Here is a 115,343-nt window from a genome sequence, read left to right as displayed (position 1 = left end):
TGCTTAGCCTTGAAGTTGATGGCAAAAGTGTGCTCGAAACCGGGGAAAGCACTTCGCAGGAAACGCATACTGGCTCGGTTAACCTCACGCAAGGCACGCACAAATTCAAAATCCATTATTCCCGTTTTCCATGGAGACAGCCTGCATTGGGCCTACGCGTTGAGAAATCCGGCATTCGGCCTTATGATCTGCACGTGCTTTCGTCACTGCCAGAGCCTGAGCCTAAGCCTTACATCAGCGTTACGCCTGACAAGCAAACTGAAATGGTTCGTTCATTTATTCAGGTGGAGGGCGAAAAATACAAGCGTACACATTGCATTTCAGTCGGCACGCCCGAAGGATGGAGTTACACACTCGACCTGAATCGCGGCGCAATGTTGCAGGCATGGCGCGGACAATTTGCCAACGTAACTGAAATGTGGTACGAACGCGGCGAGCCGCAATTGCTCACTCCGGCTGGTCTGACGGTTCACGTTTCAGGCAGGAGCAGCCTCGCTGTGTTGGCCGACAAAGCAACCACATGGCCAGATTCTTCGAACATCAATTTTCTTGGCTATAAAATCAATCCGGAAGGTTATCCTATTTTCCGCTACGCCATCGGCTCCGCAACAGTGAGCGACCAGATCATTCCAAATGACAAAGGCATGTCCCGCACATTCACCGTTGAAGGGAAGCCGTCCGGTCCTATTTACTCTTTGCTAGGTTCCGGAAAAAAGATCACGGATCTGAAAAACGGCCTTTTCCAAATCGATAATCGATACTATATCCAGATCAGTCAAAAAGGTCAGGCTGTCGTGCGGCCTGCCGGCGACAATCAGGAATTGGTGCTTCCGGTTTCTGATTCGGCCACTTATTTAATGTTCTGGTAAAAATATTCTTAGATTCCATTCAATGAAAAATATAATTCTAACGACCCTGATATCACTTGGATGTGTCTCGGCGTATGCACAGTCAAAACCTGGCAAAGAAGATGATTATTACAGGATCATCACCATTCCAATTCCCGAGAACATTAAAATGGAAGTGGGCGGCATGCAAGTGCTTCCCGACGGCAGACTGGCCACCACAACCCGTCGCGGCGAGGTTTGGATGATCGGAAACCCATATCTCAAAGGCGATGGAAAACCGTCATTTCACCGTTTTGCGTCCGGGTTACACGAGCCATTGGGACTTTTGTATCGTGGAAAAGACTTCCTGATCTCACAGCGTGGCGAAGTAACGCGCCTGGCCGACACCAACAATGACGGCGTCGCGGACGTTTACGATTCTTTCACAAAATGGCCATTATCAGGCAATTATCACCAATATTCTTACGGTCCGGTTGCCATGCCGAACGGAGAGTTGCTCGTAACTCTTAACCTGGACTGGGTTGGACGCGGCGCGAGCCAATCTAAATGGAGAGGCTGGATGCTGAAATTGGGCGAAGACGGAAAACTGACTCCTTATGCAACGGGTCTCCGCTCCCCTTCTGGTTTTGGATCGTACAAAGGCGACATTTTTTATACTGAAAACCAAGGCGACTGGGTTGGATCGGGTCGTATGACGCAACTGGAAAAAGGTGATTTCGCGGGAAATCCGGCTGGTCTGCGTTGGAGCAAGGAAGAAGGCTCACCTGTGAAGTTGACGCCATCCGACATTCCAAACACGGGCGAACCGCTTTATGATGTGGCTAAAAAAGTGCCTGGCCTGAAAGCTCCTGCTGTTTGGTTCCCGCACACATTGGTGGGAATCTCGACTTCTGATTTCAAAGAAGATATTACCAACGGGACTTTCGGACCGTTTGCAGGCCAAATGTTCGTAGGCGATCAGGGACACAGCATTATCACGCGTGTGGATCTTGAAAAAGTGAATGGCGTGTGGCAGGGAACCGTATTTCCGTTCCGTGAAGGATTTATGTCCGGAATTTTGCGGATGGAATGGGGACTTGATGGTTCCATGTTCGTAGGTCAAACAAGCCGTGGCTGGTCTGCAACCGGAAAAGAGGAATTTGGCATCCAGCGCCTTGTATGGACTGGCAAAATGCCTTTTGAAATGAAAACGGTGCGCTCGATGCCCGATGGCTTTGAAATTACATTCACAAGCCCGGTTGATAAGAAAGCTGCTGCCGATCAGGAAGCTTACAAACTGAACAGTTTCACTTATAAATATCATCAGACTTACGGAAGCCCGATCGTTAACACGCAGGAAGTGCCTTTGAAGGGAATTGTTGTTTCAGAAGATGGCCTTAAAGTGCGTTTGGTGCTTGATCCTGCGTTGCTGCGCAAGGGTTACATTCACGAGATTAAGGCTGACGGTGTAAAAGGCGCGGACGGCAATCCATTGCTTCACGCGACCGGCTATTACACATTGAATGAGATTGCCTCGGGTAATCCGGTCAATGCATCGGCTTTCACAACGACTGTAAAAGCGGCCGCGATGGATCACAGCGCGCACACAGCAACAGCTGCTGCGGAACCTGCGAATTCAGCGCCATCTGCAAAGCGTGTGGTTGAAATGCCCGCAAGCTGGACCAATGGCCCTGATCAAACGATCACTATCGGAACGGTTCCCGGTTTAAAATTCGACATTGCGGAAGTTCAGGTGAAAGCCGGAAGTCGCGTCAAAATTGTGTTTAACAACAACGACGACATGCTTCATAACCTCGTGATCACCAAGCCCGGAACGGCAAATGCTGTCGGTGAAGCTGGTCTCAATTTGGGTTTGAAAGGCTCGGAATTGAGCTATGTTCCTAAAACGAGCGACGTGCTGTTCCATAGCAACATTGTGGAACCGGAAAAATCCGAATCCATCTATTTCATTGCGCCTAAGCAGCCAGGAACCTATCAGTATGTGTGCACATTTCCAGGGCATTATACATTGATGCAAGGAAAATTGAAGGTTACCAAATAAGAAACATCTCCCGATCAAGCTGCCGGAAATCTTCACCATCCGGCAGCTTGTTATAAGTCTTTTTCAACCCCAATTCATTTAAAAAACATTAAGCACAAGGAGAATAAAATTGCAGCTTGCTTTAATTAGCATAATTCATTGAATTAATTAAACATTGTCAATAGCAACGGGACTTGGAAAGCGGAGAAAACATATCGATCGTTTCTGACGCCAATGTCCGGCTTTGGCAGCGGTTCAAAGCGGGCGAATCCGCAGCGCTGGGGCAGCTCGCACAGGTGCATTATCGCTGGCTTTACAACTACGCCACCAAATTCTCATCCGACCCCGACTTCATCCGCGACGCCATTCAGGAGCTTTATCTCGAACTCTGGGAACGCCGCGACAACCTTTCAGAAACTGCTTTTGTAAAATCATATCTGCTAAAAGCGCTCCGACACAAACTCATTAAAGAGAGCATCAAACTAAAACGTTTTCAGGAGCCCGGACAAGCCATATTCGACTCAGCATGTGAAGACATGCCCATTGAATCACAGATTATTGCAGACGAAAATTCTCATTTTCAAACGAGTCGCATTAAAGGCATAATCAAATTGCTTTCGAAACGGCAGCAAGAACTCATCTATCTGCGTTTTTATCAAAACCTTGACAACGAGGACATTGCAAACATCATGGGACTTGGCCGCCAAAGTGTCGCTAATCTCCTCCACCGCACATTAAAGGACATCAGGCAAATCTGGACGCCAGCCGAATTCATGTGGGCCTTACTCCTGTTTTCTTTGCTTTTTTAAATCCCTTTCAGCTTCCAAAGCACAGAATGTAATTATTTCAAAAAATATTTTAACTTTTTTGGTTATAATTAACACAAAAGCTGACATACATAATAAACACCAGCTTTGTTATGAAGGATTACCGCTTCCAAACTGTGGAAGAACTGGCTACAGATGACATGTTCCGCACGTGGGTTATTGCACCTACACCGGAAATTTCATCGTTCTGGTTAAACTGGTTGGCTTCAAATCCGCAAAAATCAGCCGACGTTTACGCGGCAAGGGAGCTTGTGGCGGCCGTGCACGAAATATACAGCGACGAACTGCCGGAGGCAATGCTGCAACAGGAGATCCAGGAAATCGCGCGTCTCGCAGAGTTGCGGAAAAATGGTAAACCAAGCAGCATTTTACAAGTGATTAACAAGCCGATCTGGCGCATTGCCGCGATCTGTGTGCTGATTTCGGGACTTGGTCTTGCATTTTATAAAAACCAGAATAATAGAGCTGTTTCCACCTCAGCCAAATCAGATATCGAAGCGAATGATGTGCTGATTGTCAGGGAAAACCACACTACGCATGACATGACAGTGCTGCTAAGTGACAATAGCATTGCAACATTAACTGCCGGAAGCACAATTCGTTATCCCAAAAAGTTTACCAATAAAGTGCGGAAGGTCACACTTACGGGTGAAGCCTTTTTCGATGTGGCGAAAAATCCTGAAAAGCCGTTTTTAGTTTACACCGATGAGACAGTCACCAAGGTTTTAGGCACCAGTTTTCGGGTTAAGGCACTGGAAAAAGAGAACACTGTGATGGTTCTTGTAAAAACCGGCCGCGTTTCCGTTTACCCAAAAACAGCATATGAGAGGCTCGAAACGAAGCCTGACCATAATGTAGCCGTTATCGTGCTCAGTCCAAATCAGCAGGCCGTTTTTAACAGAAAAGAAAACCGGCTTGAAAAGGGAATCGTAATCGACCGGCAACTGCTTTCGGAATTGTCGGATCAAAAAGAGCTGATCTTCGATGACAAGCCTGTATCGCAGGTGTTTAAGACTTTGCAGGAAATCTACGGCATCAGCATTGTTTACGATGCGGCCGCGCTTACCCAATGCAATATCACCGCTCAGTTCAGCGATGAAAATCTCAAACAGCGAATTAATGCCATTTGTCAGGCCATCGGGGCCAGCTACGAAATGGTGGACGGGCGCATTGTAATCAGCAGCAGCGGGTGCACTCAGTAAAACAATCACAAACAAAACAACTACATGTATGAAAAAACAGCGACGCTTATCGAGGCAAATTTGTAGTGTGTTGAGCATATCACTTTACCAACTATTAATTGCCTTTATCTTTTCCAGCCACTCACTTGCGCATGTTAAAGATGCGCAGGATATTCTGAATCAAAAGGTTACCATTCAGGTAAATAACCAGGAAATCAAAGCCGTGCTGAATAAGCTGAACAAGCTGACGCAGATTCGTTTTACTTACAGCTCATCGCTGCTGCGTTCTCAGCAAAAAGTGTCGATTAATGCTGTCGAAAAACCATTGGCCGACGTCCTGGATCAGCTTTTCAGACCTATTAACATTTCTTATAAGATTGAAGGAAAGCAAGTTGTGCTCCTGAAAGGCAATGTTGAACCGGCAAGCGCCATTCCGGCGGTTACGAATGATCCCGCAGTGGACCGCACCATTTCCGGGAAAGTTTCCGACGAAAAAGGCCAGCCACTGCCAGGTGTCAGCATTGTTGTGAAAAGTACGAAAGTGGGCACAGCGACCAATGCGGAAGGTGCGTATCAGCTCAGCGTTCCCGATGCGGGTGGTGTTCTGATTTTTTCTTATGTGGGATATTCGCCTGAGGAAGTAACCATTGGCAGCCAAAGTACTTATGATCTCACGATGAAGCCGGATGTCCGGAATCTGGAAATGGTCGTGGTTACCGCATTGGGCATTAAAAGGGATGCAAAAAAGCTCGGCTACTCCACTGCGACGGTTAACACTGAGGAACTTACAACCAACAGAACAACAAATCTTGGCAACAGCTTGCAAGGAAAAGTTGCCGGTTTGAATGTAACGCCGCCTGCGAGCGGACCGGGCGGATCGACGAAAATCCGTATTCGCGGTCAGTCATCATTTGGCGGAAATAACTCACCCTTGATCATTGTAAACGGCATTCCGATCAATAACAGCAGCGTTTCTGCGGGTGGATCGAATGGAAATGGAACTGGAAATCCAACCGGCGGTTCGTCCGATGCGGGAGATGGTTTGCAAAGCATTAACCAGGATGACATTGAATCCATGACCGTTTTGAAAGGCGCTGCTGCTGCTGCATTGTACGGCTTCCGGGCAAAGGATGGCGCCATTATTATCACGACGAAAAGCGGAAGCAAAACGACTGGCATCGGCGTTGAAATCAATTCCAACATCCAGGCGCAGCAAGCATTGGATTTTACGGATTTCCAATATGAATATGGGCAGGGAGAATTTGGAAAGCGCCCAACGACCACGGCAGAGGCACAAAGTTCAGGCGTCTTTGCATTTGGTGAGAAACTGGACGGAGCTCCTACGCCGCAGTTTGACGGTTCCATACAGCCTTACTCGGCGAATAAGGACCGCATCAAAAACTTTTACCGCACCGGAACAAGCTTCACCAACTCTGTTGCGCTTTCGGGCGGAAATGAGAAGGGCAATTTCAGATTATCATTTGCCAACACGGATGCGAATGCGATCATGCCGAATTCCGATTATCATAAAAAAATCTTCAATCTGGGTCTGAATTACAAGTTTTCACCAAAGCTCTCGGCGCAGCTAAATGCCAATTATTCAAATGAATACAACAAGAATCCGCCGCAGATCGGGATTCAGGATATGAATGCGAATACGACGATTTACACCCTTGCAACCAGCATTAACACCGAGTGGCTCAAAAACCGGAAGGATGCAAACGGCAACGAAATGCCGCTCGCGCGTTTTACCAACCGAAATAATCCATACTGGGTTGCTTATGACCGATTTGAGAATGTGCGTCGCGACCGGATCTTTGGCAACACTTCGGTTCGCTATGACTTCACGGACTGGCTTTTTGTGCAAGGCCGCATTGGACAGGACTATTTTACAAGGCCGTATAATTACAACCGGCCGACGGGAACACGGTCAATTGGAGCCGTTACAACAGGTTTCAATGGTTACTATTATCAGGATGTGGCCACTTTTCGCGAGCGCAACCTGGACGTGCTGATCGGTGCAAACCGCACATTCGGCGATTTTGGCATTGACATTACATTGGGTGGAAACCAGATGCAGCAGATCAGCGACAATGTTTCGACTGCGGTCACGAATTTTTACGTGCGCGACCTTTACACCATTGCCAATGGTCAGGTAAAAAATCCAAATTATGGTTACAGTAAAAAGAAGGTTAACTCCATTTACGGAGCAGCTGAATTTTCCTACAAAGGCTTTTTGTTCGTCAATGTAACGGGCCGGAACGACTGGTTTTCAACATTAAATCCGGAGTCAAACAGTTATCTATATCCGTCCGTAAGTGCCAGCTTTGTGTTTAGCCAGGCGTTTGCCAATGTGCCTAACTGGCTCAATTACGGTAAGTTAAGAGCTGCTTATGCAGAGGTGGGCGGTGATACAGATCCCTATTCCAACAACCTTTATTATGGAATTAATGCCAATCCATTCAATGGAACTGCACTGGGCAATTTGCCTTCAACCGTTGCTCCCAATGCGAACCTGCGACCATTGAAAGTGAAGGAAACGGAAGTTGGGTTGGAAATGAAGACTTTTGACAGCCGCCTGAATCTGGATGTTTCTTTTTACCGGAAAAACACCGTTGATGAAATCCTGAATGTAGACATTTCGAACACGTCCGGTTTCAGCCAAACCAAAGTGAATGTGGGCAAGCTGCGCAACCAGGGCGTTGAGTTCCTGCTGACATTCGTGCCCGTCAGGACGGACGCCATAACCTGGGAGACGAGCTTCAACGGCAGTTACAACATCAGTAAAGTGCTTGAACTCGCAGCTGGCCAGCAAAGATTTGATGTGGGAACAGGCGAATTTTTCGGGATCGTCTCGCACGAAGTGGGCAAGCCCCTCGCCTCTTTGCGCGGCTTCGATTACAAGCGCGACGCGCAGGGCCGCATCGTCACATCGGGCGGTCTGCCGCAGCAAGGAAGTTTAACAACGTTCGGAAGTGCCATTCCGACCTGGGTGGGCGCATGGGTTAACACGCTTAATGTCAAAGGCGTGCGCATTGGAACGCAGATAGACTTCAAAGCCGGAAACAAAATCCTTTCCAACTCCAACCTGAATTTCCTTCGTGAAGGACTTTCCAAACCATCACTCGTGGGTCGCGAAGGAGGTGTCTTGCTTGAAGGCGTTACGCCCGAAGGCGAGCCTAATGCGCAACGTGTTGAAGCCCAGCAATTTTACACCGCTTACCGAAGCACAAACATTGCCACACCATTTGTTTACAACGGCGCTTTTGTAAGGTGGAGAACGATTTCCATCGGTTACGATCTGTCCCGGTTTCTGAAAGACAAGACTTTTATCAAAGGTTTGAACATTTCAGCCATGTGTAACAATGTATTAATGATCAAAAAATACATCGATAATCTGGACCCCGAAGCACAAGTTTCAGCCTCAGACAATTTGCAAGGAATCGAAACCCACACACTGCCAACAACCCGCAGCTACGGTTTCAATCTAAATATCAAACTATAATGGATTCAAACCCAGCAACTCATCGCCCGGAAACCCGGTCATTCATTCACTCATTAAAAATGAAACAACTACTCCCACTTCTAATCATTCTCGCCACGGTCTGCTCCTGCGACAAGGGCTTTGAGGATGTGAACAAGAATCCGGTTCAGGCCACGAGCGTCGATCCGGCTTATTTGTTTTCCAATGCGCAGTTTGGCTCGGCCATCGCGACGCAAAATTACCAGTTGCAGATTGTGCAGCAGATCAACACGCCTTACACGGGCGTGCTCGAAGGCGGCAATCACAATGCGGTTTCCGATCCGAATTCAAATGCAAATTTTAATTCTCTGTATTTGCAAAATGGCCCTGTAAACCTGCTGACCACTGTTATCGCGCAAACGAAAGACAATCCCGCAAGGTCAAACTTGTACAACATGTCGCGCATCTGGAAGTCATATGTGTTCATGGTTTTGGTGGACACTTATGGCGACGTGCCTTATTTCGAGGCTGGAAAAGGCTTTTTGGAAGGCATTAATCTGCCAAAATACGACGATCAAAAATTGATTTACGATGACATTCTGAAAGAACTCGAAGAAGGAACCAAGGGTCTGGATGCAACTAAGGCAATTGAAGGCGGTGACCTTTTTTATAAGGGAAACATTGCGCAATGGAAAAAGCTTGGAAACTCATTATTGCTGCGAGCAGGCATGCGTTACTCCAAACTGGACCCCAACCGGGCCAAGTCGATTGTCGCAAAAGCTGTGGACCCAGCGAACGGCGGACTAATGACTTCTAATGCCGACAATGCGTTCATTGCGTTTAACAGCACATTCAATCATCCGCTTGCCAACTATTTCCAGGGCACGGAACGCGGCAACGTGTATCTCGGAAAAGCATTTGTTGATTATCTCAAAACAACCAATGATCCACGATTAAAGGTCATTTCTGTGAAATACGAAACACCTGGCAACCCGATTGCAACCGCTGGCGCGGAGGACACAACGCCTGCCAGCCAGGAAGGAATGCCTTATGGTTACAACGAATCTACCATTGCCAATGCACCCGGCTTTCCTGGCAAAATCGGCTCTGCATTCAAATATTCGCAGATTAATCGCAAAACGCTGGGGAAAATCGATGCGCCCGAATTTTTCATCACTTATGCGCAAACTTCCCTTTTGCTTGCGGAAGCGGTTCAGCGCGGCTGGGCAACGGGCAATGCGAAAGAGCTTTACGAAGCAGGCGTGAGAGCGCACATGGCACAAATGGCGACTTACGATGTGGCTGCAACGATCAACACAGCCAGTCAGGATGCATATTTGGCGGCGCAGCCTTACAATCCGGCAAAAGCTTTGGAGCAAATCAACACCCAATATTGGGTTGCTTCCTTCCTGAACGGTTCAGAGGCCTGGACCAATTTCCGCAGAAGCGGCTTTCCTGTTTTGCCCGTCAACAATTATCCAGGCAAAGATCCTTCCGTAAAAGATTTCATCCGCAGGCTAGTGTATCCGGTTCGTGAACGGTCTGTTAATGAGGCGAATTACAAAGAAGCAGTCACACGGATGGGTCCTGATGAACTGGGGACACCTGTTTTTTGGGACAAATGAAAATCAACTATTTAACAAATAATCAGATCTAACTAACCCTTAATTTTCCTTCTATGCTTAAACAAAATTTATTGGGAGCGTTTGTGCTTTTTGCAACAGTTGCCAATGCACAATCCATTTCCCCAACGCCTGATCAGATTAAAGCCTACACTTCGGCCTGGAAGGGAGAACGCTCACCGGACGGCCGCCCGCACGTGTCGGACGCCATTTTGGCAAGATTAAAGAACATTTCCATGGAAGAAGCGTGGGGTGTTCTGAGAAACAAAGGCTATAACAACCAGTTCGAAGGCGACTGGCAGCTCATTTATCCGGACAGCAGCATGACCGGACGCGTTGTAACCGCCCAATATGTGCCTTCTCGTCCTGATTTGCAGGATTTGGTCAAAGAAATTGGTAAAAAAGAAGGACGTGTGCAAACAGGCGGCACCAATTCATGGCCCATTGACGTGCTCAAAGACGGGGACGTTTACGTGGCCGATGGTTATGGCAAAATCGCTGACGGAACATTGATCGGTGACAACTTGGGAAACTCCATTTATGCCAAATCCAAGCGCGGTGTCATATTTTACGGCTCTGTGCGCGACGTGGAAGGGTTGAGTGAGATCAAAGGCTTCAATGCCTGGATCAAAGGACAGGACCCGTCCTACATCCAGCAAATGATGCTAACGAACATCAACACGCCGATCCGCATTGGTCGCGCAATTGTGCTTCCCGGTGATGTCGTGCTTGCTAAAAAGTATGGGACGATCTTCATTCCCGCGCATTTGGCCGAAGAGCTCGTGCTAACTTCCGAGGTGACTGCATTGCGTGATGAATTTGGTCACTTACGGCTAAAAGAAGGAAAATATACGCCCGGTGAAATCGATACAAAATGGTCTGACACAATCCAGAAGGACTTTTTAAACTGGGTAAACAATTATCCCGGCAAGCTCCCGATGACCAAGAAAGAACTGGACGATTATCTTAAAGAAAGAAATTACTAAGGCCGAGAGCCATTTTGCTAACTCCCAAATCTAACACTGATGAAAAGCATTTTAAAAGACATCATCGCTTCTAACAAACAAGTTGAACAAGCTGAAAAAGCAGCCACCGCAGCCGAGATCAACAACCCGACGACAAAGGACAGTCGGCGTAACTTTTTGAGAAAAACGGCAGTCGGCGGCATTGCGTTGGGCGGCTTCATGTCTATGTCGACGGAAGACACCATTGCCCAGGCAACGTCAAAAGTAAACCGCGCCTCCAAACCATCCGAATTAAAAATCACCGACCTGCGCTATTGCATTGTCCAGAACGTGGGACGCACGCCGATCATCCGCATTGACACAAACCAGGGAATTTACGGTCTGGGCGAAGTTCGCGACGGCGCAGATGAACGTTATGCATTGTTTTTAAAGAGCCATTTATTGGGTCAAAATCCTTGCAATGTGGAAATGCTTTTCAAATCCATCAAACAGTTTGGTTACCACGGTCGGCAGGCGGGTGGAGTTTGTGGTGTGGAAATGGCACTTTGGGATCTTTGCGGAAAGGCTTATAATGTGCCCTGCTGGCAATTGCTGGGCGGTCGTTACCGGGATAAGGTCAGACTTTACGCCGACACGCCGGAGTCTGATGACATGAATGAGTTCAAAGAAAAGATCAAATTCCGGACGCAGGATCAGGGTTACACATGGCTGAAAATGGATGTGTCCATCGGCTTGCTGCGAAACAATGAGAATAGCATTGTCAATAACAAGGTTTGGGGCGGCGGATTTTCACAATGGGCAGGAGATTATCATTCCTATGCCAACACAAAGCATCCGTTCACAGCGATTCAGATCACGCCAAAAGGTCTGGATGAAATGGCCAAAGTCGTGGAAGACGTTCGGAGCGTAGTAGGCTATGAAATTCCCCTTTCAACAGACCATTATGGGCATTTTGACTTGAACAACGGCATTCGCCTCGGAAAAGCACTGGACAAATATCGTCTCGCCTGGTTCGAAGACATGGTTCCCTGGGAGTACACAGACCAGTGGAAAACGATTTCGGATGCATTGGAAACGCCGACATTAACTGGTGAGGACATTTATTTACGGGAAGGTTTCAAAGCATTAATCGAGAAGCGCGCGGTCGACATTGTGCATCCCGACCTCGCGTCATCCGGCGGGTTACTGGAAACAAAACGCATCGGGGATTATGCAGAAGAAAACGGCATTGCCATGGCCATGCACTTCGCAGGAACGCCCGTTAGCTTCATGGCGAATGTGCATTGCGCGGCTGCCACGCAGAATTTCCTCGCGCTCGAACACCATTCCGTGGATGTGCCCTGGTGGGAAAGTCTGGTAAAAACAACGGATGGCCGCAAGCTGATCGACAAAGGTTATGCGCCCGTTCCGCTGGATGCGCCAGGCCTGGGCATTGAGCTCAATGAAGAAGAAGTAAAAAAACACCTTAATACCAAGGACAAAAGCTTCTTCGCCCCTACTCCGGACTGGAACGAAAAACGTTCGCACGACCGGTTGTGGAGCTGAGATAATGATCAGAAATAAAAAAAATAGACTTGCTAAGTCTTTAAGACTTAGCAAGTCTATTTTTTTTATTTCTGATCCTCAATTGTCAAATGACCAATAACTTGCTCGTCAAGATACTGCTCATGAAACTTAATAAATTCTATTTTCCCCCCGAACCATTCCAACAACTCCTTTTTGTTTAAACTGGACTCTCGATCTTCCAGTATCCGACGATAAGAACTCCACGGATAACTTTTATAATCTAATTCATCGAATCCATGATGTCGCAGCTGATGATGAATATAATAGACCAATTTGGAAAGATAGACTTCGTTATCAACCAGTTTTCTTCTGAAAAACTTTTGAAACAAACTGCCGTTTCTAGCCTCCTGGATATTGATGCTCTTTGCGTAACTCATAAAGAAACGCCTAAATAGCTCGCTCACAATGTCGCCAGCGCTAAGCTTTGAAATATCGACCTCTGAAGGGAAAGCGTTTGCCCTAACTTCAAACTCGCTAAGAGGTTTGACTTTTATCAACAAGTGAAAATGATTGGGCATAAGGCAATAGGCATAGGTGTAAATGTAACCTGAGAGATATTCATTATATTTTTTTAGAAAATGAATGTAATTCCGATTTTGATAAAAAATTTTTACTGAATCGTTTCCCCGATTATAGATGTGATAGAAGCATCCTTCTTGTAGCATGCAATGCATTGGTCCTGGCATAAATTAAAGTTTATGCTTTGGACGAAAGTTATTGGAAAAAAGTCACTAAAGACTTGCTAAGTCTTGAAGACTTAGCAAGTACAGCGACTCCGATAGCAAACCGGAACGCCTTTGTAACCATTAATTTGCTATTTTGCGTTCTTCACATTCATTCCTGATGATGAAGAATATTCGAAATATACTTTTCTACACGCTTACCATTGGTGTTTTTTCCGCCTTACTTTATTTCTTCATCCGGCAAGGACAATTTCTGGAAAGCCCTGATTTACTGAAAAATAAGCCAGTTGCAGCAACCTCATCCTGGGAGCAGTTTGCGGATACATTTGGCCATAATCTCACGCACCCGCTTGCCATTCTGCTGTTGCAGATCATCACGATCATTATCATTGCCCGCGTTTTTGGCTGGTTTTGCAAATCCATAGGACAACCGACTGTTATTGGAGAAATCGCAGCAGGGATTTTCCTCGGGCCATCGCTGCTAGGGCTTTATTTTCCCGAATTCTCTGCTTTCCTTTTCCCAAAACAATCGCTGGGAAACCTGCAATTTCTCAGCCAGATCGGACTCATCCTGTTCATGTTCATTATTGGCATGGAGCTCGATCTTAAAGTCTTGAAAACCAAGGCACAAGAAGCCGTCGTGATCAGCCATGCCAGCATTATTCTTCCGTTTGCACTCGGGGTGGGGCTTGCGCTTTTTATGTATGAGCGCTTCGCACCGGACGGCATCAGCTTTCTATCATTCTCGCTTTTCATTGGCATTGCGTTGAGTATCACGGCCTTCCCTGTGCTTGCGCGCATTGTTCAGGAGCGGGGATTATCCCGGACCAAGCTCGGCATGATGGTGATCACTTGCGCCGCAACGGACGACATTACAGCCTGGTGTATTCTGGCAGCCGTTATTGCCATCGTAAAGGCAGGCTCGTTCGTGAGTTCCATTTACACGATCATTCTCGCAGCGGCGTATGTGTTTTTCATGCTCAGGGTTTTAAAACCGGTTTTGAAAAGAATCGGCGACCATTATTCTTATCGCGAAGGGTTGACCAAACCGGTTGTTGCATTGTTTTTCATCGTGCTTTTGCTGTCCGCTTTTTGTACAGAAGTGCTTGGCATTCACGCACTTTTTGGTGCATTTATGGCAGGCGTGATCATGCCTAGCAACCAGAGTTTCCGGAATATATTTATTGAAAAGGTGGAGGACGTTTCACTAGTGCTGTTGCTGCCGCTTTTCTTCGTTTTCACGGGATTAAGAACGCAAATTGGCCTGCTCAATGATCCTTATCTGTGGCAAGTTACGGGCCTGATCATCGCCGCCGCAGTGACCGGAAAGTTCATAGGAAGCGCCGTTGCGGCACGTTTTGTCAAACAATCCTGGCGCGACAGCCTCATCATTGGCTCTTTAATGAACACGCGCGGATTGATGGAGCTTGTGGTGCTCAACATTGGCTATGATATCGGCGTTTTGTCCCCCGAAATATTCGCTATGATGGTGATTATGGCACTTGCAACCACTTGTATGACCGGCCCGGCGCTCGATTTGATCGATCGTTTTATGCCGCAAAAGAATTGGGAAAAAGTGGCTGCCGCCCATGAAAGCAGCCGTTTTTCGATCCTTATCGCATTTGCCAGCCCGCAAGGCGGACGAAAAATGATGCGACTCGCGCGTTATTTGATCCAAAAGCAAACCGAATCGCATCAGGTTACGGCATTGCACTTGTCGCCAAGCAGTTATCTCAATCAGGTCAATACGGAAGAATATCAGCAGGAAACATTCCGGCCGATTAAGGAAGAGGCCGCAAGCCTGGATTTGTCATTTGACGCATTGTTCAAACCTTCGCAGAACATTGAGCATGATATCATTGAAACTGCCAATGAAGGAGCCTACGACATGTTAATGATCGGCATTGGGCGCACCGTTTTTGAAGGCACGTTTTTGGGTAAAATACTGGGTTTCACATCCAAAATCATCAGCCCGGAGCGACTTTTTGACACCATAACAGGCAAGGAAAAACTTTTTCACGCCAATGTTTTTGACGAGCGCACGGCACAGATTATCAAATCAGTTAAAGTCCCCGTCGGCATTCTGATTGAGAAAAATCTTGATAAAGTGGAAGACATTCTGGTTCCGATCTTCTCCCCCGCTGATCGCTTTTTGATTCAGTTTGCTCAAAAACTTGGTTTGCAGGAAAACATCAGGCTCACGATGATGGACCCTGCGAGCACAGCTGTTTTGTCGTCCGAAATCCACGATGAACTGATTGAAATCAGCGAAATTGACCCGGAAAGAATTACGCTGCTGGACGAGAACATGCTCGAAAAAGATTTTCTCCAAGGCAAAGACCTCATGATCATCAGTCTCGCCAGCTGGAAAAAGGCCGTCGAGTCGCACAGTTTATGGTTATCGCATTCTCCCTCCGTTTTAATCGTGCGCGAATAATGCTGCACTCGCCTTGCGATGCGATTCCGGAATGTCGGCAAGAGACCGCAAAGTCGGCTAAATCGGTTTTTTAATGGGATAATAAGTGTTTATTTTACGTAAGCGACGCCAGCATTCCTATTTATATGATATCCCAGATTAAGAATAGCAGATTTTTCAGTTCCATCAATCCCCAGACGATCCTTTTCTTCTTTCACAATTTCTTTATAAATGTTGGAACGACGCTCGTTTACGTTTCCGCGAACGTCCTTTTGCTTGAAAACCATCCGGAATCTTCATTGCCCATTGCTTATGTTGCAGCCGCCATCGCGGTGATGATTGCGGGAAAAGTCTACGAACATTTTGAGCATCATCTGGTGCTCAAACGGCTCAGTCTCGGGACAATGCTTTCATCATTGTTCATGGTTATTGTGGTCATGGTTTTACTTTGGGCAGGGCACGGCATTGCCACGGCAATTGCGATTATGGTCGGTTATCGCATCATTTATTTGTTGATTAACCTTGAATTCTGGGGTCTTTCTGCGCTCGTTTTTGATGTGCGGCAGAGCAAAAGGCTGTTCAGTGTCATTGGCTCGGGCGATATGCCGGCAAAAGCATTGGGTGCGGTTTTGGCTGTTTTGATCCATTCGCCGTCGGTTTTGATGATTTTGTTGGTGATTTCGCTCGTGTTTTTTGCACTGGCCTTTTACACCCAGCTCCTGACATTTCGCTTCACCGACATTCCCAATCCCCATCACGCTCGGCCAAGGCAAATGAATGCTTCCGATTCCAAGATCATTCAAAAATATTTTGGCGGAAACAAGTTGCTGACATTCCTATGTCTAGGAATGGTCGCCATTGCAGCGGCTGCCACGTGGATCGAGTATCATTTCTTTGTCAATGTGAAATACAAATTTCACAGCCAGCATGACGTGATTGGCTTTGTAGGAACATTGCTTGCCGTCACTTATGTGATTTCCACATTTGTAAAGCTGATATTTTCGGGTAAAACGGTGGAGCGTTTCGGCGTAAAGGTGACGCTTTTCCTGCTTCCGCTGACAACAATTTTCATATCGCTCGGCCTGCTGATTTCCTCTTATTTCCGTGCCGATGAGCCTTCATTATTAGTTTATTATTGCGCCGCTTATTTGCTTTTTGAGCTGGTCAGGCGGACGATTTTTGATCCCGTGTTCCTTGTGTTGTTTCAGCCCTTATCCACCAAAACACGTCTGAAAGGCCACACATTGGCCAAAGGACTGTTTGAGCCATTGGGAATGCTCATCGCAGGAGGCTTATTATGGATCATTTACACGCAAAAACTCAGCAACATCAGTCTCACATTTGACCTGTCGCTGCTGTTTGCCGTTGCCGCGCTGCTGATTTTCAGGAAAGCTTATGGACATTACATTCAGGAATTGAAAAGTGCGATCAGCAAACGCTTCATCAGAAGCGGCGAAATGGCCTCCCCTTCCGAAGCATTGCCCATCATTGCGGAAAACCTGAAAAGTGATCGGAAGGAGGAAGTGCTCAACGCCATTGATTGGCTGGCTAAAAACAAGCAATCCATTTTTCGTAAAAACGTTGATCTCCTGCTTAGAAATCCCATCGTGGCAGTCAGGTTAAAAACGCTCCAAACGCTGGCAACACTCGAAAAGCCCGAGCTTTCAGATGCTTTTTTGAAATACATTGAATTAGAACCCGACACCTCCTGCCAAACCCTCGCCGTGCGAATTGCGGCTTCCAAGTCGCGGCTGACCGACGAACAACTTGCGCGCTTTCTCGCACATGAAGATCTGGACATTGTAAAAGGATCAATTTTGGGCAGTTTTGAGGCCGGAAGAGCATTGCCATTAATTCACGGAACATTGCGTCGCCTGTTCGAGTCTGGGCGGGAAGATGCGCAGCTGATCGCATTGGATTGTGTTGAAATCACCGGTTTAAAAGCAAGTGAAGAATTTATCAAATTATGCCTTCGCAACGGTTCAGATAAAGTGCGCAACCGTGCATTGGAAGTTGCTGCAACCGTAGGCTCTGCCCAGTTTTTGCGTGAATTAAAGCCGCTATTGTCCGGCTCTCTTTCCAAGTCAACCGTCTCCTCGCTGATCCGATCTGGTGATGCAGGCATACGCATTGTGGAAGAATGGTTGCATGACGACTCTGCGCAAGACCGCATTAAAACACTCATTAAAGTCGCTGAAAAAACGAAACACGAATTTATACTTCAAATACTTTTTAAACTTATTAAAAATATTTACCAAAATAATCATTTAGTTAATTTAGAAAGTAACATACATTTAAATAAAATAGATACATATATTCATCGCAGCGCGCTGAAAGCACTAACGAATTATACGTTAGTCGATGATTATAAGCATGTTATCTCCGAATTTGTAGAAAAAGAGCTTTTTCACGCATCCATGCTTTTGAACGGCATGGACGAAAGCGAGGCAGACAAAACCTGGAACAGGGCACTTGATTATGAGTTGGAGCTCACAGGTCAGCGCTTGTTTTACCTGTTTATGATGCAGTATGATAAGGACGCTGTGCAAAATGCCTGGAAGGGAATCCGGCATGCGTCCCGTGAAAAAAGAGCCAATTCGCTCGAAATGATCGAGAGCCTTTTGCCGCGCACACTCTATCCTTTATTGCACGCTTTGTTCGAAGACATTTCAATTTCCAGGAAGCGTGAAGCGCTGCGCCAGTATGTCGGAAATCAGGAACCTGCGGGCTCCATTATCACTTACATCCTGACTAAAAAGGAAACGCTATTTACCGAATGGACCATTGCATTGGCCGTTCAACGCGCTGACGAAAATATGGAACGCCCATTGCTCGAAGAACTGTCCGCCCATTCCGCCAGACTTATCCGCGATGCGGTCCGTGAAAAATTAACTCCCAATGCAAAATCTGCAAGCCTTAACCTCATAGCAAATCCAATGAAACACGCCGAAGCTGCCCAGCAAATTTCAGAAATGGAAAGAGTCATTGTTTTGAAAAACACACAGCTTTTTTCACAAACGCCGGAAAACGTGCTCAGCTCCATCGCGCCGATCATGAAGGAAATTACTTACAGCGATAGTCAGGAGATTTTCGCAAAAGGTGATCCGGGCGATTCAATGTATATCATTTACACCGGGCAAATCGGCATTTACGATGGCAAAAAGCAATTGGCGTTGTTTGATAAGGGAGAAATATTCGGCGAACTCGCATTGCTCGACAGCGAACCGCGCTCCGCAACAACTGTCGCCGAGACGGACGCGCTTGTGTTCCGAATTGACCAGGAAGACTTTTTTGAACTGATGGAAGAGCGCGATGAGATTTTAAAAAATGTGCTGCGGATTCTGTGCCAGCGCATTCGGGCGCAGAATGAAAAAATGCGGTTGCTATAACAGCTTTTTAAGATTCTCCTGCTTCAAGGCATCGCGCAAATCGTGAGCAGATTGCGTCCAATAGTTGTGCTTTCCGATGAATTGTACCTGAACCTGATTCCAGGAATCAATGTCCGAAACCATATTACGGACTTTCATTTCGTTGAAAAGCGAGGTTGCGATAAGCTCAAAATCCGCACGACCAAGATAATCCAGATCTGCGTCGCAAATGATTTGTTCCAAATGCGTTTTTGGCGTTTGCGGAATGTGAGTCGCCATGATCATGTTACAAACAATGTCAATCTGCTCGGGCGAATAATCGAATTCCGGCAATGCCACTCTCGCAATCAGGCAGCTCGCCTCCTCGTGACCTTGATACGTATTTACGAATCCTGAATCGTGATAATAAGCAGCAGTTTCGAGCAATGTTAGCTGTTCTGCGTCAGTAACGCCTTCCAGCTTTGCAATGTGCAGCGCCGCGTTCACAACGTCCAGCGTGTGATGCAGGCCGTGGTAAAAAAGTGTGTCGGACAAATGCCAACGGAGCTGCTCAACAATGTAAGCTTTTGCTTCTTTCAGATTCATGTTATTCCAAAACTTCGTAAACCTTCACTGGATTCGCCTTGTTCTTCAACACAATTTCGCCAACTAAATTGCAGTGAAACGCTTCCTTAATGTTCAAATAAGCTGATTCGGGGACCAAAACCTGACCCGGTTTGGCAGCATTCTGCAATCGTTGCGCAACATTCACTGCGTCGCCGATCACGGTGTAATCCAATCTTTTCAAAGCTGCCGAGCCGATATTTCCCGAAACCATCTCGCCCGAATTGATGCCGATCGAAACTTGAGGCGAATAACCCGTCTGCCCCGCCAGCTCATCCTTGAATCCATCAATGTGGTTGCGAACAGCCAGAGAAGATTCAATAGCGCGATCCAAATGATATTCACCTCGAAAAACCGCCATCACCGCGTCACCCATAAACTTGTCAACCAGGCCGCCTTGTGCAATGATCTCTTTCACCATCACATCAAAATATTTGTTGATCAGCTTGACCACAAGATCCGCAGGTTCGTTTTCGGAAATCGTCGTAAAGCCGCACATGTCCATGAACACGACCGTTGCTTCAATGTTCTCACTCGTCATCAATGATTTTTCAAACGCGTCCTGCGTCATGAATTGCAGCACGGAAGAATCGACATACATGCGCAAAATATCGTTTTCCCGAACCGCTTTTAGCGTTTCCCGAAGCTGCGCAACATAGGCCAGTGTTTTTTCCATCGTCACTTCAAGATCCTTAAAATCAATGGGTTTGGTAAGAAAATCAAAGGCACCCCGGTTCATGGCCGTCCGAATGTTGTCCATATCGCCATAAGCCGACACGATCACGGATTTGAGGATCGGACTGAGTTCGCCGAGCCGCACGAGCAATGTCAAGCCATCCATTTCCGGCATGTTGATGTCGCTTAGCACCATATCCACATCCGGGTGCTCCACAAGTGCTTCAAGCGCTTTAAAGCCATTTTCTGCAAAAACAAACTCGTATTCCTGCTCGCGGATCTGCCTCCTGAACTTCTGTTTGATTAGCAATTGCAAATCAGCCTCATCATCCACTACCAGTATTTTGGCTTTCATAAAGTTTTGAGCAATTTCTCTTTCAATTCAATAAAATTAACCGGCTTGGTCAGAAAATCGTCCGCGCCGAGCTGCATGGCCTGGTTGTGATTCTGGCTGTCACCATAGGCCGTGATCATCATCACTTGTGGCGGTGCCGCCGGATAGTCTTTTCGTATCGATTTCAGCAATTCAATGCCGCTCATACCCGGCATGTTAATGTCCGACAAAATCATCACCACTTCGGAAGGATGATCCGCGAGGTAAGTCAGCGCTTCTTCGCCCGAAAACGCGAATGAAAATTCAAACTGCGCATTGCGTATCTCCTTCCTGAACTTCTGCTCAAAAAGCGATTTTACATCTTCCTCGTCGTCTACAACCAGTATTTTCATAATATTTTTATTAAAGGCGCCGTACGTCAAATGATGGGAATGGTGATCTTGAACTCGGTCCGCTCACCCGGAACTGTGTCGACATCCAACGTGCCGCCGTGGGCATTGGTAATGATGTCGTAACTCATGGAAAGTCCCAGCCCGGTTCCTTGTCCGGTGGGTTTTGTTGTAAAAAACGGTTGAAAAATCTTAGCCTTCACACTATCAGGCATGCCCGTTCCATTGTCGCTGACGCGGACATAAAGCTTGTTAGCAAACTTTTTAGTAGAAATTTTAACCTCGGGTCTGTAATCATTCAGATTTCCCGTTTCTGCCAATTTGCGTTTCTTCTCCGCAACGGCGTAAAATGCATTGGTAAAAAGGTTCAGGAAAACCCTGCCCAGATCCTGTGGCATAACCAGCACTTTGCCAATCGTCGGATCGAAATCGGTTACTAACGCAGCATTGAATTCCTTGTCTTTCGCACGCAAACCATGATACGCAAGCCGCATATATTCATCTGCGAGCGCATTGATTTCCACCGCCTCTTTCTCTCCTGACGAAGCGCGCGAATGCTGCAGCATTCCTTTTACAATGGAGTCGGCGCGTTTGCCGTGATGCGTTATTTTTTGCTGATTTTGGCTCAAATCGGCGATAATGCCTTTGATATAATCCTTATCCGCATCCGGTATTTCCGTTTTGTCCACTTCCTCTTCCAACTCCTGACAAAGCTCAACCGACACTTCTGAAAAGTTGTTGACGAAATTCAGCGGGTTTTGGATCTCATGCGCTATCCCCGCGGTCAGCTCGCCCAGTGAAGCCATTTTTTCACTCTGAACCAGTTGATTCTGAGTTGCTTTCAGTTCTTCAATCGCTTTTTGTAATTCCTCTTTTTGCAATGTCAATTCATGCGTGCGCTCGGCAACCAGATATTCCAATGATTCTTTTTGCGCTTTACTCGCCATTTCTTCGCGCAACCGATCCTCCCGTTCCTTTAATAAAATCTTGCGTTGTTTTTGGGCATAAAACCAGATTACAAAGCATAACAGGAAGGTAAATAGTTTAGCAATGCTAATCCAATCGTCGTATGAATCATGAATTTTCGGCGCGACAAGCTCAATGATGTCGCTTAAAATGGACACCACAACAAAAGGGATCACGGACTGCACCACCGACTTGATTGGCGCAAATTCCTCTTTCGTGTAAAGAATGACGACAATCAGGGTCAGATAGGCGTGCCAAATCCAGCTAAAAAATTCTGGTGTGTCCGTTGCGTAATAAGTGGCAATCAATGCAATGGTTACATATCGTGCATAAATCAAAAGCCGGTCCCAGTGCGGAAGAGCAGTGGCTGTTTGCAGGGAAGAACGAACGTACTGAATCAGAAAAAACGAGACGAGAAAGTAATCCATGCAGGTAAATGGTGCAGTTTTTCCTTTTATATAAGAATGCTATTTGTCAGCAAAGTAATTATTTTCCGTCAATTTACTAACCGGCGGCTCACTTAGGCAAGCCGATTCACAGAAGTCTTTTGATCATCTCATGCAATGCCAATGCGAAACTTATTCATTTTCGGATTTTTTATCGTGACACTCCATGTGCACGGAGCCACCAATAGACAGATTTTCTCGCCCGATGGAAAAACCAAACTCCTGGTTAACATCGATAAAGCGCTTACTTACAACATTTTATATGAAGGAAAAACACTGCTTGCCCCTTCTGAAATAGACCTCGTGTTGCTCAACCAGGGCAAAATGAGCGATCGGCTGGACAAGCCAAAAATCACAACACGCACTGTCAATGAAACGATCATTTCCCCGGTTCCTGAAAAGCGCAGACACATTCCTGATCTGTATAACGAGGTTTCGTTCCGTTTTGGCAACCCTTACCGCGTCACATTCAGGGTTTACAACGATGGTGTTGCTTATCGGATTGAGACATTGTTCAAAGATTCGATAACCGTTCAAAATGAGATTGCTACATTCAATTTCCCGGGAAATCCGCAGTTATATTTTCCGGAAGCTGTCAAACGCGACAATCAGGATAAATTCCATACAAGTTTCGAAGAGCCTTATCAGATCAAAACGCTCGACAGTGTTTTTGCCAAAAATCTTTGCTTCACGCCGGTTCTCATTTCTTCCGGTGAACTTCCGAAAATCGTCATTACTGAGTCTGATCTGGAATCCTATCCCGGAATGTTTCTCACCGGAACTGGGAAAAGCAGTCTGGTCGCTGAATTCGCGCCTTATCCCAAAACGGAGGCGGTGCTTGCGGGTGAATATTCACAGCGTTATGTTGCCGAACGAGAAAACTTTATCGCCAAGACCAAAGGTTCGCGAACATTCCCCTGGCGCACGATCCTAATTGCTCCGGATGATAAGTCTTTGCCTGCTAATGATCTGGTTTACAGGCTTGCATCTCCTTCACGAGTTGCCGAAACGTCATGGATTATGCCGCGCAAGTCCACCGAAGAATGGATCATTACGGAGAATCTTTTTAATGTTCCCTTTAAAAGCGGGATCAACACGGACACTTATAAATATTACATTGACTTCGCCAAACGCTTTGGTTTTGAGCAAGTCCTGCTCGATGCCGGATGGAGCGACAATAATGATCTGCTTAAAGTCCATCCGGCGATTGATATGCCAGCATTAATCGCTTATGCCAAAGAAAAGCAGATTAAACTCGGCATGTGGACGCTGGCCATGACGCTAGAAAAGCAAATGGAGCCTGCTTTGGAACAGTTCAACAAATGGGGAGTGGATTTCATTATGACCGATTTCATCGACCGCGACGATCAAAAAGCAGTCGATTTCTTCCATAAAACGGCTCAGGCTTGCGCCAATCATAAGATTATGCTGATGTTTCATGGCGCTTTCAAGCCGGCAGGCTTCAACCGAACTTACCCGCATGCACTGACACGAGAAGCCGTTTTAGGTTCGGAATACAATATGTGGAGTGCGAAGGCGACACCGGAGCATAATTTAATGTTGCCATTTATCAGAATGACTTCGGGGCCAATGGATTACGAGCCGGGTTTGCTGACGAATGGGACAAAAAGTTCGTTCCGTGCGACGGCCGAAAATGTGATGTCGTTTGGAACACGAACGCAGCAACTGGCCATGTTTGTGGTTTATGACAGTCCGATGCAGCTCTTTTCCGGAAACCCGTCGCAGGGGCTCATGGAACCCGATTTCATGACATTATTAGGCAGCATTCCTACAACCTGGGACACAACAATGATCCTGGAAGCCAAGCTTGGCGACTACATTGTCACCGCTAGAAAGAAGCAGAACGACTGGTTTATTGGTGCAATGAATGATCTCACTCCCAGATCATTAACAATTCCATTGTCTTTTTTAAACGAAAGAAAATACGAAGCGATCATTTGCGAGGATGGCGTAAATGCGGACCGTTATGCAGCCGATTACAAATTATCGTCAAAAGAATTTTCATCAAAAGACGCTATTACGATCAAAATGGCTGCGGGCGGCGGATTTGTGATTCATTTGAAAGCGAAATAGCAAGCAGAGTTCTCGCTCAGACGTATTGCCGGTCTGCGATATTCTTAATGTCTTTCACTTCCAGCACTTTTTTGTCATAACCAAACTGCGTTGCCTTAATCATCGCCTGCCCGACTTGCCCGAGCGTTGAAACCGTGTTTGGCAAAATAATTTTGAAGAGCGGATAAAGCCAGGAAACGTATTTGACAAATGGCAGTACATTTTTCAGGCCGGGCGTAGGATGAATGTAACCTGGCCGAAACGCAAACACTTGTTTAAATGGCAGTTTCATCAAGGCGTTCTCAGTTTTGCCCTTTACTCTTGCCCACATTGAACTGCCATTTTCACTGCTGTCGGTGCCCGCACCGGACACATAACAAAACGTCATTTCGGGATTGAGCTTCACCAATGTTGCAGCAACATGCAATGTCAAATCATAAGTAACTTTTTCATAATCAGGCTCTTTCATTCCAATGGATGAAACGCCCAGACAAAAGTAACACGCATTATATCCGATCAATTGACCCTCAATGGGCATTAAATTGAAAAATTCGCTGTGAACGATCTCCTTCAACTTGGGATGAGAAATTCCGGAAGACTTGCGGTTGATGATCAAAACTGCCTCAACCGCGTCGCTGTGCAGGCATTCATGCAAAACGCCCTCGCCAACCATGCCCGTAACACCGGTTATGATTGCCCTTATTTTATTGCTTTTGATATCCATTGTTATGTTTCTAAAAGAACAGAGGATGAACGGCTTAGCTGTTCATCCTCTGTAAATATATCCTAAACGCTTTCCACTTCAAAGTCCGTTGAAACCGTCAGTGATTTCCAATCTTCGAGCTCTTTCTGCACTGCGGCGATCTTGCCGTTTGCAACGGCGAAGGCGTCGCTGCCCAGGAACAAATTCATTGGCGGGTTGGCTTCTGACACAATGCGGATCATTGCCTCGGCCGCTTTTTCAGGGTTACCCAGCTGTTTTCCGTTGATCTCGTTTTGGTGCGCATTTTGCGAATCGCGCACTTCCTTGTATTCAGCAATTTCGGTTTTTGGAAGGCCAATCGAAGAATCTGAAAGGAAATCGGTCCGGAAATAACCAGGCTCAACAATGGTAACCTTCACCCCAAACGATCTTACTTCCTCAGCCAGCGACTCTGACAAACCATTTACCGCAAACTTTGTGGCGCAATAAGCTCCGAATCCCGGGAAACCGCCCATAAAGCCGCCTATTGAAGAAATGTTCAGAATATGTCCCGAGCGTTGTGCACGCAAGTAAGGCATTGCTTTGCGGATTACATTGAAAACACCAAACACATTAATTTCGAAATTTCCACGGATTTCAGCATCAGAAAGCTCTTCAACGCTTCCCAGCAGACCATAACCTGCATTGTTGACGATCACATCCACGCGCCCGAAATGCGCAACGGTTTTTTCGATTGCTTCCTGAATGCTCGCTTCACTTTTCAGATCAGTTGCCAATGGCAAAAACTGCGCGGTGTCATTGCCCACGGCTTTTTTCAGGTCTTCGACATTTCGCGAAGTTGCTGCAACGCTGATGCCGTTTGCAAGCAATTTTTGAACCAATGTCAGCCCCAATCCTTTTGAAGCGCCAGTTACGAACCAAATTTTGTTAGTCTCCATCTTTTGTTTGTTTTAATTTGATGGAACAAAATTAGGGCGCTGGACAAAGCCCGTCATTGCGACGTTCAAACAGATGCTTGCAAAATTCAAACAACGCGATAAGATGACGGCGTATGACTCGTCAGCTTCTTGAAAAAGTTGTTGAAATGCGCGGGTTCTTCAAAGCCCAGACTGTAACTGATCTCTGAAATGTTCCAGTTCGTGTGCTTCAAAAGCGCCTTGGCTTCGCTGGCAATGCGCTCCGAAATGTGCGTTGTAGTCGTTTTCCCCGTTGTCTCGCGAATTGCCCGGTTCAAATGATTGACATGAACAGACAATTGTTGCGCAAAATCATTGGCCGAGCGATAGGTAAAACGCTGCGAAGGTGACTCGATTGGAAATTGCCTTTCCAACAATTCTGTAAAGACTGCTGTAATGCGCGAATTGGCATTTGGATGCTGATAGAGCGATTCCGACGGCTGCATTTTCATCGCATAATGCACCACTTCTGTCATATAATTCCGCAGCAAATCGTATTTATACTGATAATCGGAATCGATTTCTTCCAGCATTTTTTCAAAAATTCCCTGAACATGAGCCTCCTGCGCCTCATTGAGCAGATAAGCAGGCTTGCCGCCGGGCGTGAACATCGGCAGGTCAGCCAGGCCGTCGCGGATTCTGCCTGAGAAAAATCCTTCGGTAAAGATGCAGAAATAGCCGGAAATGCTATCTGCCCCGCCCTCCCACGTATAAGGAACCTGCGGGTTGAAGAAAATCAGCGTTGGTCCGTCCGTTTCAAGGCTTTTATCCGCATAATGGTAAATGTTTTTTCCGCGAATGAGGGTTATCTTGTAAAAATCCTTCCTGCTATATTGCACAGGCGCCGAGTTTGGGCCCATGCAGTCTTCCAGCCGGAACACATTGAAATGCCCAATGTCCTGCTGCAAGTTGTCGGGCAGCCAATTGAACTTTTGCTGGTAAAATTCTTCGAGAGATTCTGAGTTTGCCATGAAGCAAAGTTACAAAAATCAAATAGAATTAGTAGAAACATATTGCTATAACCTTGTTACCCTGAGCCAAATTGAACTACAAAAACGCTTTTATGAGATTAACCAGAATCCGACTGATCATCAGTGCATTCCTTATCGCAACCAGCTGTAACCTTGCATTCGCACAGCCCGATTTGAAATTTTGGTATAAACAACCTGCTCGAAACTGGAACGAAGCTTTGCCTGTTGGCAACGGGCGCATTGGCGCAATGGTCTTTGGGCGTGTTAACGACGAAATTATCCAGCTGAATGAGGAAACACTTTGGTCGGGCGGCCCGGTGAACACCAACCCTAATCCGGCGGTCAAGTCGTATTTGCCTGAAATCAGGAAGGCGCTTGCGAATGAAGATTACAAGCTGGCCGAATCGCTTACCCAGAAAATGCAGGGCCTTTTTACCGAATCATATGAACCGCTCGGCGATCTGATCATTAAGCAAGCATTTCAAGGTCAGCCAACGGATTACCGCCGCGATCTGGACATTTCCAATGCGACTTCAACAACAAGTTTTACGGTTGACGGTGTGCAGTACAGCCGCGAAATCTTTATTTCGGCACCAGATCAGGTGATGATCGTCAAGTTAAAATCGAGTAAAAAGGGCGCGCTTAATTTCACTGCGCAGACGCAAAGTCAGCTTTACTACAATAATGTTGTGATTGCTCCGGACCAGATCGCGATGAAAGGACAGGCGCCCGCGCACACGGACCCAAGTTATAACCAGTCAATGCAGCAGCCGGTGGTTTACAATGATCCGTCCAAATGCAAAGGCATGCGTTTCGAGTTGCGCACGAAAGTCAAAGAATCGGATGGAAAAACAGTCGCCGACGCAGAAGGTTTGCACATCAGCGACGCAACCGAAGTTGTGCTGGTCTTATCCGCAGCGACCAGTTTTAATGGTTTTGATAAATGTCCTGACAAAGAAGGGAAAGACGAATCGAAGATCGCTGAGCAACATTTGAATGCTGCGCAAGCTAAAAGTTACGACGCATTGAAAAGCGCACACATTGCCGATTTTCAAAAATATTTCAATCGGGTAAGTCTTGTGATTAATGGCAATCCAAAGACGGAGCTGCCTATGGACGAGCGCTTGAAAGCTTATGCCGAAGGCGCGAAAGATCCTGCATTGGAGTCGTTATATTTTCAGTTTGGCCGTTATCTGCTGATTTCGAGCTCCCGCCCTGGCGGAATTCCGGCCAATTTGCAAGGGATCTGGAACCGAGAAGTGCGCCCGCCGTGGAGCAGCAATTTCACGACCAACATTAATACGCAAATGAATTATTGGATGGTCGAAACGGCCAATCTTTCCGAACTGCACAGTCCGCTGCTCGACCTGATCGGCCATATGGCAGTGACAGGCAAAGAAACAGCGACCAATTTTTACGGTGCAAAAGGCTGGACATTGCATCACAACTCTGACATTTGGGCAACAACAAATCCGGTGAGCGGAAGTCCGTCCTGGGCAAACTGGCCGATGGGCGGTGCGTGGATCAGCCAGCATTTGTGGGAACATTATCAGTTTACGGGCGACAAAAACTATTTGTCAAAAACGGCCTATCCAATCATGAAGTCGGCGGCGGAATTCTGTCTCGACTGGCTGATTGAAGACAAAAACGGCAAGCTCATAACCGCGCCAGCAACATCGCCAGAAAACATTTTCATCACCGAAACTGGCTTCAAAGGTTCTGTGTCCGTTGCAACCACCATGGATATGGCGATCATTTGGGATCTTTTTACCAACCTTATTGAAGCCTCAGAAAGGCTTGGCACGGATGCGGAATTCAGACAATTGCTCATCGAAAAACGCAGCAAGCTTTTCCCAATGCAAATTGGCAAGAAAGGCAACTTGCAGGAATGGTTTAAGGATTGGGAAGACGTTGAGCCGGAACACCGACACATTTCACATCTGTTTGGCCTGTTTCCAGGCCGCCAGATTTCCCCATTGACCACACCGACTTTTGCAGCAGCAGCAAGAAAAACAATGGAATTGCGTGGCGACGGCGGGACAGGTTGGAGCAAGGGCTGGAAAATCAACATCTGGGCGCGATTGCTTGACGGAAACCACGCTTATAAACTCATTCGCGAACAATTGAAACTAACCGGAATGGAAGGAACCGACTATGCTAAGGGAGGCGGAACCTATCCTAATCTGCTGGATGCACACCCGCCATTCCAGATCGATGGAAACTTCGGCGGAACGTCTGGCATTACCGAAATGCTTCTGCAAAGCCACGACGGCCTGATCAATATCTTGCCCGCCATTCCCGACAATTGGACAACTGGCGAGGTGAACGGAATGAAAGCGAGGGGTGGTTTTGAGGTCGACATTGCATGGAACAATGGCAAGGTAACGCAACTGACAGTTCGCTCACAACTAGGCGGAAATTGCCGTTTAGGGCTTCCGAACACGATTAAAGCAACTTCAAAAGTAAGTTTGAAATCTGCAAAGGGCGAGAATGGCAATGCATTTTACAAGAATGTTCAAGCGATGCCGGCTGGCGGTTTGCTTGTAAAAGCAGGAAGGGTTGCATTTGATTTCCCCGCAGAGGCTGGTAAAGAATATGTTTTTAAGGTAAAATAACGCGTTTACATATTGTTGCATACCTCCGGCACTTCGATTGCGTCGCATACGTCACCGCAGCGGCGCGCGGTTTTTGTCGACCCAATGTGCTAGTGAGAGGACGATGATTTGCAAAACGGCGAAGGATACAAAAAGAGCCGGAATTGAATTTTCTGGCGGCGGCCCGAACATGTTAAAGATGTCAATGAGCAGGAAGAAGGCGATTAAAAGCCAAAAACCCCATTTTCCTTTGTTATTCAATGCCTTTGTATTGGCATAATAAAGATAAGCGCCGGCAATAAATATGATGCCTTCCACAAGCAAAGTCCCTTCCAAAGAATTCCACAAACCCAGACCAACCTTCAATTCTGAAAAAGGTGTTAGCGGCAAATCCGCTATGTGAACTACGAAATCAAGAAACCAGTGGCTAAGCACGGCCAAACCTACGATCACTGAACTTTTCACATCTTTTTTCAAAAACCAATAAGCGATACCAGCCAATAAACCCCACACGATGCCCATCAGCAAACTGTGCGTGTAAGGATAATGGACGAAATCAAAGGGTGTTACAACAGTAATTCCAGGAGTTACTTTGACTTGCTCAATGTCGAAGAGGAGCATAAATGGCCAGAGAATATCGACAAATTCTACGGCGGCAAACAATGTTAAGAGTGAAATTTGGGGAGCTGCTTTTTTTACTCCGAATGCTAAACCGTAATGACCTAAAAACATATAAGTGGCTGGTTAATTAATGACTCTGTAAAAGTATAGTTGTTCGAATAAATGCCACTTGACCTATATCAAGAAATCAAATAAGCTGTTTTCGCCTGATCCTGCTGATCGTTTCCGGCGTCATACCAAGCATCGAAGCGATATATTGAAGAGGGACCTGGTTGAAGATCTCGCGATTGCTTTCGAACAAGACATTGTAACGCTGTTCGGCCGTCATGGAAAGGAAAGAAAAAACCCTGTCTTCCAATGTTGCAAAACAATGCGCCATGAAAAGCTTTTCGGTGAAGTGCCATTTTGGAATAAAATCCCCTATCCTGTCGTAATCTGATTTTTGAATAGTATATAACGTCGTGTCGGTCAATGCCTGAATGTTCCAGCGCGATGGTTTGTCGAAGATAAGACTCGACAGATCCGTAATAAAATAGCCTTTCGAAGAAATCCATTGCGTAACCTCCCGATCTTCAAGACCGACGTAAACGCGCAACATGCCTGTCTGAATAAAACTCAACTTGGTGCAAGATTTTCCACTTTTTAAATAGTAATCCCCTTTTTTGACGAGCTCTGGTTTGAAGAATGAGGCGACTGTCGAGAGGTCGCTTTGATCAAAATCGAAGTAGGAATGTAAGTATTGTTCGAGTTCAGTCATTTGTTGGTTTTCTATTATTAAAATTTTGCTTGGGCCGTTGGCGCGAACCTCCGGGTTCGTGACGACTATTGTTAGGCCTCTGGCCGATTGTTACATGCGGCGGCCGGAGGCCTTGTAATAAGGGCACGAACCTGGAGGTTCGCGCCAGCCGCGCCAGCCGGTCGATTTCGTACAAAACATGTTCGATTATGAACATTTGCATTTCGTAAACCTATTCAATCGGCTCCTTTGGCACATTAATTAACTATGGCATGTATTTTATACAAAGAACTATGTTATACAATGTACCGATTTGTTAGCCATTGAAATAAAATTACCAATTAACCTTTTCTCCGCCGTCATGTTACAAAATTATTTTAAAATCGCCTGGCGAAATCTTGCCCGCAACCGCGCATTTTCAGCCATTAACATCATTGGGCTCGCTATTGGGCTTGCGTCGTGCATGCTGATCAGCTTATTTGTGCTCGACGAGCTGAGCTTCGATCGGTTCCACGAAAAGGGCGATCGGATTGTTCGCGTTGTTTTTAAAGGCATTATGCAGGGCGGGGAAATGAAAGAGGCACACGCAATGCCTCCCACAGCCGCTGCGCTGAAAGCCGATTATCCCGAGGTTTTGGAAGCCACACGCCTTCGAAGAGGCGGCGCACCGGTCGTTTTGCTCAATCAAAAGTTGTACACGGATGACCAGCTCGCGTTCGTCGATTCTAATTTCCTGCAAGTATTTACTTTTCCGCTCATTGAAGGAAACTCTAAAACTGCTCTTTTACAGCCTAACACCATTGTAATTACGAGAGCGTTGGCAGAAAAATATTACGGCAAACACGACGCAGTCGGCAGGTTACTGACATTTAAAGACCAGAAAATGCCTTACACCGTGACCGGCGTCATGGATGAAATGCCGGCCCATTCGCACATTCAATTTGATATGCTGGCGTCCATGTCCTCGCTGGAAGATGCAAAATCGACTTCGTGGATGATCTCGGAATTCTTCACCTATCTCGTGTTGCCGGAGGGCTACGATTACAAGCAGCTCGAAGCGAAACTTCCGCAAACAGTCGCCAAGTACATGGGGCCGCAGTTGAAGCAGGCCCTTGGCATGACGCTCACTGAATTCCGCAAAAAAGGGAATAACATTGGTCTTTATCTGCAACCCTTGCATGAAATTCACCTGCATTCGGATTTTCAGTATGATCTCGGCACAAATGGCGACTTGCGCTATGTCTATATTTTCGGTGCGATTGCGATCATTATGCTGCTGATTGCGTGCATTAATTTCATGAATTTGTCGACGGCTGGGTCTTCCAAACGTGCCCGCGAAGTCGGTGTGCGCAAAGTGATGGGATCTGAGAAAATAGAGCTGGTTGCACAGTTTTTAATGGAATCCATTTTGCTGACAGGCATTGCATTGTTCCTGGGAACGCTCATCTGCCTTGCAGGTTTGCCGTTGCTGAATAGTTTGTCTGGGAAAAATTTAAGTCTCAGTTTGGAAGCAATTCCTGCCCTAATCCCTGCATTGCTGCTCTTCGGACTTTTTGTGGGTGTTTTTGCAGGCAGTTACCCGGCATTTTTTCTTTCATCATTCAAACCGATCTCTGTTTTAAAAGGCGGAAGCGCGGTCATCAAGCTCAATTCTTCTGGCAAAAACATTGGACTTAGAAGCGGTTTGGTGGTTTTTCAATTCTTCATTTCAATCACATTAATGGTCGGCGCGACGGTTGTTTACCAGCAACTGAAGTTTATCCAAAACAAAAAACTGGGTTACGACAAGGACCAGATTTTGGTCATTCCGGCTTGGGCGCTTGGTAAAAATCTCCCTGTTTTTAAAGAAGAACTTTTGCGGGATTCGCGCGTGAGCAATGTGAGCTTGTCCGGTTATGTGCCTGCCGGGCCGTCGGATAACAACAATTATATGATTTCGCCGGATAACAATGCTTCCCAACTTTTGAAAACGCTTCGCTATGAGGTTGACTACGATTATTTGGCAACCTTGGGAATGCAAATGGTTCAGGGACGCAACTTTTCAAAGAATTTCGGATTGGATTCGACTGCCATTATCTTGAACGAAACGGCTGCCAAGGCGCTCGGCTGGCAGGACAATGCGATTGGAAAAACAGTCTCGCGGCGTAACAATGAGGGCAAAGGCAGTTCCTATCATGTCATCGGCATTGTCAAAGATTTCCATTTCAAATCGCTGCGTGATCCGATTTCTCCGCTCGTTATGACATTGAACCAGGGATATGGCTGGATGATTGTCAAAACAAAAAACAAGGAAGTTTCCGGGCTGCTTGCGAAAATGCAGGACCAATGGGACAGTTTCAAACCAGACCTGCCGTTCACATATTCTTTCCTGGATGAAAGGTTTAATGAAACTTACAAAACGGAACAGCGAACCGGACAGATTCTTGGGCTTTTTGCCGGATTAACAATATTTGTTGCCTGCATGGGCTTATTTGGACTGGCGATCTTCACTGCTGAGCAGCGGACGAAAGAAATCGGTGTGCGTAAAGTTTTGGGCGCCTCCGTGGTCGGCATTGTTGCATTGCTTTCGAAAGACTTTTTGAAATTGGTCTGCGTGGCCATCGTCATTGCGCTGCCGGTTTCCTGGTGGATGATGAGCCGGTGGTTGCAGGCTTTCGCATATAAAGTGGATATTGCGTGGTGGATGCTGGCGCTGGCTAGCGTGCTTTCTGTTGCGGTTGCACTGTTCACAGTCTCGTTCCAATCCGTGAAAGCCGCGCTGATGAACCCTGTAAAATCACTTCGTTCCGAATAAGCAATGGCCGAAACTGTTCATGTAAGAATTCTCAGACAAATATTCATTTTCCAGCAAGATGTGATTCTGGAAGTCCTGGATGAAATTCATATTGATGAAGCGAATGTAAAAGGTTACCTAATTCCGGATGTTGGCAACGGCTCGCCGGGATTATTGCCACTTGATTCAGTTGAAAAAATGGAGGGGCAAAAGGGATTACAGGACGCTTATTTTGGAAAATGCGTTTTGACAAAAGTCTCTAATTTTTATAAAGACATAACCAAAAGCGACGCGGACGGCATTGTGGCCAATGGCATCGTTCTCCCCGAAAAAGTGCGGGTAATCCATTATCCGGACTGCCAGCAAATGGTTTTTCACATGCCAAAATTCGCTTACGACGCGGGTTCGTATCAGCTTATCAACGCCGTAACCCACGACATTCTGGAAAATTGTGAAGTGAAAGACAGACTCAGCGGGAGCACAATGATTTTGGTTGACACGCTTCCTTACCGGCCCGGTTTTTACACCATTGAAGCTTCCTGGCCGGACGGTTGGACACATCAAATCCGCTTTATCAAGTTTATGGAGGGATTCCCAAATGCAAAAAGCTTGAACATTCCACACAACGTTTTGCAAGCCATTAAAGGCAAAGAATGTCATTTGCAGCCGCCTCACGCGCCGGAAGTCAAAGAAGCAATAAGTCCAAGCTCCGTCAGAAAACCGGCATTAGAGGAACATTCGCCTGGCAATGTTGTCACGTATTCGCAGGATGGCCGCGGCGGGAAGATCTTTTACCGTGACGGGGCGGTCAGCATTGATTTTGACTGGGAATTTGCCGGAGGAAACGGCGTGGTTTGGTTTAGCATTCCGGAGGAGAAGTTTTGGGAGGCGCACACCAAAACGCCATTGTCGCGGCGGGACGAGATTCTTGAATTTGTCGCAAATCAGGTCATCAAAGATCAGGCGCCGGGCTGCAAATTTGAGATTTTTTCCAATCACATTAATATCATTCGCTGAGCTTTGGAATGGTTATTGATAAATGCTGCCATCATCAAAAACAAAATGACCATGGCAGAAAATTCAGAAGTGATCGAGGTGCTTAATGACCTTATCCTCATCAATAACGACCGCATTGCAGGCTACGAAAAGGCATATGACGAAACAAAACAAATTGAAACTGACCTGCGCGCAATGTTCAAAAATCTGGCCGATCAGAGCCGCGGATATGTGACAGATCTCAAAGGCGAAGTGATCAAATATGGTGGCGAGCCCGCGTCTGGCACATTGACTTCGGGAAAGCTTTACAGGGTTTGGATGGACGTTCGGTCGGTTTTTACGACTGACAACAGAAAAGCTGTTCTGGAAAATGCAGAAACGGGCGAAGATGCCGCCAGGAAAGCCTATGAGGAAGCTTCTAAAACGGAACTTCCTGCGGATATAAGGCAATTGATATTGAGTCAGCAAACATCCATTTTGACGGCGCATGACACCATTAAAAGGGAGAGAGACAGACAACGCGATGTCACGAGTTATCCATTGACAAGTTAGAAAAAGCCGGTTAGCCGGCTTTTTTTATGACCATAACACATTAATTTCCAGACCATTGAAAACTCATTTGAAAAATATTTTAAATTCCTGTAACCTTTTCCGCTTCTCCGAGTATTCACATCAGGATCACCACAAAAGACAATCGTTTGAACACGCTCACAGACAATTCGCTCATGTTTCGGGTTAAGGCCGGTGATCTGGATAAGATGGGCTTGTTATTCGAGCGTTACAACCGCCCTTTGTATGCATTTTTCTATCATATGACGCATAAGAGGGACAATAGTGAAGATCTGGTTCAGAATGTTTTTTACCGCATGCTCAAATACAGGCACACGTTTACAGGCGAGGGTGAATTCAGGACGTGGATGTTTCATTTGGCAAGAAATGTTTTGAACGATGCGGCGAGACAGCACAAATCGGCCAACCATTATGATGTGACTGAAATGGCTGATAAACTTGGCGGCGGCACATTGGCAGACGAAGGATACGAAAGGCAGCAGGACGCAGATTTTCTGCATAAGGCCATGGCCGGACTTAGTGACGATTATCGCGAAGTCCTGGTGCTGAGCCGGTTTCAGGAAATGAAATACGATGAAATTGCGAAGGTTTTGAATATCAACGAAGGAACGGTGAAAGTGCGGGTCCACAGGGCATTGGGAGAGTTGAAGAAGAAATTTTTTACAAATGAAAGCAGATAACGAGATGAGTTGCGAGCATATAAAGGACAAATTGGAGGATTGGCTGCACAACGACCTCGACAAGCCGGAACGCACGCAGGTGGACAAACACCTGGTTGAATGTGTGAGCTGCCAGGAAGCATTTGCCAGCAACAAGCAACTTTGGGACAACCTTGGCAAAATGAAAATTCCGGAACCAGGCGAGGAAATGCGTGTTAACTTTTACACAATGCTCGATTCGTTTAAAGCGGCTGAGGCAGTTGAAAAGCCATTTTCTTTTGATACGATCATTGAAAAAATAAAAGCTGTTGTTCTGCCGCAATGGACGGTGCAGGTGGCATTCAGTCTTTTACTGGTTGGCTTGGGCTGGGTTATCGGCAACAAAACGGGCAACAGCAACACCTCTTCCACAGCTTATCAGCAACGGATTGAAACACTGGCGGCCCAGGTGCAGGATATGAAAAGCACCATGATGCTTTCACTCATTGAAAATCCCTCCGCGACGGAAAGATTGCGCGCGGTGAGTTACACCAGTGACATTACGCATGCAGATGAGCAGGTCATTGACGCACTTTTTTCGACGCTTAATAACGATTTGAATGTTAATGTGAGGCTTGTGGCTTTGGAAGCGCTCACGCAGTTTACAAGCGACCCGCTGGTCCGGGAAAGGCTGGTAAAATCGCTTACTGTGCAAGATTCGCCGATGGTTCAGGTTGCGCTGGCGGATGTGATGGTGAAATTGCAGGAAAAAGGCTCTGTTAAAGAACTTCGGGCTTTGCTCAGAAAAGAAGGATTGAATGATCTGGTGAAAAACAAGATCGAGCAGACGATCAAGGATTTATCTTAAAAACAATAATCCAACTATTAGCTATGAAATTTTTTGCAATCCCCTTGTTTGCGGGAGCGGTGCTTTGTTGTACCCAGGCGCCCGCACAAAAGCTCGAATCAAAAGAGCACATTAAGAAAGAGTTCACACTTTCGCAAAGCGCATCGGCGGTGACCATGACCATTTACAACATCAATGGCTCGATAAGAGTCGAGGGTTATGATGGCAATCAGGTCGTTTTGGAAGTTGATCAAACGATCAGTGGCAAAAGCAATGCAATTCTGGAAACCGGCAAACAGGAATTCAAACTGAATTTTGATCAGAAGCCGGACAGCATCATTGCTTACATCGCCAGCCCGTTCGACTCCCGCCCAAATCGTGGCAGGCGAAACTGGGACGGGCCCAGAATTGAATATGACTTTGATCTGGATTTTGTAGTAAAGGTCCCGCATGCCATGAATCTGCATGTTTCGACGGTGAATGGTGGAGATGTGAATGTCAGTGACGTGACGGGAAAGCTGGATGTGAAAAATGTAAATGGCGCAATTAAAATTGCAAATGCAAAGGGAGCCGCAAATGTCCACACCATTAACGGCGATGTGGTTGCCAATTTTGTAACGCTTCCTCCCGGCGAGTCGGATTTCAAAACGCTGAATGGCGATATTAAAATTACTTACCCTCCCGCCCTTTCCGTCGACTGCCAGTTTAAGAGCTTCAATGGTGAGTTTTATACGGATTTTCCAGAAACCGAATCGCTGCCCGTAAAGGTCGTAAAGAATGAAGAAAACAAGACCAACAAAACAGTTTACAAGCTTAGCACGGAAACGCGAATCCGCATTGGAAAAGGTGGCCCGACCTACAAGTTTGAAACGTTCAACGGAAATATTTATATTAAAAAACAATCATAACAAAAATGAAAACCAATCGATTTTTTGCCCTCGCCATCGCTGCCATGTTCGCCAATGCTGCCAATCCGCTGCAAGCGCAGACCGACATAAAAGAGCAGCTCCTTGTTCCCCTAACAGACCCGGCGAAACCCGGATCGCTCAAAGTGAATCTGGTCAACGGGACGATTCATGTCACGGGTTACACGGGCAATCAGGTTGTCATTGATGCGGTGCTAAAAAGCGAAGACAAAGCCGAAAGACAAAGAGACGAAGCAGCCGGCGGCATGAAGCGCATTACAAAAAGCGGAGGCCTGGAACTCACGGCAACGGAGGAAAACAATGCGGTAAAAGTGACTTCAAAAATGATCAACACGCCGATTACATTGAACATTAAAGTGCCCCAAAAATTCGCCCTTAATGTTAGCACTGTGAACAACGGAGACATCGTCATTGACAACGTAACAGGCGAGCTCGAAATCCAGAATGTGAACGGCGACATTACGCTCAATAACATCGCCGGCTCGGCAGTTGCGAACACAATTAACGGACTTTTGAAAGCCAATTTCAAGACAATAAACACCTCCTCACCAATGGCATTTTCAACACTCAACGGCAATGTTGACATCACCATTCCGGCAACTGCAAAGTTCGATGTAAAGCTCAAATCTGACCGCGGAGAAATTTACAGCGACTTCGATGTGGACGTGGATAAAAGCGCTCCGCAAGCCACGCGCTCGGCCAAGGACGGGATGTATAAGGTTTCGATCGATGATTGGGTAAAAGGCAAGATAAATGGTGGTGGAAGCGAAATCATGATGAAGAATATGAATGGCAATATTTATGTAAGAAAAGGCAAATAAAACGGCTTCAAAACCGCAGAAAAGCACAAACCCACCGACGCCATAATGCGTGTCGGTGGGTTTTCTTTTACTTGTACAAAACGGCCCGGATATTCTCTCACGCCTATTCAATTGTGCCGCCCATCTCAAACAGCATTTTTGAAAGTTCGTCCAGTTTTTTTGTCTTCACGGGCGCAAGAATTTGCTCTGCTAAAACTTCCGCCGTCGAGGTCGCTTCGGTGACCATGCGCTTTCCGGCGTTGGCGAGCTTCACATAAGACACCCGCGCATCCCGGCTGTTTGCCTCGCGTTTCACCATGCCTAGTTTTTCCAAAGGCGTCAGCATTCGGGTAATTCCAGACGCTGTTAAGCCGATTTTTTCAGCCAGATCAACGCGTCTCATCTTCTCATCGGGTGCTGCGCTGAGGTGAAACAAGATCAAAAATTCATTCAGGCTGACACCATGACTGCTCAGTTTTGCATCGAATCGCTTGGTAATCAAGGCCTGGACTGTGGTAAGGTTCAGGAACAATTTTAGTGATGGTGTAATGGTTGACATATAGTTGAAATATCTTTGTTTTATTGTTGATATATAGTTGATTTATCAAGTATTATGCAAATATATAACAAATTTAAGTGGTTGCCAAACAATGATTTGCAAATTTTAGACTCAAAAAATGCAATTTCGATGCCTCTGAGGCTGATTTTAGAAATGTTTCACGTGGATCAAATAATCAAACCTTAATGAATCCGTTTTTCGCTGGATTTCAATGCCTAATGGTGACCCTTACGACGTGATTTATGAAGGTGTTTTATCCCGAATGTGCGCGCAGCAACTGACGGTAACTGTTGAGGACAGCTGACTTGGAAATGAAGCCTACGAATTCTCCGGAGCTCTTTACGACCGGCAAATTCCACGCGCCCGTTTCATCAAACTTTTTAACCACGCCTACGACGCTGTCGAAGTCGCTGATGACTTCGGAAGGGACCCGCATGAGGTTTGAAATGGTAAGCATGTCGTAGAGGTCCGGGCTGAAAAGCAGTGGCCTGATGTCGTCCAGTGAAATGGTCCCGAGGAGCCTTTTGCTGTCGTCGACAACGGCGATCATATTGCGCTTTCCAGTCCTGACCAGTTCGGCCAATTCGTCTCGTGAAGCGCCCGGTCCGACGGCTTGAACGTCCTTATCGATGAGGTCTAAAATGTGCAATAATGAGAGCAGATTGCGGTCGTGCTCACGTGTGAAAATCTTGCCCTCTGCGGCGAGTTTTTGCAAGTCGGGTGATATGGCTGAAAACCATTTTGCCATCAAAAATGAGATGACGGAAACGATCATTAAGGGGATGAAAAGATCGTAGCCCGAGGTCGATTCGGCGATCAAAAATATAGCAGTTAACGGTGCATAAAGCACGCCGCTCATAACGCCGGCCATGCCCACAATGACGAGGTTATTAACCGGCACATCGTGCATGCCCACCTGCACAGCCACGAGCGCCAGCACATATCCTAGCGAGCCGCCCGCAAAGAGTGACGGTGCAAAATTCCCGCCGTTGCCGCCACTGAAAATGGTGATCGAAGCGGAGAATGCTTTGAGCAAACAAATGAGTGCAACGAAGACAATAACAACCCATTCGCGGTAACCGATAAACTGGAAAAGACTGTTGTCGATCACGGTCTGGATCTGCCCGTTTGTGATGGCTTTAATGGTGTCGTAACCTTCGCCGAACAGCGGCGGATAGAGCACGCAGAGGATGGAAAGGATCGTGCCTCCGAGCATTGCTTTTCGAATTCGGGATAATTTAAGGCCGTGAAAAAACTCGTCGATGTAACGCGCGATGAGCACGAAATAACGGGCATAAAGTCCGCACAGCACACCGAGAATTAAATAGTAGGGAATGTTATGATAATCGAAAGGATTGCGTGTCTTGAATTGAAAAAGCACGTCTCCCTGCAACAAAATTTTTGAAACCAAACTTCCGCAAACCGCCGCGACAACCAGCGGAATGAAATCCGAAAAGACGACGCCCGTGAGCAGAATTTCGAATGCGAACATGATTCCGGCAATGGGTGCATTGAACGCAGAAGCGATGCCCGCCGTTGCGCCAGCCGCAAGAAGCAATGTGCGTTCGCGGTAATCGAGTTTGTATGTCTGCGCAAAATTGGAACCGATTGCAGCGCCCGTGACGGCGATCGGACTTTCCAATCCGGCGGACCCTCCCAGCCCGACTGTGATCGCGCTCTGCACGATCTGCGAATACATTTTTACAGAGGAAACAACGCTGGAATTTTGCGCGATTTCATACAGAATTACAGGAATTCCTTTTTTATCCTGGCCCTTAAAAACGAAAATTACCACAAGCGTGGTGATCACAATCCCCAAAAAAGGAAAGAGCAGGTAAAACAAAATCTGCTCTTCAAAATGGACTTTGTGCGTGATAACATAGTGAATGTAATGCACCAGCGATTTGAGCACCACACCGGCCAGTCCGCAGGTCATGCCAACCAAAATACCGGACAATATCAAAAACTGCGATCGGGACAGAACGTTTTTTAACCAAAAAAGCACGATCTCGTAACTTCGTGCTTTCTTGAAACCATATCTTGTAAAGTTTCGTCTGAACTTTAAAAAATTAAAAAACCGCTTAACGTTCTGTTTTGTCACAATCTGTCTTTTTGGGTCCGCCGATTATTCTGGCGGACCTGCATTCGGAATGTGGAAGTTTAGTTGGCTCGTGCTAGCTGGACTTCCAGTTTAATGTCGACATTACGGTCGTTGCCGTTGTAACGCGAGTTATAGCCTCCCGTGCCAATGCCAACGCCCATTCCGCCGCCCATGCCAATTCCTCCCCCTAAACCTATGCCAATCCTCGGACTAAACCCGGATTGAGACGATTGTCCGTCAACTTTAATGTTTACGCCAAGCATTGCGGTTTCTTTCGCATTCACGCCCATGAGGCTGAAAGGAATGGCGATCTGCTCGGTAAGCTCGCCATTTTGATCCATTGAAATATGCGACTTAATGCTGCCATCTTTTTGAACCAAATCAATGAAATGCTGGCCTTGCTTGTCTTTCCAAACGGCTTCTTTATTGTATGAATCCAGCAGCAAGTCAAGTCCGAGGCTGTTGGGAAGATCCGTATCCACGCGTTTGAGCGCTTTCCTGTCTTCCTTCATCACAACAGGGAACAGCAGCGAATAGGCTTCTTTCTTTTGGCCATCCGGGCTGAAAGCGATTTTCAAACCGCTTGAAAGAATGTTTTGAATGGTGTTTGGATCTTTGGTTTTCAGGGTCAGATAAACGTAATGTTCATCATTGATAATCCCATAGCGCAACCGCGATTTCTGGTCTTGCTGATCCGGTTTAACTTCGTCCACATATGAGAATGGTGCGTTCCATTTCGACTCGTAAGTCATGGTTTTAGAGGAACTGCATCCAGCGAGGGCAAATAACAGCAGCAGTGACCAACTGTTTTTTATAGTTTTCATTTTGTCTGTAAATAACGATTATGACTAATTCAATTAACGAATTCCTTCAATTAATCATTACTACAAACAAAAATAAATCGTTGCAAAAAAGCGAATCAGCCATTTATCAGACACACATTCGGCTTCAATTCAGTTCTGCGCCTCTCCGGTTTCTGCCAAAAGTGCTTTAATTTTTTTATGCAGCTTCTCGGGTTCAAATGGTTTAGATAATGTGTCGTTCATCCCGGATTCAAGTGCTTGCTGGATTTCTTCGGGCAAAACCGTTGCCGAAAGTGACAGGATTGGCGTCTTAATCATCAACTCGTTGCGCGCGATCCTTGCGGCTTGAAAACCATCCATTTCTGGCATTCTGGTGTCGAGAATGATAAGGTCAAATATGCGTTCGCGGAGGACGTCCACGGCTTCCTGGCCATTCAAAACCATGGTCGGATTGAGCTGCCAGGTTTTTAAATATTTTTTTAATAACAATGCATTAATGGGATTATCCTCCGCCACCAGCACTGTTTTTCCTTCAAAGGGAGGCAGATCCTGGAATGCAATTGGTGGCACTGCTTCCAACGATTTCTCATTCGCATCGGGCAAAATCAATGTAAAGAAAAACTGGCTTCCCTCTCCAAATTTACTGTTGACTTCAAGTTCACTGCCCATCAAACGGACCAGTTTTTGCGAGATGGTGAGTCCCAAACCCGTGCCGCCATATTGGTGCGAAGTGTTCTCGGATGCCTGTCCATATTCTGAAAATATATTCGAAATCTGGTCATCGGATAAGCCTATGCCTGTGTCTTCCACGGCAAACTTAATCTTATGTCCGAATTGTGTTTGAGAAACCTGCTGAATCTTGAACTCAACATGTCCGGCCGATGTGAATTTCAGAGCATTGCCGATGAGGTTAAGCAATATCTGATTCAATCGCATGCCGTCGGCCATCACACATTCGGGAAGATTGCTGTCGATGGTCAGGATCAGTTTCAAATTCTTCTCATCGGCCTTGAATTTCATGAGATCAATGATGCCTTTGCCCAAAACGCGCAGATCCGTTGACGAAGGAATGATCGAAAACTTGCCTTCGTCGATTTTGGAAATGTCCAGAATGTCGTTGAGAATGTTCAGCAGCGAGCCGGAAGACTGGCGTAGCATGCCAATTAAATCACGTTGTGATTCGTCTAATTGCGTGGCCGATAAAAGGTTTCCCAAACCAATAATCCCATTGAGCGGTGTGCGGATTTCGTGGCTCATATTTGCCAAAAATGCCTCCTTAACCTTCCGAGCCTTCTCGGCCTGACTTTGCGCATCTATCAATGCCCGCTCGTGTGCTTTGCGCTTTTCGACATCGTGCAAATTGACAAAAAGCAGCCTGTTTTTAAACATTATACGAAGTTCAAGCCAAACGGGCAACCGCAGCCGTCCGAAAAACCGGTCTTCCACCACGATCGTTTCGCCGCCAACATAGGTTTTATTAACCAACACTTCTCTCAACGAGGAGTTGACGGGATCGACGAGCAGGTCCAGGATGGTTACGCCAAGCAAAGTTGCCGGCGCAAGCCCCAAGATGGTTTGCACGGATGGATTTATCGAAATAATGTTCCCCGTTTCCGGCTCGACCGTGGCGATAATGTCAGGAGAATTAAGGATGATCGTCGCGTAATTTTCAAGCAATTTATTCTTGTCACGAATCTCCTTTTGACTCCGCGCCAGCTTGATCAGCGAATCGACTTTGGCATTGGTAATGTATGGATCGAGTGGTTTATACAAATAATCTATTGCACCCGTTTTCAGTCCGCGAACGGCATAAGTAGTCTCTTTTGAAATAGCGGTTACAAAAACGATCAGAATTTCCCTGGTCTTTGGATTGGAAAGCAGCGTTTCTGCAAATTCAAATCCATCCATTCCCGGCATTTGAACATCGACGAGCGCCACGGCAATTTCGTTTTCCCAAACAATGCGCAGCGCTTCGTTGGCAGACGTGGTTGCATAAATTTCAATGTCAGCTCGATTGAGAATTGCTTTTAGGGAAATCAGATTTTCTTCCCGGTCGTCGAGCAGCAGAATTTTTGTATTTTCCATCTAATTAATGCTGTAAAGTATGTCGCTGATCGTTTTGTAAAAATTGGTCTTTGGCAACAGTTTATGGTTTTGATTTTTTAACAGCGCCTCCTGCGGCATGCGCGGAAACTCTGCAAAATCCGGGTTTTGAACATAGGTCGGGACGCCCATTTCGGCCAACATCTGCATTCCTGCGGCTCCGTCAGGACTTGATCCTGAAAAAAGCATGGCGGCTTTCACCGGAATGCCGGACTGCGCTGCGGAAATGAATGTGGCATTGATAGAAGGACGGGAGAAAAAATCAGGCTGGGAAACGTCGAAATAAAACCGGTAATCGTTCCCGATCAGCAAGTGATAATCCGGAACCGCGAAGTAAACGCTGTTCGGCTCAATGGTGTCCAGGTGGTGCGGCTCGCTCATGAAAACGTCGGTTTTTGATTTGAACAAATCAGGCAGAACGGATAAACTGGATTTGCCGCGGTGCAACACGAAGATCAATGCAAAAGAAATCGGACTACGCAGCAATTTTAGAATGTCTTCAAAAATCACAAAGCTTCCGGAAGATCCGCCGATGAGCACAAGACTGAGTGATTTATCTGCAATCCCGTTCATTTGATTTTTTGGTAAATGTTCAATGAACTGTCGATCACTTTGAAATGCGATTCCAGGCCCGAGTAACGCAATGTTTCCCGTTTTCCGAGGCATAAATAGCCTAACATGCTCAGACTTTCGTACAAAAGCTTGAACACGCGCTGCCTGAGTTCCAGCGTAAAATAGATCATCACATTGCGGCAGCTGATGAATTGAAACTCATTGAAAACGCCGTCGCCAGTGAGGTCGTGCAGGGAAAAAACAATGTTCTTACGCAGCTCCGGAGCGATGATTGCCTTGTTGTAGGCGACATGATAATAGTCTGATAATGATTGCTTTCCGCCTGCTAAAATGTAGTTTTCAGAAAACGTGCGGGTGCTTCCCAATGTAAAGACGCCTTCTCTTGCAGACGTCAGCACCTTATTGCTCAAATCGGTCGCGTAAATGAGCGATCGGCCAAGCAAATTGGCTTCTTTAAGCAGGATAGCCATCGAAAATGCTTCCTCTCCCGACGCGCAGCCAGCCACCCAAAACCGCAATGCAGGATAAGATTCGAGATAACCGAAAACCTCCGTTTGCACGCGCTTGAAATAATCCGGATCACGGAACATTTCGGAATAATTGACGGTGAGTTCCTGGATCAGCTCATATACGATTCTGCCGCCTGGTTCAATGTGTGCCAGGAGCATGTCCAGGTCCATGTCATATTTGGCAAGATAACGGCCCGCACGCCGGAGCAGCGAAGGCCGCGCATAACCCGAAAAATCGAAACCGGAAATCTCGCGGATCCGGACGATCAGTTCTTCAAGCTGGACATATTCAATGCTTACCATAAACTATGCAGAATGCAACCATACTTTAATCAATGATAGAAGTTTATCAACATCAACTGGCTTGGAAATATAGTCGTTTGCGCCAGCCGCGAGACATTGTTCTCTGTCGCCCTGCATTGCCTTGGCTGTAACCGCTATAATCGGCAAGTTTTGCCACTTATTTACTTGTCTGATTTGCTTTGTAGCTTCAATGCCGTCCATTTCGGGCATCATCACATCCATTAAAACGAGGTCAATTTCCGGTGTGTCTTCTAACTTTGTAATCGCTTCACGGCCGTTAGTCGCAATCTCGATTTTGAAACCCGCCTCTTCCAGCACAGCGCTTAATGCAAAAATGTTGCGCATATCGTCATCGGCAACGAGGATTTTGCGGCCAAGGAACACATTCTCGGAATGTACAACCGGATTGCTGAATGCAATTGTTTTTTCAACGGGTTTCAAACCCCTCGGCTGGATTTTCTTCAAAAACAATTTGACTTCGTCCAACAAACGCTCATTGGATTTCTTGGTTTTCATCACAACCGGATGCGCGTATTTCATTACGCGTGTCAGGTCCGTCTGATCCAAATCCTCGGCAGTGTTGACGACCACCGGCAATGCATCCCATTGCGGATTTTTCTTGATTTGATCCAGCAAATCCAAACCGCTCATATCGGAAAGCCTTATATCGAGAATGATCCCGTCGACCGACTGCGCATTTAGAATGGACAGCGCTTCGGCGCCCGTAAATGCATAAAGGACAAAAATATTGTTTTCAGTGAGGAAGTCGCCCAGATATTTACTTTGATATTGGTCGTCCTCTATCAGCAGGATTTTTTGTTTTTCTGCTTTGCCCGATTCCAGTTTGAGCAAGCCAAAGATGCTTTCCGCAGACCTTGCATCCACAGGCTTTTGCATAAAGCCAATGGCTCCCTCCTTTACCATTTCCATGTTCAGATATGATCCCGAAGAAATCGTGTGGACCGGAATATTTCTTGTCCTGATGTCTGATTTTAATGTTTTTAAAAGCTCATCACCTGAAACGTCAGGCAAATGCATATCGAGAATAATTGCGGTGGGACGGAAAGTTTGGACCAGTTCCAGCGCCTTTTCACCGGTTTCAGCCACAATGACTTCAAATCCGCTGTCGCGTGCTTTCTCGGACATGTCGGCGGCAAATATTGAGTCGTCTTCAATCAATAAAAGGCGATAATCCTGGCCATTGACATGCACTGGCGACGGCTTTGTAAATGTTTCGACTTTCACTGGTTCAGCATTGACTGCCTGTTCACCGTGTTCCGCCAAGCTCTGAATCGGAATTTTTAATGTGAATGTCGAGCCTACACCCGCTTCACTTTTTAATGAAATAGACCCTTTGAATAAATTGGTCAGCTCGCGGCTGATGGAGAGTCCGAGCCCTGTGCCACCATATTTTCGGCTGGTTGAGCCATCCGCTTGCTGGAATGCCTCGAAAATGGATTGCTGCTTTTCCGGAGCGATACCAATGCCTGTGTCTGACACTTCAAAAAACAAGAACTCACCTTCCTGCTTGATATTCAGCGAAACTGTGCCCGGCGCGGCTGTGAATTTTACTGCATTAGAAACCAAGTTGCGAATAATTTGAAGCAGCCTCATCTGATCCACAAACAATGTGTCCGGGCAAGATGGCGCTTTTTCGATTTTTAGATTTAGTCCCTTGTTTTCAGCGATTTTCTGGAATGTATTTCGGATTTCAGAGAGCAGCAATTCGGTTTTGACGTGCTCGTAAACCAGTTCAATTTTCCCCGATTCTACTTTGGCAAGGTCCAGAATGTCGTTAATGAGTGTCAGAAGATCATTTCCTGAATTGAAAATAACGGAGGCGTATCGCTGCTGTTCCTCATTTAACCGTTCGCCTTTATTTTCGCCCAGAATTCTGGATAAAATCAGGATGCTATTCAATGGTGTGCGAAGCTCGTGGCTCATATTGGCCAAAAATTCACTCTTGAACCGGCCGCTTTTTTCCAATTCATCAGCCTTAATCTGAATTTGATCGCGTGCTCCCTCAATGGTGCTTTTCTGCTCTTCCAGCATAAACGCCTTTTCTTCCAGTTCTGTGTTGATCTGTTTGAGCTCTTCCTGCTGCACGCGTAATTCTTCTTCTGAAACTTGCAGCAGCGTCGTTTGCCGCATGAGTTCTTCGTTGGTAACGCGCAATTCTTCCTGCTGGCTTTCCAATTCTTCTGCCTGCAACTGTGTTTTGTCGAGCAATTCGCGGGTTGTCTGGCGTGCATTCGCAGCGGTGAGCGCCACTGCAACATTGTCCGACATCATGTTCAGCAATTTTCCGACCTTCTCGCCGGGATCATTCAGATAACCAATCTCGATTACCGCCATGACTTCTCCTTCAAATGAGATCGTTCTCAAATAGAGCGTTGCGGGATCTGTGCTGCCTGTCGAACTTTTGATTTTAAAATAATCCGGAGTAACATTCACTTTTTTCAGTCCAACCTGATCCATCGCCATCTGCCCGAGAATGCCCTCGCCCAGCACAATTTCCGTGGGCGCTTTCGCACTTCCGTCGGTTCCGTAACTGCTTGCCAGCTGCAACACATTACCGGTCCGCTCCCGCACATACATTACACCTACGAGCGAGTCGGTGACATCCATAAGCTTCCCTAAAAGCCTCGTCGCCAGTTCCTTTTGCGTAGGTTCGCCCCGGATTGCGCTGGCTAAATCAACGGCTGCATTTAAGATCCAATTCTTTTCCTGATCTTCCACTGCCAGCTGTTCAAGCTGGCGGTTCGCCTTCGTCGTTTCGCTTTCAGAGGCTAACTGTGCAAAATAAGCGCGCCTTATGAAATACAGCAACATAAAAACAACCAGCATAAATGCCAGTGTGCCAAATAGAATGTATCGCTTTGCGCGTGCTGAGCTTTCAGCGGCTTTCTGCTCGCGTCCGGCAAGCAGCCCTTCTTCCTCATTTTCAATTTGTTTGAACCGAAAGTCTATTTGCGACGATAGAATTTTGCCTTTCAGGATAATGCTTTTTACTGTATCCGCTTTGTAATTGCCCGATTTGAGCAATTCATACTGCTGCGCCATCAAATCCAACCGCAACTGAATCAATGGTGACAATGAGTCAAGGCGCGCAATCTGGTGCTTGTTGTCCTGCACGAGCTTGCGCATTCCATCGAGCTCCGACCAAACATCGTCGATGGCTGCCCTGTAATTATTTTCGAAAGTAACATTGGATGTCAAGGCAAATCCCCGCACATTGGATTCAGCGGCAAGCAACTGGCTTCTGACGGATTTGGAGCGTTGCATCACTTCCATCGTGTGATTAACCCAACCTGCGTTTTCTTGCTGCGTAACAATGGCATCGAAGGATGTAATCCCAACTACAATTACTAAAACAATTGAGAAAATAATGCCTGATAAAACCTGTTGCTGGAAAGTTATGCGCATAAACGTTGAGATAGCGGAGAATTGGGAGGCCATGCAATTTGATCCCAATATCAGGAAAAAAAAACCAAATTAACCCACTTTTCACTCGTTTTATAGAACTATTTTACTAGTGAGTCGCCTTCTCTTTATGTAAACTAATTCTACTTTGCATTGAGCTAATCGGTTACATCGGCGCCAATCCATTCAACCAGCTCATTTTCAAGGGTTATTAAAACGCCTTTGCTCTGCTTTCCCGCTGCCGCATAGGAACTTATCAATCTCTTCAAATGTCTTCTGGCATCATCGGAATTGCTCCCGCCAACAAATGACATGAATGTCGATCCGCCATCAGCATGCTGAACGACCCGGTCTATATGCAGCAGTTTCCCGCCTGGAATCAACAATTCCTTGTTGATCTGAACCTTGTTGCCGTCCTGATATAACCCTACTAATTCGGGATCATTAAGCAAGCCGCTTGCCTGCATTTCAATTTCAGCCGTCTCCGCTTTTGTAAAAATCCCTTCACTTACCAGCCGGTCCAATGCATAAGGCAAATCTGAAACTGTTTTAAGCCTTGTGAGTAAATAGCGAATTTTTTGCAGCCGGTCGCGTTTCGGTTCGAAAGTCTCCACATCAAATATGCGGTCGGCCATTCTTCTCAGGCGCAAGGATTCCGTGCGGTCGTTGCTCAATATGTTATGAAGCACAAAAGGCTGATGATCAGACTTTCTGTGCGCGTGTTGCAGCGCCGTTGAACCATTGGAAATAATGTATTTCGACTCATTTTCATTCCAAGTCGGGACGATGTGCTCCTGCGCGAGGAAATTTTGAAGCCAGTTATTGACTTGCTGCCCGCTCTCCCATCTCCGCTCCCTTTTGGCCAAAATATACAACCGCTGAACCGGACGCGTGAATGCAACGTAAAGCAGATTCAGATTCTCGACCAATGTCCGCGTGCGCTCGTCCGTGTATTGGGTTGCAACGGCCGTATTTTCCAAATCCTTAACAACCGAAACCAATGAGCTGTGCAGCTTCTTTTTGTCGCCGGATTCTTTGTCTTCTAATGTAAGCTCCTCATAATCTACATCATCCAAATCCAGCCAAAGTCGGTCGAGCTTGGCATTGGGCGTGACTTTCCAATGCGCGTAAGGAACAATTACGACCGGATATTCGAGCCCTTTGGACTTGTGGATCGTGGTGATGCGAATGGCATCCGTTTCTTCGGGAATGGTGATCGAAAGCTTATGTCGTGCAGATTCCCAGTGAATCAGGAAGTCGCCGAGGTGATTGCTTTTCCTGTTTCCAAAATCCATAACCACGTCTAGGAAACGGAATAAATATTCATTTTCAAAATGATTCTGGAACAAACCAAACCGCTGCATCAATTGCTCACTAAGCTCAAATACAGACAGTTGCCTCATTCGAAAGGAGCTCAAACTAATGTTCCATCTTTTGAAATAATCCAGAAAAGTGTCCAGTCCGCTCGCTTCGCAAAGGATGCGGATTTGTTCATATTCTCCTGCTTCCGGATTTTGCCTGCGAACCACATGATGGAACAAATATGCGGCCTCATAACGCGCCAGCCGATGATCCGAACTGAGCAGCACTTTCATAAATGAAATGATGAAATGCACGGACCTTGAATAGCCCAACGAAAGCGCATCATCAGAAATCAATGGAAGTCCCGCCTCTTTCAATGCGCTTGCTAATGCTGTCGCTTCCCGTTTTTTCCGGCACAAAATGGCCATGTCCCGCCAGTCATAACCCTGCGTCCGAAGCTCCTTCACAAGTTCAAGCGAACGGCGCACAATGGCGTCGGAGGTGATGTCTTCATCAGCATCGTCCTCATCATTCAATTCCAAAAACTCAATTTCCACGTGCCCGCCAACCGGAACGCCGTCCGGGATTTCCTGCTCAAAGTTCTGATCATAGACATCCTGAATCAGCGCATGGTCATCGCCGAGCGTCGAGGCGATGAAGGCGAAAAATTGATTGTTGAAATCGGTAATCTCGCGGCGACTCCTGCGATTAACTTTAAGATGATTTACGTCCAGATAATTATCCAGACTCAATAACCGCTCTGCATTATACGAACTATTTCCAAGCACTGTCGCCAAAGCCATGACCTGGCTTGTAGCCAGGCGCAAGATCAAATCCATATCACCGCCACGGAAGCGATAAATGGATTGTTTCGCGTCCCCGACGATCAAATTGAAATAGCCGCCTGAAAGCGCATTTTCAATTAATGGAAGCAAATTGGCAAATTGGAGCTTCGAAGTGTCCTGGAATTCATCTACCAAAATGTGGTTGTAACGCTCACCAAGTCTTTCAAAAATGAAAGGAACCGGCTCACGCGCCACAATTTCAATGATCTTCCTATTGAAATCGGAAATATGGACCTGGTTATTTTGTTTTAAAAGTGCATCGAACTCCTTCCGAATCTCACCGAGCAGGGACAAGCTGTAAATGTGCCGGTCGAGCTGTGCGTAAAGCGTGATTTTCTTCGATTCCGATGTTCTGATGTTTTCAATCTGATGGAAGTAATTTTCGAGATCCGTCCTCACTTTTTCAATCTCATCTTTGATCAAAAGTGCAGTTTTGGCCCCATACCAAACGCCTTCGCCGATGGTTTTGTAAACATAGGAATTGGGTTCGGCCCATAATTTTTTCTCGTCAGCCCGGTCTTTAAAATAAACATAAATGCCCCTGCCGCTTTGGTGGAAGTCTTTTTCAGTGAGAAATGTTGATTGAATCAGCTCAAATGCATTCTTGGCTAAACTGGCAATACGGGCCTCTCTTTCACGCACAAATGCACGCATCTGATTGCGGATCGCGATCCAATCCTGCATGCGCAGATCTTCGACACGCTTCAACTGCAGATAACTCTGCTCGCTCAATATCGTTCGCGACACTTCCCGGATCTGCACGGGGAGCGTGCCCCAGCTTTTGCCTTCGTCGGCATTCTCGCGATAATATTTTTCGACAATGCTTGTCAGCACTTCCTCGCCTTCCTGCCCTATTCTAGCTAACAAACGGTCAACGGCATCGTCCAGCAAATCGGCATCCAGTTGGGTTTCGAAAACAAACGGAATGCCCAGTTCGTCCGTAAAACTGCTGATCAGTCGCTGCGTAAACTTGTCAATCGTCATCACCGAAAAGTCAGAATAACGATGCAAGATCTGGCGGAAGACTAATTGTGCGCGGCCAGCCACCAACTGACACGCTCCGGCAAACAGTTCGGGATCATTGCTGGTTTCGGGATACATTTCGGTCACCACATCGCGCAACATCGGATGCGGTTCCTTATCCGACTGGAATGAATCGGAGAAGACGCGGAGCATCAGCAAAATGCGATCCTTCATTTCATTCGCAGCCGCATTAGTAAATGTAACGGCCAGAATATGCTTGAAATAAGTCTCCGCATTGGAATGCAGGGCCAGTTTAAGATATTCTTTTGTAAGCGTGTACGTCTTACCGGAACCTGCTGATGAACTGTAAACTTTAAACACTATGACTAAAAATTGGCTTGAAATGATTGGAAAGACAGCTTTACCATTGACTAAATTACACAAAAAAAGCAGGTTTAGACCTGCTTTTCAAACTGGAATAATCTCTGCAAGTCTGATTACAAATTGAATCGGATCCCGGCTGAAATATTTGGACTCAGATAAAATGGTCTTGGCAAAAGCTCCAAATAAGTTCCGCCTTCCAGGAAAACGGAAATGCGGTTGTCGGGAATGTAATATTCAAGTCCGCCCAGAACGGAGCCTCCGAGTGAAATGTCCTTTTCATAATTCCCTAACAAGCGCTTTGGATAAGATCTGCGGCTGTTCACCTGACCACCCAGTCCGTAATAAACGTGCACGGCCTCAGAATTGAAAAGCGGCGTGTGCCACAAGTAATGCACCTGCACCGAAAGGCCCGCATTTTTATAAATTCCCTCGTCTCCTCTGTATTTGCGATCGTTTGACAAAACGCCACCATACGTCCCAATCGTCACATCCAGCGCATGAATGTTGTTGAAATATTTACGAATGTTGATTCCGGTTGGTTCACCGAGTTTGAAACCAACAGCCCAGTTGTCATATTGGGCATGAGCAAAACCAAAGCTTAGAATGAATGCAAATGTTAAGGCTAACTTCTTCATATTGAGTATAAATCGGGGAAATTTTAGTTTTTGGGCGTTTTTATTAAAATCGTGCTAAACAGTGATATTCTCTGGCTTATATTTTTTCAAGGATTCGATAACGGCTTCATTTTCTTCTTGTGTTCCGACTGTAATGCGCAGACAGCCAGCACAAAGATGCACGCGCGAGCGATCTCTCACAATGATGGCTTCGTTGATCAAATAATCCATAACAGCTTTTGCGTCTTCGAATTGAACCAAAAGAAAATTGGCATCCGTCGGGTGTACTTTTATCACCAACGATAATTGTGCCAACATGTTACACAACGAATCCCTTTCTTTGAGAATATCGGCCACCATTTCGTCCTTCTTACCACTTTCATTCAACCCTTTCAAAAGCTCCTTCTGAGCCGGGAGACTGATATTGTACGGCGGTTTGATCTTGTTCAAAATCCTGATAAGCTCCGGGCTGGCGAAACACATTCCGATCCGCAATCCTGCCAAACCCCATGCTTTGGAGAATGTTTGCAACACAACGAGGTTAGGATATTGATCCAAATGCTGCGTCCAAGATGGTGTTTCTGTGAAATCAATGTATGCCTCATCGACCACGACCAAACCGTCAAAATTTTCGAGAATGGTTCTGATCGCTTCCGGCTGCATTACATTGCCCGTCGGATTGTTCGGTGAGCAAATCCAGATGATTTTGGTTTTGGGTGTGATTGCTTGTAAAACCGCGTCTACATTAATCAGATAATCGTCTGTTAATGAGACCTTATCAATGATCACGTCGTGAATGTTTGCGCTTACTTCATACATGCCGTAAGTTGGAGGCAATATGATCACGTGGTCCTGACCGGGCGTGCACGTCGCACGTGTAAGCAAGTCAATGGGTTCGTCACTGCCATTTCCCAGATAAATCCGGTCGATGGAAACGTTCTTCAACGGTGCCAGCTTTTGTTTGATTTCTGCCTGATATGGATCGGGATAACGGTTGTAATGTTCCTCAGTTACAGATCCGTAGGGATTTTCATTGGCATCCAAAAATATCCCTACGTGACCCGTGTATTCGTCACGAGCGGAAGAATACGGCGCAAGGGAAATGATATGCGGACGAAGGATTTTATTCAAGTCAAATGTCTTACTCATGCTGTGCAATTAACATGGTCAATGTTAATCAGTTAATGTATTAAAATGAGAATGGCATAAAGCCATTCCGACGCTCTCGCATTTACAACAGACTATTCAGCCTGATTGTTACCGCTCTTTTATGTGCATCCAAAGATTCTGCTTGCGCCATGGCTTCGACAACCGGTCCAATGTTCCGAATGCCGTCTTTCGAAATGTGCTGGACGGTGATTTTTTTTACAAAACTGTCGACAGAAACACCGCTGTAAGCCTTGGCGTAACCATTTGTAGGCAATGTGTGGTTTGTGCCGGAAGCGTAATCTCCGCAGGATTCAGGCGTGTAATTGCCCAAAAATATAGATCCTGCATTTGTTATTTTCTCCGAAACCGCCTCTGCATTTTCAACACTGAGAATCAAATGTTCGGCTGCATATTCGTTCAAAAGTTCAATTGCATCTGCCTCTGTTTCAAGCAAAATTGCTTTGCTGTTCGCTATGGACTGCGCGGCAAGATCCCGACGCGGCAACTTGTCCATTTGAGAAGACAATGTCAGATTCACGGACGAAAGCAACTTTTTACTTGTTGAAACCAACAACACCTGACTATCAGGCCCGTGCTCGGCCTGCGACAACAAATCGGCTGCAACAAACGCCGGAATGGCCGAATCGTCCGCATAAACGGCAACTTCGGACGGTCCGGCAGGCATGTCTATGGCGACGCCTTCTTTGCTAACCAGCATTTTAGCAGTCGTCACATATTGATTTCCCGGACCGAATATTTTGTAAACTTTTGGCACACTTTCTGTTCCGTAAGCCATTGCCGCAATCGCCTGCGCGCCGCCAATGCGAAATGCTTTGGTAACGCCAACAAGCTGAGCAGCATACAAAATAGCCGGATGGTCGGAAGGCGTGCACAATATAATTTCTTTACAGCCCGCAATTTTAGCAGGAATTCCAAGCATTAGCACCGTGCTAAATAATGGAGCAGAACCGCCGGGAATGTAAATGCCAACTTTTTCAATGCCAACGCTTTTACGCCAGCAAGTCACGCCGGGCATTGTTTCAATCTTTTCTGCTGGCCGCAACTGCGATTCGTGGAAACGATAAATGTTGTGATAAGCCTGCGCAATGGCGTCCTTCAATGTCTGATCAAGTGAATCGCCAGCTTCCGAAAGAGCCGATTCGGGGAAAGCAATGTCGGTAAGTTCTGTTTTATCAAATTTAAGCGCAAGCTCTTTAATGCCTGCATCTCCCTGATCCTTAACTTGTTTCAGAATCGGGCTTACTTTTGCTTCAATATCCTGAGCATCTTGCACGGGCCGCGCCAGCAATGCGGGCCATTGAGCTTTGTCAGGAAATGCAATAATATTCATACGATTACAAGATCATTTTTTCAATAGGAATCACGAGAATTCCCTCCGCACCAGCCTGTCTGATTTTCTCAATATTTTCCCAAAATTCATTTTCATTAATGACCGAATGCAGAGAGCACCAGCCTTCCGTCGCCAATGGCAGGATCGTTGGAGCACGCATGCCGGGCAAAAATTTAGTAATGCTTTCAACTGCGCTTGTAGGGCAGTTTAGTAAGATATATTTGTTGTTCTTCGCAACCTGAACGGATTTGATGCGGAAAAGCAATTGGTCCAAAAGTTCTTTTTGCACTTCGGAAAGATGCTTGCTGGCGATCATGACCGCTTCCGATCTGAAAATCGTTTCCACCTCTTTTAGTCCATTGCTCAAAAGCGTGCTCCCAGAGCTCACAATGTCGCAAACGGCATCGGCCAATCCAATGCTCGGCGCGATTTCGACTGACCCGCTGATTTCGTGAATCTGCGCTTTTACATTGTTTTCTGAAAGATATTTTTCGAGCAAACGCGGATAAGTTGTAGCAATGCTTTTGCCTTCTAGGTCCGTAACGCCGTTGTAGTCATGTTCTCTCAAAACGCCGATTGACAATCTGCATTTGGAAAAACCCAGTTTATGAACCGTGTCAACGTCCCGATTTGACTCTTCTGAAACATTTTCGCCCACGATGCCCAGATGTGCCACGCCGTCCTCCACATATCCCGGAATGTCATCGTCCCGCAGAAAAAGGATCTGCGCAGGGAAATTTGTAGCATCCGTTTTCAACTTGCCCGCGCCATTGTCAAAACGAATTCCGCACTCCTTAATCAGTTTGAGCGAATCTTCACTTAATCTTCCGGATTTTTGTATTGCAATTCTTAATATGCTGTCATTCATTGGATTGTGGGCTTCTGTACGTGACGGTTTTTGTCCGTAATGTTAGTTTAGTTATTGTATTCCTGGGCAATTGTCTGAATAATATCAGTTGCATTCAATTTTTGCTGCTCGCCCGTTTTCATGTTTTTCAATGTAAGCAGCCCCGATTGCATTTCTTCCGATCCAATGAGGATCACGTAAGGAATATTTTTGCGATCCGCATAGTCAAGCTGCTTTTTAAGCTTTACAGCATCGGGGTAAATTTCAGCATTAATGCCGGCTTCTCGCAATTTTGGCAAAACAGAAAGTCCAAAGCGAAATGCGTCCCGGTCGAAGTTGGAAATCATCGCTTTTGTCGCCGTTTTCTGATTTTCAGGAAATAGGTTAAGCTCTTCCATCACATCATAAATGCGATCCACTCCCAGCGAAATGCCCACGCCCGAGATTCCTGGAACACCGAATGTGCCCGTGAGATTGTCGTAACGCCCGCCGCCGGAAATGCTGCCAATTTGAACATTGTTAGCTTTTACCTCGAAAATCGCACCTGTGTAATACGAGAGTCCGCGCGCGAGCGTGACGTCAAATTGTATCTTGGGATTTTCAAGACCGAGCACATTTACCAAATCCCAAACTTCCTCCAACTCCTGAACGCCTTTCATTGCAATTTCCGAAGAACCCAACCAGCTTTTCAATGCTGCAAACGGATCTGTGCCCTCCGACAAGCTGAAAACGGGGTCGAGTTGTGCGACACTTTCGCTTGAAAAACCGCGTTCGAGCAGTTCTTCAACGACTTTATCTTTTCCTATTTTATCCAATTTATCAATGGCCACACAAAGCGGCCCTTCCATTCCGTGCGCGCCGATCAGATCCGCAATTCCGGTCAGGATTTTGCGGTTATTGATCTTAACTGTAAAGTCTGTAATGCCCAATGCAGGCAAAATTTCATGCAGCAGCATCACAATTTCCGCTTCACAAAGCAAGGAATCGGTGCCTACAACGTCTGCATCACACTGGTAAAATTCTCTGTAACGGCCTTTTTGCGGACGGTCTGCCCGCCATACGGGTTGAATTTGATATCGCTTGAAAGGCATCACCAATGTGCCGCGGTTCATTACGACATAACGCGCAAAAGGCACTGTAAGATCGTAGCGAAGCCCTTTCTCAGCTATTTTGGAAGTGAGCGGTTTGTAACCTTCCTGCCAATCACTGTCGGCAAGCTTGCCACTGAAATCTCCTGAATTTAATATTTTGAATAGAAGCTGATCGCCTTCATCTCCGTATTTGCCCATTAACACCGAAAGATTCTCAAAAGCAGGCGTTTCCAGAGGCAAAAATCCATATCGTTGGAATGAGCGGCGAATGGTGTCAAAAATAAAAGTGCGTTTTGCCATTTGTTCGGGACCGAAGTCACGCGTTCCGCGGGCAAGGGATGGTTTACTCATTGATTTTATGCTGTAAAAAATACACCGACGAGCCAATTTGGCACGATGTGCCGGCAAGCAAAGTTACCGGCAATCATGAGTCAATTGGTGTCAGTATTGTAATAAATTCGGCTTGTAGGCCAATTTAACCGTAAAGTTAGGGCAGGTTAGGCAATATTTGTAAGTAATGTCTGCATTATTTACACGAAAATGATTAATTTTGCGGCTCTTTCACAAAACAATATTTTACAATGGGAGTTACGGAATTGAAACGTAAAAGTCGCAGAAATAAGGCAGTAGCTAATAATCGTACTGCGAAAATCAAAGATCTTTTACGCAAGCCAGAAGTACGCAATGTCGATGTAGAGGCGATAAAGGCTCAGTTTGAAGCTAATAAATAAGTTTAGCATCTACGAAAAGAAATTCAACTAGTCCCTGTCAATCTGTTTGGTAGGGCTTTTTGTTTTTTTGTCAGACTTGGTTTTTCCGGACGACTTAATGTTGATTTTCCGAGTCAGCTGTCGCATACTGCGCCTCGTTTCCCGCCTTACATCCAATAAAATGCGAAAACGGAGCGCCTCACCGAACATGATCAGTCCACCGTTAATGAGCGCGAGACTATATAATCCCAACACAACCCAAACCTGCGTAGGCTCCCCGATCCGACGCTGATGCGCCGCTTCGCTAAGCACTGTAAGGCCAAAGCTGAAAATCAACAGACCGCATGGAGCTAAAATCATCCATTTGGTGCGTGTGGACATTCGCTTGATAAGCCTTCTGCCTGGTGGTTTTGGATCAATGGATGGAATCATTTAGTGTTTTTTCCGGGATATATTCCTAAAATTATTAATTTTTAGTCAATTGATTTAATGAAAGCGATCATTAGTTTAGTTTTAAGATATATTCCTCGACCATATCTTCAGTTAATTGGCCATTGGGTCGCGCGCTTTCTCAGCATCTTTTATATTGGAAATAAAGTTGAATGTCCTGTGTGTGAAAGCCGTTACAGGAAATTCCTCCCCTATGGCCGTAATGTTTCGAGCCGTGAAAATGCGTTGTGCCCGAGCTGCCTCGCGCTGGAAAGACACCGATTAATGGGACTTTATTTGAGAAAAAAGACCAACTTCTTCACTGCCAATCACAAAGTGCTGCACGTGGCGCCGGAATATTGCTTTATCGATCGCTTCGAGCAAATGAAAAACCTCGATTACATTACGGCCGACATTGAATCGCCATTGGCAAAGGTGAAGATGGACATTCATTCTATTCCGTTTCCTGCAAATACATTCGACGTCGCTTTTTGCAACCACGTGATGGAGCATGTGGACGATTATATATTGGCAATGAGTGAGTTACACCGCGTTTTAAAACCGGGCGGATGGGCGCTGATCCAGTCTCCGCAGGATATGAAATATGAAGTGACATATGAAGATGCAACAATCACGGACCCAAAAGAAAGGGAAAAGTATTTTCTACAAAACGACCATTTGAGGCTGTTTGGAAGGAATTACGGCCGGGAATTGGAGAAAGGCGGTTTTACAGTGAAGGAAGATCGCTTTGTGATGGATGAGCTGACCAAAGAAGAAGTTGCCCGCTACGCACTTCCGGGAGAAGAAATTGTTTATTTCTGTCAGAAACTGTAATCTAGTTCTTAAAACTACTCAATCAATTTTCTTTAATTGCCCCGGGCTTAAGCCCGGGGCAATTAAAGAAAATTGATTTTTATGATGGATATTCAATGGTCGCGCCGGTTTCTCGGTGCGATTTTTTTTCGAAAAGCCTTTTCCAGCCTTCTTCCATAAAGCCAATTCCATAGCCGAAAAGCTGGACAAATGCGGCTCCAATGCCTAGGAATGCTACTTCAACGCTTTTTGTTTGCCTTAATGCGTCAATGAAAAGCAGGGAAATGTATGTGCCCAGACCGATCAAACCGAGAAAGAAGAAAGGTTTGAAAATGAAAAACCAAAAGGGAATGCTGCAAACGGCTAATGTGAAAAGCAGTGGAAATGTGTGAACCAATTTCAGCTCGTCCGGATAAAATCGCGCAATGTTGATGCGGGCGCGGCCGAAGAATTTGAGCTGTCTGAAAAATGGAATAAACTTGGTCCTGCGCTTGTGGTAAATGAATGCTCCCGGAATCAATGCAGATCGAAAACCAAGCCTTAATGCGCCAATGCTGAACAGAATGTCCTCACCCATCCGGCTTGTCAGGAAACCACCTGTTTTTTCCCAAACCTGCCTTGAAAGCCCCATATTGAAGCTTCTCGGGTGGAAAGTGCCACCCATATTATTCTTTTTGCCCCGGATTCCTCCCGTTGTAAAAACGGAAGTCATCGAATAGCTGATTGCTTTTTGAATAGGCGTAAAAGACGGATGGTCCGTGTCCGGGCCACCATATAAATCGACATAGTCCGTATTTAATTTCTGCTCAACTACAGCCAGATAATTCGGCTCAACTAATGCATCTGAATCCAGGAGAATGAAATAATCGCCAGACGCGCGTTCGAAACCGTGGTTTCTGGCAAAGCCCTGACCGCCGTTTTCCTTGAAAAAATACTTGATATCCAGCTTATTCTGAAAAGATTTAACCACATTATCTGCCTTGATCTTCGATCCGTCTTCGACGATAATCACTTCAAAATGCTTCAAAGTTTGCCTAACGAGACATTCCAGCAACTCCTGCAACTCGTCGGGACGGTTGTAGACAGGGATGATGATGGAGTAGAGGCGCATTTAATTTTGAATGAATGACCGGGTCGCCGGGCGATGATTGAATGATTGAATGATTGATCGGGTCGCCTGGCGATGACTGAATGTTGGCTGTGTGGATATTTGAATGAGTGAATGAATGAATTAGTGTTATAAACTTAGGATTTGTTTTAGTGATTCTTCGTTGGCGGTGAGTATCTTTTGTATGTGCTTGTCTTCCAGCGCTGTGGAAAGAAACATGCTTTCGAATTGGGATGGGCCCATATATATGCCCCGGTCGAGCATGGCGTGGAAATATTTTCCGAATAATGGCAGATCCGATGCTTTGGCGGACGGAAAATCTGTCACGGGTTGCTCTGTAAAAAACAAGGTGTACATGGAGCCGATTTGGTTCAATGTGTAGTTCAAGCCAAGCTTTTGCATTGAATTTCTGAAACCGTTTGCCAGCTTGCTGCCCGACTCTTCCAGTTGTGTGTAAACTTCCGGATGGTCGTTGAGATAATGAAGCATTGTCAAGCCTGCCGCCATAGCGATTGGATTACCGGATAATGTGCCGGCCTGATAAACCGGCCCTGCCGGTGAAACCTTGTTCATAATGTCCGCTCTGCCTCCATAGGCTCCAACAGGCATTCCTCCACCTATTATTTTTCCTAACGTCGTTAGATCTGGGGTAATATTGAATCTTTCCTGTGCTCCGCCTTTGGCCAAACGAAAACCGGTCATCACTTCGTCCAGAATCAAAACGATTCCTTCTTCGTCACAGATCTTGCGTAATCCCTGCAAAAAACCATCTTCCGGCAACACACAGCCCATATTTCCTACAACGGGTTCAAGGATCAATGCTGCAATGGCATTTTTATTGGCATCAACAAGCGTCTGAACAGCTTGCAGATCATTGAAAGGGGCGGTTAATGTGTCGTTTGCAACGCCTTTGGTTACGCCTGGACTGTCTGGGGTGCCGAATGTGACTGCACCGCTTCCGGCCGCGATCAAAAAGCTGTCTCCATGACCATGGTAACACCCTTCAAATTTAATGATCTTGTCTCTTCCGGTAAATCCGCGCGCAACGCGGATTGCTGACATGGTCGCTTCGGTTCCAGAATTTACCATCCGAACCTTTTCAATGGATGGCACCATACTCACGATCAATTCCGCCATTTCTACTTCTCTTCGCGTGGGCGCGCCGAAAGAAAATGAATGCTGAATGGCATCGGCAACTGCCTTTTGAATTAACTCATTGGCATGGCCCAAAATCATCGGGCCCCATGAATTGATCAGCTCAATGTATTCATTATCGTCCTCATCATATACATAAGGCCCCTTTGCGGATTTGATAAAAACCGGTGACCCTCCTACTGCTCTGAATGCCCTTACCGGAGAATTAACGCCGCCAGGAATGAAATGCTGCGCTTTTTCGAAAAGTGCTCTACTCGTTGAAATGTTCATTTGAAAATATTTTTACCTGTCAACCGGCGTCCATTTGGAACCATTGTATTTCAAAACAGGTGTTATTTGGTTCTCGTTGGACTTTGTGAAATTGAATCCCGACAATAAATATTCCTCCTCACCCAGCCTTGCCGACTGCATTCCGTCGCGCAATCTGTCTTTGTATTTGTACATCATGCGGGCAAAATACATCAATTGATCATAACCCTGATAGGAATAAACCGAAGGAAATGTGCTCGTTTTGTTCCAATAATTCTTTTGAAACTCACGAATGCTTTCTTTCTCACGATCAACAGGGTCTGTGTCAATCAGATACAAACGTGATCCAAAACGCCCCAGTCGCGATTGCTGCAGGTTGAAACTAGTGGAAGTGGCGATAACAGGCGTTGTTGTCAGTTTCCGGTCGGTTAGCATGTCCATGATCATCGGGCCGGTCGATCCGTTGGAAGAGAAAAGTGCTACGTGCGACGGTTTAGCCGTTTCGAAGGTGGACACATTGGTTTCGAGCCATTCACGGTCAGGTTGAATTTTGACCATTTCCAAAACCTTCCCACTCTTGCCTTTCCATTCGTTGGCGTAGGCAAAAGCCATGGCTGAATCCTTGGGCGTGGTGCCGTAATAAATAGCGATGGACAAGCCCATTGCCTGCGTTTTCATCCATTGTGCCGCTTTCTGCATTTGAAATGCAATGGATGGGTGCGCAAGATAAATGTTTGAGCCTGCTTTTAAAAGATTTCCATCCGTTGAAAGCGGGTTCAGCATGACCGCATTGGAATTGGTGATATAATTGGCAGTAACATCAAAAGTGCCCGGATAAAGCGGCCCGATCACCATGTCGGACTGTTGAAAATTCTTGTTGTCAACGATGGCTTCCATCGTTTTTGCGTCTGCGCTCATATCATAAGCCCAGAGATTTACAGTGATGCCTTCTGTCGCAAGTTGCTCTTTTGCCATTGTCAGACCAAGATAATAGTCATAGGCAAACTGATTCGAGCGGCGTTTACCAGTGCTGAATTCGTCCAATCGGAAAGGAAGCAAAACGGAAACATCCATGTAACCCTTCGTCCATTGGCTTTCGGATTTTGGAATGCTGCGCTTTGGCTTTTCCTCCGCCGAGGCGACTTTCTCTTTTTTGCTGAATTTAAATTGCCGTTGCAATTGATCCGCAATTTGCAAATCGGTCTGCGTGGAACTTGGCGAACTTTCTATAAAATGAACGAGCGTCAACGCGATATCGCGATCGTTCGGATATTGCCTTTGCAATTCCCGAAGTTTGGCCAAATCGGTGATTGCGTCCAAATGATGCTGTTTTAATGCAAGAATGTCTTTCGCAAGCGACGAATCTTTAATCTTAGTGAGATAGTCGAGGCCATCATTCAGCTGGCCGCTTTCCAAGGCAATAGCACCAAGTAAATATTGCGCTTCCGCGATTCGGTTCCAGCCCGGATAACGGCTTTGCAATTGCAATAACATTTGCTTGCTTTCCTTGTAACGCTTCAACTGATAAGCCGAAAGCGCATAATAATAATGCGCGTAAGGAGAAAAAGGCGTCTTCGTGTTTACACTCGTCAAAGGCGAAAGCTTCTCCATTGCGGCTGCATAACGTGCCTGTTTGTAATCACTCAATGCTGATTTATATCTTCCTTCGGCTTGCGCATTGCTCTGGGCAAAGGCTGCATTGCCCAAACCGGCCAGGAAAAACATCAATACAATAATAACTTTCATCGGAACAGTGGGTGACAATTGAGTATGGCGGACAAATTACGAAATCCGGTTGAAGAGAAAAAAACGGGCAACATTCCCGGTTGGAAACATTGCCCTGTATATACGATATAATGATTCTTTTATTTCTTTTTCGAGCGTTTCTCCAAATCAGCCTGCTTCTTTTTAGCCTCTTCTGCTGCTTGGAGCGACTGTTCCAGATATTTCTGGAACTTGGTCTGCTTCTTCTCTCCGGTTGCGTTTTTCTTCCTGTTCTCTTCCAGTATGTTCCTGATCTTGTCTTCATTCACAAATCTTTTGATCAAAAGCTGCTGTGCAATTGTGACAACATTTGAAACAAAATAGTAGAATGTCAAACCTGCCGGAAACGAGTTCAAGACAAACATAAACATCAAAGGCATGATATAACCCAGCACTTTCATATTCACAGGTCCCGGCTGCGTCGGTGTAATCTGATTGTTATAATAAGCATACCCGATGCTTGAAGCAGTCATCAGCACCGTGAAAAGACTGATGTGATTCCCTACGCCGAAAGGAACGGTGAACGGCAGTTTGATGAATGAATCGTAAGTGGAAAGGTCACTCGCCCACAGGAAAGATTGCTGTCGCAGCTCAATCAAATTGGGAAAAAGGAAAAACAGTGAGAACAAGATCGGCATCGTTGCGAGCACAGGAATACAACCGCTCAACGGACTTACGCCCACTTCCTGATACAGCTTCATTTGATCCTGCTGCTGTTTCGCCATATCGTCCGGGTTCTGGCTGCGGATTTGTTCCAGCTCGGGAGCCAGCAAACGCATCTTCGCCATGCTGATGTACGATTTGTAGGTCAGCGGCGTAAGAATTGTTTTCACAAAAAGAACCAGCAAAATGATCAGAAGGCCATAGTTGCTGACAAATGTTTCAAGAAAGTTGAAAAGCGGAACAAGAAAAAACTTGTTGATCGGCTTCAAGAAGGCATAACCCAGGTAAACATTCTGATCAAAATTTTCAGCGTGAACCTTGTCAACGAGGTGATAATCATTCGGACCGAGAAAGAACTGGTAATTAGCCTCCCCTTTCTGAACCGCGGACATTGGAATGCCTGCCGAAACATGCATGGATTTTACAACCGTAGAGTCGGCAGGATTAACATCTGCACGAAGCGCGACATTATCAAACGGATGTTTTTCTGCGATTAAGCCTGCGAGAAAATATTTATGCTTAATGGTGAACCACTTAACGGGCTCAACAGCCTTTTCTTCTTCCACTACTGTTGCACTCGTCGCAAGGCTTTTCAGACCATCTGTATAATAATTGATCGTCACAACCTCGCGGTTTTTGTGCATATCGTTTTCCAATTGCAGCAGATCATTGTTCCAATCCAGCTGAACGAGCTCATCGGGAGATCCTTTTGCATTGGATTTAATGCCATAATCGATTACATAACCAGATCCATGAACGACATAAGTCTGTTCTACGAATTGATTATTTTTAAGATTAACCTTATATGTAATGATGGTCGAATCTTTCTCTCCCAGCGCCTGATTTTTGGACGCAGTCGTAAAAAACTGGTCTGTTAGCCGCACATCTCCCGTTTGTGTAGGAAAATTGATTCGGAAATTGTTATGATTTTCAGCAATCAAATAGAGGGGCTTTTGATCAAAAGTCTTGTATTTTTTCAACATCACTTCTTTCAACACACCACCCTTGTTGGTAAAAACAACCCGCGTATCTTTTGTTTCAATAACCAGATCTTCGGCAGTAACGAGGGCAACCGCATTCGAATCGTTAGTCGAAGTGCGTAAATCAGTTGTATCCGGGGCTGTTGATGAAGAAACAGATGCTTTTGAGGGAACTTGTTTTACTTGCGCCACAGGTGTCGGTTCCACAGGTTTCGGAACCAGAATCTGGTAGCCAATCAGCATTAGCATGATTAGTACTAAGCCGATGATAAAATTTTTATCCATTATTTACTTAAAATGATTGAAATAGTTTACCCGTTTCGGGACGGCAAAGGTAATAAGTTTTTTCCTTATCGGCCTTTTTTGTGATCAGTGGATTGATGTGTTAAGGGAACCGACAGACCTCTTTTCGAGCGAATAAGCGAGTGCTGCACTCACAAAATTCACAAATATCGGATGTGGGTTCATCACCGTGCTCTTCAATTCCGGGTGGAACTGCACACCAATATAGAACGGGTGTCCGGGAAGCTCAACCATTTCCACAAGATTGTTATCAGGGTTGATGCCGGTTGCGATAAGTCCTTTATCTTCGAAATCTTTCAGATATTTGCTATTGAACTCATAACGATGGCGGTGACGCTCGCTAATGTTGGTTTTGCCATAAATTTTGCTAGCCAGCGAGTCCTTCTTGATGCGGCAAGGATATGCTCCCAAACGCATTGTGCCGCCTTTATTGGAAACATCTTTCTGGTCTTTCATCAAGTGAATCACCGGATGATCGGTCGAAGCGTCCATCTCAACAGAATGCGCGCCTTCCCAGCCAATGACGTTACGAGCATACTCAATAACAGCCATTTGCATGCCCAAACAAATCCCAAAGAAAGGAATGTTGTTCTCGCGAACATATTGAATCGCCGCGATCTTTCCTTCGATTCCTCTTTCCCCAAAACCAGGCGCTACCAAAACGCCATCCAGATGTTCAAGCTTTTCTACCGTGTTTTCAGCAGTCAGGCTTTCGGAATGAATCCATTCAATGTTCACCTTGCATTCATTCGCTGCTCCGGCATGAATAAATGATTCGACGATGGATTTGTAAGCGTCGTGCAATTCAACATATTTCCCCACTAAACCGATCCTGATTGAATCAACCGGGTTTTTATAGCGAGACAAAAACGTTTTCCATGAGTCAAGATCAACATCTTTGTCATTATAAATGTCGAGCATATACAACGCACGCTGATCAAGCCTTTCTTTTAGCATTAGCAAGGGAACGGCATAAATCGTGTCCGCATCCATGGCCTCGATCACCGAATTAACCTGAACATTACAGAAAAGCGCGATCTTTTTGCGAATGTCATAAGGAAGCGGATGCTCTGTGCGGCAAACCAAAATGTCCGGTTGAATTCCTGACTCCTGCAACATTCTAACCGAGTGCTGTGTCGGTTTGGTTTTCAACTCACCCGCAGAATTCAAATATGGGATTAGGGTCAAATGGATGACAAGCGTGTCATGCTCCTCCATTTCAAACTTAACCTGACGAACCGCTTCAAGGAATGGAAGCGATTCAATATCACCCACGCAACCACCAATTTCAGTAATAACAATGTCGTAATCGCCCGTTTGGCCCAAAAGAAGCATGTTTCTTTTCAGCTCGTCTGTAATGTGCGGGATAACCTGAACGGTTTTTCCAAGAAAATCGCCCCGGCGTTCAGCAGTAATAACATTGTGATAAACACGGCCAGTTGTGACGTTGTTGGCCTGGGAGGTGCGAACATTTAAAAAACGTTCGTAATGTCCCAAATCGAGATCCGTTTCAGCACCATCATCCGTCACGTAACACTCGCCGTGCTCGTAAGGATTCATTGTGCCTGGGTCAATATTCAGATATGGATCGAATTTTTGAATCGTGACGGAAAGCCCTCTGGCTTGCAGTAACTTAGCTAATGATGAGGCAATGATTCCTTTGCCAAGTGAAGATGTAACACCGCCCGTAACGAAAATGTACTTCGCGGTCTTTCGTGCTTTGGAAGCCATAAGACGTTGCTTTTTTTCTATGATTACGGGATGCAAAGATACAGGAATATTACAAGAATTGTAGCAGGTGCAATTTTATATTTGACCGCCGTGCATTAAGCAGTTGTTAATCTGGCAGGTTAGCCCGTGGAAAATTTTTAATCACTATTTTGCGGCATACTAAACCTTAATTTATTCGAATGATGAAGAAATTTCTATTTCTGCCGTTTCTGCTGCTGTTGGACGCCACAGGTTTTGCCCAAAACAATGCAGATGCTTCCAAAACCCCATTAAAAATTATCGTTTTCGGCGCCCATCCCGACGATTGTGACCTTGGAGCAGGAGGCGTTGCTTCTATTTATTCGTCGATGGGCCACAAAGTCAAATTTGTTTCGCTTACCAATGGCGACGCGGGACACCAGGACATTGGCGGCGGCGAGCTGGCAAGGCGCAGACTGAACGAAACAAAAGAAGTTGCCAGAAGACTGGGGATTGAATATGACGTGCTTGACAACCACGACGGCGAGCTTTTTCCAACGCTTGAAAATCGTCTCGCGGTGATCAGGAAGATTCGTGAATGGAACGCTGATGTGGTGATTGCACCGCGAACCAACGATTATCACCCGGATCACCGCAACACAGGCGTTGTCGTGCAGGATGCTTCTTACCTCGTGATCGTGCCCAACATCCTTAGCAGTGTGCCGCCATTGGTCAAAAATCCCGTTTTTCTCTATTTCCGGGACCGCTTTCAGCGACCTAACCCATTCCGCCCAGACATTGCAATTGACATTACAGAAGCAATTACTAAAAAAGTGCATGGATTGGACGCCCACGTCTCCCAATTTTACGAGTGGTTGCCATGGACAAGCCAGGATCTTGCTAAGGTGCCAAAAGGCGCTGAAGAGAGAAAAAAATGGTTGCTGGCTGCGACGGAAAAGCGCTCTTCCATCACCCCCGAGATTAAGCTGACTGTGGAAAAATGGTATGGAAAAGAACAGGCTGAGAAGGTAAAATTTGTAGAAGTTTTCGAAATTACAGAATACGGAAAGCAGCCATCGCCAGAAGAAATCCGAAGACTTTTCCCTATGCTGCCAAAAGCAAATTAGGTGAAAAAGGAGAAGTCAACGACTAATAAATTGCTTTCAAAAACAGCGAAACCACCAACTATAATATATAACTATTGATAGATGGCGGTTTCAACTTTTGATCAAAAAATAGGTAAAATATTCCTGTTTACTACGATAACCGATCCTTGAAACTCTCGTAACCAAAAGATTTGACAAGCTTAAAATCGCCATCCATTTGCGCTAAACCAATGGAAGGTAAGTTAACGCCGTTAAATGTCGACGTTTTTACCATTGTGTAGTGGATCATGTCCTCAAATATGATTTTATCACCAGCTTCAAGTGGTTTGTCAAAAGAATAGTCTCCCATGAAATCTCCGGCGAGACAGGTCATTCCACCCATGCGGTAAGTTGGTTTTCCGACAATGGGCTCGTGATAAGAATTGCTTATTACTGGCTTATAAGGCATCTCCAAAGTGTCGGGCATATGGGCTGCAAATGATGTGTCCAATATTGCCACATCAATCCCCTGGCTGTCCATCACATCCAGGACGGTGGTGACCAAAACACCGGTTCGCCAGGCAATCGCTGAACCTGGTTCTAGTATAACTTCGAGATTATATTTTTCCCTTATGCTAATCACTAATTTGATTAGCTTCTCAATGTCATAACCTTCCCTAGTCATCAAATGCCCACCACCCATGTTCAGCCATTTAGCCTGGTGCAACAATTCACCAAAACGAGCTTCCAATGCTTCCAATGTTCGCTCCAATGTGTCGGACCCGTTCTCGCACAATGTATGAAAGTGAATTCCGTCAATTCCCTCGGGCAATGTATCAGGCATTTTGTCGCGCGTGATGCCCAGCCTCGAACCCGGAACGCATGGGTTATACATGTCGGTCGCAACCTCTGAGTATTGCGGATTCACACGGATTCCGCATGAGAGCGCATGCGTGGGATCGGCGATCTTAAATGCTTCCACCCTATTTTTGAACCGTTCCCATTGGTTAAGCGAGTTAAATGTAATGTGGCTGCTTCGCTCCATGATCTCGTCAAATTCCTGATCGAGGTAAGCCGGCATGTATGTGTGCGCCTGGTAACCCATGAAATCGTTGATCAGCTTCACTTCATTGAGCGAGCTGGCCGTGGCGCCAGTCAGATATTCCTTGACGATGGGAAACGCACTGAACATGGAAAAACCTTTGAGCGCAAGAATGATTTTGCAGCCCGCAGCCTGCTGCACCGAATCAATCAGGGTCAGGTTCTTGCGCAAAAGCACTTCGTCCAGCACGAAACAGGGCGACGGTATTTGATTGTAATCGATGGGCATTTTCTATAAATGAATAATGAATGGATCAGCTAAAATGTAATGATTGTCTATTTTCGTACACAAAAGTATAAGTTTGAGTTTCATATCACGTCCAAATTTCCACCACCGTCTTAAATCCTCCTATGGCATTCCTAGTGTTAGATATTGAAATGACCGGCCCGGAACCGGGATGGAACGAGATTATCCAGATCGGTGCAGAGTTGTTTGACGACAATTGGCGTTCTCTTGGCACCTATTTACAGAATGTCTATCCTGAGAACGAAGAGGCCTTTTCTATCAAATCCGAAGAAGTGCACGGGCTTTCAATGGATGATCTGGAAGATGCACCGATGATTTATGACGTTCTGCCTGAGTTTGAAAAGTGGATCAAAAAGTTGAATGTGGGCAAGCCAAATCTTTCCAACGTCATCATTTGCGGACAGAGCGTTATCAACGACATTAACTTTCTGCGACACGCTTACCGGAGCGAAAAGATAACGTGGGGCTTCTCCAACAAGCTCATAGATTTGCACACAGTGTCTTATTTATTTTTTCAAATCCTGGAACGCAATGGCAAGACGGTCCCGCGCTCGCTTAGTCTGGGATCTGTGGCCAGTTATTTCGGTTTTGAACGTGAAGAGGAAACGCATAATGCGTTGGAAGACGCTCGACTAACGGCAAAGTGCTTTATTGAATTCTTTAAACTAATTGACAAAGTTAAACTGATATGATTGATTACAATCCGAAAGAGTGGTTTCGATATATCTTCTATTTTCAAAAAGGCGATACAGTCCGCAAACTAAGCCCATTGATCGTAACGATTGCGGTTTACTCGACGGCTGTTGCCTACTTTTTGCTTATTCATCTGAAACTAAAAGACAACACCGACCTGAAAAACATCTCACTTATGCATTCGCTGCTTGGGTTTGTGATTTCAATGTTGCTCGTTTTCAGGACCAACACTGCATATGACCGCTGGTGGGAAGGCCGAAAACAATGGGGTTCACTGATGAACAGCAGCCGCAATCTTGCATTAAAACTGAATGCGCTGCTTGGTGACGAGCATGATTTGGAAAGAAAATTCTTCCTGAAAATGATTCCCAATTATGCTTTTGCGCTTAAAAACCACTTGCGCAGCGGCTATCGTTCCGAGGAGTTTGATGACTCAGATCTGTTCAGCAAGACACAATTACGAATTCTTGATCACATTCCCAATCAGATTGCCTCCGCGATCTTTAGTAAAGTGATTGCTTTACAAAAGAGCGGCGCTTTACTTCCCGAACACGTCATTTTGCTAAACCATGAGATAGAATCATTTACTAACATTTGCGGTGCTTGTGAACGGATTAAAAACACACCTATCCCACTCTCTTACAGCTCGTTCATCAAAAAATTCATTTTCATTTATTGCCTTACGCTTCCTATTGGTTACGTGTTCAGCCTGCATTTTCTTGTTGTGCCGTTTGTGATGTTTGTGTTTTATATTCTGGCGAGCCTTGAAGTGATTGCGGAAGAAATTGAGGATCCGTTTGGAGAAGACAGCAACGATTTGCCAATGGAGCGCATTTGCAGCGGCATTAAAACTTCCGCTTATGCGCTGCTTCACTAACCCAAGTATTAGGACGAGATGAGAAACTTCTAAGAATTTGATTAAAATTTAAAATATTTTTTGAAATGAGGTTCGTGTAAGCGCAAACATGATTTTCGAAAATTCATAAACAAAATCGAAAACCGGCTTTGGCTTTTAATGCATTTCTTACGTGTTAACAATTTTCTGATACTTTTCGCCTAATAATTGCTCCCGGATTAGCTAAAATGCCATTTCCCTTAGAAAATCCACCTCGAATTTACAGTCGAAAAAGTTGTTAAATTCATGCAATCCCCACAATCGGGAGGCATTATCAGTACAGCTAAACGACTATAATTATGAGTAAGAAAGCTTTTTTGTCTACAATCCTATTTGCAGCGACCTCGCTGATATACAATTCGAATGCGCAGTCAATCGTCGATCCGGGCGTTTCAGTTCACAATTATAAACATCCGAACAAAGCAGCGCAGGCCAAAGCGAAGCGGACGAATACGGTTGCAGTTTACAATCTGAAAACGATTGAATCTTACAGCAAGCAGCAGCATCGTTATGCAAGCAGCACGCCGAAATACGCGCCAAGGCCGGTGACACTTGTTGTTACCAAGAAATACAATGTTGAGGGGATCGAAATCAACCCGTTGCTGTCTCCAAGGAATTACAAAACTCCGACGAACATGGGAAGCAATAACAAGTCGCAGGTTGCCGACATTTATGACAGCACGAGTAAATCAGTTTACCCGACGGTTGATTAAAACAAGCCGAAATAAAACAAAAATCCCGGTCTTACGATCGGGATTTTTGTTTTATAAGCCTGATATGTTTTTATTCTCGTTTAAAACGATTCGGAGTTTGAACCCTGCAAGGTCGGTTTTCACTTCCCGACAAAGGCCGTTTTTATAAGAATAAATTCCCTGCTTTCCATCCGGAAGCGCAACGCCATATTTTCCTTCCGAAATTTTCTTGACCGCACACATTTTGCCGTAACGCTCCGAGTAAACCTCGGTAATGTTAATGGGCTCCTTGTAATATAAACTTGTGATCGTGCTGCTAATCGGCTTGTTCACAATCATTTTCGGCTTGTCTTTTGAATCTTCCCCAGAGAATGAAACTTCATAGGTCGACTTCGCGGCACTTTTAGTCAGCGTTTTTTCTTTTAAATCACCATTCACATGGTGCGCGCACGTGGCAGAAACAAGTTTACCGTCCGAGTAACTGGTTTCGGTCGAATATTTGCCTTTGTAAAACATGACTTTGAAGTCAGATTCTATCCGGTGCTGTTCTGTGTTATCTTTTCCTTTGTCGTCAAATACTCTCAAAGATCCGATTGTGCGGCCTGCAACGATTACGTCGTAGACATTCTGCGCTTGCGAAACTGCGGAGGAGAACATTAATATGCCGAAAACCAAAAATTCTTTAACCTTCATATTTCCTCTTTTGAGTCTGGAATAGCACGTAGTTAATATAACTCTAAACTATTGTTCCTATTGCCCATAAGCAAGGTAATCAGCGATATGACTCTGAAAACGACTCATCACTTTGCCACTCCTTTCGCAAGATGGGGATTATTGAAGCACAATTCCCAACTTGCGGTCAACTAATTTCCGGGGAAGCTTTGACATTAAAATTTGCCGAATTTCAGCGTCAGATTGTATGTCACATTGCTCAGGTCAGCGTCTGTCAGCCCATTGCCTTTGGCTCCGAAAGCTTGTCTGTAAGAAACACCCGGACTAAAACGCATCCACTTTAACAAGTTAAATTCAACTTGTACACCAGGCTCCATCAGAAAGAAAAAATTTGGGTCCTCGTCATCAAAATCATCGCCGTCAAAATCCCAATCTTCAACTTCCCTGCGGTCATATTGTAAAGTGAATCCGGTTCCGGTTAACAAATTAAAATTGAAATGAACCCATTTTGTGGACGCAACGACATATTCCGTCATTAAACCCACCTGCCCATATTGATAAGTCATTTTTCTGCCTGGAAACGTTTGGTTTTCAATAGGAACCGGAATGTGATTGGTCGTAGCAGCAGCTCCAAGTCCGATCATAAACCTGCGATTGACAAACCAGCCGCCATAAATGCCGGGCATGTTGGCATAGCTCCCGTTTATCTTTGTAAACTTATTGGAAATGGCCGCATAACCACCAGAACGATGAATGCCCGAACCTTTAAAAATCGTTTCATTATCCTGTGCAATTGTTCGTGACGCGGAAAGGCCTACCAAGCAAATTGTAAGTAATAGTATATTTTTCATGATTGCTAAATTGTTTTCCTTTCAGACAATTCAGATAATCACATCCCCTATTCCGCATTGAAATTATTTGCCTGACTATTTGGGCAATGAGAAATCGAGTTGCTGGATAAGCGCCGGGTTTTCAGGCGATAGTGTAAAATAAACGCGGACGTCACCATTGGTTCCTTTCAGCAGAAATGTGCCTCGTAGTTGGTTTTCAGCGACCATTTCCGTTGATCCGGTGATGTTTCCGGTTGATGCCAAAACAGCATCCAGTTCCTTTTTGCGATGGCTAACGGATCGGTCCGGGAAGAAGTTTTCGGCAAAAATACCGCTTGCTTCTGCACCTTTCCAATCAGGCAAAAGCTTTACAATCTGTTCTTTTCTTTGTTTTAAATTCGGCGAAACGGTTACGGGAAGTGGCTTTAAACCGGCAAGAGAAATGATTGTGTCAAGCACTGCCGTGTTGATCGTCGACATGCCTGCGTAGGTCCGGTTCGCGTGGGCCAGGATGCCAATGCCATATTCAGGCAAGATTTGCCATTGACTGCCAAAACCGGGCAGCCCGCCCGTGTGACCCACACCTGTGCGACCTTCGCAATCGCGGCTCCAACGCAGGCCATAACCGTAACCAGATGTCATCGCACACGGGCGACCGCTTGGATATTTGTATTTAGCATTCAATCCGCTGAAATTCCAGGGCATTTGCATTTCCCTGACGTCACTTCGCAGAACAGGACCACGCTCAGGTGCATTGCCCGACGGCCAGGCAGACAAGTGAAACAGCACATATTTACTAAAATCATCAATGGAGGTGATCAAACCACCCATTGCTCCGTAGGTGCCGTCATGTTCCAATTCCTCCTCTTTCCAAACCTCATCTTCAAAGCGATAACCGTGTGCAAGCAGGTTTTTTGGCGCCTTAGTATATTCCCAAATCGTGCTTTTCATGCCCAGCGGTTTGAAAATAACTTCATTAATATATTGCTGATAAGGCTTTCCGGACACATTGCTAATGATTTTCCCAAGCATGGCAAAACCCAGATTGCTATATTCATAAGTAACGCCCGGCACATTGGAGAACGAAATGCCTTTTTTGATCAATGCGATCAAGTCGTCGTCATTGGTGTCCAATTGTCTGTCTCCCCATGGATTATCCTCCGGGAAACCCGCCATATGCGTCATCAAATGTCTCACTGTGATTGGCGGCGCGTCCTGTGTCAGTGAAGGCATTGACTTCAACTCTGGAATATATAGGTAAGCCGGATCGTCCAATTTCAGTTTTCCTTCTTTTCGCAATGCAAGAATGGCCATCGCCGTCACACTCTTCGACATAGAAGCGATCCTGAACAGCGAGCCTGCGGAAGCTTTGGTTTTGTTGGCAATTTCTGAAAATCCGGTTGCGCCAGATAACACGAGTTCTCCGTCCGCAACAATGCCGAAAGCCAGGGCGGGAAAATGGTTTTTCTCAGCATAATCATTGTACATTTTTTCAACGACAGGCAATGTCGCTTTGATTCGGGCGGTGCGTTCGGTTTTTGTTTCCTGAGCAAAAGTGCTTGTAAGAAGTGATAGACTTAGGAGTGAAGTAAGGATTATCCGCATTAATGTAATGATTTAATGATGGGTGAAAGGTGAATTTACAAAATGGCTGCGGCTATTTTTCTACTGCGTTCGCCGAAAATGCCATTTCTTACTTTTGTACAACACATACTTTTTAATATTATTTAAAAAGTACAAGAACGGTGAATTAAAATGTGTCATAAACCGTTATTTTTGCATGTGTGAGTGTTTTATTTAAAAGGGCATCTTTGTTTTACACCACACTACGAAACAGACAACTTAAAAAAATTATAATATATAAATACGAATTACTAGTTAGGACAGCGGTCCAGCGAAAATTTTCACTCCTATGAATTATTCAATATTTGCCCCCTCCGACTCCCGAAAGTATCTGCGCCTGGCCGTTGCTGCTTTCTTCTTCGTGCAAGGCCTGAGCTTTGCCGCCTGGGCTAGCCGAATCCCGGACATCAAGAACATGCTCCATCTGACCGAGGGCGGACTTGGAACAGTTCTTCTGGCACTTCCGATTGGTTTAATGGCAAGTTTGCCCATTTCCGGCTGGATGGTGACACATTACGGCAGCAAGAAAATGGTTTTGATCGGTGCCATATTATATGCTGTCACACTTTCATTCATTGGCTTTGTAACCAGAACGGAACATCTTGTAATCGCGCTGTTCGCGTTCGGGCTTTGGGGAAATCTAACAAACATTGCGGTCAACACACAAGCGGTCGCCGTTGAACAAGTTTACGGAAAATCCATAATGGCCTCATTCCATGGACTTTGGAGCCTGGCGGGCTTTGTGAGCGCAATGATTGGTTCGTTTTTCATCTCGGTTAATATCCCTCCTCATATTCATTTTAGTGTCATTGCATTGGCAGCATTCATCATCATTTTTACCGCTTACAAGCACACAATGCCCGACAGTGAGAAGAATGATGGTGAAGCGCAACCCATGTTCGTAAAGCCTGATCGTGACTTGCTTATGTTAGGACTGATTGGTTTTTGTGCAATGGTCTGCGAAGGCGCAATGTTTGACTGGAGCGGCGTTTATTTCCAGGAAGCAGTGCACGTTCCTGCATCGTTGACAACTCTTGGTTACGTCGCTTTTATGGGCACCATGACGGGTGGACGCTTTGCCGGCGACTGGCTTGCTAACCGCATCGGCAGAAAGAAAATGTTGCAAATCAGTGGCTCATTAATGGGCTTAGGACTTGCCATCGCGGTTTTGTTCCCATCCCTCGTGCCTGCAACATTTGGGTTCTTATTAGTAGGATTTGGCGTTTCATCCGTTGTTCCACTTGTTTACAGCGCGGCAGGAAAATCGACAACAATGTCAGCCGGAATGGCCTTGGCAGCGGTTTCATCAATCAGCTTTATCGGTTTCCTAATCGGACCTCCATTGATCGGGATTGTTGCACAATTCGCTGATTTAAGATGGTCATTTGCAATTGTTGGAATGCTGGCTTCACTCACTGCTTTTCTTTCTTCAAGAGCGAAGTTAATTAGCTAATATTAAATAAGTTAACAAAAAGCGCTTCCAATGCAGAGCAAAAGCTTTGAATTGGAAGCGCTTTTTTTTGTTTTTTGTTTAGCCCAAAAACTGACTTAAATAATTCTTACTGGTCAAAATCGCACTTTGAACATCCGTAATGCTGCTTTCATAAGCCTTGTCCTCCACTTCAATGACGACTGGTCCGCGATAACGGACATCGGTTAGTGCCGCGAAAAATGCCCGCCAGTTTACATCGCCCAGTCCCGGCAATTTTGGAGAATGATATTCCAGCGGATTTGCCATAATCCCCACCCTATCCAGTTTGTCTTTGTAAATTTTCGCATCCTTCAAATGAATGTGATGCAGTCGATCTTTGTAGTCATAAATCGGCTTGGTCTCACTCATCATTTGCCAGATCATATGTGACGGATCATAGTTCAGGCCAAAAATCGGGCTTGGAATGATTTCGAACATTCTATCCCAAACAGCAGGACTGATTGCCAGATTTTTACCGCCCGGCCATTCGTCGTCGGTAAAGAACATGGGGCAGTTTTCGATGCCAATTTTTACATTATGCTCCTCAGCAACCTTCACGATTGCTGGCCACACATCCGCAAATTTTGCCAGGTTGTCTTTAATGCTTTTGGCAGGATCGCGTCCGATGAATGTGGTAACAACCGGAATGTCAAGCTTGGCGGCTCCTCGAATCACTTCCTTGATGTGCTCGATGTAAAAACCAGAACGCGCCTCGTCCGGGTCCAGCGGATTGGGATAATAACCCAATGCTGATATGAAGATATTTGCTTCCTTCAATGCATGCTTGATGTTGAAGACGCGTTCCGGAGAAAGATCGCTGACATTGATGTGCGTCACACCGGCATAACGACGGCTGTCCGCATTATCGGCGGGCCAGCACATCATTTCCACGCAAGAAAACCCGTTGTTACCAGCAAACTTGACCACATGATCGAAGCCAAAATCGCCTAAAATGGCACTGTTAAAACCTAGTTTAAGCATAAGGATTTAGTTTTTGAGGCAAACATCACTAAAAAACCCGCGGCATTCAAGAATAGCTTTCAATTCCATCCAAATTTTGTGTGGCTTCATCAATACAGGGCACCATTGGTAAATATGGCACGATATTAAATCCTTTTAATTTTAGTAATATTGACCTGACAAAAAACAATGAATCTTAACTCTTTACAACGATATGGCAGATTCTGAACCGGGTATTGGAAAGAAAATACTCAGCTTTTTTATCAAGGAAGGCGAAGAACCAATTCGGCCGGGAGCAGCGGTTCCCAGCGCAACGCCGGAAGCTCCCAAACCAGTTGTTGCAAATGCAATTCCCAACGCCGCCGGCACCGGCAATGTTGACAAAAAATTCGTCGAACATTTCGTTAGCCTGCTTGAAAAAGCCAATCTCCCCGGACCCGATTATTTTGAATACAAACAAGCGCTTAAAAGTATGGAGAGCCTGGGATTGGGTGAAGAAAAACAGTTTCAGGCGGCCTGGGCAAGTTTCAAAGCAATGGGCGGAGCAAAGGAGCCCACGACTTTGAGCACTTCCGCCAATCAATATCTGAGCATTCTGGACAAAGACAGAACTTCATTTTTGAAAGATGTTGAGAAGGCAATCAAGGATCGCGTGGGCGCGTTGCAGGAAGAGCAAAGGCGACTGGAAGAGTCCAACAAGGCTTTTGCGCAACAAATTGCAGATTTACAAAAGAAGATCGACGACAGCAAAAACAGGCTTGGACAGATTGCTGGCGAGGTTACGGAACAGAGCGCGAAGATCAATGCGAACAAGGATAGTTTTGAAATCACCTATCTGAGTTTTGTTGATCAGATTAAATCGGATTTAACAAAAATCAATCAATATCTTAAATAACCTAACATTTCGATCAACAATGGCTACACCAGATTTTACACAAATCGGCGGCTCGCAGGAAGACGGCTCAAAGCGGTCCTATTGGAGCAAACCGGAAGGCATAACGTCGCTTCTCTTCATCGGGGCAGCGGGCGCTGTTACCCTTTATTTTTGGAACAAAATCGCAGCTTTCCTGATAGAAGTGACTAAAAACACACTCTATCTCGGTTTTTTAATGGCTGTGCTTGCGCTGCTAATCTTCCTGTTTACCAGCAAAGATGTCAGAACGGCCGTTTTCTTTTTGTTCAAAACAATGATGCGCAACATTACGGGCCTGATCATTAAACTGGACCCGATCGCGATCATGAAAATTTACATTGATGACTTGAAAGAAAAGCGCGAAAAGATGCAAGGCCAAATCAATACATTGGCTGGTCAGCTTGTGAAATTGAATAAGAATATCAACGAAAACAATGAGCAGATCAAGCAAAAATTTGCCGAAGCCAACAAAGCGAGCACAATGCTGGATCGCCCGGGAATGAAGGAAACGGCCTCATTGGCAACAATCGAAGGAGCAGGTTTGCAGGAGATGAATGAGAAGCTATTCCCATTGCAGCGCAACATGAAAACAGTGCTCGAATTTATGGAAAAGGTCAATAAAAGCGCTGACTACATTATTAAGGAGACCGAAATTAAAGTAAAACTAAAAGAAGCAGAATATCGGATTGTCAAAGAAAGCTCCAATGCATTGCGAACTGCGATCAGCATTTTCAAGGGAAATCCGGACAAGAAGTTCTATTTCGACGAATCAATGGAATACATTCAGGATGACATGAGCCAGAAATTGGGCGAAATGAAACGCGCAATGGACCTTTCCCTTGACTTTATCAATGGTGTTGATGTGCAAAACGGTTTGCTTTCGGACAAAGGACAAGCAATGCTTGAAGCTTACAATTCAGGCCAGTTCAAATTGATCCAGCTTGAAAATCCGCAGCCCGTCAACCGGTCGATAGAAACGCCGAAGGATTCGAGTTACAAAGGATTGCTTGATTAATTTACTTTCTTACTTCGATTTACATTATCCATTTTACAAAAGATATCAATGAAAAGACTAACAGTTGCAGGCAGATTAATCATCACCGCTATTATTATAGGCGCCATATTTTTAGGATACAAATATTTGGGCGGAGAAAAAGCCTTGAACCAGATGTCTGAGGATCAGGCGCAAAGTCCGCAAACCGAAGCGTCTAATGGCGAAAGCGAAGCATCGCCCTCATCCGAATCGGCAACGGAAAATAACGAGGCAACCAGTACAGAAGTTTCTGCTTTCAATTACACGCCCCCAGCCCCCGTTGACGGAAAGTTACGCGGTGTAGTTGAGCTCGGCGCCAGCGGTTTCAATTCTTTCATTATTAAAGTTGACAAAGAAAAACGGTGGTCGCTTGAAAAATCCGAATTTGGAAACAGCCTCGTAACCGAAAACATGGCGACGGACGAAGATGTGAGAATCGGTTTGAAAAAATACATTGCAGGAATGCTTGACTATGGCGTTGGGAGCAAAGACATTCATTTTGTTGTGAGCTCGGGAGCAGCCAAAGCCGATGTTACTGTGAAAATTACTAGAGTTTTGAAATCACTGGGATACGTTGTAAATCAGGTGACAGCTGAGCAGGAAGGGCAATTGGCATTGAAATCAGTGCTGCCAGCTGAATATGCGGACAAGTCGTTTGTTGTAGACATTGGCTCAGGAAATACGAAAATTTCATGGATTGAAAATGGAAAAGTGTCAGCACTCGAATCTTACGGAGCCAAATATTTCCAGGAGGGAACGGATGATTCAAAAGTTTATCAGGAAGTTAGTGCCAAAGCGAAACAGATTCCGGCAGATTTGAGAAAGACTTGCTTCATCATCGGCGGCGTCCCTTTTGAAATGGCGAAGGAAGTTCGCAAAGGCAAAGAGCGTTACACAACTTTAAGCGCACCGTTGGCGTACTCAAAATTGACAAATGCAAAATCAAAAGCGGGCGTTAACATTTACAAAGCTGTAACCGATGCAACCGGATGCCAGCAATTCGTTTTCGACTGGGATGCCAACTTTACGATCGGTTTCTTGCTTGGACTATAAATAACGAAAAGCTTGCAAGTTTGACAGGAAGGGAAATTTACAAATGTAAAATTCCCTTCCTGTTTTATTATCTTTCCGCCTCCATCCAATGCTGACATGACATTATCCCAACTCTTCAATTCAGTTTCACAAAATCCCTGGCCGCTGGTCGTCTATTTCTTACTATTGCCTTTTGCTGCGTGGGTTGTCGGCATGGCCGCTGACGGAAGCCGAGACGTAACATTTTGGAGTTACATATATGCGATCATTGTTTACGCGGTTTGCATCCCGGGCATTTTTGCAGTGACACTCAACATCTATCTCTTTCTATTTGAAAGGCAAAGTGTTTGGCAGGCCAATGTCGTAATGCAGTTTTTGCCGATCATCTCCATGGGAATCACGCTGATGTTGATAAAAAGTAAGATCCCTTTTTCACTAATTCCCGGATTTGGCAAGATTTCCGGATTTCTAACGCTCATCGCTGCACTCATTGGCGTGATGTGGTTTGTCGACAGAATCCACTTAGTAGCATGGACTTACGTTCCGTTTAGTGCAATTTTGATCGGTTTTGTGCTCACTTTACTAGCCATCAGATTTGCATGGAGCAAACTGTTCTGACCAAGGGCTCGTATATTCAAATCTCGATCGAAGAAAATCAGCGTGTTTTTGCGCGCGAGCTGGTCGAGCATTCACTTCGACATCATCATGTTGCCAACATTTGGGACAAGCATAATGACAAACTTTCGCAAACGAGAATGATGCGCTTTACCGGAAGTTTGGGCGAAGTCATTTTTGCGGACTGCTATCATCTGCCGAGACCGTCCAGATCTTTTGGCGCAACAGATGGTCAGGATTGGGGCCAGGATTTTTTGATCAAATCAGAGGAGCACACTTTTTCGGTTGACATTAAATCCATGAAGCGGAAATCCGGCATACTCTGCTCCGATTATGTGCTTAACATTCCCTCGTCACAACTGCACAAGACAAATTCCAAGACATCACATTACTTCTGCATTTCCTTCCACCAATGTCCAACGGACGGAACGGTCGCATCATTGCTTGGCTTCATTGACAAGGGAGCATTGGAAAAAGGCGAAGTTGGAACATTCTTCAAGAGCGGCACAAAACGGATCCGCTCAGACGGAAGCTCATTCACATTTTACGAGAACACCTACGAAGTCTTCTTCAAAGACATAGACCCGCCTGTTGTGACGAACCACATCAGAAGGTTGACAGGCTTTAAGGTTTGCGAGTTGAAATGAAAGGTTTTATACGTATATTTAGGTGTCAAAATGCAATAACACACGTGTAAAATGAAATCTACGAAAGAACCAAAGGTTAAATTGACGCTAAGTGTCAAGAAGTCCGCAATCGAGGATGCCAGGAAATTCGCTGCATTACAAGGAACATCGCTATCAAGCTTATTTGAAGAATATCTTTTAAGTTATTCCCGATCTCAGAACAAAGCTGAATTTGAAAAATATTCGCTTGCAGACGAGCTTTTTGGCTGCGCCAAAGACGGACCATTGCGCAATATGACGGACAAAGAAATTAAAGATATGATGGTGAAGGATAGATACGGTTTATGAAACTATTCCTTGACACGAATGTCCTTCTCGATCATGCGCTTATTAGAACCACTGGCGAGCCGTTTGAAGCTAAATTTATTCTTTCGTGGGCTTTGGAGAACGAAGTGCCAATGTATATTTCGCCAGGCAGTTTCCATACTTTTGTCTACGTCTTGCAAAAGAATGGCTTGAAACATGACGAGTTAAGAAAAAAATTGACACTATATCTGCGCTTTCTGCATGTATGCCAGACAGACAAAACTTGTCTTTTACATTGCTTAGAGTCAAATTGTAAGGATTTTGAAGATGGCTTCCAGTATTATACAGCAGTAACAGCGGGTTGCGATTATCTCCTGACAAATAATGTCCGAGATTTCTCACCATCAGATACGGCTAACATTGAAGTGATAAAGCCATCTAAATTTTTGACAAAAGTCCTGAAAAAGAAACCAGGAATTGATTTCTAATTAATGGCTTCACAAACACGCACTTACGGCAAGAAAAAACTGCTTGGACAAATTTACACACCCGCTCATATAGTCGAAAAAATACTGCGCGACTCGGGTTTTTACGATGCTGATTTAACCAATAAAAAGATCCTCGACCCTGCTTGTGGCGATGGGCGTTTTCTTGTTCCGATTGCGGCGCATATGATCAAAACTGCCCCTGCCGACGAACTTCCCCAGCGTTTAAAACAGATTTATGGTTGGGATATTGACGCTGAGGCACTTGCACTTTGTGAACAAAACTTAAACGCACTTACAGCACCGCTACGCATTTCTATTCCCTGGAATCTTCAACTTTGTGATGCACTCGAACAGCTCGAACATTCTTCCAAATTCGATTTTATTGTCGGCAATCCGCCTTATATCCGCATCCAACATTTGCCTATTACGCAAAGAAAATCCATTCAAGTCAATTTTGCTTTTTGCAAAACAGGCTCCACGGACGCGTATATGGCGTTTTTTGAATTGGCTTCTAAATTACTGACGCCTAATGGTGTTTGCGGATTCATCACACCGAATGGCTTCTTCACATCGGAAACGGGAAAGCCGCTTCGCTCCTATTTTCAAGGAAATCAAAATCTTTTGCAGATCACAAACTTCGGTGCAGTGCCGGTTTTCGGCAACACGGCCACATATTCCGCCATCACAATATTTGGTAAAAATCAACAAGATACACTCCGATTCGAGCAATGCGTAAACAGCAACTTTCAGTATGAGAGCAGGCAAATCGCATTTGCAGAACTCGACCAAAACCGCCCCTGGCAGCTTTCTATAAATGCTTTTGACCAAATTGCCGGTGTGAGACTGGGAGATATTTGCAAGATTTCCGTAGGCGTAACGACACTCGCTGATCCGTTTTATCTGTTTACAATTATTAGCGAAGATCAGGGAATCGTCCTGGCTAAAAATAAGCGTGGGATGGAAGTTTATCTTGAAAAGGAAATTTTCAAACCCATCATTAAAGCATCAAAAATAAAGCATTCAAACGATCCCGTCACCGAATTTATCCTGTTCCCTTACTTGAAAGACAGCACTGGAAAACAACGGATTATCGCGGAAAATATCCTTCAAGAAAAATTCCCTCAAACTTTCTCCTATTTGCTTAAAGTAAAACCGCAGCTCGATCGTCGTGATAATGGGAAGCCTAATGCAGTTGCCTGGTATGCTTTCGGGCGTGCGCAGGGGTTGGATAGCGCATTTGGAAAGAAGATTATCTTTTCGCCGATGAACCTCGCTCCCAATTTTGTGCTTTACGAAAACTCTGATGTGACGGTCTATTCGGGTTATTTCATCAAATACGATGGTGATTATGAGGCCCTTTTGCAGCAATTGAATTCGCCGAGAATGGCCGCTTTTATCGCAGTCGCTGGTCGGGATTTTCAAGGAGGTTATAAAGGTTATAATAAGAAAATTGTCGAGAACTTTGTTGTCACACTGCCGGTTTAGCTAGAAGATGTTTACGCCAACAAAAACAATTGAGTCTCATCTAATAAATAAACGAACGTTCATTTATATTTGCATCGAAATGGAAAACAATGACACTAATTGAGAACAAGAGACGTAAATAAGGAAGCATTAATCCGTGAAAAAGCGATTGAAATGATCGTTGCGCACGGATTTGATGGATTAAGCATGCATAAGCTTGCCAAATCGGCCGGTGTTTCAGTTGCGACGATATACATTTATTTCAAAGATCGCGAGGATTTGATCCAGCAGCTTTATACGGAAGAAACCAAGAAAATGGCTGAGGCAACATTGGTAAACTTTGATCCGGAATCGCATTTTGATGAAGGCTTGAAAATCCAGTGGCTTAACCGAATGAATTATTGTCTCGAGAATCCGATCAGCATGAGTTTTATGGAGCAGGTTAAGCATTCGCCACTGATCGACCGCTCAACGATGGACATGCGATTTTTAAATGCGATGTCTCGGTTTGTGCATAAGGCCATTGAAAGAGAGGAACTTATCCCATTGCCTGTTGAAATTTACTGGTCCATTGCATTTGCCCCGCTTTATCAATTGGTGAAGTTTCACATATCAAAGTCGAGCATGCCGGGCAGACCGCCATTTGTGTTTGATGAAGAAAAAATCAACCTGACCCTGGGTTTGGTCATCAAGGCCCTGAAACCTTGACCACAATCGTCACTTTATACGCCGTTAAATTAGCCGAGTATGAGAGATAACTTTGACAATCAACTGTTTATATTGGTTTTCCGCACCAATATAAACAAGAAAAAAGACGTAAAATCACTAACGCCCGTGCTCAACGGATGCTCCGAAATCTTGAAATGGAATGTGGATCTGTCGGATTGCGACAATGTGCTGCGCATTGAGGCGACGCACGCGGACCATGCGCCCGTCATTCACCTTGTAAAGCAGGCAGGTTACGCTTGCGAAGAATTAACTGACTAAAATCTAAACTTTCACGACATGACAGAAACCAAAAAAAGCGTATTTACAAGCTATGAAAAATTCATTATAGCCATTCTTGCCACATTGCAATTCACCATTGTCCTGGATTTTATGGTGCTTTCACCGCTGGGCTACATCCTGCTCGACAAGCTGGATATCAGCACGAGCCAGTTTGGGTTGGTGGTTTCCGCATATGCGTTCAGCGCGGGAGCAGCTGGCCTGCTCACCGCTGGATTTGCGGACAAGTTTGATCGGAAAAAGCTCCTTCTGTTCTTCTATTGCGGCTTTATTGTGGGAACATTCCTTTGCGGCATTGCTCCTAGCTATCATTTTTTGCTAATGGCCCGCGTGTTCACTGGCTTGTTTGGCGGCGTTATTGGTTCCATTAGTTTTGCAATTATTACAGACTTGTTCCCAATTAATGTCCGGGGACGCGTTATGGGTTTTGTTCAAATGGCCTTTGCGAGCAGCCAGGTTTTGGGAATTCCAATCGGCCTTTATCTTGCCAAAGCATTCAGCTGGCATGCACCGTTTCTGATGATCGTTGGATTGAGCCTGATCGTGGTGGCGCTCGTGTTCACTTATATGAAGCCGATTAATGCACATTTGAAAATCCAGTCGCAGAGCAATGCATTCAAACATTTGGGCAAAACAATCTCCCGGCCATCATATTTGCAGGCATTTGCGGCGACAACTTTACTGGCAACCGGCGGGTTCATGCTCATGCCTTTCGGGACGGCTTTTGGTGTAAACAACCTTGGGATCGAGGAATCGCAATTGCCAACATTATATATGATCACGGGCCTTTGCATGTTGGCGTTTAGTCCGTTCATCGGTAAGCTCAGCGACAAGCTTGGCAAATACAAAGTGTTCTTGGCAGGCTCTGCAATCACGTGCGTGATGACATTGATATATTGCAACCTCAGCGTTACGCCGCTTTGGATTATAATCATTTTGAATGTCCTGCTATTTGTAGGAATTACGGGTCGTATGATCTCCGCATCTGCATTGATGACAGCAGTTCCTGAACCGCAAGACCGGGGCGCATTCATGGGAATCAACTCCTCGATCCAGCAAATTGCAGGCGGACTCGCTTCGCTTTTAGCTGGGTTTATCGTCTCTGAAACAAGCACAGGGTTCATCGAACATTATCCAACGCTTGGCAATGTTGTTGTTGCCGCAGTGGTGATCACAGCATTTCTGATGTATCGTATTCATAAAAACGTTACTGCGAAATTGGCGAGCGAACCAGCTGCGGCGGCTGCCAAACCAGTCGTCTAGCTCTTTAAAACAAACAAAACCAAACTCAAGAGCCACATTCAGTGGCTCTTTTTTTATTTGTAAATTAACAAACCGCTAAAAATCAATGCCTTGACCAAGCATTAAAAAAGCAGCAAAAATAAATTCATTTAATACTTATTATTCTTTTAAAAAGATTTATACATTTACAAAGACAAAAACTTTTGAGACTTTCTATTCACAAAGATTAGGTATAAAATTATTTTACGTTTATTTACATATCAGACATGAGATAAACTATTAACATTTTATACATATAATACTTTTAAATGAAAATCATCAGTATTGTCAACAACAAAGGCGGCGTGGGAAAGACCACTTCCGCTCAAAGCATTGCTGCCGGTCTCAGCAAATTTGCCAATGCGAAAGTGTTGGTTATCGACCTGGATGCACAAGCTAGTCTTACCAAAAGTTTCGGCATAACTCATGCGGGACTGAAAAAAGACAGCGGCTCGTTCATCACCGGCGAATATGAATTTGACGAGATTGTCAAGCGTGTTGGAGACATTGATGTGCTGCCCGGATCGGCGGAATTGATTCACCGGGAAGACACGATTAAGGCGGCGCCGATTTTTCCATTCAACTTGAAAATTGCTTTGGAAAAGTTGAAAGACCGCTACGATTTTGTGATCATCGACTGCCCGCCGGCATTGTATGGAAACACGCGGTTGGCATTGGTTTCGTGTCATCAATATTATGTTCCGTTGCAGGCTGAGTTTTTGAGTTATGAAGGTCTTCGCAACTTTCTCGTGTATTCGGCGGAGATCAAGAAGATCAGTCCGAGCACAAATCTGGGTGGTGTATTTGCAACGCGTTACAACCCTAAGATCAGAAAGAAAATCAGTCACGAACTGATCAGTGCGACGAAGGAACAGTTGGGCGACGTTTTTATGACATCATACATTCGTGACAACATTGCGCTGTCGGAAGCGCAGGCGAATGGCACAACAATATTTGACTACGCGCCCAACAGCAACGGCGCCGAAGATTATTACAAGCTAACGAAAGAGATTTTAGAACGAATTAATAACTGACACAATGGCTAAGGAAAGGAAATTTGATTTTGCGCCGCTTCCCCGGGTTGCTGAGATCCACGAAGAGATCGACAACAAACAAAATGAGGTTGCAGATGGAGCGCCCACCAAAGTAACTTTTGACTGTGATTACATTTTAATGGAAAACATGAAAGATTACGGATATTGGGAAGGGCTGACGCAAAAAGACATTATCCTGGAATCCTTAAAGCTGTATTTTCAAGATAAAGAAATTCGTCCGCGGCCAGACAAAATACGCAACCGGACCAAAGTGGGCCGCAAGCCAAAGTCGGTTAGTGAATAAAAGCAAAAAGTCTCCGATCGGAGACTTTTTGCTTTTACAGCCTTGGAAAGGATTCATTGGATCAGCAATTTTCCCGAAATCTCTTTTTCCCCATTGCTGAATTTATACAAATACAATCCCGCACTTTTTCCTTCCACATTAATGTCCGTTTGAAGCATAAAGCGTTTCTCAACCACTTTGCGACCATTCATGTCGAACATTGTGAAAACTGATTCGCCGCCCTGCGCTGTGCTTACTTTGACAAAGCCTTTTGCCGGATTGGGAGAAACCCTAACCAATGTGTTCACTGGATTTTCTGCACCCAATATTGGCTCCACTTTCACTTCCGTCCGCGCTGTATCCGCACAACCATTCAAATCCACAACACGCACTTCGTAAACACCTGAATTCTTGACAGTCGCATTCTCGATCAGCGAAACCTGAATTTGCGACAGAAAGTTGTCCGGGCCAGTCCAATAGTAAGACGAGCCACCGCTGGCCGAAATTTCAATAGTGGCTTTCTCAAAATAGGGTCCTGTGTTGGACGCCGTTGCTTCGGGTTTTGGGAAAACGTTGATCCTGGTTTTCAGGCTCGCGTCGGGCTGGCCTGTGGTTTTGCAAGTTGCCGTAAAATCTGCCGTCTGCTGAGGCGACACATTAATCGAAGCTCCGGTTTCCCCGGTCGACCAGCTGACGTTTCCGACGCATCCGGATGTGGTGAGCATGGTAAATTCTCCCGGACAAATGCTGGCATCCGAAACCCGCAACTTGAAAATCTGCGGCGCGGAGCTGCGAACGAGTTTCCATTGCGCCATGCGCGTCCGCTCTCCTCTTGCATAAGGGTGCCTGCTCAAATGTGTTGAATCAAAAACAGACGCGGTGAGCAATCCGGCGTTTGCCGAAAGGTCTGCCATGCTAAGACTTATCTCTTTACCGCTGCTTTTAATGGGTTTTCCGTCCAACGACCATAGGATTTGAAGCGTGTTAGGCTCAGGCTCGACAAGGTCAATTTTGAATGTTTTAGCATCTTCTGAAAGTACCGATTCCTCCGTCGTGTCGGGTGTCATTTTATCAATTGGATTGACAACCTGCAAAATCCGCTCGGTCGTTGTTTCCTTGCAAACGGCACAGAATGGTTTGTCCAAAAATTCCATCAAACAATTGTCTTCCGTAGGCTTAAACCATTTGGCTGCCTCCCCTTCCCCATGCTTGAAAACGCCTATATTGGTCTCATTCAGCCAGTTTTTCCATTTCACAAGTTCGGGATTGCTTTCCGCCGTCATATTTGCAGCCTCCCAGCCATATTGCGGCCCGGCCCAATACTCATCATTCAAATAGGAAAATGTGTGACCGATTTCATGCACGCCAATCGTGTTCGCGGCTGAATGCAATGTGTGGACAGCAATGGAGCCACCCGAGCCGCCGTAAAATGGTGTGTTCACCAGCAAAACCACCAAATCATAAGATGGAAAATTGAATGCTAACACATTGCTCAACGCCTGATATTTTGTGACCGTCACCAGCCTGTGAATGGATTCGCCAAAACTTGCACCATAATATGTGTCTTTCTTTCCCACCGGCTGATCAGCATACGCATCGGGCGCGGTTCCCGGGTTGCTTACGCCGCTTTCTTTTGAAGGAGTTGGGATGGAGAAAAAGTTGAAATAATTGCGGTAAGTGTTATAAGGTGTGTAGGCGAGGAAAAAATCTGCAAAAAGCCGTGCCTGTTCCTTGAACCTGGGCAGCTCCGCTTCGGTAAATCCATCTCCCAAAATCACGACATTGATCCGCTTGTCGATGGAGCCTGACTGATGAATGGTGTCAACTTTGAAATTTTGCGAGAAGCAATTAAAGCAAACGAAAAATAGAATGAGGGTAAAAAATCGGGTCATTGTTTCAAGTTTAGCGTGTAAATTTTTGTTTTGCCTTTTTCTGGTGTGATGCTGTATAACTCTATCTTTTCCAGTGCCTTATCTTCTTGCACGCGAATTGATAACGTGCCTTGTGTTGCCGAAAGATCATGCTTACTCAACCTCCCGTCCTGGCTTGCAACTTCAACAGATCTGTAAAGTGGATGCTCGAAGGCCATTTCTGTTTCCGGACGATCAGACGAATAAGTGGGCAGCACGCGAATCTGATATGGACTTTGCACCGGAGCCACCAAATTTTTCATTTTGCCACGCCCCGAAACCGCGTTGACCAATTCCACCACTTCCGTCTTTTTGCCGCGCCTGGTTATCTCAAAATCAAGAAACAGAATGTGGTCTGCGGCGCTTGGATCATGGTTTTTGAAATCCCGAATCGCGATTGTTGATTCAGCAGTTTTACAACCCATTAACTGCATTCCGATCATTACAAATAGTAAAAAGCTGATTTTGCGCATAATAACTCCTGACACAAATTGCTGGAAAACGGTTGCATTTACCATGTTTTATGTCAAAATGCTTTTCACAACCTTGCCGTGCACATCCGTGAGCCTGAATCTTCTGCCCTGAAATTTGTAAGTCAATTGCTCGTGATCAACGCCCATCAAATGCATCAATGTCGCTTGAAAATCATGCACGTGAACGGGGTCCTTCACAATGTTGTAACTAAAATCGTCCGTTTCGCCGAAGCTGATTCCAGGCTTTACGCCTGCCCCGGCCATCCACATCGTGAAGCAGCGCGGATGGTGGTCGCGTCCGTAATCCTCGGCCGTGAGCTTGCCCTGCGAATAAACCGTTCTACCAAATTCACCCCCCCAAACGACGAGCGTATCTTCCAGCAAACCGCGGCGTTTCAGGTCCATAATCAATGCTGCCGTGGCCTGATCGGTGTTTTTACATTGATGCGCGATTCCCTTTGGCAATCCGCCGTGATTGTCCCAGCCCTGATGATACAACTGAACAAATTTCACATCCTTTTCCAAAAGCTTTCTTGCCAAAATACAATTGGCCGCATATGTTCCGGAATCTCTGCTATCTGGACCATAAAGCTCAAAAACATCATCAGGTTCGCCAGCCGTGTCCATCACTTCGGGGACGGAAGTTTGCATGCGGAACGCCATTTCATATTGCGCAATGCGCGCGTCAACCTCCGGATCGCCATATGGCTCGTTTTGAAGCTGATTCAATTTGGCTAGATAATCGAGCATTTCTTTACGATCAGCACCGTCATAACCTTCGGGATTGTTCAAAAAAAGCACCGGATCTTTTCCCGATCTGAACTGAACGCCCTGATGCTTGGATGGTAAAAATCCATTTCCCCAAAGCCGCGCATACAATGGCTGATCTTTGGAGCCGTTTTTTGAAACCAAAACAATGAATGCGGGAAGATTTTGATTATCAGTCCCTAACCCGTAACTAACCCACGAACCAATGGATGGCCTGCCCGGAAGTTGATTGCCCGTTTGGAAAAAAGTGATCGCAGGATCATGGTTAATCGCCTCGGAATGAATGGATTTTATCAAACACAATTCATCCACAACCTTGGCTGTGTAAGGCATTAATTCACTCACCCAGGTCCCGTTTTTGCCATGCTGGTTAAATCCATAAATCGACGGCACAATCGGCAATGCACTCTGATTAGCACTCATTCCCGTCAGCCGCTGACCTTTTCTCACAGAATCGGGCAAATTCTGGCCGGCAAGATTTACCAATTTGGGCTTGTAATCAAATGTCTCAAACTGCGACGGTCCGCCAGCCATGAACAGGTAGACCACCCGCTTGGCTTTGGGCGCAATGTGCGGCAAGGCTTTCAAAACCTGCTGTTCCAGAGCAGCGCCATTGTCTGCATTCTTTACAGCGCCTGAACCGAAAAGTTTCTGCGCGCCAAACAACGACCCCATCGCCAATGCACCCAAACCCAGTGAAGTTTTCACCAGGAAATTGCGCCGTTCGAGCTTTTTATTAAGTATGTCAAATTCAGGGCTGTTGATCCTGAATGGCTCTTGATGATGGTTTTCCATGCTCATCGCTTGTTTAAGGATGCATCCGAATTCAATATCGTGCTCGCGACGACCGCATTTGCAGCAATCAGTGCGGCATTTAGTTTTTTATCAACATTAAACTGTCCTTCCGCGAGCCAGCCTGCCATTTTGCGGGGACTTTTTTGAAACTTGTCCAGTTGTTTTTTCCTCAATTCCAAAAGCAATGCAACTTCCTGCTGCGACGGTCTTCGGCCAGTCAACTTCCGGTAAGTCGTCCTGATTGCTTCTGTTGGATCTGCTTGCAGCGTCATCTGCTGGCCCATTACTTTCATCGCTTCGTTGAATGTGGGATCGTTCAGCGTCACCAAAGCTTGCAAAGGCGTGTTCGTTTTTTGCCTCCTTACCACGCAAGAACTCCTCGAAGTGGCGTCAAAAGTTGAGAGCGTCGGATTGGGAACGGACCTTTTTACAATCACATATAAGCTCCTCCGATAAACCGACGCGCCCGAATCACGTTGATAATTGGTGTTGTTAATTTCCCAAAGGCCATCTGGCTGGTAAGGCTTGACGCTTTTGCCGCCGATCATCTTATTCATTAACCCGCTCGCAGCCAGTGCATTGTCACGGATCATTTCAGCGCTGAGTCTGTTGGCCGGACTGTGTGACAAAAGGCGGTTTTCAGGATCTTTCTCCCGCACTTCCCGGGTCGTTTCGGACCTTTGCCGATAAGTGGCGGACATTACAATGAGCTTGTTCAGCTTTTTAACATTCCAGCCCGATTCCTGGAATTCAATCGCCAGCCAATCGAGCAATGCCAAATGACTCGGCATTTCTCCCTGATTACCAAAATCTTCCGTCGTTTTCACGATCCCGGTCCCAAAGAAATTTTGCCAAAACCGGTTCACCGCAACTCTCGCCGTGAGCGGATTGTCTTTGCTGGTCAGCCATTGCGCCAGGCCATATCTGTTTTTGGGTAAATTCGCAGGGAAAGCCAGAATTGATTTTGGCGTATTTGGAAAAACCGCTTCGCCGAAAGCATCATAATTCCCCCGAAGCAAAACATGGGCCTTCTTCGGTTTCGACATTTCCTGCATCACCATTAACTCACGAATATTTTCTGTCGAATCGGCGATGGCCGTCCGGATCTTGCGGAGTTCAGTTTTAGCAACTTGCAATTTGGGAGAAACTGCGGATGCGAAATATGTTTTAAGGATGTTTAATTCATTGTCAGACAGCGCATTCGGATCTTTCAAGACAAATGTCTTCCAATCTGATTTTTGCGCCAAAATCTTTGTTTCAAAAGGCGTCAGCTCGCGGTTATAGACCACAATATCATCAGCCAGGCCATCTTTAAAGCCCATTCCGCGCCACCACGCTCCTATCTGCAATCCTGGCTGCGTTTTGGTTTTGAATAGAATGTCCTTCGTCAATTGATCCGTTTCCGTTCGCATAACCTGTTCATTTCCATCTATATAAAGCTTCAAGCCCGCAGCTTTTGACGAACCGTCATAAGTAATCGTTAACTGAATCCACTGATCCCGGGGAATGTCGTTCTTGGAAATTTTGGTGATTGCATTCGAAGGCGCGGTGTGCGCCATGTTCAGTTCAAGCTTGTTGTTTTTGAGATAAAGATGATAACCACGAAAGTTGTAAAGGCGCTCAGCCTGACTTTTGTGAAAAATCACGCCTTCCTTCATCGCTGCGGGAATGCTCACCCAAATTCCAATACTGAATGGTTCCGATCTCCGAAAAACGCCCACCTGATCCAAATCAAGGAAGACATCCCCATCAAACCGGATTGCTTTGCCGTGACCGTGTGCCGCAAATATGGGCTTACCGCCTGGCTGGCCCGATTCACGCTTCATCGTCCCGATTTGTTTTGTGCTTACATCGCTAGTCAATGTATTTTTATCAAATGAAAAATGAGCTTGTAAACCAGCTGAAGGGATTTTTTCTGTGCCTAAACTTTTAAAAGCTTTGGTGTCAATCCATTTATCAAAGCTGCCCGTTTCCGCCTCTTTTATAGTTTCAATGCGTTTGACCTGTTCTGCTTCCTGTGACCTCAAAAATCGCAGCATTTTCTCCTCTTCATCGGTCGGCAACATTAATGTGGGCGTGGGCAGTGCATCGTCCCAGGAGATTTGCCCGGCTTCTTTTACATTGTTGAAAAAGCTGAACAACTCGTAATAATTCTTTTGCGAAATGGGATCATATTTGTGGTCATGACATTTGGCACAACCGACTGATAACCCGAGCATTGCATCACCAAATGTGTTGGTCCGATCCACAACATATTCGGTTTGAAACTCCTCTTCTATGATCCCGCCCTCCATATTTTGCTGGTGATTGCGATTGAATGCGGTTGCAATGAGCATGTCTCTGCTGGGTTTTGGCATAAGGTCACCAGCGAGCTGCCAGTGCAAAAATTTGTCATAAGGAAAGTTGCTATTGAATGCATTGATCACCCAATCGCGGTAAGGCGACATGTCGCGCAGCCTGTCCACGGTGTAACCATGAGAATCTGCAAACCGGGCCAGATCCAGCCAATCGACTGCCATTTTCTCGCCGTAGTGCGGCGATTGCAGGAGTCGGTCAACTTGTTTTTCGTAAGCATTGGCTGATTTATCACTTAGAAACGCATCAATTTCCGGAATGGTCGGCGGCAATCCGGTCAGATCGAGAGATAACCTGCGCAGCAACAGTTCCTTTTCAGCTTCTGAGGACGGTTTTAGTTTTTCTTCTTCATGTTTTGCCAGAATGAAGTGGTCGATCGGGTTTTTGATCCAAGCCTGGTTTTCAACTTTCGGAAGCGTTCTTTTTACAGGTTTTACAAATGCCCAATGTGGCTTATATTCAGCGCCTTCCTTGATCCATTTGATCAAAATGGCTTTTTCCTTCGCATTCAGAGACAAATGTGAGGACGGCGTCGGCATCAAATAATCTGGATTTTGGGAAATGATCCGGTGAAACACTTCGCTGTTTTGCAGATTACCAGGATCGATCGCAAACTTCCCCTTATTTTCGGGAAGCGCTCCATATGCTGCTTCCCGAATGTCCAGACGCAAACCTGCCTTTTGTTTTGCCTTATCCGGCCCGTGACACGCGAAACACTTGTCAGAAAGAACCGGCTTCACATGTTGATTGTAATCCAGCGTCTCCGGCAACGCCGCATAGGCAAGTTCCACATCCTCGGGCAAATCAGGGCCGCAGGAAAAGAGCCCCATTCCCAGGAAAAGGATCAATGCGGTTTTGAGACGAAGTGCGGTTTTGATCACATTCAAACTGTTTTGCGTTTCAGGCAATTACATTTTAATCAATTTCTTGCTAGCATTCAAAGTTTAGTCCTAATTATTTCTCCTATTCCTATATTTGTAAAAACCCAATGTGCTCCATTTCCCGCCAAATTTTCTCAGACCAACAATGAAACACCGTTATTTAATCACGAATGACCTGTCCGCGGATAGACGAAAGTTTCTGATCCAAAGCATGAAAATGGCTGGAGCGATGGCGTTAACGAGCCTGGCGCATGCAGAAGCCCACATTTCGCCAACCAGTAAAAAATCTTACACCGTTCAGGACATTATGGACCTGGTTTTGAAAGAGGGCAAACTAACGCCCATCAAAGACACGGTTGACACGCTAAAATCGGGTTCACCGGATCAGCAGGTGACGGGCATTATCACGACAATGTTCGCGACGATCACAGTGATTGAAGAAGCTGCAAAACGGAATGCCAACTTCATTATCGCGCATGAGCCGACGTTTTACAATCACCGGGATGACCTGGAGTGGGTGCCAAACAATGCCGTGGTCAAACAGAAAAAAGCATTGCTCGACAAGCACAAAATTGCAATCTGGCGGTTTCACGACTATTGCCATTCCTTAACTCCAGATCAGGTTTTGTATGGCGTTGCCAAAAAACTGAACTGGACGTCCTATTATCCAAAAGACGAAACGACATTTACAATTCCTGCGATTACACTCGAGAATCTGGCGCAGCATTTGAAAAAGTCATTGGGCATTAAACAGTTGCGCGTAATCGGTGATCTCAAAAAGCGTTGCGAACGCATTTCGCTTATGCCCGGCGCTTCTGGCGGAAAAGGACATGTAACCGCTGTTGAAAAAGACAAACCCGATGTGCTGATCGTTGGCGAACTTTCCGAATGGGAAACGGCTGAATATGTGCGTGATAGCAATTTGCTTGGCGGGAAAACAGCATTGATCATTCTCGGTCATGCCGTAAGTGAGGAGCCCGGAATGGAGCTGTTCGTCGATTGGCTGCAACCCAAACTGGAAGGCATTAAGGTCACGCACATTGCGTCCGGTGACCCGTTCACGTGGTTATAAGCTCTCAACTTTTTTACCAAAATTTTATGTCAAAAGTTTATCATACAATTGCTATCCTGCTGTTTTCGTGCGCCGTTTTCGCGCAGAATGCGCCGCGCCTCATTGTGCGTGGCGATGATATGGGTTACGCGCATTCGGGGAATCTGGCGCTTTTAAAATGTTTTAAAGAAGGCTTTCAAACTTCCATAGAGATCATTGTGCCATCGCCGTGGTTTCCGGAAGCTGTTCAAATGTTGAAAGACAATCCGGGAGCGGACATTGGCATTCATCTCGCGTTGACGAGTGAGTGGGACAATGTCAAATGGCGACCCGTTTCCAACTGCCCGAGCCTTGTTGACGAAGACGGGTATTTTTTCCCGATGGTGCGCGCCAATAAAAATTATCCGAAACGCGCGATTCTGGAAAACAATTGGAAAATCCAAGACGTTGAAAAAGAGCTGCGTGCACAAATTGAACTCGCATTGAAGAAACTGCCAACCATCAGCCACATTTCATCGCATATGGGCTGCACGGGCATTTCGGAGGAAGTGCGCGCATTGACAAAGCGATTTGCGAAAGAATATAAAATCCCTATTGACGCGGAACCTGCCGGGCTCACTTACGCTGGTTACGAAGGGCCACACAAGACTTCGGAAGAAAAAATTTCGAGCTTTATCAAGATGCTAGACAAGTTGCAGCCTGGCAAAACATATTTGTTTGTGGACCATCCCGGACTCGATGATGCTGAGTTGCAGGCAATTCATCACATTGGTTATGAAGATGTTGCCAAAGACAGGCAGGGCGTCACGGACCTGTTCACTAGCCCAAAAGTGAAAGCAGCGATTAAGGAAAAGAAAATCGCATTGATCGGTTATAAAGATCTGGCGGAATGATTCCATCGGTTCAAGTGCTTCGTCCATCCCGTTTAATCAAGCCTTTATCATAAATTACTATAAGGTTTTTTTATTCCGTTGCATTTTTATGGCATAATTACTATCCCATAACAATGACAAAACTTCTGCTTGCTACGCTCATCACTCTGGCGTCGTTTCTAACACCTGCATTTGCACAATTTCCCGTTGGTGGCGGAACCACACAGCCCAAAGCCCTGCCGGGAACAGCCGGTGACCAAAGCCCGAAAGGAACTGCCAGATTATCCGGTTCCATCGTAGACTCAGCTTCCGCAAAAGGGATTGAATTTGCCAGCATTGCGCTTTACAGCAAAACAAGCGGACAAGCCGTCGACGGCACAGTGGCGGACGAAAAAGGTAAATTTACATTAACAAAACTGGCCGCCGGTGAATACAAAGTCCTGATTTCATTCATTGGATTTGTAAACAAAACCATTGACAACATTGTCATTAACAAAGGTCAGGAGCTTGATCTCGGGGTTGTTAACTTGTCGTCTAACATTAAGACGCTGAACGAAGTGACGGTGACCGGCCAGGCGGCGTTGATCGAAGAAAAAGTGGACAGATTGGTTTATAACGCTGAAAAAGATATTACTGCCAAAGGCGGCGACGCAACGGATGTTTTACGCAAAGTGCCATTGTTAACCGTTGACCTGGATGGAAATGTCTCGCTGCGCGGCAGCCAAAATATCCGCGTGCTTGTCAATAACAAACCAAGCACGATCATCGCGAACAGCGTTGCAGACGCATTGAAGCAGATTCCTGCGGACCAGATTAAAACAGTTGAAGTCATCACCAGCCCATCTGCAAAATATGATGCGGAAGGCTCGGGCGGGATTATCAACATCATTACCAAGAAAAACAGTTTGCAGGGTCTCAATCTGAATGTGGATTCCGGCATTGGAAACCGCGGTTCAATTCTGTCGCTTAATGGTGGTTACCGCAAGGGAAAGGCCGGTTTTACCATTGGCGGTTTCGGTCGCGGGATGTATAACACGATTACCAAAACCACGCTTGAACAAACCAGCATTGTGGACGGCGTTTCAAGTGTAACACGCCAGACCGGCGACGGATCGAGCCGTGGGTTGTTTGGGAATTACAATCTTGGTTTTGATTATGATTTAGCTAAAAATCAAAGCATTACAGCCGGAGTTCGTTACGGTGTGCGCAATTTCCGAAGCCAGCAGGATCTGATTACACGGATCATGAAAAGCGGAACAATGGATGAGAATTCGAGCCGGAATGTGGATTCTAAAAACCTTTCGGGAACAATCGATGCTAACATTGATTATCTGCATACTTTCAAACCACAACAGGAATGGAGCATTTCAACGCTTTACAGCCGCAATGACCTGACGAATGACTTCGACGCGGACATTTTGAATGGCAGCAACGAATTGCTGAACCGTCAGCGGAATTTGAATAAAAGCATCAATCAGGAGTTTACATTGCAGTCTGATTATCAGACGCCTATCAAGAAAAACCAGTTGCTGGAATTTGGCGGAAAAGCGATCATCCGTGAAGTGACGAGCGCATACAACTTCCTGATTGCAGATCCAACCGGCGATTTTCGTCCTGAAACGGATCAGCCAGCCGGGGACTTGACCTATCACCAGAACATTGCGGCGGGTTACACGTCTTACACTTATACAACCAAAAAACGTTACACATTCAAAGGCGGATTGCGTTACGAGCATACATTCATTGATGCGAGCACGAATGAAGGAACGGTCGGTGTAGGAAATTATGGGGTGCTGGTTCCAAGCATCAACGCTTCGAAAACGATTAAAGGAACAACGCTCAAACTTGGTTATAACCGCAGGATTCAACGTCCTGGTTTACAACAGCTGAATCCAAACTTCAACTCGGCGAACCCGCAGAACATTACCATCGGTAACCCGGAATTGAGACCGGAATTGACCAATAACTTCGAATTGGGCGTCAGTAAGAACATTAAAAAGACATTCATCAATGCGACTTTCTTCGGAAGGGTGACCAACAACGCGATTTCGCAAGTGCGCCAGCCGTCCGACACGCTCGCAGGAGCCATCGTCACGACCTATGAGAATGTTGGAAAGCAAAATGCATATGGCGTGAACTTGTTTGCCAACGTTGCCGCGACGACGAAAATCAGCGTCGGGATTTTCTCAAACATATTTTACACCGAACTGAGCGGACAGACGCTGGAAAACGGCGTTTCGAAAACGATCGATAATTCCGGGATGGTGGTTAGTGGCGGATTGTTTTCACAGGCCACATTCAGAAATGGCTGGGGAGCGCAGGCTTTCGGGTTTATGCAGGGAAATCAGGTTCAGTTGCAGGGTCACCAGGGTGGATTCGGGTTTTACACCGTCGGTGTGAAGAAAGAATTTGCCAACAAAAAGGCAAGTCTTGGACTGGCTGCTGAAAACTTCCTGAGCAAACGCTTCAAAATGCACACGGAACTGCAATCGCTCAACTTCAACCAGGTGAACGACATTTATATGTATAACCGCGGTTTCAGGCTGACGTTTACTTACAAAATTGGTAAAATGACAATGGATGCGCCGAAACGGAAAGCGAAGTCGGTGAACAATGATGACGTGAAAAGCGAAGGCGGGCAACAATCCGGCCCGGCACCAGCAGGCGGCGCGACTCCGAGATAAGAATTTCGCTTACAATGACTTATAATTAAAACTGTTACTCCAAACAAACAATTTATGAAAACAAAACAATTGTTCGTCGCCATTGCAGCGGCATTAATATCGGCAAGCGCTTATGCGCAAAGTGTGGATGAAATTGTAGACAAACACGTGGCTGCATTGGGCGGAATGGACAAAATTAAAGCGATTAATACGGTCATTACGGAGCGTTCGCTAGCGGTGCAAGGGATGGAAATTCCGACTAAAACGGTTCTTGTTGTTGGAAAATCACTTCGCAATGAATCGACGATCATGGGCAATTCCATGGTGCAGGTTGTGGACGACTCAAAAGGCTGGATGATTCGCCCTGCGCAAATGGGCGGCACCGGCGAACCTGAGGATATGCCGGCAGATCAATTGAAGCAGCAGATCGGTTCTCTTGATCCATTCGGCGGCCTTGTTAATTATAAGGAAAAGGGCAACAAAGTGGAGCTGATAGGCAAAGAGAAACTGGACAAAAAAGATGTTTATCACCTGAAAGTGACTTCCAAAGAGGGAACTGCAATGGATGAATATCTGGATGCGGAAACATTCCTGGTCAGCAAGGTGAAAGTGGACATGAACGGCCAGTCAGGCGAAATCGACTTGTCTGATTATAAGGAAGTTGAAGGCGTGAAATTCCCAAACACAATGGACATTACAAATGCGCAAATGGGCTCTATGTCATTCATTACCAACAAGGTGCTGATAAACACGCCGGTTGACGCGGCCATATTCAAAAGACCTGTAAAATAGGTTTTTGAAAATATTTCAGACGAAAGGCGTCGGACATTGTTCCGGCGCCTTTTTTGTTAATAATCAATGAATTGTAAGACCAGACCGAAACAAATAAAGGCTTGTTCAAGTAAAACGGTGACAAATAAATCTTAATATTTACTTAATAGCACCCTGCAAGATCGTGGTCGTTTGATTATGTGTGAATGTTTTAAAATCCTTTCCTTTCTCCTGGCAATCCAGTTTTTCAATGGAGCTGGCAATGCTTGTCATGCCCAGTCCTATGGCCTTGGTTTTGAAAGTTTTGAATCCGTTCAGGACAGAAGGACAGGGCTGGATCTTTCGCCGGAAAAGACGCTTTGTTTTGATAAAGATTTCGAACTCTCGTTCGAGCTTTCTTTTTTACCACACAAGAAAAATTATTTCGGTTACATTGTTCGCCTCATCGAAAACGACCGGAGGAACATTGACATTCTTTACGATAATTCCTCGCTGAACAAAGACCGATTCAAAGTGGTGATTGGGGACAAGTTTTCCAAAATCACATTCGGCATTGAAGAGAAAGCGCTTTATCAAAACTGGAACATGATCAGGCTGGTTTTTAATAAAAGCGAAGGCACACTGAGCGTTTTCAGCGGAACAAAGCGATTCAAGCAAACGGTCGATTTGGATAAAGATGGCTGCTATAAAATTCTTTTTGGTGCCAATAAATACAAAAACTTCAATACAACGGACGTTCCGCCGATGAAGATCCGGAATGTTGCTATTCTTGAAAACGGAGTTGAAAAATTTCAATGGAAGCTCGACGAAATGAGCGGAACCAAAGCAGTCGGCGAATCGAAGTATTCGGACGGATTGGTCGCGAACCCGCTCTGGATCAAGAAGATGCATTATGATTGGCAATCGTTACAAAACTTTGTTGTAGACGGCCCGGCACGCGTCACTGCCAATGAGAAAGCCGGAATCGTTTGGATTGTTGCCACGGACACATTGACAATGCATCGCATTGCGACCAATCAGGCCAGAAAGATCGCTTATCAAGCCAAGCAGTCCATTTTTATGGACAATCAGGTGCTGTATGAGCCTTCGACGAACCGCATTTATAATCTTGCCATTAACGAAAAAGAAGTGGCATCTTTTGACACGGTTACAGGTCGTTGGGATAAGGAGAATGTTGTTCCTGCACTGAAAACACACTTTTTGCATGCCAATAAATTTTACTCAGCAGCCGATTCCACCATTTATATGTTGGGCGGATATGGCCATTTGGAATATAAAAACACCATTCAAAAATATCAGCCGGCAAAGGGCCAATGGCAGCAGGTTCATCCACGAGATTCCGTTTTTACGCCGCGTTATCTTGCAGCGGCAGGGACAGTTAACGGCGGTGCTTATATTTTGGGCGGTTATGGCAGCACAACCGGCAGACAAATCCTGAATCCACGCAATTGGTATGACCTCATTTTCTTTGACACAAAAACAGGAGCTTTTAAAAAAATATACGAGCTCAAAACACCGCAGGAAGATTTCGTTTGCGCCAATTCAATGATTATCAATGAGAAAGAAGGGACATTTTACGCATTAATTTTTCCAAAAGATAAATTCAAATCTGAGTTGCAGCTGATCCGGGGCTCGCTCACCAAACCTGAATACGAGATTGTTGGCTCTAAAATCCCATATGAATTTGTGGACACCGAGTCTTTTGCGGACTTATTTTTTGACCAGTCCACTGGCCGGTTTGTTGCCGTGACGCTTTTCCGGACGGATAAAAATCAAACGAAAGTTTCGGTTTATTCGCTTTACGCGCCTCCTTTGGGCAAAATTCCCAACGTTGAGCAGGCAACTGCAAAATCGCCCGGCACATTCTGGATCATTGCGGCGCTGGCTGCATTGCTTGGCGGATTTTACTTTTACAAGCGGCGAAAAACGATGGTTTCCGACCCGCATTCAATTCCAGTTTCCACTGAAAATACGGAAGTGCAAGAAATCGCGCTCGTGACGCCTTTGCACGCACCGGAAAGTCAGGAAAAAGGCATTGAAACGAAAGCTGCGCCGTTGCAGAGCAGCATTATGCTGTTTGGGAATCTGCAATTGTTTGATGAAGAAGGAAGTGAAATTACCCGCTTGTTTACGCCGCTTTTGAAAGAATTATTCCTTGTCATTTTGTTGCATTCGGTTCGCAGAGAAGGCATTAGCTCTGAGAAATTGAAGGAATTGCTTTGGTTCGACAAAAGCTCGGACAGTGCCCGCAACAATCGTGCGGTGAACATTGCGAAGTTGAAAGGGATTTTGGACAAACTCAAATGGTGCCACATTTCCAAGGAAAGCGGTTATTGGCGGGTTAACATTGATTATGCGCACATTCACGTCGATTATGCCGAATATTTGAAGCTCGTTTCAGACAAGCGTGCGCTTTCAAAACTGGACATTGTGGCGCTGTCGCAAATCAGCAAACGCGGAACATTCCTGGCAGATCTGGAATATGAATGGCTGGATAGTTTCAAATCCGAAATTTCCAATGAGATCGTGGATGCGTATTTGCGTTACGCGACCTCAGTAAAAGTCGCCGATGAGCCCGAATTCATGATCAAAGTTGCGAATTACATCTTTTATTTTGATCCGGTCAATGAAGAAGCGATGACGATCAAATGCAAGGCTTTGGCTCTTTTGGGCAAGCATTCTCTGGCAAAAACCACATTCGAGAATTTCGCCAGAGAATACAGCCGGATTTACGGAGAAGAGTTTCGGAAAGACATGCCCGAAGTTCTGCATTCGTAACATGCCTTCGATCCACTCAAAGCGGTCTTTCAGGTTTCTTAGCGCTGAATCCCGATTCTCCGTGAAACCATTTCGCGCCTTGCCCGGTGAGCCATAAATAATGATCGGTTTTCAAATCGCCTTCAATGCCTACGAATTTTCCGTCCGCATTTTCAGGGAGCTCCCCTTCCCTTTTGCATTTAAAAATGGCTGTGCCTTCATCCACTTCGTCAAACATTGCAACATACAAAGCCTCAGCGCCGGAAAGTTTGGCGCCGGCAATCTGCTGCCACAAAAAATCACCTCTCCCGCGTGGGATCTGGTTATATAACGACTTATCATTCTTCAAGTTACCCCAGCTAAAACCGGGAAAAACCAGCGGCGCGTAATCGAGATTGTTGGCTTTACACCATGCAATGTCGCCCGGCAAATGCGTCCCGGCAACGCTCGTATAACTGGTTGAATTGTAGCGGCCCACAGCCCACGGCATAATCACATCCGCACTTTTGATGACCGTATGCAGCAATGTCGAGTTTTCCGTGTCGTTGCCAAGCGTTCTCCAATAATAGGGCACGCCCAATAGAATGGATGCTTTTTTGGTCGGACCCTTCACTTTTTCAACGAGCTTTTGAATGTCGGCGATGCTGTATTTACGACCATCATTGAATCCCACACCCCAGATTGCCAGCAGCGGACGGCCATTATGGCGGAGATATTGCGGATTTTCCTTGTTGTCAAAAAGCTTGAAAGTGCTTTGTAGCTCCTCCCAGTCTTTGGCTATGAAATCCATATCCGCCGTGTTGGAACCGCTCAAATCGTACATAATGCTGATCGCCCTGCCATATTTTTTAGAGGCTTTCAATGCATTGGCCAGCACTTTGTTAAAATGCCTTTTGCCGCTTTCACCTTTCACTTCGCTGACAAATCGCTGCATGTAAACACCGTCAATGCCATGCTCTTTCATCCATTTGAAATGCAGATCAACGCTTTCCTCGTCATATGGACTGTACACATGCGCGGCCTCCTGATTTTTGTATTTGAATGCTGTCTTGTATGTCTTGGGATAATCCGTTACATCCGGCCAAAAATCAATGGAAGCTGCTCCCGGTTCGAATTTGCCATTCTTTTGATAATGATGCCATCCCCTCTCCGCCCCATCGCCCTCAGCCGTGAACCATCCCTGATAACCCGCCATCACAAGCCCTTTGTAGCTTTTAAAAAGCACTCCGGTGTCGTCATATTTAACTTCTTCAACTGGTTTAGGTTCAGTTATTTGTATGCTTTCATCCGCGCCATCGCAGCTGAAAGAAAGAAAAGGTAAGAGTGTTAGGAATTTTAGGATTTTCATGAATTTGTTGTTTTTTAAGTCTCACGCGCCAGCGTCTCACGCGCCAGCGTCTCACGCGCCAGCGTCTCACGCGCCAGCGTCTCACGCGCCAGCATCGGACGGATTAAAATCCGTCCTTAGGATATCGGCCGAGCCTACGGCTCTCACTCCGAGAAAATAGAGCCGTAGGCTCGACCCATATCCTGGCCCAGGGTTTCAACCCTGGGAAAACAGGCAAAGTGCGCTATAATGTTAGTCTTACAGCTTTGGCATAATTGAATTTGGATTCTGGTGCGTCGATTAGTGCGCCAATCCGGAAAAAATACTGGCTGCCCGATTTTAAGTTGTTGCTGTTGGCGGGAATGTCGATTTCCAGCTTGTAAACCTTATTGGGATCGGTCGCGGCATTAATTTCCATATCAGATAAAACCGTTCGCATCGGTTCGCCGACGGATGGCTCGGGATGCGCGTAGAGGCCAATTTTCTTCACATTGTTGATCACAGTCTGCTGGATTTTAAACGTAGCAACCACTTTTGAACCAACTTTCTCAATTTTTGCATCTTTCACACGAATGTAAGGCTGCACTTTAAAATCAAGCTGCGTTGCACCTGCAACCGTTACGTCCTGCGGCTCGGTGGGAACAAAATTTCCGCGGACTGGCGTGATGGTATATTTGTTGGCAAAAATCAGGTTGTTACGGTAACTGCCGTCATTTTTAACGATCATCACCTGCTTTGTTTGCGACGCATAACCGTGCTCGATAAACTCAATTGTGCTTCCGCGAATGATGTCCTGTTCCACGGGCTCATTGGTTTCTGCATCCAGAAATGTCCCGAAAAGCTGTGCGTCCGGCGCCGGGTAATTGTCTATTTTACAGCCAGCAGCAGAAAGCATCACTGCCAAAACTGATAAGTAAATGCTGATTTTTTTCATAGTCTCTTATTGATTAAATCTTAAAAACTGAGGCCCAATGTCGCATGTTGAACCTTGCAAGCATATGCCGCCTGCTCGTTAATATTGCGGGTTTTGAACCAATCCATTGGCGCCAATGCCTGGAATAGAACGGTAATATTGTTTGTAATCAAATGTCGCAGGATTTAACCGGGCAATGTTTTCGCGAATGAAAATGTATTTCGCAGGCGTTACGCGCAGATCCAGCACAGGAATGAGCGCATGTCTCACACGGTTGTTGAAGAGCGTGTGATATTCACGTCTTCTAACCAAATCCCAGAAACGCTTGTTTTCAAAGGCCAGCTCAACCCTCCGCTCCCGAATCACATTGTCAATTGTAAGCGGAATGTCCTTGGTATGACCTGCACGGCGGCGGATGTCATTCAAAGCCTGCGCGCCTTTTGCCGCTGCACCGGTTCCGCTTTCGACGATTGCTTCGGCATAATTGAGTAAAATTTCGGCATAGCGGAAGTCGGCCCAGTCCGAGACGGTCTGGTTCCAGCCTGGTGCAACATTCACCCCTTCATTCAGGAATTTTTTAAAGCTTACGCCTGTGCGGGTGTTGTTGCCGCCCCACGTGTCGAAGCCAGAATATTGCGTGCGATCCGCGGCGCCGAATGGATAAATGGTCGTGCTTCCAACTTTAATCGGTTCGCCGCCAAAGAGCTGCGCATTGCCATCAGGTTTAATAAATCCGGCCTGAATGATGATTTTCTGACCTTTCCACGCAGTTCCTGGCAGAATGGCCGTTGCCCATAAGCGCGCATCTTTGTCTTTGTAAATACCCGCCGGATCTTCATAGCGTTTGTAATTTTTGGCCGGATCAAATCCGTTGTAATCGCTTACGTCATTGCCCGCAACAGTCGTTGTAATCGGGGCACTTTGTCCTGGATTGGTGTAGCTTTCGTAAGCATCAATCAAATCAAGTGTCGGGTTCATGCGACCGGGGTGCGGCCAGCCGTTGGCGGTTTGATTGGGTTGAAACCAAATGCCGTAATTATGGCCCGTTCCTGAACCCGGGCGTGCAAATCCTTTGATGAAGATTGCTTCGCCCGGCGCAATGTTGGGATCTTCAAAAAGCTTGCGATAGTTCTCCGCAGCTTCGGCAGGACTGGCAGGCGTTGGCTTGTACAAAGCAAATTTTCCTGAATTGATAATTGCCTCAGACGCTTCAATGGCCGCTTTATAGAATTCCGCAGCAGCTGATTTGTCCATTCCGACCAATTTCTGATCCACAGCAGTTCCGGAAATGGGCGCTCTTTCACCATATTTTGCCAGTGATGCCGCATGCAACGCAGCCCGGGATTTCAATGCATAAGCAACCCATTTTGTTGCACGCCTTTCGCCGCCCGGCCACGAATCCGCGAGATTGGCAATGGCCACATCGCATTCCTTCATAACGAATTCCCAGCTTTCCTTCTCAGTGCTGCGCGGCACTTTCAATGCTTCCACATCGCCTTCGTATTTTTGAACCGCCGTGATTAACGGAACGCCACCGTATCGTTTGACCAAAGCAAAGTAAGCATAAGCGCGAATGAACGAACTTTCACCAACAAGCGCCTTGGTTTCGTCCTCGTTGATGTCCAATGTTGGAATAATATCAATCAAAATGTTCGTGTCGCGGATCAGCTTGTAACCCTGGTCCCACCATTGAAAATCACCATCCCCGATAAAATCTCCAAATTCCGTGTGAACGGCCTCATCCGTGATCATCGCAGGCGCAAAGCCGCCATTGTTGGGATCACCCGTGTTCCAGTTGAAACCCTGTCTAAAAAACGTAAAGTCCTCAATCGGAAGTTGATAATACAGGTTCGCCATGTACAACTTCACCCCTTCCGGATTCGAAAAAAGGTTTTCGCCCTGCAACTTGTCCAATGGCTGCTTGTCGAGCACGTTGTTGCAGCTTAATGCAGTCAGCAGCACAAAAAGCGATAAAATATGTCTGGTAAATTTCATTTTTCAGCTGTTAAAAAGTAACATTAATACCAAAATTGTAGCTTCTGGTCACCGGATAAGTAAGTCCTGCACCAAACAATCCTTCAATTTTTTCGGGGTCAAATGGTTTCACAAACGGATCGGCCCAGGTGAAAATGTTATGCGCATTCCCATAGATCCTCACGTCGTCAATCCCGATCTTTTTGAGCCAGCCAAGATTGAATGTGTAGCCCAACTGTGCACTTTTGAAGCGCAAATAGGAAGCATCTTTCCGCCAGGCGGAGCTTTCAGCATACATTGCACCGACATTGTAATTGAAGCGGGAAGCGGGCCACTTTCCCGGAACCCATTCGTTGTCACCCGACAAATGCCATCTGTCGTAAAAATATTCGGGCGTGTTGCCGCGGAAAGCGAAAACTTCTGCATACACTTCGCGGAAACGCACGCTGTATTTTCCCGATCCCTGAAACAATGCTTTGAAGTCAAAGCCTTTCCACGAAGCATTGAGCGTTACGCCATAATACATTTTTGGGTCGCCACCGAAGAACAAAGGCATCGCATCATTGCCATCGATCACGCCGTTTCCATCCACATCCTTGTATTTGAAGTCACCAGGCAGCTCGCGCGTATTGCCCAAATCTCCATTCTGGATCGGTGCGTAGATTACTTCGTCCTTGTTCTGGAATTGTCCTTCCAACTCGTATGCCCATACGACGTCGTTCCAGCGGTTGGTTGCGCCGCCGCGCCATTTATCCATGCTGCTCAGAAAATCGCCCCTTTCAATGTAGCGGTTCATGGTCCTGGCAAAGTTAAAGTTTCCCGAAATTCCGTATTTGAAATCCCGGATCTGGCCATTATAGGCAGCAGAAAATTCGATTCCGCGGACCCGGTCGCTGTTCAGATTTTCGTCGGGCAATGTGCCGCCAAAAGTGTTGGGCAAAGAAACATTGCGTCTTGCCAGTAAGCCTTTGCGATCTCTTTGGTAAACATCAAAAGTAAGGTCTATGCGATTATCCCACAGGCCAATGTCAATTCCAACGTCTTTGATTTTTGATTTAAACCACGTCAGATTCTCGTTTACAATGGCAGGCGATGCGGCACCGGTCGTGTAATTGCCATCGGTGAATTCATATCCCCCACCACCCGAAAGTGAGAAGCCGGGCACATATTGGAATGGCGCGCCAGCGTCCGCTCCCACGAGACCATAGGAACCTCTTAATTTCAAATTGGAGATCAGCGAAACGTTTTTCAGAAATGCTTCTTCGGAAACCCGCCATCCCGCAGAAACCACAGGAAACAAGCCCCAGCGACGGTCCGGATGGTAGCGATAGGAACCATCGTAACGCGCAGCAACTTCAAGCAGATATTTTTCCTTGAAGTCATAATTGAGCCTTCCGACATAAGATTGGCTGGCATATTCGCTTTCTGATCCGCTGGTTGTCTGATTGTTAAGCCCCGCCTGATCAATCTGATCATTGGTGTAAAAGGCGTATTCCCTGCCCAGCCCAGCCCAGCGGTTTTTGGATTCCTGCTGCTCGTAAACCAATGTGGCGCCAATGTTGTGGTTTTTGGTAATGACTGTGTTATAAAGCAGCTGTCCCTGAAATGTGACGCGGTTGTTATCCGAAAAATTGTTTCCAATGCGCGAAGGATTTCGCTGCAAATGCGCTGTATATTTATCCGTTGCGGCGTCATAAGTGTACAAGTTGTAGCTTTTTGACACCGACTTATTGCGATAGTTATTGCTGTCATAGCCAACCAAACCCCTCACTTTCAAGCCCGGAACAAATGGGACGCTGTAAGTCAGCGAGAAAGTGGATTGGAAAAATTTGTTTGCTTCCTCATTGTAGCCAGTCAAGTCGCCATCTGCCAACGCGACAGGGTTGTAGCCTCCGCTTAGCAGGGACGGATATTTCGGGTTATCATTGGCATAGGGACGTTCCGTTGCCAGCGCGATCCTGGTTCCTTTGTAAATGTTGAAAAAGTTGTCGCCCGGCTGGTTTCTCTTGTCAAAAAGCCCTGACAAGATCAGGTCAGCTTTCAGGTTTTTGGTCAGGTCAATGCCCACGTTCGTGCGGAAAGTGTATTTTTTGTAACCCATATCCTTGCTTTTTAACAAGCCGTTTTCAGTTTGGTAACCAAAGCTTGTAAAGTAAGTCGCCGCACCTTCGCCGCCAGACGCGGACAGGAAATGCTGCTGCTGGAAAGCCGATTTGTTCAAAACCTGCTTATACCAATCCGTCCCTTCGTAACCCGGCGCGCCAATCCTGAATTTCTCGATTTCTTCGGCCGTGTAAACCGGCGTTTCTCCCAGATTTTTGGCAGCATCATTGCGCATTTCTGCCCATTGCAATGCAGATGTCATCTTGGGCACGTCGGTCGGACTTTGGCGTCCGTAAACCGCATTGTAACTGAATTTCGGCTTTCCCTTAACGCCTTTTTTGGTCGTAACAATGACCACCCCGTTTCCAGCCCGAATCCCGAATATCGCCGCAGAAGCATCTTTCAAGACAGAAATGCTTTCAATATCGTCCGGATTAATCTTTTGGAACTCGTAACCGCCATCGCGCGCAACGCCGTCCACAACATATAATGGCTCGCCAAATCCGCGGATGTTAATGCTTGTGCTGAATGATCCGGGCTCACCGGAATTTTGCCGGATTTGCACACCCGCCACTTTGCCTTGCAGGCTTTGCGCCAAACTCGTGTGCGTCGTCGTTTTAATGTCCTCGGAAACAATGTTGGAAATGGCGCCGGTGAGGGTTTGCTTCCTTTGCGTTCCGTAACCAACCACAACCACTTCCTGCAAATCGTCCGTGCTCAGTTCCATTTGGATCTGGAAATCCGTGCGGTTACCCACAACAATTTCCTGGCGTTTGTAACCAAGAAAACTGATGATCAGCACAGACCCGGATTTTGGAACATTCAGTGAAAACTTACCGTCGGCATCCGTCGTGGTTCCCTTTGTCGAACCTTGCAGCACAATGCTTGCGCCAGGGATTGCGCCATTTTTCTCGTCCTTGATTGTTCCGGAAACGATCGTTTCATCGGACGATTGCGCCTGCACGGAATGGCTGAACGCAAGCGCTGCGCACAGGATAATGCACAAGTTTGCAAGATATTTTCGGAAGGCCCGCGGCACTTCCCGTATTAATAAAAGTCGGTTTTCCATATTAATCTGTTAAAGTCGGTGACAGCAATTTGAAGCTTAAAGGCCCTTGCATGCGGGCGTTTGCGGTGTGGGTCAAAATCTCTCCATAGTTTAATTATTAATTTGATCAATGACATTTGGTCGGCCAAACCGTGGATCAAAGTAATGGGGAGCGCATTAAGAAATGATTAATAAAAGATTAACCAAACCTTACCTGGGAACTTTTTTATCTAATATTTCAAAAAAATAATCCAATACGGGGCAATTCTACGGCACGCCAAAAACAATGGGCAAGGAAAACTACGCAGTTTGACGACCGCTAAATAACAACACTGCCGAGCATTGAATTTTCGCTATTTCCTTTTTAAGGTTATGGCTATATTTATCACAATTAATTGATATACAACCACTTGTAACCGGATATCAATTAAAACGTTCGAGTTCTATTCTTAACAAAACATTGACATGGAAACTGCTGATTACAAAAAAGCGGGCTGGCTTGCGCTCGCGTTAGTCTTGTTATTCGTTGCAGGTTGGGAAATCTATTGGCGCAACCAGGGCTTTGCGCTTTCTTTCAATGACGATGAAAGCCTTTGGGCGCACACCCGAAAGAAAATCTACAACGTAGCGCCCGGCCAGCCAGTCATCATTGGCTCCTCGCGCGTGAAATTTGACATTGACCAGGAAACGTGGAAAAAAGAAACGGGTCACCAGCCTGTTCAACTCGCGCTGGTCGGCACTTCGCCTCGACCCGTGTTGCGTGACCTCGCCAATGATCCAAAATTCAAAGGAACATTGTTGGTTGGTGTGACGGAGGGACTTTTCTTCGCTGCCGATGGATCGTTTATGGAAGAAAGGGCTGCCAAGCGCCTGGCATTCTATCCCCGGTGGTCGCTGTCGCAGCAGGTGAGTTTTCATCTGAATCAAGTGCTCGAAAGTAATCTTCTTTTCCTGGATGAGGAGCGCTTTTCACTAAATGCATTGCTCAAAAGGTTGCCCATTGAAAGCCGCCCGGGTGTGTTTGTTTTTCCAAATTTTCCGCTAAAAATGGGTTACATGAAGGCTGACAGACAGGAAGTTTTCAGCGACGCGTTCGTGGCGGATACGGCTGTGCAGCACGGCGTGCAATATGTGTGGCGTTACCTTGGCATGCTGGGAAACAAACGTGGCTTTTCGGGCGACACGCTGACAAACATGATGTCTTCTGTAAAAGCCTCCGTCGACAAAATCAGGGCGAGAGGCGGCACCGTCATTTTCCTCAGAATGCCGTCCAGCAATCCGGCCTGGGCAGCCGAACAACAATCCTATCCGCGCGAGCTTTACTGGGACAGACTTCTGAAAGAAACCGGTGCGCCGGGAATCCATTTCACCGATTATCCGGAGCTCTCCAAATACGTTTGCCCGGACTGGTCGCATTTGAGTCCTGCCGATACCAAGCCATTTACCAAAGATCTGATCCGCATTATTGAACAAAAGAATCATGTGACGCTTCGAAAAACATCTGCCACAACTAAAATTCAATGACATGGTCTTCAACTCATACACTTTCGTCCTGTTTTTCATTTTGCTGCTGGTTTTGCATAACCTGCCGTTTTCCTGGAAAATCAAGAAAATCAATCTGTTACTTGCCAGTTATCTGTTTTATGCACTCTGGAACCCGCCGTTTATCTTGCTATTATGGCTTTCCACCGTTGTAGACTTTTACATGGCCCGGCTCATTGCCGTCACCGAAGACAAAACGCGCAGGAGAATGTGGCTGGCGGTCAGCCTTGTTCTGAATCTTGGCATGTTGAGTTATTTCAAATATGGCGGCTTCCTGCTGGAAAACTTCACCGCGCTGATGGCCAGCATGGGCATTGCTTTTCAGGCGGTCAAACCGGACATTATCCTGCCTGTCGGAATTTCGTTTTACACATTCGTGACATTGTCTTACACAATCGACGTATATAGACGCAAGTTTGCACCAGAACCTTCGTTTCTTAATTTCGCATTGTTTGTAACTTACTTTCCGCATTTGGTCGCCGGGCCAATCGTTCGTCCGGAGGATTTGATTCCGCAATTCAAGGAGCCGCGAAAAGCCACTTCTTATCAAATGTTGTGGGGACTTTTTCTGCTTTCTCTGGGCTTGTTCATGAAAGTCGTTATTGCCGATGGATGGATGGCCGAGCCCGCAGATTTCATTTTCAGTCTGCCGTTCCCTGTCAATCCGCTCGATGCTTGGTCGGCTGTGCTTGCATTTTCAGCGCAAATTTTCTGTGACTTTGCTGGTTATTCCACTTGTGCAATTGGCGTTTCGCTCTGCCTTGGATTCACATTGCCTGAAAATTTCCGTTTTCCATATGCCGCCATCGGCTTTTCGGATTTCTGGCGCAGATGGCACATCACACTCTCAACCTGGCTGCGCGATTATCTTTACATTCCGTTGGGTGGAAACAGATTAGGAGGTTTCCGGACTTACATTAACCTGATGATCACCATGTTGCTGGGCGGATTGTGGCATGGCGCTTCGTGGAATTTTGTGATCTGGGGCGGACTGCATGGCTTATTTCTGTGCATCGAGCGGTTGTTTCGCAACCTTCCCAAAAAGCAAAAAAATCCGTCACTCGCCGAGGATATGGTCATTCAAGCCACACTGATCCCGATCCGGAGCAAGAACATGTCGAACCTCTTCCTGGCTTTGTTTACACTTTTTCTGGTCAACATTACCTGGGTGTTTTTCCGTTCGCCGGACTTCGGATCAGCCATGCGGATGCTGCTTTGCATGTTTGGAGTGATTACGCAAGGCCCGAAAATGCTGGCGACACCCGATATGCTCAAAGTTGCCATTGTCACGGTCGCACTTTTCTGCACGCATTGGTATATGCGGGACAAGTCAGTTAAAGCAGTTTTCGGAAATTTCCCGTGGTGGCTTTTGGGAACGATTTGGTCTATCATGCTGATTCTCATTATTCTTACACAGAAAAGCACAAGCTCGTTTATTTATTTTCAATTTTGACAAAAGGCTTGGTTCGCTCCATATTTACGATTGAAATCCTTACTTTGCATGGACTATTTGAACAATAGCCCATGCAATTATATCCATCACCAGCGCTGGCTCCTTACATTCTGCATTATCTGATCCTTGAAGATCATGCAGTTGAGCCATCCCGGCACCGTTTTTTCCCCGACGGCCATCCGGGCATTGCGTTTCATTTTGGCGATGCATTTTTGCAACAGGATTTTAATTCCAAAAGCTCCATAAAACACCCCGAAAGCTTCATTTACGGGCAGGTTAATCATCATTTCGACCTGACTTCCGGTAAAAAAATTGGATTGCTTATTGTAGTTTTCAAACCGTTCGGGCTTTCCGCGTTCATGAAAATGCCAGCCAAAATGCTTGCGAATCAAACACTTGCATTATCAGAAATTTTCCCAAAATCGGCAGACCGACTAACAGATCAGGTGTTGTCCGGGAAAGACCATCAAACCCGTATCCGGTTTATTGAGTCATTTCTAATTGACCAATTGACATTGCAAACGCAGCATATTAAACTTGTAACTGCCTGTGCAACAATGATTGACAATGCTTCATCACCGATTCCGATCCACGTGCTGGCCCAGAATTTAGCAACCACCGAGCGGACACTCGAACGCGCATTTGATCAGCACATTGGCATTTCCCCCAAATTATACAGCCGCATTGCCCGCCTGCAACGTTATCTCAAACTCCGGAAAACCAGTCCGACAACGTCCCTGACTGCGCTGGGTTATGAGGCCGGTTATTATGATCAGGCGCATTTTATCAAAGATTTCGCTGATCTGGCGGGAATCACGCCGACGCAATATGACCAAAGCAAGAATCGGCTGGCCGTCAATTTAATGCAGCTTCCCACAGATTGATTTTGTCGGATTTTTACAATTGGTTTTTTTCGCATGCGTTTAGCTTTGTAACAAAAACAATAGCATGGAAAATCTGAAAGTTGCAACGGCACAATTCGAAAACAAGAGCGGCGACATGGCCTATAACCTCCAAACCATTGACAAACTCGCAGGCGAAGCGGCGGCATCGGGCGCGCAGATCATTGCATTTCATGAATGTTCAATCACCGGTTACACATTTGCAAGAAAGCTTGATCGCGGCCAGCTAACCGAACTTGCGGAGCTCATCCCAGACGGCCCGAGCATTCAAAAACTGATCGAAATTGCTGCAAAGCACAACATTGCCGTTTTGGCCGGATTGTTCGAAAAAGACGAGGCAGGCAATTTGTTCAAAGCCTACGTTTGTGTGGATAAAACCGGTTTGATCGCCAAATTCAGAAAGCTGCATCCTTTCATCAACGGCAATCTCACACCCGGCGACCAGTATGTTGTTTTTGATCTCTACGGCTGGAAATGTGGGATTTTGATATGTTATGACAACAACATTGTAGAGAATGTGCGGGCCACAGCATTGCTTGGTGCAGACATCATTTTTATGCCGCACGTGACGATGATGACGCCTTCAACGCGCCCGGGTGCCGGTTTTGCTGACCCGGCTTTGTGGGAAAAAAGACATACTGATCCTACGTCGTTGAGGTTGGAATTTGATGGATTAAAAGGCCGGGAATGGCTGATGAAGTGGTTGCCGGCCCGGGCTTATGACAACGCCATTTACGCCGTTTTCTCCAATCCGATCGGCATGGATGATGACCAGCTGAAAAATGGTTGTTCCATGATCCTGGATCCATTTGGCGACATCATCGCGGAATGCAGAAAACTGGATAATGACATTGCAATTGCGACATTAACTCCGGAAAAATTGACGCAAGCAGGCGGTCACCGTTACATTAAGGCGCGCAGGCCTGAGCTTTACAGAGACATTATCGGCGCGGAACACGCTTCAAGCCAGAAAGTGGCTTGGTTGAGTTAAACATTTATTAAACAATCAATTACCCAGCCGGATTTCAGTTTATAATGAATTCGGCTGCTTCGTTTTGATATTTACCGGCTTGCAAT

The 115,343-nt window shown here is 45.8% G+C and carries 91 protein-coding genes (2 of these 91 cut by a window edge); 48 read left to right on the top strand and 43 right to left on the bottom strand.

The genetic code is table 11. The annotated features are described in order from the left end of the window. The 8 genes from LZG73_RS05410 to LZG73_RS05375 form a co-directional block, all read left to right on the top strand. Positions 1-869, top strand: the 3' portion of a protein-coding gene (locus LZG73_RS05410) for a family 16 glycoside hydrolase (RefSeq protein WP_233846719.1). It extends 859 nt beyond the left edge of the window; the window shows 869 of its 1,728 coding nt (coding positions 860-1,728); the start codon falls outside the window, past its left edge; it ends in the stop codon at positions 867-869. Positions 870-891: 22 nt separating this feature from the next. Further along, positions 892-2,889 carry a plastocyanin/azurin family copper-binding protein gene (locus LZG73_RS05405; RefSeq protein WP_233846718.1) on the top strand — a complete coding sequence of 666 codons (1,998 nt, stop codon included), beginning with the start codon at positions 892-894 and terminating at the stop codon, positions 2,887-2,889. A 173-nt stretch (positions 2,890-3,062) separates the two neighbouring features. Further along, complete coding sequence (locus LZG73_RS05400; protein ID WP_233846717.1) at positions 3,063-3,677, top strand: RNA polymerase sigma factor; 615 nt, start codon at positions 3,063-3,065, stop codon at positions 3,675-3,677. Between the two features lie 110 nt (positions 3,678-3,787). Further along, entirely contained in the window at positions 3,788-4,897 is a 1,110-nt protein-coding gene (locus tag LZG73_RS05395; RefSeq protein ID WP_233846716.1) for a FecR family protein, read from the top strand. Positions 4,898-4,925: 28 nt separating this feature from the next. Then, positions 4,926-8,381 (top strand): SusC/RagA family TonB-linked outer membrane protein, encoded by a 3,456-nt coding sequence (locus LZG73_RS05390; RefSeq protein WP_233846715.1) that lies wholly within the window; start codon positions 4,926-4,928, stop codon positions 8,379-8,381. A gap of 59 nt (positions 8,382-8,440) precedes the next feature. Beyond that, complete coding sequence (locus LZG73_RS05385; RefSeq protein WP_233846714.1) at positions 8,441-9,964, top strand: SusD/RagB family nutrient-binding outer membrane lipoprotein; 1,524 nt, start codon at positions 8,441-8,443, stop codon at positions 9,962-9,964. Between the two features lie 53 nt (positions 9,965-10,017). Beyond that, entirely contained in the window at positions 10,018-10,947 is a 930-nt protein-coding gene (locus LZG73_RS05380) for an RraA family protein (protein WP_233846712.1), read from the top strand. Positions 10,948-10,986: 39 nt separating this feature from the next. Beyond that, positions 10,987-12,471, top strand: a complete 1,485-nt coding sequence (locus tag LZG73_RS05375) for a mandelate racemase/muconate lactonizing enzyme family protein (protein ID WP_233846711.1) — start codon at positions 10,987-10,989, stop codon at positions 12,469-12,471. A gap of 65 nt (positions 12,472-12,536) precedes the next feature. Here the strand turns inward: LZG73_RS05375 and LZG73_RS05370 are convergent, their stop codons facing one another. Next, complete coding sequence (locus tag LZG73_RS05370; RefSeq protein ID WP_233846710.1) at positions 12,537-13,010, bottom strand: hypothetical protein; 474 nt, start codon at positions 13,008-13,010, stop codon at positions 12,537-12,539. Between the two features lie 325 nt (positions 13,011-13,335). On the opposite strand from LZG73_RS05370, the gene LZG73_RS05365 reads away from it, so the two are divergent. Both LZG73_RS05365 and LZG73_RS05360 read left to right on the top strand, forming a co-directional pair. Next, a complete protein-coding gene (locus tag LZG73_RS05365; protein ID WP_233846709.1) occupies positions 13,336-15,612 on the top strand; it encodes a cation:proton antiporter in 2,277 nt (758 codons plus the stop codon). 125 nt (positions 15,613-15,737) lie between these two features. Then, positions 15,738-18,980, top strand: a complete 3,243-nt coding sequence (locus tag LZG73_RS05360; protein ID WP_233846708.1) for a cyclic nucleotide-binding domain-containing protein — start codon at positions 15,738-15,740, stop codon at positions 18,978-18,980. Here the strand turns inward: LZG73_RS05360 and LZG73_RS05355 are convergent. Genes LZG73_RS05355 through LZG73_RS05340 form a run of 4 tightly spaced genes read right to left on the bottom strand, consistent with a single transcriptional unit; the run spans position 18,975 to position 22,354 of the window. Next, complete coding sequence (locus tag LZG73_RS05355; protein ID WP_233846707.1) at positions 18,975-19,544, bottom strand: HD domain-containing protein; 570 nt, start codon at positions 19,542-19,544, stop codon at positions 18,975-18,977. The two genes, LZG73_RS05360 and LZG73_RS05355, sit on opposite strands and share 6 nt — an antisense overlap. A 1-nt stretch (position 19,545) precedes the next feature. Then, on the bottom strand, positions 19,546-20,592 hold the full coding sequence (locus LZG73_RS05350; protein ID WP_233846706.1) for an adenylate/guanylate cyclase domain-containing response regulator: 1,047 nt from the start codon (positions 20,590-20,592) through the stop codon (positions 19,546-19,548). Continuing rightward, on the bottom strand, positions 20,589-20,963 hold the full coding sequence (locus tag LZG73_RS05345) for a response regulator (protein WP_233846705.1): 375 nt from the start codon (positions 20,961-20,963) through the stop codon (positions 20,589-20,591). Before LZG73_RS05345 ends, LZG73_RS05350 begins: the two co-directional genes overlap by 4 nt. A gap of 26 nt (positions 20,964-20,989) precedes the next feature. After that, positions 20,990-22,354 carry a sensor histidine kinase gene (locus LZG73_RS05340; protein ID WP_233846703.1) on the bottom strand — a complete coding sequence of 455 codons (1,365 nt, stop codon included), beginning with the start codon at positions 22,352-22,354 and terminating at the stop codon, positions 20,990-20,992. Positions 22,355-22,495: 141 nt separating this feature from the next. Between LZG73_RS05340 and LZG73_RS05335 the strand changes: the two genes are divergently transcribed. Continuing rightward, positions 22,496-24,466, top strand: coding sequence for a glycoside hydrolase family 97 protein (locus LZG73_RS05335; protein WP_233846701.1), 1,971 nt, complete (start codon positions 22,496-22,498; stop codon positions 24,464-24,466). Between the two features lie 16 nt (positions 24,467-24,482). On the opposite strand, the gene LZG73_RS05330 is transcribed toward LZG73_RS05335, so the two are convergent. From LZG73_RS05330 to LZG73_RS05320, 3 genes are all read right to left on the bottom strand, one after another. Then, positions 24,483-25,169, bottom strand: a complete 687-nt coding sequence (locus LZG73_RS05330; protein ID WP_233846700.1) for an epimerase — start codon at positions 25,167-25,169, stop codon at positions 24,483-24,485. 62 nt (positions 25,170-25,231) lie between these two features. After that, entirely contained in the window at positions 25,232-26,086 is an 855-nt protein-coding gene (locus tag LZG73_RS05325; protein WP_233846699.1) for an oxidoreductase, read from the bottom strand. 86 nt (positions 26,087-26,172) lie between these two features. Further along, on the bottom strand, positions 26,173-27,075 hold the full coding sequence (locus LZG73_RS05320) for an AraC family transcriptional regulator (RefSeq protein WP_233846698.1): 903 nt from the start codon (positions 27,073-27,075) through the stop codon (positions 26,173-26,175). Between the two features lie 92 nt (positions 27,076-27,167). Between LZG73_RS05320 and LZG73_RS05315 the strand changes: the two genes are divergently transcribed. Next, complete coding sequence (locus tag LZG73_RS05315; RefSeq protein ID WP_233846697.1) at positions 27,168-29,690, top strand: glycosyl hydrolase family 95 catalytic domain-containing protein; 2,523 nt, start codon at positions 27,168-27,170, stop codon at positions 29,688-29,690. Positions 29,691-29,741: 51 nt separating this feature from the next. Here the strand turns inward: LZG73_RS05315 and LZG73_RS05310 are convergent, their stop codons facing one another. Together LZG73_RS05310 and LZG73_RS05305 are read right to left on the bottom strand one after the other, a co-directional pair. Continuing rightward, positions 29,742-30,401 carry a metal-dependent hydrolase gene (locus LZG73_RS05310; RefSeq protein WP_233846696.1) on the bottom strand — a complete coding sequence of 220 codons (660 nt, stop codon included), beginning with the start codon at positions 30,399-30,401 and terminating at the stop codon, positions 29,742-29,744. 76 nt (positions 30,402-30,477) lie between these two features. Beyond that, on the bottom strand, positions 30,478-31,047 hold the full coding sequence (locus LZG73_RS05305) for a Crp/Fnr family transcriptional regulator (protein WP_233846695.1): 570 nt from the start codon (positions 31,045-31,047) through the stop codon (positions 30,478-30,480). Positions 31,048-31,387: 340 nt separating this feature from the next. Here LZG73_RS05305 and LZG73_RS05300 point away from each other — a divergent pair, with 340 nt between their 5' ends. The 7 genes from LZG73_RS05300 to LZG73_RS05270 all read left to right on the top strand — a co-directional run bounded on the left by LZG73_RS05300 (position 31,388) and on the right by LZG73_RS05270 (position 38,597). Continuing rightward, complete coding sequence (locus LZG73_RS05300) at positions 31,388-33,820, top strand: ABC transporter permease (RefSeq protein ID WP_233846694.1); 2,433 nt, start codon at positions 31,388-31,390, stop codon at positions 33,818-33,820. Positions 33,821-33,823: 3 nt separating this feature from the next. Further along, positions 33,824-34,816: a hypothetical protein gene (locus tag LZG73_RS05295; protein ID WP_233846692.1), complete on the top strand. Its 993-nt coding sequence runs from the start codon at positions 33,824-33,826 to the stop codon at positions 34,814-34,816. Positions 34,817-34,867: 51 nt separating this feature from the next. Continuing rightward, positions 34,868-35,347, top strand: a complete 480-nt coding sequence (locus tag LZG73_RS05290) for a PA2169 family four-helix-bundle protein (RefSeq protein ID WP_233846690.1) — start codon at positions 34,868-34,870, stop codon at positions 35,345-35,347. Between the two features lie 173 nt (positions 35,348-35,520). Continuing rightward, a complete protein-coding gene (locus LZG73_RS05285) occupies positions 35,521-36,045 on the top strand; it encodes an RNA polymerase sigma factor (RefSeq protein ID WP_233847532.1) in 525 nt (174 codons plus the stop codon). Next, the gene (locus LZG73_RS05280) at positions 36,032-36,871 is read left to right on the top strand and encodes a zf-HC2 domain-containing protein (protein WP_233846689.1); all 840 of its coding nucleotides are present in this window, start codon (positions 36,032-36,034) and stop codon (positions 36,869-36,871) included. Before LZG73_RS05285 ends, LZG73_RS05280 begins: the two co-directional genes overlap by 14 nt. A 23-nt stretch (positions 36,872-36,894) precedes the next feature. After that, a complete protein-coding gene (locus LZG73_RS05275; protein WP_233846688.1) occupies positions 36,895-37,758 on the top strand; it encodes a DUF4097 family beta strand repeat-containing protein in 864 nt (287 codons plus the stop codon). Between the two features lie 5 nt (positions 37,759-37,763). After that, positions 37,764-38,597, top strand: coding sequence for a DUF4097 family beta strand repeat-containing protein (locus LZG73_RS05270; protein WP_233846687.1), 834 nt, complete (start codon positions 37,764-37,766; stop codon positions 38,595-38,597). A gap of 103 nt (positions 38,598-38,700) precedes the next feature. Here LZG73_RS05270 and LZG73_RS05265 read toward each other — a convergent pair whose 3' ends face one another. The 13 genes from LZG73_RS05265 to hisS form a co-directional block, all read right to left on the bottom strand. Then, positions 38,701-39,135: a MarR family winged helix-turn-helix transcriptional regulator gene (locus LZG73_RS05265; RefSeq protein ID WP_233846686.1), complete on the bottom strand. Its 435-nt coding sequence runs from the start codon at positions 39,133-39,135 to the stop codon at positions 38,701-38,703. A gap of 253 nt (positions 39,136-39,388) precedes the next feature. Then, positions 39,389-41,236 (bottom strand): chloride channel protein, encoded by a 1,848-nt coding sequence (locus LZG73_RS05260; protein ID WP_233846685.1) that lies wholly within the window; start codon positions 41,234-41,236, stop codon positions 39,389-39,391. 59 nt (positions 41,237-41,295) lie between these two features. Next, entirely contained in the window at positions 41,296-42,060 is a 765-nt protein-coding gene (locus LZG73_RS05255; protein WP_233846684.1) for a hypothetical protein, read from the bottom strand. A gap of 129 nt (positions 42,061-42,189) precedes the next feature. Then, positions 42,190-44,124: a response regulator gene (locus LZG73_RS05250; protein ID WP_233846683.1), complete on the bottom strand. Its 1,935-nt coding sequence runs from the start codon at positions 44,122-44,124 to the stop codon at positions 42,190-42,192. Then, on the bottom strand, positions 44,125-44,715 hold the full coding sequence (locus LZG73_RS05245; protein ID WP_233846682.1) for a chemotaxis protein CheB: 591 nt from the start codon (positions 44,713-44,715) through the stop codon (positions 44,125-44,127). It lies immediately after the preceding gene. Then, positions 44,712-45,527 (bottom strand): protein-glutamate O-methyltransferase CheR, encoded by an 816-nt coding sequence (locus LZG73_RS05240; RefSeq protein ID WP_233846680.1) that lies wholly within the window; start codon positions 45,525-45,527, stop codon positions 44,712-44,714. Before LZG73_RS05240 ends, LZG73_RS05245 begins: the two co-directional genes overlap by 4 nt. Before the next feature lie 3 nt (positions 45,528-45,530). Continuing rightward, a complete protein-coding gene (locus LZG73_RS05235; RefSeq protein WP_233846678.1) occupies positions 45,531-48,953 on the bottom strand; it encodes a response regulator in 3,423 nt (1,140 codons plus the stop codon). Between the two features lie 155 nt (positions 48,954-49,108). Further along, positions 49,109-52,441: an exodeoxyribonuclease V subunit beta gene (locus tag LZG73_RS05230; RefSeq protein WP_233846676.1), complete on the bottom strand. Its 3,333-nt coding sequence runs from the start codon at positions 52,439-52,441 to the stop codon at positions 49,109-49,111. 116 nt (positions 52,442-52,557) lie between these two features. Beyond that, positions 52,558-53,079, bottom strand: coding sequence for a hypothetical protein (locus LZG73_RS05225; RefSeq protein WP_233846675.1), 522 nt, complete (start codon positions 53,077-53,079; stop codon positions 52,558-52,560). 54 nt (positions 53,080-53,133) lie between these two features. Continuing rightward, positions 53,134-54,207 (bottom strand): histidinol-phosphate transaminase, encoded by a 1,074-nt coding sequence (hisC, locus tag LZG73_RS05220; protein WP_233846674.1) that lies wholly within the window; start codon positions 54,205-54,207, stop codon positions 53,134-53,136. 82 nt (positions 54,208-54,289) lie between these two features. After that, a complete protein-coding gene (gene hisD / locus LZG73_RS05215; RefSeq protein WP_233846673.1) occupies positions 54,290-55,558 on the bottom strand; it encodes a histidinol dehydrogenase in 1,269 nt (422 codons plus the stop codon). 4 nt (positions 55,559-55,562) lie between these two features. Then, positions 55,563-56,426 (bottom strand): ATP phosphoribosyltransferase, encoded by an 864-nt coding sequence (gene hisG, locus LZG73_RS05210; protein ID WP_233846672.1) that lies wholly within the window; start codon positions 56,424-56,426, stop codon positions 55,563-55,565. A gap of 47 nt (positions 56,427-56,473) precedes the next feature. After that, a complete protein-coding gene (hisS, locus tag LZG73_RS05205) occupies positions 56,474-57,847 on the bottom strand; it encodes a histidine--tRNA ligase (RefSeq protein WP_233846671.1) in 1,374 nt (457 codons plus the stop codon). A gap of 230 nt (positions 57,848-58,077) precedes the next feature. On the opposite strand from hisS, the gene LZG73_RS05200 reads away from it, so the two are divergent. Beyond that, positions 58,078-58,227, top strand: coding sequence for a hypothetical protein (locus LZG73_RS05200; protein ID WP_233846670.1), 150 nt, complete (start codon positions 58,078-58,080; stop codon positions 58,225-58,227). Between the two features lie 27 nt (positions 58,228-58,254). Here LZG73_RS05200 and LZG73_RS05195 read toward each other — a convergent pair whose 3' ends face one another. Further along, positions 58,255-58,638 (bottom strand): hypothetical protein, encoded by a 384-nt coding sequence (locus tag LZG73_RS05195; RefSeq protein ID WP_233846669.1) that lies wholly within the window; start codon positions 58,636-58,638, stop codon positions 58,255-58,257. Positions 58,639-58,695: 57 nt separating this feature from the next. Between LZG73_RS05195 and LZG73_RS05190 the strand changes: the two genes are divergently transcribed. Further along, positions 58,696-59,469: a class I SAM-dependent methyltransferase gene (locus LZG73_RS05190; protein ID WP_233846667.1), complete on the top strand. Its 774-nt coding sequence runs from the start codon at positions 58,696-58,698 to the stop codon at positions 59,467-59,469. Positions 59,470-59,548: 79 nt separating this feature from the next. Here the strand turns inward: LZG73_RS05190 and LZG73_RS05185 are convergent, their stop codons facing one another. From LZG73_RS05185 to LZG73_RS05165, 5 genes are all read right to left on the bottom strand, one after another. Then, entirely contained in the window at positions 59,549-60,559 is a 1,011-nt protein-coding gene (locus LZG73_RS05185; RefSeq protein WP_233846665.1) for a glycosyltransferase family 2 protein, read from the bottom strand. A 126-nt stretch (positions 60,560-60,685) separates the two neighbouring features. Further along, positions 60,686-61,981, bottom strand: a complete 1,296-nt coding sequence (gene hemL, locus LZG73_RS05180) for a glutamate-1-semialdehyde 2,1-aminomutase (RefSeq protein ID WP_233846663.1) — start codon at positions 61,979-61,981, stop codon at positions 60,686-60,688. Between the two features lie 12 nt (positions 61,982-61,993). Continuing rightward, positions 61,994-63,706, bottom strand: coding sequence for an ABC transporter substrate-binding protein (locus tag LZG73_RS05175; RefSeq protein ID WP_233846662.1), 1,713 nt, complete (start codon positions 63,704-63,706; stop codon positions 61,994-61,996). A gap of 119 nt (positions 63,707-63,825) precedes the next feature. Beyond that, complete coding sequence (gene yidC / locus LZG73_RS05170) at positions 63,826-65,652, bottom strand: membrane protein insertase YidC (RefSeq protein ID WP_233846661.1); 1,827 nt, start codon at positions 65,650-65,652, stop codon at positions 63,826-63,828. An 84-nt stretch (positions 65,653-65,736) separates the two neighbouring features. Further along, positions 65,737-67,401 carry a CTP synthase gene (locus LZG73_RS05165; protein WP_233846660.1) on the bottom strand — a complete coding sequence of 555 codons (1,665 nt, stop codon included), beginning with the start codon at positions 67,399-67,401 and terminating at the stop codon, positions 65,737-65,739. 179 nt (positions 67,402-67,580) lie between these two features. On the opposite strand from LZG73_RS05165, the gene LZG73_RS05160 reads away from it, so the two are divergent. Continuing rightward, entirely contained in the window at positions 67,581-68,486 is a 906-nt protein-coding gene (locus LZG73_RS05160; RefSeq protein ID WP_233846659.1) for a PIG-L deacetylase family protein, read from the top strand. 130 nt (positions 68,487-68,616) lie between these two features. On the opposite strand, the gene nspC is transcribed toward LZG73_RS05160, so the two are convergent. After that, the gene (nspC, locus tag LZG73_RS05155; protein ID WP_233846658.1) at positions 68,617-69,774 is read right to left on the bottom strand and encodes a carboxynorspermidine decarboxylase; all 1,158 of its coding nucleotides are present in this window, start codon (positions 69,772-69,774) and stop codon (positions 68,617-68,619) included. Positions 69,775-69,896: 122 nt separating this feature from the next. Between nspC and LZG73_RS05150 the strand changes: the two genes are divergently transcribed. From LZG73_RS05150 to LZG73_RS05140, 3 genes are all read left to right on the top strand, one after another. Then, positions 69,897-70,484, top strand: coding sequence for a 3'-5' exonuclease (locus LZG73_RS05150; RefSeq protein ID WP_233846657.1), 588 nt, complete (start codon positions 69,897-69,899; stop codon positions 70,482-70,484). Beyond that, positions 70,481-71,362 carry a bestrophin family protein gene (locus LZG73_RS05145; RefSeq protein WP_233846655.1) on the top strand — a complete coding sequence of 294 codons (882 nt, stop codon included), beginning with the start codon at positions 70,481-70,483 and terminating at the stop codon, positions 71,360-71,362. The genes LZG73_RS05150 and LZG73_RS05145 overlap by 4 nt, the downstream gene beginning before the upstream one ends. Positions 71,363-71,679: 317 nt before the next feature. Beyond that, positions 71,680-72,093 (top strand): hypothetical protein, encoded by a 414-nt coding sequence (locus LZG73_RS05140; RefSeq protein WP_233846654.1) that lies wholly within the window; start codon positions 71,680-71,682, stop codon positions 72,091-72,093. Positions 72,094-72,144: 51 nt separating this feature from the next. Here LZG73_RS05140 and LZG73_RS05135 read toward each other — a convergent pair whose 3' ends face one another. The 3 genes from LZG73_RS05135 to LZG73_RS05125 form a co-directional block, all read right to left on the bottom strand. Next, positions 72,145-72,765 (bottom strand): DUF6134 family protein, encoded by a 621-nt coding sequence (locus tag LZG73_RS05135; RefSeq protein ID WP_233846653.1) that lies wholly within the window; start codon positions 72,763-72,765, stop codon positions 72,145-72,147. 194 nt (positions 72,766-72,959) lie between these two features. After that, the gene (locus tag LZG73_RS05130) at positions 72,960-73,595 is read right to left on the bottom strand and encodes a hypothetical protein (protein ID WP_233846652.1); all 636 of its coding nucleotides are present in this window, start codon (positions 73,593-73,595) and stop codon (positions 72,960-72,962) included. 75 nt (positions 73,596-73,670) lie between these two features. After that, a complete protein-coding gene (locus tag LZG73_RS05125; RefSeq protein ID WP_233846651.1) occupies positions 73,671-75,179 on the bottom strand; it encodes a serine hydrolase in 1,509 nt (502 codons plus the stop codon). A gap of 307 nt (positions 75,180-75,486) precedes the next feature. Here LZG73_RS05125 and LZG73_RS05120 point away from each other — a divergent pair, with 307 nt between their 5' ends. Further along, positions 75,487-76,650 carry an MFS transporter gene (locus LZG73_RS05120; protein WP_233846650.1) on the top strand — a complete coding sequence of 388 codons (1,164 nt, stop codon included), beginning with the start codon at positions 75,487-75,489 and terminating at the stop codon, positions 76,648-76,650. Between the two features lie 78 nt (positions 76,651-76,728). Here LZG73_RS05120 and LZG73_RS05115 read toward each other — a convergent pair whose 3' ends face one another. Then, positions 76,729-77,649 (bottom strand): sugar phosphate isomerase/epimerase, encoded by a 921-nt coding sequence (locus LZG73_RS05115; protein WP_233846649.1) that lies wholly within the window; start codon positions 77,647-77,649, stop codon positions 76,729-76,731. Positions 77,650-77,842: 193 nt separating this feature from the next. Here LZG73_RS05115 and LZG73_RS05110 point away from each other — a divergent pair, with 193 nt between their 5' ends. From LZG73_RS05110 to LZG73_RS05050, 13 genes are all read left to right on the top strand, one after another. Next, positions 77,843-78,523, top strand: a complete 681-nt coding sequence (locus tag LZG73_RS05110) for a hypothetical protein (protein ID WP_233846647.1) — start codon at positions 77,843-77,845, stop codon at positions 78,521-78,523. A 19-nt stretch (positions 78,524-78,542) separates the two neighbouring features. Next, positions 78,543-79,556, top strand: coding sequence for a hypothetical protein (locus tag LZG73_RS05105; RefSeq protein WP_233846645.1), 1,014 nt, complete (start codon positions 78,543-78,545; stop codon positions 79,554-79,556). Between the two features lie 48 nt (positions 79,557-79,604). Further along, positions 79,605-80,627: a hypothetical protein gene (locus tag LZG73_RS05100; protein WP_233846644.1), complete on the top strand. Its 1,023-nt coding sequence runs from the start codon at positions 79,605-79,607 to the stop codon at positions 80,625-80,627. A 96-nt stretch (positions 80,628-80,723) separates the two neighbouring features. Then, positions 80,724-81,224: a hypothetical protein gene (locus LZG73_RS05095; protein ID WP_233846643.1), complete on the top strand. Its 501-nt coding sequence runs from the start codon at positions 80,724-80,726 to the stop codon at positions 81,222-81,224. Further along, complete coding sequence (locus tag LZG73_RS05090; RefSeq protein WP_233846642.1) at positions 81,206-81,868, top strand: hypothetical protein; 663 nt, start codon at positions 81,206-81,208, stop codon at positions 81,866-81,868. Before LZG73_RS05095 ends, LZG73_RS05090 begins: the two co-directional genes overlap by 19 nt. 51 nt (positions 81,869-81,919) lie before the next feature. Next, positions 81,920-82,195, top strand: coding sequence for a DUF6364 family protein (locus LZG73_RS05085; protein WP_233846641.1), 276 nt, complete (start codon positions 81,920-81,922; stop codon positions 82,193-82,195). Then, complete coding sequence (locus tag LZG73_RS05080) at positions 82,192-82,641, top strand: putative toxin-antitoxin system toxin component, PIN family (RefSeq protein WP_233846640.1); 450 nt, start codon at positions 82,192-82,194, stop codon at positions 82,639-82,641. The genes LZG73_RS05085 and LZG73_RS05080 overlap by 4 nt, the downstream gene beginning before the upstream one ends. 3 nt (positions 82,642-82,644) lie before the next feature. Beyond that, entirely contained in the window at positions 82,645-84,126 is a 1,482-nt protein-coding gene (locus LZG73_RS05075) for a class I SAM-dependent DNA methyltransferase (RefSeq protein ID WP_233846639.1), read from the top strand. 99 nt (positions 84,127-84,225) lie between these two features. Further along, positions 84,226-84,813, top strand: coding sequence for a TetR/AcrR family transcriptional regulator (locus LZG73_RS05070; protein ID WP_233846637.1), 588 nt, complete (start codon positions 84,226-84,228; stop codon positions 84,811-84,813). A 39-nt stretch (positions 84,814-84,852) separates the two neighbouring features. After that, positions 84,853-85,092, top strand: a complete 240-nt coding sequence (locus LZG73_RS05065) for a hypothetical protein (RefSeq protein ID WP_233846636.1) — start codon at positions 84,853-84,855, stop codon at positions 85,090-85,092. 18 nt (positions 85,093-85,110) lie between these two features. Continuing rightward, positions 85,111-86,373, top strand: a complete 1,263-nt coding sequence (locus tag LZG73_RS05060; RefSeq protein ID WP_233846635.1) for an MFS transporter — start codon at positions 85,111-85,113, stop codon at positions 86,371-86,373. Positions 86,374-86,660: 287 nt separating this feature from the next. Then, on the top strand, positions 86,661-87,425 hold the full coding sequence (locus LZG73_RS05055; protein ID WP_233846634.1) for a ParA family protein: 765 nt from the start codon (positions 86,661-86,663) through the stop codon (positions 87,423-87,425). A gap of 4 nt (positions 87,426-87,429) precedes the next feature. Further along, positions 87,430-87,729, top strand: a complete 300-nt coding sequence (locus LZG73_RS05050) for a hypothetical protein (RefSeq protein WP_233846633.1) — start codon at positions 87,430-87,432, stop codon at positions 87,727-87,729. Positions 87,730-87,782: 53 nt separating this feature from the next. Here the strand turns inward: LZG73_RS05050 and LZG73_RS05045 are convergent, their stop codons facing one another. Genes LZG73_RS05045 through LZG73_RS05030 form a run of 4 tightly spaced genes read right to left on the bottom strand, consistent with a single transcriptional unit; the run spans position 87,783 to position 94,839 of the window. Then, a complete protein-coding gene (locus tag LZG73_RS05045; protein ID WP_233846632.1) occupies positions 87,783-89,600 on the bottom strand; it encodes a M64 family metallopeptidase in 1,818 nt (605 codons plus the stop codon). Next, positions 89,597-90,136 (bottom strand): hypothetical protein, encoded by a 540-nt coding sequence (locus LZG73_RS05040; protein WP_233846631.1) that lies wholly within the window; start codon positions 90,134-90,136, stop codon positions 89,597-89,599. Before LZG73_RS05040 ends, LZG73_RS05045 begins: the two co-directional genes overlap by 4 nt. A gap of 3 nt (positions 90,137-90,139) precedes the next feature. Continuing rightward, the gene (locus tag LZG73_RS05035) at positions 90,140-91,654 is read right to left on the bottom strand and encodes a DUF1501 domain-containing protein (protein ID WP_233846630.1); all 1,515 of its coding nucleotides are present in this window, start codon (positions 91,652-91,654) and stop codon (positions 90,140-90,142) included. 2 nt (positions 91,655-91,656) lie between these two features. Beyond that, on the bottom strand, positions 91,657-94,839 hold the full coding sequence (locus LZG73_RS05030) for a DUF1553 domain-containing protein (protein ID WP_233847523.1): 3,183 nt from the start codon (positions 94,837-94,839) through the stop codon (positions 91,657-91,659). A 196-nt stretch (positions 94,840-95,035) separates the two neighbouring features. Here LZG73_RS05030 and LZG73_RS05025 point away from each other — a divergent pair, with 196 nt between their 5' ends. The 5 genes from LZG73_RS05025 to LZG73_RS05005 all read left to right on the top strand — a co-directional run bounded on the left by LZG73_RS05025 (position 95,036) and on the right by LZG73_RS05005 (position 103,025). Next, the gene (locus tag LZG73_RS05025) at positions 95,036-95,962 is read left to right on the top strand and encodes a Nif3-like dinuclear metal center hexameric protein (RefSeq protein WP_233846628.1); all 927 of its coding nucleotides are present in this window, start codon (positions 95,036-95,038) and stop codon (positions 95,960-95,962) included. A gap of 26 nt (positions 95,963-95,988) precedes the next feature. Continuing rightward, positions 95,989-96,834 carry a polysaccharide deacetylase family protein gene (locus LZG73_RS05020; protein WP_233846626.1) on the top strand — a complete coding sequence of 282 codons (846 nt, stop codon included), beginning with the start codon at positions 95,989-95,991 and terminating at the stop codon, positions 96,832-96,834. Positions 96,835-96,947: 113 nt separating this feature from the next. Continuing rightward, complete coding sequence (locus LZG73_RS05015) at positions 96,948-99,497, top strand: TonB-dependent receptor domain-containing protein (RefSeq protein ID WP_233846624.1); 2,550 nt, start codon at positions 96,948-96,950, stop codon at positions 99,495-99,497. Positions 99,498-99,551: 54 nt separating this feature from the next. Beyond that, entirely contained in the window at positions 99,552-100,268 is a 717-nt protein-coding gene (locus LZG73_RS05010) for an outer membrane lipoprotein-sorting protein (protein ID WP_233846623.1), read from the top strand. Positions 100,269-100,445: 177 nt separating this feature from the next. Continuing rightward, complete coding sequence (locus LZG73_RS05005) at positions 100,446-103,025, top strand: galactose oxidase (protein ID WP_233846622.1); 2,580 nt, start codon at positions 100,446-100,448, stop codon at positions 103,023-103,025. Between the two features lie 16 nt (positions 103,026-103,041). Here the strand turns inward: LZG73_RS05005 and LZG73_RS05000 are convergent, their stop codons facing one another. From LZG73_RS05000 to LZG73_RS04985, 4 genes are all read right to left on the bottom strand, one after another. Then, positions 103,042-104,352, bottom strand: coding sequence for a glycoside hydrolase family 71/99-like protein (locus LZG73_RS05000; protein ID WP_233846621.1), 1,311 nt, complete (start codon positions 104,350-104,352; stop codon positions 103,042-103,044). Between the two features lie 223 nt (positions 104,353-104,575). Further along, entirely contained in the window at positions 104,576-105,265 is a 690-nt protein-coding gene (locus LZG73_RS04995; protein ID WP_233846620.1) for a DUF3823 domain-containing protein, read from the bottom strand. 78 nt (positions 105,266-105,343) lie between these two features. Continuing rightward, positions 105,344-107,239: a RagB/SusD family nutrient uptake outer membrane protein gene (locus tag LZG73_RS04990; protein WP_233846619.1), complete on the bottom strand. Its 1,896-nt coding sequence runs from the start codon at positions 107,237-107,239 to the stop codon at positions 105,344-105,346. A gap of 10 nt (positions 107,240-107,249) precedes the next feature. Beyond that, positions 107,250-110,390, bottom strand: coding sequence for a TonB-dependent receptor (locus tag LZG73_RS04985; RefSeq protein ID WP_233846618.1), 3,141 nt, complete (start codon positions 110,388-110,390; stop codon positions 107,250-107,252). A 444-nt stretch (positions 110,391-110,834) separates the two neighbouring features. Here LZG73_RS04985 and LZG73_RS04980 point away from each other — a divergent pair, with 444 nt between their 5' ends. The 4 genes from LZG73_RS04980 to LZG73_RS04965 all read left to right on the top strand — a co-directional run bounded on the left by LZG73_RS04980 (position 110,835) and on the right by LZG73_RS04965 (position 115,257). Continuing rightward, positions 110,835-111,893 (top strand): hypothetical protein, encoded by a 1,059-nt coding sequence (locus tag LZG73_RS04980; RefSeq protein WP_233846616.1) that lies wholly within the window; start codon positions 110,835-110,837, stop codon positions 111,891-111,893. Between the two features lies 1 nt (position 111,894). Continuing rightward, on the top strand, positions 111,895-113,364 hold the full coding sequence (locus LZG73_RS04975) for an MBOAT family protein (protein WP_233846615.1): 1,470 nt from the start codon (positions 111,895-111,897) through the stop codon (positions 113,362-113,364). 71 nt (positions 113,365-113,435) lie between these two features. Then, positions 113,436-114,248 carry a helix-turn-helix domain-containing protein gene (locus tag LZG73_RS04970; protein WP_233846614.1) on the top strand — a complete coding sequence of 271 codons (813 nt, stop codon included), beginning with the start codon at positions 113,436-113,438 and terminating at the stop codon, positions 114,246-114,248. A 64-nt stretch (positions 114,249-114,312) separates the two neighbouring features. Beyond that, positions 114,313-115,257 (top strand): nitrilase family protein, encoded by a 945-nt coding sequence (locus tag LZG73_RS04965; protein WP_233846613.1) that lies wholly within the window; start codon positions 114,313-114,315, stop codon positions 115,255-115,257. Between the two features lie 34 nt (positions 115,258-115,291). Here LZG73_RS04965 and LZG73_RS04960 read toward each other — a convergent pair whose 3' ends face one another. Beyond that, positions 115,292-115,343, bottom strand: partial view of an START domain-containing protein gene (locus LZG73_RS04960; protein WP_233846612.1) — the end only. The gene runs 593 nt beyond the window's last position; only the last 52 of its 645 coding nucleotides appear in the window; its start codon lies off the right edge, out of view; its stop codon occupies positions 115,292-115,294.

The sequence above is a fragment of the Dyadobacter sp. CY326 genome (assembly GCF_021390515.1).
Taxonomy (GTDB): domain Bacteria; phylum Bacteroidota; class Bacteroidia; order Cytophagales; family Spirosomataceae; genus Dyadobacter.
This window is presented reverse-complemented; position numbering and strand designations above follow the sequence as displayed.

Excerpts from the sequence above, each read along its gene's own strand:
- LZG73_RS05040 (WP_233846631.1), bottom strand. The coding sequence starts at position 90,136 with ATGGTAAATGCAACCGTTTTCCAGCAATTTGTGTCAGGAGTTATTATG.
- LZG73_RS05200 (WP_233846670.1), top strand. The coding sequence starts at position 58,078 with ATGGGAGTTACGGAATTGAAACGTAAAAGTCGCAGAAATAAGGCAGTA.
- LZG73_RS05010 (WP_233846623.1), top strand. The coding sequence starts at position 99,552 with ATGAAAACAAAACAATTGTTCGTCGCCATTGCAGCGGCATTAATATCG.
- LZG73_RS05225 (WP_233846675.1), bottom strand. The coding sequence starts at position 53,079 with ATGAAGAAGTTAGCCTTAACATTTGCATTCATTCTAAGCTTTGGTTTT.
- LZG73_RS05145 (WP_233846655.1), top strand. The coding sequence starts at position 70,481 with ATGATTGATTACAATCCGAAAGAGTGGTTTCGATATATCTTCTATTTT.
- LZG73_RS05385 (WP_233846714.1), top strand. The coding sequence starts at position 8,441 with ATGAAACAACTACTCCCACTTCTAATCATTCTCGCCACGGTCTGCTCC.
- LZG73_RS05020 (WP_233846626.1), top strand. The coding sequence starts at position 95,989 with ATGTCAAAAGTTTATCATACAATTGCTATCCTGCTGTTTTCGTGCGCC.
- LZG73_RS05380 (WP_233846712.1), top strand. The coding sequence starts at position 10,018 with ATGCTTAAACAAAATTTATTGGGAGCGTTTGTGCTTTTTGCAACAGTT.
- LZG73_RS05105 (WP_233846645.1), top strand. The coding sequence starts at position 78,543 with ATGGCTACACCAGATTTTACACAAATCGGCGGCTCGCAGGAAGACGGC.
- LZG73_RS05340 (WP_233846703.1), bottom strand. The coding sequence starts at position 22,354 with ATGGATTACTTTCTCGTCTCGTTTTTTCTGATTCAGTACGTTCGTTCT.
- LZG73_RS05140 (WP_233846654.1), top strand. The coding sequence starts at position 71,680 with ATGAGTAAGAAAGCTTTTTTGTCTACAATCCTATTTGCAGCGACCTCG.
- LZG73_RS05350 (WP_233846706.1), bottom strand. The coding sequence starts at position 20,592 with ATGAAAGCCAAAATACTGGTAGTGGATGATGAGGCTGATTTGCAATTG.
- LZG73_RS05185 (WP_233846665.1), bottom strand. The coding sequence starts at position 60,559 with ATGCGCCTCTACTCCATCATCATCCCTGTCTACAACCGTCCCGACGAG.
- LZG73_RS05190 (WP_233846667.1), top strand. The coding sequence starts at position 58,696 with ATGAAAGCGATCATTAGTTTAGTTTTAAGATATATTCCTCGACCATAT.
- LZG73_RS05325 (WP_233846699.1), bottom strand. The coding sequence starts at position 26,086 with ATGGAGACTAACAAAATTTGGTTCGTAACTGGCGCTTCAAAAGGATTG.
- LZG73_RS04970 (WP_233846614.1), top strand. The coding sequence starts at position 113,436 with ATGCAATTATATCCATCACCAGCGCTGGCTCCTTACATTCTGCATTAT.
- LZG73_RS05240 (WP_233846680.1), bottom strand. The coding sequence starts at position 45,527 with ATGGTAAGCATTGAATATGTCCAGCTTGAAGAACTGATCGTCCGGATC.
- LZG73_RS05345 (WP_233846705.1), bottom strand. The coding sequence starts at position 20,963 with ATGAAAATACTGGTTGTAGACGACGAGGAAGATGTAAAATCGCTTTTT.
- LZG73_RS05390 (WP_233846715.1), top strand. The coding sequence starts at position 4,926 with ATGAAAAAACAGCGACGCTTATCGAGGCAAATTTGTAGTGTGTTGAGC.
- LZG73_RS05335 (WP_233846701.1), top strand. The coding sequence starts at position 22,496 with ATGCGAAACTTATTCATTTTCGGATTTTTTATCGTGACACTCCATGTG.
- LZG73_RS05295 (WP_233846692.1), top strand. The coding sequence starts at position 33,824 with ATGGCCGAAACTGTTCATGTAAGAATTCTCAGACAAATATTCATTTTC.
- LZG73_RS04995 (WP_233846620.1), bottom strand. The coding sequence starts at position 105,265 with ATGAAAAAAATCAGCATTTACTTATCAGTTTTGGCAGTGATGCTTTCT.
- LZG73_RS05290 (WP_233846690.1), top strand. The coding sequence starts at position 34,868 with ATGGCAGAAAATTCAGAAGTGATCGAGGTGCTTAATGACCTTATCCTC.
- LZG73_RS05130 (WP_233846652.1), bottom strand. The coding sequence starts at position 73,595 with ATGAAAAATATACTATTACTTACAATTTGCTTGGTAGGCCTTTCCGCG.
- LZG73_RS05125 (WP_233846651.1), bottom strand. The coding sequence starts at position 75,179 with ATGCGGATAATCCTTACTTCACTCCTAAGTCTATCACTTCTTACAAGC.
- LZG73_RS05395 (WP_233846716.1), top strand. The coding sequence starts at position 3,788 with ATGAAGGATTACCGCTTCCAAACTGTGGAAGAACTGGCTACAGATGAC.
- LZG73_RS05000 (WP_233846621.1), bottom strand. The coding sequence starts at position 104,352 with ATGAAAATCCTAAAATTCCTAACACTCTTACCTTTTCTTTCTTTCAGC.
- LZG73_RS05305 (WP_233846695.1), bottom strand. The coding sequence starts at position 31,047 with ATGACTGAACTCGAACAATACTTACATTCCTACTTCGATTTTGATCAA.
- LZG73_RS05310 (WP_233846696.1), bottom strand. The coding sequence starts at position 30,401 with ATGTTTTTAGGTCATTACGGTTTAGCATTCGGAGTAAAAAAAGCAGCT.
- LZG73_RS05110 (WP_233846647.1), top strand. The coding sequence starts at position 77,843 with ATGGCAGATTCTGAACCGGGTATTGGAAAGAAAATACTCAGCTTTTTT.
- LZG73_RS05090 (WP_233846642.1), top strand. The coding sequence starts at position 81,206 with ATGGAGCAAACTGTTCTGACCAAGGGCTCGTATATTCAAATCTCGATC.
- LZG73_RS05075 (WP_233846639.1), top strand. The coding sequence starts at position 82,645 with ATGGCTTCACAAACACGCACTTACGGCAAGAAAAAACTGCTTGGACAA.
- LZG73_RS05055 (WP_233846634.1), top strand. The coding sequence starts at position 86,661 with ATGAAAATCATCAGTATTGTCAACAACAAAGGCGGCGTGGGAAAGACC.
- LZG73_RS04965 (WP_233846613.1), top strand. The coding sequence starts at position 114,313 with ATGGAAAATCTGAAAGTTGCAACGGCACAATTCGAAAACAAGAGCGGC.
- hemL (WP_233846663.1), bottom strand. The coding sequence starts at position 61,981 with ATGAACATTTCAACGAGTAGAGCACTTTTCGAAAAAGCGCAGCATTTC.
- LZG73_RS05405 (WP_233846718.1), top strand. The coding sequence starts at position 892 with ATGAAAAATATAATTCTAACGACCCTGATATCACTTGGATGTGTCTCG.
- LZG73_RS05365 (WP_233846709.1), top strand. The coding sequence starts at position 13,336 with ATGATGAAGAATATTCGAAATATACTTTTCTACACGCTTACCATTGGT.
- LZG73_RS05275 (WP_233846688.1), top strand. The coding sequence starts at position 36,895 with ATGAAATTTTTTGCAATCCCCTTGTTTGCGGGAGCGGTGCTTTGTTGT.
- LZG73_RS05270 (WP_233846687.1), top strand. The coding sequence starts at position 37,764 with ATGAAAACCAATCGATTTTTTGCCCTCGCCATCGCTGCCATGTTCGCC.
- LZG73_RS05235 (WP_233846678.1), bottom strand. The coding sequence starts at position 48,953 with ATGCGCATAACTTTCCAGCAACAGGTTTTATCAGGCATTATTTTCTCA.
- LZG73_RS05095 (WP_233846643.1), top strand. The coding sequence starts at position 80,724 with ATGACATTATCCCAACTCTTCAATTCAGTTTCACAAAATCCCTGGCCG.
- LZG73_RS05120 (WP_233846650.1), top strand. The coding sequence starts at position 75,487 with ATGAATTATTCAATATTTGCCCCCTCCGACTCCCGAAAGTATCTGCGC.
- LZG73_RS05320 (WP_233846698.1), bottom strand. The coding sequence starts at position 27,075 with ATGGCAAACTCAGAATCTCTCGAAGAATTTTACCAGCAAAAGTTCAAT.
- LZG73_RS05135 (WP_233846653.1), bottom strand. The coding sequence starts at position 72,765 with ATGAAGGTTAAAGAATTTTTGGTTTTCGGCATATTAATGTTCTCCTCC.
- LZG73_RS05035 (WP_233846630.1), bottom strand. The coding sequence starts at position 91,654 with ATGGAAAACCATCATCAAGAGCCATTCAGGATCAACAGCCCTGAATTT.
- LZG73_RS05250 (WP_233846683.1), bottom strand. The coding sequence starts at position 44,124 with ATGGAAAATACAAAAATTCTGCTGCTCGACGACCGGGAAGAAAATCTG.
- LZG73_RS05005 (WP_233846622.1), top strand. The coding sequence starts at position 100,446 with ATGTGTGAATGTTTTAAAATCCTTTCCTTTCTCCTGGCAATCCAGTTT.
- LZG73_RS05030 (WP_233847523.1), bottom strand. The coding sequence starts at position 94,839 with ATGGGGCTCTTTTCCTGCGGCCCTGATTTGCCCGAGGATGTGGAACTT.
- LZG73_RS05115 (WP_233846649.1), bottom strand. The coding sequence starts at position 77,649 with ATGCTTAAACTAGGTTTTAACAGTGCCATTTTAGGCGATTTTGGCTTC.
- LZG73_RS05355 (WP_233846707.1), bottom strand. The coding sequence starts at position 19,544 with ATGAATCTGAAAGAAGCAAAAGCTTACATTGTTGAGCAGCTCCGTTGG.
- LZG73_RS05315 (WP_233846697.1), top strand. The coding sequence starts at position 27,168 with ATGAGATTAACCAGAATCCGACTGATCATCAGTGCATTCCTTATCGCA.
- LZG73_RS05150 (WP_233846657.1), top strand. The coding sequence starts at position 69,897 with ATGGCATTCCTAGTGTTAGATATTGAAATGACCGGCCCGGAACCGGGA.
- LZG73_RS04980 (WP_233846616.1), top strand. The coding sequence starts at position 110,835 with ATGGAAACTGCTGATTACAAAAAAGCGGGCTGGCTTGCGCTCGCGTTA.
- hisS (WP_233846671.1), bottom strand. The coding sequence starts at position 57,847 with ATGAGTAAACCATCCCTTGCCCGCGGAACGCGTGACTTCGGTCCCGAA.
- LZG73_RS05375 (WP_233846711.1), top strand. The coding sequence starts at position 10,987 with ATGAAAAGCATTTTAAAAGACATCATCGCTTCTAACAAACAAGTTGAA.
- hisG (WP_233846672.1), bottom strand. The coding sequence starts at position 56,426 with ATGAATGACAGCATATTAAGAATTGCAATACAAAAATCCGGAAGATTA.
- LZG73_RS05255 (WP_233846684.1), bottom strand. The coding sequence starts at position 42,060 with ATGAAAACTATAAAAAACAGTTGGTCACTGCTGCTGTTATTTGCCCTC.
- LZG73_RS05165 (WP_233846660.1), bottom strand. The coding sequence starts at position 67,401 with ATGGCTTCCAAAGCACGAAAGACCGCGAAGTACATTTTCGTTACGGGC.
- hisC (WP_233846674.1), bottom strand. The coding sequence starts at position 54,207 with ATGAGTAAGACATTTGACTTGAATAAAATCCTTCGTCCGCATATCATT.
- LZG73_RS04975 (WP_233846615.1), top strand. The coding sequence starts at position 111,895 with ATGGTCTTCAACTCATACACTTTCGTCCTGTTTTTCATTTTGCTGCTG.
- LZG73_RS05285 (WP_233847532.1), top strand. The coding sequence starts at position 35,521 with ATGTTTCGGGTTAAGGCCGGTGATCTGGATAAGATGGGCTTGTTATTC.
- nspC (WP_233846658.1), bottom strand. The coding sequence starts at position 69,774 with ATGCCCATCGATTACAATCAAATACCGTCGCCCTGTTTCGTGCTGGAC.
- LZG73_RS05360 (WP_233846708.1), top strand. The coding sequence starts at position 15,738 with ATGATATCCCAGATTAAGAATAGCAGATTTTTCAGTTCCATCAATCCC.
- LZG73_RS05245 (WP_233846682.1), bottom strand. The coding sequence starts at position 44,715 with ATGAACGGGATTGCAGATAAATCACTCAGTCTTGTGCTCATCGGCGGA.
- LZG73_RS05025 (WP_233846628.1), top strand. The coding sequence starts at position 95,036 with ATGAAACACCGTTATTTAATCACGAATGACCTGTCCGCGGATAGACGA.
- LZG73_RS04985 (WP_233846618.1), bottom strand. The coding sequence starts at position 110,390 with ATGGAAAACCGACTTTTATTAATACGGGAAGTGCCGCGGGCCTTCCGA.
- LZG73_RS05265 (WP_233846686.1), bottom strand. The coding sequence starts at position 39,135 with ATGTCAACCATTACACCATCACTAAAATTGTTCCTGAACCTTACCACA.
- LZG73_RS05045 (WP_233846632.1), bottom strand. The coding sequence starts at position 89,600 with ATGACCCGATTTTTTACCCTCATTCTATTTTTCGTTTGCTTTAATTGC.
- hisD (WP_233846673.1), bottom strand. The coding sequence starts at position 55,558 with ATGAATATTATTGCATTTCCTGACAAAGCTCAATGGCCCGCATTGCTG.
- LZG73_RS05100 (WP_233846644.1), top strand. The coding sequence starts at position 79,605 with ATGAAAAGACTAACAGTTGCAGGCAGATTAATCATCACCGCTATTATT.
- LZG73_RS05195 (WP_233846669.1), bottom strand. The coding sequence starts at position 58,638 with ATGATTCCATCCATTGATCCAAAACCACCAGGCAGAAGGCTTATCAAG.
- LZG73_RS04990 (WP_233846619.1), bottom strand. The coding sequence starts at position 107,239 with ATGAAATTTACCAGACATATTTTATCGCTTTTTGTGCTGCTGACTGCA.
- LZG73_RS05085 (WP_233846641.1), top strand. The coding sequence starts at position 81,920 with ATGAAATCTACGAAAGAACCAAAGGTTAAATTGACGCTAAGTGTCAAG.
- LZG73_RS05280 (WP_233846689.1), top strand. The coding sequence starts at position 36,032 with ATGAAAGCAGATAACGAGATGAGTTGCGAGCATATAAAGGACAAATTG.
- LZG73_RS05370 (WP_233846710.1), bottom strand. The coding sequence starts at position 13,010 with ATGCCCAATCATTTTCACTTGTTGATAAAAGTCAAACCTCTTAGCGAG.
- LZG73_RS05330 (WP_233846700.1), bottom strand. The coding sequence starts at position 25,169 with ATGGATATCAAAAGCAATAAAATAAGGGCAATCATAACCGGTGTTACG.
- LZG73_RS05060 (WP_233846635.1), top strand. The coding sequence starts at position 85,111 with ATGACAGAAACCAAAAAAAGCGTATTTACAAGCTATGAAAAATTCATT.
- LZG73_RS05065 (WP_233846636.1), top strand. The coding sequence starts at position 84,853 with ATGAGAGATAACTTTGACAATCAACTGTTTATATTGGTTTTCCGCACC.
- LZG73_RS05015 (WP_233846624.1), top strand. The coding sequence starts at position 96,948 with ATGACAAAACTTCTGCTTGCTACGCTCATCACTCTGGCGTCGTTTCTA.
- LZG73_RS05300 (WP_233846694.1), top strand. The coding sequence starts at position 31,388 with ATGTTACAAAATTATTTTAAAATCGCCTGGCGAAATCTTGCCCGCAAC.
- LZG73_RS05175 (WP_233846662.1), bottom strand. The coding sequence starts at position 63,706 with ATGAAAGTTATTATTGTATTGATGTTTTTCCTGGCCGGTTTGGGCAAT.
- LZG73_RS05050 (WP_233846633.1), top strand. The coding sequence starts at position 87,430 with ATGGCTAAGGAAAGGAAATTTGATTTTGCGCCGCTTCCCCGGGTTGCT.
- LZG73_RS05080 (WP_233846640.1), top strand. The coding sequence starts at position 82,192 with ATGAAACTATTCCTTGACACGAATGTCCTTCTCGATCATGCGCTTATT.
- yidC (WP_233846661.1), bottom strand. The coding sequence starts at position 65,652 with ATGGATAAAAATTTTATCATCGGCTTAGTACTAATCATGCTAATGCTG.
- LZG73_RS05160 (WP_233846659.1), top strand. The coding sequence starts at position 67,581 with ATGATGAAGAAATTTCTATTTCTGCCGTTTCTGCTGCTGTTGGACGCC.